The organism is Halobellus rarus, assembly GCF_024494595.1.
Taxonomy (GTDB): Archaea; Halobacteriota; Halobacteria; order Halobacteriales; family Haloferacaceae; genus Haloquadratum; species Haloquadratum rarum.
Genome location: NZ_JANHDI010000001.1, coordinates 220,774 through 332,662 on the forward strand (window position 1 = coordinate 220,774; position 111,889 = coordinate 332,662).

Annotated in this window: 110 protein-coding genes and 1 pseudogene (2 of these 111 running past the window's edge); 58 read left to right on the forward strand and 53 right to left on the reverse strand. The window is 68.2% G+C overall.

The features are described 5' to 3' along the window. The 3 genes from NO876_RS01185 to NO876_RS01195 all read left to right on the forward strand — a co-directional run. Positions 1 to 1,936: the 3' portion of a heavy metal translocating P-type ATPase gene (locus tag NO876_RS01185; RefSeq protein WP_256419844.1), read on the forward strand. It extends 458 nt beyond the left edge of the window; 1,936 of the gene's 2,394 nt are visible here — the last part of the coding sequence; its start codon lies off the left edge, out of view; its stop codon occupies positions 1,934 to 1,936. 105 nt (positions 1,937 to 2,041) lie between these two features. Continuing rightward, positions 2,042 to 2,497: a hypothetical protein gene (locus NO876_RS01190; protein WP_256419845.1), complete on the forward strand. Its 456-nt coding sequence runs from the start codon at positions 2,042 to 2,044 to the stop codon at positions 2,495 to 2,497. Between the two features lie 117 nt (positions 2,498 to 2,614). Then, positions 2,615 to 3,391 (forward strand): 23S rRNA (uridine(2552)-2'-O)-methyltransferase, encoded by a 777-nt coding sequence (locus NO876_RS01195; protein ID WP_256419846.1) that lies wholly within the window; start codon positions 2,615 to 2,617, stop codon positions 3,389 to 3,391. A 23-nt stretch (positions 3,392 to 3,414) separates the two neighbouring features. On the opposite strand, the gene NO876_RS01200 is transcribed toward NO876_RS01195, so the two are convergent. After that, positions 3,415 to 4,128 (reverse strand): queuosine precursor transporter, encoded by a 714-nt coding sequence (locus tag NO876_RS01200; protein ID WP_256419847.1) that lies wholly within the window; start codon positions 4,126 to 4,128, stop codon positions 3,415 to 3,417. Beyond that, positions 4,121 to 4,294, reverse strand: a complete 174-nt coding sequence (locus NO876_RS01205; protein WP_256419848.1) for a ribbon-helix-helix domain-containing protein — start codon at positions 4,292 to 4,294, stop codon at positions 4,121 to 4,123. Before NO876_RS01205 ends, NO876_RS01200 begins: the two co-directional genes overlap by 8 nt. A gap of 121 nt (positions 4,295 to 4,415) precedes the next feature. On the opposite strand from NO876_RS01205, the gene NO876_RS01210 reads away from it, so the two are divergent. Beyond that, positions 4,416 to 4,865 (forward strand): molybdopterin-binding protein, encoded by a 450-nt coding sequence (locus tag NO876_RS01210; RefSeq protein ID WP_256419849.1) that lies wholly within the window; start codon positions 4,416 to 4,418, stop codon positions 4,863 to 4,865. Positions 4,866 to 4,947: 82 nt separating this feature from the next. Here the strand turns inward: NO876_RS01210 and tatC (NO876_RS01215) are convergent, their stop codons facing one another. Next, positions 4,948 to 7,188 carry a twin-arginine translocase subunit TatC gene (gene tatC, locus NO876_RS01215; RefSeq protein WP_256419850.1) on the reverse strand — a complete coding sequence of 747 codons (2,241 nt, stop codon included), beginning with the start codon at positions 7,186 to 7,188 and terminating at the stop codon, positions 4,948 to 4,950. Between the two features lie 449 nt (positions 7,189 to 7,637). Here tatC (NO876_RS01215) and tatC (NO876_RS01220) point away from each other — a divergent pair. Beyond that, positions 7,638 to 8,888: pseudogene (gene tatC, locus NO876_RS01220) on the forward strand (twin-arginine translocase subunit TatC); the annotation flags it as partial. Between the two features lie 631 nt (positions 8,889 to 9,519). On the opposite strand, the gene larE reads toward tatC (NO876_RS01220), so the two are convergent. Beyond that, entirely contained in the window at positions 9,520 to 10,458 is a 939-nt protein-coding gene (larE, locus tag NO876_RS01225) for an ATP-dependent sacrificial sulfur transferase LarE (protein ID WP_256419851.1), read from the reverse strand. A gap of 170 nt (positions 10,459 to 10,628) precedes the next feature. Between larE and NO876_RS01230 the strand changes: the two genes are divergently transcribed. From NO876_RS01230 to rpiA, 5 genes are all read left to right on the forward strand, one after another. Beyond that, complete coding sequence (locus NO876_RS01230) at positions 10,629 to 12,617, forward strand: MutS-related protein (RefSeq protein WP_256419852.1); 1,989 nt, start codon at positions 10,629 to 10,631, stop codon at positions 12,615 to 12,617. Positions 12,618 to 12,766: 149 nt separating this feature from the next. Then, complete coding sequence (locus tag NO876_RS01235; RefSeq protein WP_256419853.1) at positions 12,767 to 13,285, forward strand: cytochrome b N-terminal domain-containing protein; 519 nt, start codon at positions 12,767 to 12,769, stop codon at positions 13,283 to 13,285. A gap of 99 nt (positions 13,286 to 13,384) precedes the next feature. Continuing rightward, the gene (locus NO876_RS01240) at positions 13,385 to 13,696 is read left to right on the forward strand and encodes a hypothetical protein (RefSeq protein WP_256419854.1); all 312 of its coding nucleotides are present in this window, start codon (positions 13,385 to 13,387) and stop codon (positions 13,694 to 13,696) included. Between the two features lie 72 nt (positions 13,697 to 13,768). Beyond that, the gene (locus NO876_RS01245) at positions 13,769 to 14,893 is read left to right on the forward strand and encodes an ORC1-type DNA replication protein (protein WP_256419855.1); all 1,125 of its coding nucleotides are present in this window, start codon (positions 13,769 to 13,771) and stop codon (positions 14,891 to 14,893) included. A gap of 85 nt (positions 14,894 to 14,978) precedes the next feature. Further along, on the forward strand, positions 14,979 to 15,671 hold the full coding sequence (gene rpiA / locus NO876_RS01250; RefSeq protein ID WP_256419856.1) for a ribose-5-phosphate isomerase RpiA: 693 nt from the start codon (positions 14,979 to 14,981) through the stop codon (positions 15,669 to 15,671). A 118-nt stretch (positions 15,672 to 15,789) separates the two neighbouring features. On the opposite strand, the gene NO876_RS01255 is transcribed toward rpiA, so the two are convergent. Continuing rightward, entirely contained in the window at positions 15,790 to 15,957 is a 168-nt protein-coding gene (locus NO876_RS01255) for a DUF1931 family protein (RefSeq protein ID WP_103990931.1), read from the reverse strand. A 307-nt stretch (positions 15,958 to 16,264) separates the two neighbouring features. On the opposite strand from NO876_RS01255, the gene larB reads away from it, so the two are divergent. The 4 genes from larB (at position 16,265) to NO876_RS01270 (ending at position 18,598) form a co-directional block, all read left to right on the forward strand. Next, entirely contained in the window at positions 16,265 to 17,029 is a 765-nt protein-coding gene (larB, locus tag NO876_RS01260) for a nickel pincer cofactor biosynthesis protein LarB (RefSeq protein WP_256419857.1), read from the forward strand. Positions 17,030 to 17,150: 121 nt separating this feature from the next. Further along, complete coding sequence (locus NO876_RS18110; RefSeq protein WP_425601423.1) at positions 17,151 to 17,300, forward strand: DUF7563 family protein; 150 nt, start codon at positions 17,151 to 17,153, stop codon at positions 17,298 to 17,300. A 135-nt stretch (positions 17,301 to 17,435) separates the two neighbouring features. Further along, positions 17,436 to 18,302 (forward strand): 5'/3'-nucleotidase SurE, encoded by an 867-nt coding sequence (surE, locus tag NO876_RS01265; RefSeq protein WP_256419858.1) that lies wholly within the window; start codon positions 17,436 to 17,438, stop codon positions 18,300 to 18,302. 14 nt (positions 18,303 to 18,316) lie between these two features. Further along, the gene (locus tag NO876_RS01270; RefSeq protein WP_256420235.1) at positions 18,317 to 18,598 is read left to right on the forward strand and encodes a GIY-YIG nuclease family protein; all 282 of its coding nucleotides are present in this window, start codon (positions 18,317 to 18,319) and stop codon (positions 18,596 to 18,598) included. Between the two features lie 157 nt (positions 18,599 to 18,755). Here NO876_RS01270 and NO876_RS01275 read toward each other — a convergent pair whose 3' ends face one another. Further along, positions 18,756 to 18,962 (reverse strand): cold-shock protein, encoded by a 207-nt coding sequence (locus NO876_RS01275; RefSeq protein WP_058367636.1) that lies wholly within the window; start codon positions 18,960 to 18,962, stop codon positions 18,756 to 18,758. Positions 18,963 to 19,132: 170 nt separating this feature from the next. Between NO876_RS01275 and NO876_RS01280 the strand changes: the two genes are divergently transcribed. Then, positions 19,133 to 19,402 (forward strand): DUF7571 family protein, encoded by a 270-nt coding sequence (locus tag NO876_RS01280; protein WP_256419859.1) that lies wholly within the window; start codon positions 19,133 to 19,135, stop codon positions 19,400 to 19,402. Between the two features lie 6 nt (positions 19,403 to 19,408). On the opposite strand, the gene NO876_RS01285 is transcribed toward NO876_RS01280, so the two are convergent. From NO876_RS01285 to NO876_RS01295, 3 genes are all read right to left on the reverse strand, one after another. After that, positions 19,409 to 21,322: an ABC transporter ATP-binding protein gene (locus NO876_RS01285; protein ID WP_256419860.1), complete on the reverse strand. Its 1,914-nt coding sequence runs from the start codon at positions 21,320 to 21,322 to the stop codon at positions 19,409 to 19,411. Positions 21,323 to 21,462: 140 nt separating this feature from the next. Next, positions 21,463 to 21,807 (reverse strand): carboxymuconolactone decarboxylase family protein, encoded by a 345-nt coding sequence (locus tag NO876_RS01290; protein ID WP_256419861.1) that lies wholly within the window; start codon positions 21,805 to 21,807, stop codon positions 21,463 to 21,465. Between the two features lie 99 nt (positions 21,808 to 21,906). After that, a complete protein-coding gene (locus NO876_RS01295; RefSeq protein ID WP_256419862.1) occupies positions 21,907 to 22,443 on the reverse strand; it encodes an NADPH-dependent FMN reductase in 537 nt (178 codons plus the stop codon). A gap of 117 nt (positions 22,444 to 22,560) precedes the next feature. Here NO876_RS01295 and NO876_RS01300 point away from each other — a divergent pair, with 117 nt between their 5' ends. After that, entirely contained in the window at positions 22,561 to 23,934 is a 1,374-nt protein-coding gene (locus NO876_RS01300; RefSeq protein ID WP_256419863.1) for a phosphoglucomutase/phosphomannomutase family protein, read from the forward strand. A gap of 39 nt (positions 23,935 to 23,973) precedes the next feature. On the opposite strand, the gene NO876_RS01305 is transcribed toward NO876_RS01300, so the two are convergent. Together NO876_RS01305 and samp2 are read right to left on the reverse strand one after the other, a co-directional pair. Then, positions 23,974 to 24,690, reverse strand: a complete 717-nt coding sequence (locus tag NO876_RS01305) for a GNAT family N-acetyltransferase (protein ID WP_256419864.1) — start codon at positions 24,688 to 24,690, stop codon at positions 23,974 to 23,976. Between the two features lie 22 nt (positions 24,691 to 24,712). Further along, the gene (gene samp2 / locus NO876_RS01310) at positions 24,713 to 24,925 is read right to left on the reverse strand and encodes a ubiquitin-like small modifier protein SAMP2 (RefSeq protein ID WP_256419865.1); all 213 of its coding nucleotides are present in this window, start codon (positions 24,923 to 24,925) and stop codon (positions 24,713 to 24,715) included. Positions 24,926 to 25,053: 128 nt separating this feature from the next. Between samp2 and NO876_RS01315 the strand changes: the two genes are divergently transcribed. From NO876_RS01315 to NO876_RS01335, 5 genes are all read left to right on the forward strand, one after another. Then, the gene (locus NO876_RS01315; RefSeq protein ID WP_256419866.1) at positions 25,054 to 26,034 is read left to right on the forward strand and encodes a replication factor C small subunit; all 981 of its coding nucleotides are present in this window, start codon (positions 25,054 to 25,056) and stop codon (positions 26,032 to 26,034) included. 122 nt (positions 26,035 to 26,156) lie between these two features. Then, complete coding sequence (gene alaS / locus NO876_RS01320) at positions 26,157 to 28,925, forward strand: alanine--tRNA ligase (protein ID WP_256419867.1); 2,769 nt, start codon at positions 26,157 to 26,159, stop codon at positions 28,923 to 28,925. Between the two features lie 141 nt (positions 28,926 to 29,066). Next, entirely contained in the window at positions 29,067 to 29,675 is a 609-nt protein-coding gene (locus tag NO876_RS01325) for a DUF7504 family protein (protein WP_256419868.1), read from the forward strand. Between the two features lie 130 nt (positions 29,676 to 29,805). After that, positions 29,806 to 30,582, forward strand: a complete 777-nt coding sequence (locus tag NO876_RS01330; RefSeq protein ID WP_256419869.1) for an alpha/beta fold hydrolase — start codon at positions 29,806 to 29,808, stop codon at positions 30,580 to 30,582. A gap of 119 nt (positions 30,583 to 30,701) precedes the next feature. Then, the gene (locus tag NO876_RS01335; protein WP_256419870.1) at positions 30,702 to 31,415 is read left to right on the forward strand and encodes a type 1 glutamine amidotransferase; all 714 of its coding nucleotides are present in this window, start codon (positions 30,702 to 30,704) and stop codon (positions 31,413 to 31,415) included. 60 nt (positions 31,416 to 31,475) lie between these two features. Here NO876_RS01335 and NO876_RS01340 read toward each other — a convergent pair whose 3' ends face one another. Further along, a complete protein-coding gene (locus NO876_RS01340) occupies positions 31,476 to 31,961 on the reverse strand; it encodes a cupin domain-containing protein (protein ID WP_256419871.1) in 486 nt (161 codons plus the stop codon). 173 nt (positions 31,962 to 32,134) lie between these two features. Between NO876_RS01340 and NO876_RS01345 the strand changes: the two genes are divergently transcribed. Continuing rightward, a complete protein-coding gene (locus NO876_RS01345) occupies positions 32,135 to 32,500 on the forward strand; it encodes a 4Fe-4S dicluster domain-containing protein (protein WP_256419872.1) in 366 nt (121 codons plus the stop codon). Between the two features lie 58 nt (positions 32,501 to 32,558). Here the strand turns inward: NO876_RS01345 and NO876_RS01350 are convergent, their stop codons facing one another. Further along, the gene (locus NO876_RS01350) at positions 32,559 to 33,893 is read right to left on the reverse strand and encodes a glycosyltransferase family 87 protein (protein WP_256419873.1); all 1,335 of its coding nucleotides are present in this window, start codon (positions 33,891 to 33,893) and stop codon (positions 32,559 to 32,561) included. 207 nt (positions 33,894 to 34,100) lie between these two features. Here NO876_RS01350 and NO876_RS01355 point away from each other — a divergent pair, with 207 nt between their 5' ends. Continuing rightward, positions 34,101 to 34,553, forward strand: coding sequence for a ferritin-like domain-containing protein (locus NO876_RS01355; RefSeq protein WP_256419874.1), 453 nt, complete (start codon positions 34,101 to 34,103; stop codon positions 34,551 to 34,553). 40 nt (positions 34,554 to 34,593) lie between these two features. Here the strand turns inward: NO876_RS01355 and NO876_RS01360 are convergent, their stop codons facing one another. The 3 genes from NO876_RS01360 to NO876_RS01370 are packed head-to-tail and all read right to left on the reverse strand — an operon-like array spanning position 34,594 to position 36,692. After that, the gene (locus tag NO876_RS01360; protein ID WP_256419875.1) at positions 34,594 to 35,322 is read right to left on the reverse strand and encodes an energy-coupling factor transporter transmembrane component T family protein; all 729 of its coding nucleotides are present in this window, start codon (positions 35,320 to 35,322) and stop codon (positions 34,594 to 34,596) included. Beyond that, positions 35,316 to 36,068 (reverse strand): energy-coupling factor ABC transporter ATP-binding protein, encoded by a 753-nt coding sequence (locus NO876_RS01365; protein ID WP_256419876.1) that lies wholly within the window; start codon positions 36,066 to 36,068, stop codon positions 35,316 to 35,318. Before NO876_RS01365 ends, NO876_RS01360 begins: the two co-directional genes overlap by 7 nt. 42 nt (positions 36,069 to 36,110) lie before the next feature. Continuing rightward, positions 36,111 to 36,692: a biotin transporter BioY gene (locus tag NO876_RS01370; protein WP_256419877.1), complete on the reverse strand. Its 582-nt coding sequence runs from the start codon at positions 36,690 to 36,692 to the stop codon at positions 36,111 to 36,113. Between the two features lie 84 nt (positions 36,693 to 36,776). On the opposite strand from NO876_RS01370, the gene NO876_RS01375 reads away from it, so the two are divergent. From NO876_RS01375 to NO876_RS01405, 7 genes are all read left to right on the forward strand, one after another. Then, positions 36,777 to 37,487 (forward strand): conditioned medium-induced protein 4, encoded by a 711-nt coding sequence (locus tag NO876_RS01375; protein ID WP_256419878.1) that lies wholly within the window; start codon positions 36,777 to 36,779, stop codon positions 37,485 to 37,487. A 121-nt stretch (positions 37,488 to 37,608) separates the two neighbouring features. Then, positions 37,609 to 41,292: an LAGLIDADG family homing endonuclease gene (locus NO876_RS01380; RefSeq protein WP_256419879.1), complete on the forward strand. Its 3,684-nt coding sequence runs from the start codon at positions 37,609 to 37,611 to the stop codon at positions 41,290 to 41,292. Continuing rightward, positions 41,292 to 41,576 (forward strand): DUF7854 family protein, encoded by a 285-nt coding sequence (locus tag NO876_RS01385; protein ID WP_256419880.1) that lies wholly within the window; start codon positions 41,292 to 41,294, stop codon positions 41,574 to 41,576. The genes NO876_RS01380 and NO876_RS01385 overlap by 1 nt, the downstream gene beginning before the upstream one ends. Before the next feature lie 82 nt (positions 41,577 to 41,658). Further along, on the forward strand, positions 41,659 to 41,997 hold the full coding sequence (locus NO876_RS01390; protein WP_256419881.1) for a DUF7855 family protein: 339 nt from the start codon (positions 41,659 to 41,661) through the stop codon (positions 41,995 to 41,997). Then, complete coding sequence (locus NO876_RS01395) at positions 41,994 to 42,911, forward strand: DUF7856 family protein (RefSeq protein ID WP_256419882.1); 918 nt, start codon at positions 41,994 to 41,996, stop codon at positions 42,909 to 42,911. The genes NO876_RS01390 and NO876_RS01395 overlap by 4 nt, the downstream gene beginning before the upstream one ends. 63 nt (positions 42,912 to 42,974) lie before the next feature. Next, positions 42,975 to 43,910 carry a DUF7857 domain-containing protein gene (locus NO876_RS01400; RefSeq protein ID WP_256419883.1) on the forward strand — a complete coding sequence of 312 codons (936 nt, stop codon included), beginning with the start codon at positions 42,975 to 42,977 and terminating at the stop codon, positions 43,908 to 43,910. Next, positions 43,907 to 44,575 (forward strand): MinD/ParA family ATP-binding protein, encoded by a 669-nt coding sequence (locus NO876_RS01405; protein ID WP_256420236.1) that lies wholly within the window; start codon positions 43,907 to 43,909, stop codon positions 44,573 to 44,575. The genes NO876_RS01400 and NO876_RS01405 overlap by 4 nt, the downstream gene beginning before the upstream one ends. Positions 44,576 to 44,723: 148 nt before the next feature. Here NO876_RS01405 and NO876_RS01410 read toward each other — a convergent pair whose 3' ends face one another. Beyond that, a complete protein-coding gene (locus NO876_RS01410; protein WP_256419884.1) occupies positions 44,724 to 45,611 on the reverse strand; it encodes a transcription initiation factor IIB in 888 nt (295 codons plus the stop codon). A gap of 164 nt (positions 45,612 to 45,775) precedes the next feature. Between NO876_RS01410 and NO876_RS01415 the strand changes: the two genes are divergently transcribed. Beyond that, positions 45,776 to 46,297: a DUF7858 family protein gene (locus NO876_RS01415; protein WP_256419885.1), complete on the forward strand. Its 522-nt coding sequence runs from the start codon at positions 45,776 to 45,778 to the stop codon at positions 46,295 to 46,297. A gap of 102 nt (positions 46,298 to 46,399) precedes the next feature. Here NO876_RS01415 and NO876_RS01420 read toward each other — a convergent pair whose 3' ends face one another. The 7 genes from NO876_RS01420 to NO876_RS18115 form a co-directional block, all read right to left on the reverse strand. Next, positions 46,400 to 47,161: an AAA family ATPase gene (locus NO876_RS01420; RefSeq protein ID WP_256419886.1), complete on the reverse strand. Its 762-nt coding sequence runs from the start codon at positions 47,159 to 47,161 to the stop codon at positions 46,400 to 46,402. Positions 47,162 to 47,186: 25 nt separating this feature from the next. Further along, positions 47,187 to 47,318, reverse strand: a complete 132-nt coding sequence (locus tag NO876_RS01425) for a hypothetical protein (protein ID WP_256419887.1) — start codon at positions 47,316 to 47,318, stop codon at positions 47,187 to 47,189. An 18-nt stretch (positions 47,319 to 47,336) separates the two neighbouring features. After that, a complete protein-coding gene (locus NO876_RS01430) occupies positions 47,337 to 47,765 on the reverse strand; it encodes an HIT family protein (RefSeq protein ID WP_256419888.1) in 429 nt (142 codons plus the stop codon). A 259-nt stretch (positions 47,766 to 48,024) separates the two neighbouring features. Beyond that, positions 48,025 to 48,654 carry a uracil-DNA glycosylase gene (locus NO876_RS01435; RefSeq protein ID WP_256419889.1) on the reverse strand — a complete coding sequence of 210 codons (630 nt, stop codon included), beginning with the start codon at positions 48,652 to 48,654 and terminating at the stop codon, positions 48,025 to 48,027. Between the two features lie 27 nt (positions 48,655 to 48,681). After that, complete coding sequence (locus NO876_RS01440) at positions 48,682 to 49,548, reverse strand: ribose-phosphate diphosphokinase (protein ID WP_256419890.1); 867 nt, start codon at positions 49,546 to 49,548, stop codon at positions 48,682 to 48,684. 156 nt (positions 49,549 to 49,704) lie between these two features. Continuing rightward, positions 49,705 to 50,595 carry an HVO_0234 family beta-propeller protein gene (locus NO876_RS01445; protein ID WP_256419891.1) on the reverse strand — a complete coding sequence of 297 codons (891 nt, stop codon included), beginning with the start codon at positions 50,593 to 50,595 and terminating at the stop codon, positions 49,705 to 49,707. Between the two features lie 114 nt (positions 50,596 to 50,709). Then, on the reverse strand, positions 50,710 to 51,279 hold the full coding sequence (locus NO876_RS18115; protein WP_390277047.1) for a hypothetical protein: 570 nt from the start codon (positions 51,277 to 51,279) through the stop codon (positions 50,710 to 50,712). A gap of 98 nt (positions 51,280 to 51,377) precedes the next feature. On the opposite strand from NO876_RS18115, the gene NO876_RS01455 reads away from it, so the two are divergent. The 3 genes from NO876_RS01455 (at position 51,378) to NO876_RS01465 (ending at position 55,045) form a co-directional block, all read left to right on the forward strand. Next, the gene (locus NO876_RS01455; protein WP_256419892.1) at positions 51,378 to 52,493 is read left to right on the forward strand and encodes a tRNA (guanine(26)-N(2))-dimethyltransferase; all 1,116 of its coding nucleotides are present in this window, start codon (positions 51,378 to 51,380) and stop codon (positions 52,491 to 52,493) included. Positions 52,494 to 52,606: 113 nt separating this feature from the next. Next, complete coding sequence (locus NO876_RS01460; protein ID WP_256419893.1) at positions 52,607 to 54,043, forward strand: YihY/virulence factor BrkB family protein; 1,437 nt, start codon at positions 52,607 to 52,609, stop codon at positions 54,041 to 54,043. An 87-nt stretch (positions 54,044 to 54,130) separates the two neighbouring features. After that, positions 54,131 to 55,045, forward strand: coding sequence for a phosphatase PAP2 family protein (locus NO876_RS01465; protein ID WP_256419894.1), 915 nt, complete (start codon positions 54,131 to 54,133; stop codon positions 55,043 to 55,045). 64 nt (positions 55,046 to 55,109) lie between these two features. On the opposite strand, the gene glnA is transcribed toward NO876_RS01465, so the two are convergent. Beyond that, positions 55,110 to 56,483 (reverse strand): type I glutamate--ammonia ligase, encoded by a 1,374-nt coding sequence (gene glnA / locus NO876_RS01470; RefSeq protein WP_256419895.1) that lies wholly within the window; start codon positions 56,481 to 56,483, stop codon positions 55,110 to 55,112. Positions 56,484 to 56,609: 126 nt separating this feature from the next. Here glnA and lrp point away from each other — a divergent pair, with 126 nt between their 5' ends. Then, positions 56,610 to 57,068, forward strand: a complete 459-nt coding sequence (gene lrp, locus NO876_RS01475; protein ID WP_256419896.1) for an HTH-type transcriptional regulator Lrp — start codon at positions 56,610 to 56,612, stop codon at positions 57,066 to 57,068. A gap of 57 nt (positions 57,069 to 57,125) precedes the next feature. Here the strand turns inward: lrp and NO876_RS01480 are convergent, their stop codons facing one another. Further along, the gene (locus NO876_RS01480; RefSeq protein WP_256419897.1) at positions 57,126 to 58,052 is read right to left on the reverse strand and encodes an HFX_2341 family transcriptional regulator; all 927 of its coding nucleotides are present in this window, start codon (positions 58,050 to 58,052) and stop codon (positions 57,126 to 57,128) included. Between the two features lie 145 nt (positions 58,053 to 58,197). Here NO876_RS01480 and NO876_RS01485 point away from each other — a divergent pair, with 145 nt between their 5' ends. Beyond that, positions 58,198 to 58,461, forward strand: a complete 264-nt coding sequence (locus NO876_RS01485; protein ID WP_256419898.1) for a hypothetical protein — start codon at positions 58,198 to 58,200, stop codon at positions 58,459 to 58,461. A gap of 64 nt (positions 58,462 to 58,525) precedes the next feature. Here NO876_RS01485 and NO876_RS01490 read toward each other — a convergent pair whose 3' ends face one another. The 4 genes from NO876_RS01490 to NO876_RS01505 form a co-directional block, all read right to left on the reverse strand. Next, positions 58,526 to 59,131 (reverse strand): cysteine hydrolase family protein, encoded by a 606-nt coding sequence (locus NO876_RS01490; RefSeq protein ID WP_256419899.1) that lies wholly within the window; start codon positions 59,129 to 59,131, stop codon positions 58,526 to 58,528. Between the two features lie 4 nt (positions 59,132 to 59,135). Next, positions 59,136 to 59,954, reverse strand: a complete 819-nt coding sequence (locus NO876_RS01495) for a YqcI/YcgG family protein (RefSeq protein WP_256419900.1) — start codon at positions 59,952 to 59,954, stop codon at positions 59,136 to 59,138. Positions 59,955 to 60,031: 77 nt separating this feature from the next. Then, positions 60,032 to 61,534 (reverse strand): sodium:solute symporter family protein, encoded by a 1,503-nt coding sequence (locus NO876_RS01500; protein WP_256419901.1) that lies wholly within the window; start codon positions 61,532 to 61,534, stop codon positions 60,032 to 60,034. Continuing rightward, entirely contained in the window at positions 61,527 to 61,760 is a 234-nt protein-coding gene (locus NO876_RS01505) for a DUF3311 domain-containing protein (RefSeq protein ID WP_256419902.1), read from the reverse strand. The genes NO876_RS01500 and NO876_RS01505 overlap by 8 nt, the downstream gene beginning before the upstream one ends. Positions 61,761 to 62,068: 308 nt before the next feature. Here NO876_RS01505 and dnaG point away from each other — a divergent pair, with 308 nt between their 5' ends. Further along, entirely contained in the window at positions 62,069 to 63,700 is a 1,632-nt protein-coding gene (gene dnaG / locus NO876_RS01510) for a DNA primase DnaG (protein ID WP_256419903.1), read from the forward strand. On the opposite strand, the gene NO876_RS01515 is transcribed toward dnaG, so the two are convergent. The 3 genes from NO876_RS01515 to NO876_RS01525 form a co-directional block, all read right to left on the reverse strand. Then, positions 63,697 to 64,257: a GNAT family N-acetyltransferase gene (locus NO876_RS01515; protein WP_256419904.1), complete on the reverse strand. Its 561-nt coding sequence runs from the start codon at positions 64,255 to 64,257 to the stop codon at positions 63,697 to 63,699. The genes dnaG and NO876_RS01515 overlap by 4 nt on opposite strands. Before the next feature lie 16 nt (positions 64,258 to 64,273). After that, a complete protein-coding gene (locus NO876_RS01520) occupies positions 64,274 to 65,578 on the reverse strand; it encodes a DUF92 domain-containing protein (protein WP_256419905.1) in 1,305 nt (434 codons plus the stop codon). Between the two features lie 180 nt (positions 65,579 to 65,758). After that, on the reverse strand, positions 65,759 to 66,517 hold the full coding sequence (locus tag NO876_RS01525) for a potassium channel family protein (RefSeq protein ID WP_256419906.1): 759 nt from the start codon (positions 66,515 to 66,517) through the stop codon (positions 65,759 to 65,761). Between the two features lie 225 nt (positions 66,518 to 66,742). Between NO876_RS01525 and NO876_RS01530 the strand changes: the two genes are divergently transcribed. Further along, entirely contained in the window at positions 66,743 to 67,351 is a 609-nt protein-coding gene (locus tag NO876_RS01530) for an undecaprenyl diphosphate synthase family protein (RefSeq protein ID WP_256419907.1), read from the forward strand. A 78-nt stretch (positions 67,352 to 67,429) separates the two neighbouring features. Here NO876_RS01530 and uppS read toward each other — a convergent pair whose 3' ends face one another. Beyond that, positions 67,430 to 68,371 carry a polyprenyl diphosphate synthase gene (gene uppS, locus NO876_RS01535; protein WP_256419908.1) on the reverse strand — a complete coding sequence of 314 codons (942 nt, stop codon included), beginning with the start codon at positions 68,369 to 68,371 and terminating at the stop codon, positions 67,430 to 67,432. Between the two features lie 127 nt (positions 68,372 to 68,498). Between uppS and serS the strand changes: the two genes are divergently transcribed. From serS to NO876_RS01550, 3 genes are all read left to right on the forward strand, one after another. Further along, positions 68,499 to 69,881, forward strand: coding sequence for a serine--tRNA ligase (gene serS, locus NO876_RS01540; RefSeq protein ID WP_256419909.1), 1,383 nt, complete (start codon positions 68,499 to 68,501; stop codon positions 69,879 to 69,881). A 146-nt stretch (positions 69,882 to 70,027) separates the two neighbouring features. Beyond that, on the forward strand, positions 70,028 to 70,327 hold the full coding sequence (locus NO876_RS01545; RefSeq protein ID WP_256419910.1) for a HalOD1 output domain-containing protein: 300 nt from the start codon (positions 70,028 to 70,030) through the stop codon (positions 70,325 to 70,327). 143 nt (positions 70,328 to 70,470) lie between these two features. Next, entirely contained in the window at positions 70,471 to 70,980 is a 510-nt protein-coding gene (locus NO876_RS01550) for a DUF367 family protein (protein WP_256420237.1), read from the forward strand. A gap of 24 nt (positions 70,981 to 71,004) precedes the next feature. Here NO876_RS01550 and NO876_RS01555 read toward each other — a convergent pair whose 3' ends face one another. Then, a complete protein-coding gene (locus NO876_RS01555; RefSeq protein ID WP_256419911.1) occupies positions 71,005 to 71,367 on the reverse strand; it encodes a DUF5518 domain-containing protein in 363 nt (120 codons plus the stop codon). A gap of 113 nt (positions 71,368 to 71,480) precedes the next feature. Here NO876_RS01555 and NO876_RS01560 point away from each other — a divergent pair, with 113 nt between their 5' ends. Together NO876_RS01560 and NO876_RS01565 are read left to right on the forward strand one after the other, a co-directional pair. Further along, complete coding sequence (locus tag NO876_RS01560) at positions 71,481 to 72,455, forward strand: NOG1 family protein (RefSeq protein ID WP_256419912.1); 975 nt, start codon at positions 71,481 to 71,483, stop codon at positions 72,453 to 72,455. Positions 72,456 to 72,496: 41 nt separating this feature from the next. Then, positions 72,497 to 73,756: an MgtC/SapB family protein gene (locus NO876_RS01565; protein WP_256419913.1), complete on the forward strand. Its 1,260-nt coding sequence runs from the start codon at positions 72,497 to 72,499 to the stop codon at positions 73,754 to 73,756. Positions 73,757 to 73,790: 34 nt separating this feature from the next. On the opposite strand, the gene NO876_RS01570 is transcribed toward NO876_RS01565, so the two are convergent. Together NO876_RS01570 and NO876_RS01575 are read right to left on the reverse strand one after the other, a co-directional pair. Beyond that, positions 73,791 to 74,531: an SIMPL domain-containing protein gene (locus NO876_RS01570; RefSeq protein WP_256419914.1), complete on the reverse strand. Its 741-nt coding sequence runs from the start codon at positions 74,529 to 74,531 to the stop codon at positions 73,791 to 73,793. 144 nt (positions 74,532 to 74,675) lie between these two features. After that, positions 74,676 to 75,989: a TIGR00341 family protein gene (locus NO876_RS01575; RefSeq protein WP_256419915.1), complete on the reverse strand. Its 1,314-nt coding sequence runs from the start codon at positions 75,987 to 75,989 to the stop codon at positions 74,676 to 74,678. A gap of 318 nt (positions 75,990 to 76,307) precedes the next feature. On the opposite strand from NO876_RS01575, the gene NO876_RS01580 reads away from it, so the two are divergent. The 3 genes from NO876_RS01580 to NO876_RS01590 all read left to right on the forward strand — a co-directional run bounded on the left by NO876_RS01580 (position 76,308) and on the right by NO876_RS01590 (position 79,523). Beyond that, the gene (locus tag NO876_RS01580) at positions 76,308 to 77,057 is read left to right on the forward strand and encodes a rhomboid family intramembrane serine protease (protein WP_256419916.1); all 750 of its coding nucleotides are present in this window, start codon (positions 76,308 to 76,310) and stop codon (positions 77,055 to 77,057) included. Positions 77,058 to 77,100: 43 nt separating this feature from the next. Then, positions 77,101 to 79,200, forward strand: a complete 2,100-nt coding sequence (locus tag NO876_RS17985) for an ATP-binding protein (protein ID WP_256419917.1) — start codon at positions 77,101 to 77,103, stop codon at positions 79,198 to 79,200. Positions 79,201 to 79,289: 89 nt separating this feature from the next. Beyond that, positions 79,290 to 79,523, forward strand: coding sequence for a DUF7385 family protein (locus NO876_RS01590; protein WP_103990870.1), 234 nt, complete (start codon positions 79,290 to 79,292; stop codon positions 79,521 to 79,523). Positions 79,524 to 79,589: 66 nt separating this feature from the next. On the opposite strand, the gene NO876_RS01595 is transcribed toward NO876_RS01590, so the two are convergent. Beyond that, entirely contained in the window at positions 79,590 to 80,936 is a 1,347-nt protein-coding gene (locus NO876_RS01595; protein ID WP_256419918.1) for a ribonuclease catalytic domain-containing protein, read from the reverse strand. Between the two features lie 427 nt (positions 80,937 to 81,363). On the opposite strand from NO876_RS01595, the gene NO876_RS01600 reads away from it, so the two are divergent. From NO876_RS01600 to NO876_RS01620, 5 genes are all read left to right on the forward strand, one after another. Continuing rightward, positions 81,364 to 82,413, forward strand: a complete 1,050-nt coding sequence (locus NO876_RS01600; RefSeq protein WP_256419919.1) for a PAS domain-containing sensor histidine kinase — start codon at positions 81,364 to 81,366, stop codon at positions 82,411 to 82,413. A 67-nt stretch (positions 82,414 to 82,480) separates the two neighbouring features. Continuing rightward, on the forward strand, positions 82,481 to 83,224 hold the full coding sequence (locus NO876_RS01605; RefSeq protein ID WP_256419920.1) for an AzlC family ABC transporter permease: 744 nt from the start codon (positions 82,481 to 82,483) through the stop codon (positions 83,222 to 83,224). After that, positions 83,224 to 83,559, forward strand: a complete 336-nt coding sequence (locus NO876_RS01610; protein ID WP_256419921.1) for an AzlD domain-containing protein — start codon at positions 83,224 to 83,226, stop codon at positions 83,557 to 83,559. The genes NO876_RS01605 and NO876_RS01610 overlap by 1 nt, the downstream gene beginning before the upstream one ends. A 140-nt stretch (positions 83,560 to 83,699) precedes the next feature. Beyond that, on the forward strand, positions 83,700 to 85,670 hold the full coding sequence (locus tag NO876_RS01615) for an AMP-dependent synthetase/ligase (RefSeq protein WP_256419922.1): 1,971 nt from the start codon (positions 83,700 to 83,702) through the stop codon (positions 85,668 to 85,670). Between the two features lie 89 nt (positions 85,671 to 85,759). Beyond that, positions 85,760 to 87,631, forward strand: a complete 1,872-nt coding sequence (locus tag NO876_RS01620) for a cation:proton antiporter domain-containing protein (RefSeq protein WP_256419923.1) — start codon at positions 85,760 to 85,762, stop codon at positions 87,629 to 87,631. Positions 87,632 to 87,634: 3 nt separating this feature from the next. Here NO876_RS01620 and NO876_RS01625 read toward each other — a convergent pair whose 3' ends face one another. Further along, a complete protein-coding gene (locus tag NO876_RS01625; protein WP_256419924.1) occupies positions 87,635 to 88,768 on the reverse strand; it encodes a thiolase family protein in 1,134 nt (377 codons plus the stop codon). A 205-nt stretch (positions 88,769 to 88,973) separates the two neighbouring features. On the opposite strand from NO876_RS01625, the gene NO876_RS01630 reads away from it, so the two are divergent. Beyond that, on the forward strand, positions 88,974 to 90,344 hold the full coding sequence (locus tag NO876_RS01630) for an ATP-binding protein (protein ID WP_256419925.1): 1,371 nt from the start codon (positions 88,974 to 88,976) through the stop codon (positions 90,342 to 90,344). Between the two features lie 127 nt (positions 90,345 to 90,471). Next, on the forward strand, positions 90,472 to 91,296 hold the full coding sequence (locus NO876_RS01635) for an MBL fold metallo-hydrolase (RefSeq protein ID WP_256419926.1): 825 nt from the start codon (positions 90,472 to 90,474) through the stop codon (positions 91,294 to 91,296). An 83-nt stretch (positions 91,297 to 91,379) separates the two neighbouring features. On the opposite strand, the gene NO876_RS01640 is transcribed toward NO876_RS01635, so the two are convergent. The 8 genes from NO876_RS01640 to NO876_RS01675 form a co-directional block, all read right to left on the reverse strand. Then, positions 91,380 to 91,910, reverse strand: coding sequence for a DoxX family membrane protein (locus tag NO876_RS01640; RefSeq protein WP_256419927.1), 531 nt, complete (start codon positions 91,908 to 91,910; stop codon positions 91,380 to 91,382). Positions 91,911 to 92,008: 98 nt separating this feature from the next. Then, positions 92,009 to 92,989: a DUF5787 family protein gene (locus NO876_RS01645; protein WP_256419928.1), complete on the reverse strand. Its 981-nt coding sequence runs from the start codon at positions 92,987 to 92,989 to the stop codon at positions 92,009 to 92,011. A gap of 122 nt (positions 92,990 to 93,111) precedes the next feature. Further along, positions 93,112 to 93,444, reverse strand: coding sequence for a NifU family protein (locus NO876_RS01650; protein WP_256419929.1), 333 nt, complete (start codon positions 93,442 to 93,444; stop codon positions 93,112 to 93,114). A gap of 151 nt (positions 93,445 to 93,595) precedes the next feature. Further along, a complete protein-coding gene (locus NO876_RS01655) occupies positions 93,596 to 95,245 on the reverse strand; it encodes an LVIVD repeat-containing protein (RefSeq protein WP_256419930.1) in 1,650 nt (549 codons plus the stop codon). Continuing rightward, entirely contained in the window at positions 95,245 to 96,213 is a 969-nt protein-coding gene (locus NO876_RS01660) for an ROK family protein (protein ID WP_256419931.1), read from the reverse strand. Before NO876_RS01660 ends, NO876_RS01655 begins: the two co-directional genes overlap by 1 nt. 163 nt (positions 96,214 to 96,376) lie before the next feature. Further along, the gene (locus NO876_RS01665) at positions 96,377 to 96,835 is read right to left on the reverse strand and encodes a universal stress protein (protein WP_256419932.1); all 459 of its coding nucleotides are present in this window, start codon (positions 96,833 to 96,835) and stop codon (positions 96,377 to 96,379) included. Between the two features lie 75 nt (positions 96,836 to 96,910). Then, on the reverse strand, positions 96,911 to 97,291 hold the full coding sequence (locus NO876_RS01670) for a DUF5611 family protein (protein ID WP_256419933.1): 381 nt from the start codon (positions 97,289 to 97,291) through the stop codon (positions 96,911 to 96,913). A 75-nt stretch (positions 97,292 to 97,366) separates the two neighbouring features. Beyond that, positions 97,367 to 98,659: a DUF7093 family protein gene (locus NO876_RS01675; RefSeq protein WP_256419934.1), complete on the reverse strand. Its 1,293-nt coding sequence runs from the start codon at positions 98,657 to 98,659 to the stop codon at positions 97,367 to 97,369. Between the two features lie 152 nt (positions 98,660 to 98,811). Here NO876_RS01675 and NO876_RS01680 point away from each other — a divergent pair, with 152 nt between their 5' ends. The 4 genes from NO876_RS01680 to NO876_RS01695 all read left to right on the forward strand — a co-directional run bounded on the left by NO876_RS01680 (position 98,812) and on the right by NO876_RS01695 (position 103,979). Further along, a complete protein-coding gene (locus NO876_RS01680) occupies positions 98,812 to 99,114 on the forward strand; it encodes a DUF6432 family protein (protein WP_256419935.1) in 303 nt (100 codons plus the stop codon). Positions 99,115 to 99,378: 264 nt separating this feature from the next. After that, complete coding sequence (gene ygfZ, locus NO876_RS01685) at positions 99,379 to 100,530, forward strand: CAF17-like 4Fe-4S cluster assembly/insertion protein YgfZ (protein ID WP_256419936.1); 1,152 nt, start codon at positions 99,379 to 99,381, stop codon at positions 100,528 to 100,530. A gap of 93 nt (positions 100,531 to 100,623) precedes the next feature. Beyond that, a complete protein-coding gene (locus NO876_RS01690; protein WP_256419937.1) occupies positions 100,624 to 102,201 on the forward strand; it encodes an ATPase domain-containing protein in 1,578 nt (525 codons plus the stop codon). Continuing rightward, the gene (locus NO876_RS01695) at positions 102,198 to 103,979 is read left to right on the forward strand and encodes a PAS domain-containing protein (protein WP_256419938.1); all 1,782 of its coding nucleotides are present in this window, start codon (positions 102,198 to 102,200) and stop codon (positions 103,977 to 103,979) included. Before NO876_RS01690 ends, NO876_RS01695 begins: the two co-directional genes overlap by 4 nt. Before the next feature lie 68 nt (positions 103,980 to 104,047). Here NO876_RS01695 and NO876_RS01700 read toward each other — a convergent pair whose 3' ends face one another. From NO876_RS01700 to NO876_RS01725, 6 genes are all read right to left on the reverse strand, one after another. Then, positions 104,048 to 105,130 carry a geranylgeranyl reductase family protein gene (locus NO876_RS01700; protein WP_256419939.1) on the reverse strand — a complete coding sequence of 361 codons (1,083 nt, stop codon included), beginning with the start codon at positions 105,128 to 105,130 and terminating at the stop codon, positions 104,048 to 104,050. 64 nt (positions 105,131 to 105,194) lie between these two features. Continuing rightward, positions 105,195 to 106,325, reverse strand: coding sequence for a WD40/YVTN/BNR-like repeat-containing protein (locus NO876_RS01705; RefSeq protein ID WP_256419940.1), 1,131 nt, complete (start codon positions 106,323 to 106,325; stop codon positions 105,195 to 105,197). Positions 106,326 to 106,685: 360 nt separating this feature from the next. Then, entirely contained in the window at positions 106,686 to 109,634 is a 2,949-nt protein-coding gene (gene uvrA, locus NO876_RS01710) for an excinuclease ABC subunit UvrA (RefSeq protein ID WP_256419941.1), read from the reverse strand. A 117-nt stretch (positions 109,635 to 109,751) separates the two neighbouring features. Next, positions 109,752 to 110,393: a zinc-ribbon domain-containing protein gene (locus NO876_RS01715; protein ID WP_256419942.1), complete on the reverse strand. Its 642-nt coding sequence runs from the start codon at positions 110,391 to 110,393 to the stop codon at positions 109,752 to 109,754. A gap of 157 nt (positions 110,394 to 110,550) precedes the next feature. Then, the gene (locus NO876_RS01720; protein ID WP_256419943.1) at positions 110,551 to 110,904 is read right to left on the reverse strand and encodes a cell division protein SepF; all 354 of its coding nucleotides are present in this window, start codon (positions 110,902 to 110,904) and stop codon (positions 110,551 to 110,553) included. 84 nt (positions 110,905 to 110,988) lie between these two features. Beyond that, on the reverse strand, positions 110,989 to 111,468 hold the full coding sequence (locus NO876_RS01725; protein WP_256419944.1) for an RNA-binding protein: 480 nt from the start codon (positions 111,466 to 111,468) through the stop codon (positions 110,989 to 110,991). 145 nt (positions 111,469 to 111,613) lie between these two features. Here NO876_RS01725 and NO876_RS17990 point away from each other — a divergent pair, with 145 nt between their 5' ends. After that, a protein-coding gene (locus NO876_RS17990; RefSeq protein ID WP_345780723.1) for a DUF7562 family protein crosses the window boundary here: on the forward strand, positions 111,614 to 111,889 show its 5' portion. The gene runs 129 nt beyond the window's last position; the window shows 276 of its 405 coding nt (coding positions 1–276); the start codon lies at positions 111,614 to 111,616; its stop codon lies off the right edge, out of view.

A 111,889-nucleotide genomic window follows, 5' to 3' on the forward strand; every position in this document is an offset into this window, starting at 1 on the left:
ATATCCGCTGCATCTGGCCGACGTGCTCTTCGTCGGCGCGGTCGCCGTCAGCGGCTACCCGGTCGTCCGGGGCGGCTACTACTCGGCGCGGAACCGCAGCCTCGACATCGACCTCCTGATGGGGACGGCCATCTTGGCGGCGACCGGCATCGGTTACTTCGTCGAGGCGGCGACGCTCGCGGTCCTCTTCAGCGTCGCCGAACTGCTGGAGGACTACTCGATGGACAGAGCGCGCGACTCCCTGCGGGAACTGATGGAACTGTCGCCGGACGAGGCGACCGTCCGTCGCGACTCGGGCTCACCGGGGGTCGCCGGTGAGGCGGTCGAGGAGGTGACGGTCCCGGCCGAGGAGGTCGACGTCGGCGAGACGGTGATCGTCCGCCCGGGCGAGAAGATCCCGCTGGACGGGGTCGTCCGGGAGGGCGAGAGCGCGGTCGACGAGTCCCCGATCACCGGCGAGAGCGTGCCGATCGACAAGACCGCGGGCGCGGAGGTGTACGCCGGCAGCATCAACACGGAGGGCTACCTCGAAGTCGAGGTCACCTCGACCGCCGGCGACTCGACGCTCTCGCGGATCATCGAGATGGTGCAGGGGGCCCAGGAGAAACAGACCGACAAGGAGCAGTTCGTCGACCGCTTCGCGGGCTACTACACGCCCGCCGTCGTCGTGCTCGCGATCCTGACGGCCGCGGTTCCGCCGCTGCTGATCTCCGACCCCGTCTCGGTCGGCGTCGCCGGCTACGCGATCACGTTCGTCGGCGACTGGGGGACGTGGTTCGTCCGCGGTCTCACCCTGCTCGTGATCGCCTGCCCCTGCGCGTTCGTCATCTCGACGCCTGTCTCCGTGGTCTCGGGAATCACGAGCGCCGCGAAGAACGGCGTTCTGATCAAGGGCGGCAACCACCTCGAAGCGATGGGCGAGATCGACGCGGTGGCGTTCGACAAGACCGGGACGCTCACGAAGGGCGAACTGGCCGTGACCGACGTCGTCGCCTTCGGCGGCCGCGACGAGGACGACGTCCTCCGGTACGCCACCGGCCTCGAACGGCGGAGCGAGCACCCGATCGCGTCGGCGATCCTGGCCCGCGGCGAGGAGGCGGGGATCCACGATCTACCGGAGCTCTCGGCCTTCGAGAGCATCACGGGCAAGGGCGTGCGGGGGGACGTCGACGGCGAGACGTTCTACGCGGGCAACCCCGCGCTGTTCGAGGACATCGGTTTCGATCTCTCGGCCTCCCCGCACCGCACCGACGGCGGCGCGCTGACCGGCCGGTCCGCGGCCGACGACGTCTCGGACGCCCTCGCCGACCTGGAACGCGAGGGCAAGACGGTCGTCCTCGTCGGCACCGAGGCGGAACTGCTCGGGATGGTCGCCGTCGCCGACGAAGTGCGTCCGGGCGCTCGGCGAACCGTCGAGCGGCTCCACGAACTCGGCGTCGAACATATCGTGATGCTGACCGGCGACAACGAGGGCACCGCCCGGGCCATCGCCGGGGAAGTCGGCGTCGACGAGTACCGCGCGGAACTGCTGCCCGACGAGAAGGTCGCGGCGGTCGAAGAGCTCCGAGAGACCTACGGCGACGTCGCGATGGTCGGCGACGGCGTCAACGACGCGCCGGCGCTGGCGACCGCCGACGTCGGCGTCGCGATGGGCGCGGCGGGGACGGACACCGCCCTGGAGACCGCCGACATCGCGCTGATGGGCGACGATATCGGGAAACTCCCGTACCTGTACGCGCTGTCGCACACGGCCAACGGCGTGATCCGACAGAACATCTGGACCAGCCTCGGCGTGAAGGCCCTGCTGGCGCTGGGGGTTCCGCTCGGATTCGTCAGCGTCGCCGTCGCGGTCGTCGTCGGTGATATGGGGATGAGCCTCGGCGTGACCGGCAACGCGATGCGACTGGCGCGGATCGACCCCGAGCGGTTCGCGTAGGCGCTCTCGGCCGTGCTTCTCCGGCTCGGAACCGAGAGGTCGGAGAACGCAAATTCTAACCGACACGATGATGTCCGCTCGGTCGGACAGACCGCACGGTCCACGATGCTCCGTCAGTTCCCCGCCCGCAAGCCCCTCCAGGCTTCGAAACTCGCGGCCGTGCTCGCCGTCCTCCTCTTCGGGACGCTCGGTTTCTTTCGTATCGTCCCCGACCGGCAACTCACCGCGCTCCTCGCCGTCCCGTTCGTCGGGTTCGCCCTCGCTCTCGTCGTACTCGGCGAGGCGCTGGTCGCGGGATCGCGGCTCGTGTCGGCCGACGCGCCGGCGACCGCCCGAATCGACGACCGCCCGGTGTATACGACCGTCCGGGTGATCGAGGCGACTGCCGCCCTCGTCACGGTAGTCGGCATCGCCGGCACGATCGCCTCGGTTCCTTCGGACCCGCTTCCCGGCCCAGGAGCCATCGGTCTCCTCTTCGTCACGGCCGGCTTCGGCCTGCTCGCTCTTGGGGCGACGCTGGCCCGCACGTCGGTCGAGTGCTATCTCGCTGTTCGCGGGTGATTTCCCGAGGGACCATCCGATGTGCCTTTCCGGGTCGACCACGTTTCAACCGGTAATGAAGGGACATCCGTCGGCCGTTTGCGGCCGGAACAGCACAAGAGATCCGACGAGAAACGTATGACGGGGAAAGACGAGTACTACAACAAGGCCAAGCAGGAGGGCTACCGGGCCCGCTCGGCGTACAAACTGAAGCAACTCGACGAGGAGGCGGGGCTGTTCGGCCCCGGGAACACCGTCGTCGACCTCGGGGCCGCCCCCGGCGGGTGGCTCCAGGTGGCCTCCGAGGCCGTCGGCGAGCGCGGAACCGTCGTCGGCGTCGACTTCCAGCGGATCCGCGATTTAGGGTTGGAGAACGTCGAGACGATCCGCGGCGATATGACCGACGAGGACACCAAAGCCGAACTGAAGGAGAAGATCGGCGAGGACGGCGCGGACGTCGTCGTCTCCGACATGGCCCCGAATATGACCGGCGAGTACTCGCTGGATCACGCCCGCTCGGTCCACCTCGCCCGACAGGCCTTCGAGGTCGCGCTCGACCTGCTTCCCGCCGGCGGCGACTTCGCCGCGAAGGTGTTCGACGGGCAGGACCTCGACGACCTCCGAGCGGACGTCGACGCGGAGTTCGAGTACGTCCGGTCGATCCACCCGGACGCCTCGCGCGACTCCTCCTCGGAACTGTACCTTGTCGGAAAACACCGGATCACGGCGCCGGTCCGGGAGGGCGACGAACGCGACGTCGTCGTCGACGACGTCGGCAGCGAAGGCGACGGCGTCGTCAAGATCGACGGCTATACGCTGTTCGTTCCCGGGACGGAGACGGGCGACGCGGTCCGGGTCCGCGTCACCGACGTCAAGGCGAAGTTCGGCTTCGCCGAGGTCGTCGCCGAAGAATAGCTTCGACTCCGCCGACGAACCGCTCAGTCTGCCGCCCAGGCGTTATCCTCTCTCTCGATGGTCGACCCGCCGAACAAGGCGACGACCGCGTAGACGAACGGCGTGTCGATCAGGGCGATGAGCAGTTTCAAGAGGTACTGCCCGACGATCAGCGAGAGGATCACCGAGACCGGGAGCGGGTCGCCGAGTCCGAGCACCCGCGGGGCGACGTAGAACGCGACGGCGACGAAGAGCACCGTGTCGATCGCCTGGCTCGTCGCCGTCGAGACGATGTTGCGGAGCCAGAGCATCGATGCGCCGGTGACGTCGCGGATGCGGTGGAAGACGAGGACGTCCCAGTTCTGGCTGACGATGTAGGCCAGCAGACTCCCGATGACGATGTTCGTCCCCGGCGCGAGCACCGCGCGGTACTGCCCGGCGGCCTCGGGGTTCGCCGCGGGTGCGAGGATCGTACTCCAGACCAGCGCGAGCAGCACGAAGTTCATCGCGAAGCCGACGTTGACCATCACCTGCGCCGCGCGGCGGCCGTACAGTTCGGAGTAGCAGTCCGACGCGAAGAACGTCAGCGCGTACGCCAGCGCCGCGCCCGGCAGCACGATGCTCGCGCCCGTGACCGGCAGCTCGAACGGGAGGCCGAACGCCAGCAGTTTCGAGGCGGTCAACTGAGCGGTGGTCAGCGCGGTCACGAACAGCGCCACGAGGGCGATCTGGCCGGCCTGCGTCCGGGGCTCACTCATCGTCGATCCGTCCGTGTCGGGAGTCGATCTCGTCGAGCATATCCAGCGTCTTCCGGATCGACGCGCGGACCGCGTCGCTGCGGTTGACGAACTTGCCGTCGTCGCCGACGTGCTCGTCGAGGTCCGAGAGCAGTTCGTCAGGGATCTCCACACTTATCTTGGCCATACCCCAGGATTCTCTCGCGAATATTTAGGCGTTCGTTCTCGACGTTACCGAGTCCAAAACCCGAAGACGGAGAATCGGGGACAGGTACTATACCCGCGGACTGTCGAGACGTCACTGACCGATGACCGCGACCCGTGACGCGTACGTCACTGTGGCCGGCGAGAGCCCCGTCCGGATTCCCGTCCCGCTCCCGGACGACCACGGGTACGAAACGGCGACCGTCGAGGAATCGTTCCGGTGTTCGACCGGCGACGTCATCGCCGATGGATGGACCGGCCTCGCCGTCGACGAGCTGTTGCTCGCCGCCGATACGCCGGACAGAACCACGCACGTGCAGGTGGAGGGCGCAGACGGGTTCACCGTCTGTGTCCCGGTCGGTGTCGCGCTCGACGGCGTACTGAGCTTCGAGGGCTCTGATGGGGACGTCGAGTCCACGCCGCGCTTCGCTGGTCCCGGCATCTCTGGCACGCACACCGTGAAGGGTGTTCGCCGCATCCGACCGGTCTCCCTCGATCCGGACGAGAACCCTGAAGAATGGGAAGACCTCAAACTCGCCGAAACCGACGAGTAGCGTCGTACGGGCTGTCGCCGTCTCTGACCTGTTCGGCGCTCGCAGGGATCGCGAGCACCGTGTTCCGTTGCAACAGACCGTATCAGATGTCGACGCTGCGGGGCGGTGCCAGGTCGCGCCGCCCGCCGAGCGTGACGACGAACAGGACGCCGAGGCCGATCCCGTAGGCGACCATCAGCGGGATCGTCACCATGAACATCGTGAGCACGTCTGCGGGCGTAAACAGCGCCGCGAAGGCGAGGACACCGACGGTCACCTCGCGCCAGCGACCCCGCATCGACCCGTAGCTCACGCCCGCGCTGTTGAGCAGGATCATCAGGATCGGCACGTCGGCGAGGATCCCGATTCCGGCCGTGGTGAAGAAGATGAGCCAGAAGAAGTTGGTAATGCGGTAGGCGATCACCATGTTCGCCTGGACGGCGTCGTTGACCAGCCAGGAGATGACGCCCGGCGCGATGGTGGAGTAGCCGAGCGCGAACCCGCCGAGCAGGCCGGCCGCCAGGGCCCCGGTCCACAGGAAGACCGCTCGGCGACGCTGGCGGATGATGTTCCGTTCCCGGAGGGCTGGCCACGCGTAGTAAGCGAGCACCGGCGCGGTCACGATGCCGGCGATGATCGTCGAGAACTTCACCTCGAACACCAGCGCCTCCATCGGGTGGAGGGCGACGACGTTGAGCACCTCGCTCGGGGTCACCTGCGCCGGGAGCCGACTCAGGAAGTCCTCGTAGACGCGTTTGATCCCGCCGGTGTAGAGCCACCCGAACGTCCCGGCGAGCACGAGCATGAATAGCCCCACGATGCGGAACGCCCGCGACGTGATCGAATCGAGGATGAACGCGAGGTCGGTGTAGTACCCCTCGAAATCCCCTTCGTCATCGCTCCCCTCACCGTCGGCGGCGTCGGAATCGCCGCCGGACTCCTCGGCGTCGCCGTCGCTGAACTCGTCGAAGAACGTGCTGCTGGCGCGGGAGAACCGATCCCCGATCGACTCCGAACCACCCGTTTCGGCGGCTTCCGTCGCCCCCGCCTCCGCTGTGACCTCTCCGTCTCCGTCGCCCACTTCGGTCGCGCCGTCCTCGTCGAACCGGTCGATGATCGCCTGGGCTTTCGCCTTATCGCCCGCGTCGATAGCGTCGCCGGCGGCGGCCATCGCCTCGTCCTCGCTGAGCGCGCCGAAGACCTCCGGCGGCGCGGCGCGAACGCCGGCGGCGTCGAGGTCGTCGAGATCGATCGCGCTCGGGTCGCCGACGCCCGCCTCGACGACCGCGAGGTCGTCGAGGTCGTGGTAGACGAAGTAGCCGACGGCGACGAGTATGGCGGCGATCCCCGCGAGGAGCACGTAGGTGACGAGCAGGGCGGCCGAGGCCGGTGCGAGAATCACGTAGTCGCTGCCGATGGCGGCGAGGCCGTCGTTGACGTAGCCGACGCCGCCGCGCTCGAAGAACGCGTAGACGAGGACGCCGCCGAGGACGCCGACGCCGGCGATGACGTTCCAGTGCGCCCGGGCGGTGGCCTTCACGTCCATCTTCTCGCTCCCGCGCCGCGCGGTCGTGACGACCTTCGCGAGGTAGAGGCTGACGCCGTACAGCGTTAGGACGGGGATCGCCCACATAATCTGGGTGAACGGATCCGGCGGCGTGAACAGCGCGCCGGCGGCGAAGACGCCGACGACGGCGTAGCGCCACTTGTCGCGGAACGTCTCGTAGGGGACGATCTCGGCGTAGGAGAGCCCGGTCATCGCGAGGGGTAACTGGCTCGCGAGACCGAAGGAGGCGGTGAGCAGGAAGATGAACTGCGCCCACTTCACGATGGAGTACGTCGGCGAGAAGCCGGCGGCGATGGCGTTCTGCGCGAGGAACGCGAACGTGAACGGGAAGAAGACGAAGTAGCCGTAGGCGACGCCGAGGACGAAGAGCGTCACCATCCCGACGAAGATGATCGCGAGCTGCCAGACCGGGACCGGCGAGGAGGGCCACAGCCCGCGCTCGACGAGGGCGTCCCGGGAGAAGTAGAGGAACGCCGGAAGCGCGAGGACGACGCCGACGACGAGGCCGATCTTCGCCTGCAGGAGGATCACGTCGAACGGCGTCTGCGCGATGATCGAGACGTCGCCGCTGATCTGCGCAGACATCTGGGCTCTCGTGACCCGTTTCAGGAAATCCCAGACGTAGAGTCGGAGCGCGTAGAACGTCCCGAGAAAGCCGATCAGGAAGAAGATGAAGACCTTCTGGAGATCCTTCTGCGCGGCTCGAAGCATCGCGCCGGCGGTCTCCCGCCCGGCGTCGAGTGTCGCTCTCGTGTCCTCGTCGAGCGCGCTGGACATACCCGAAGAGAACCGACTCGCAGTTATCAATCTTTTCGACCGCCGCGCCGGGATCGCCGCCGAGACGATGCGGAAAGGCCTATAAGATCCGGGCGGCGAAACTCTGGTGAATGGCCGACGATTCGGAGGACGGGGACCGGACGCCCGAAGACGACGCAACCCCGTCCGGGAGCGGCGAATCCGCGGGCGAGGACGCCCACCCCGAGCAGTCCGCCAGTTCGGAGTCCGACACCGCCGCCGGCGACACCTCGTCCGACGATATCGGCGACGACGCTGACGACGCCGACCAGTCCGAAGAGGCCGCTGATAGCGAAAATGCGTCGACTTCCAACGGCTCTGGTGCCGACGACCACGAAACGGCCGACGACCACGAAACGGCCGACGCCCCGGACGCGGACGATGGAACCCCGGACGCGGGCGAGGGGTCGTCGGACGGCGATTCAGGACCGCTGGACGAGGCCGACGAACCGACTGACACCGACGACGAGCCGGCCGATCCGGACGACGAACCGACTGACACCGACGACGGGCCGGCCGATCCGGACGACGATCTGCCGTCTACCGGTGATCCGACAGCCGGGTGGGACCTGTCGGCCGGGGAAAACGTCGCAGACGACCTCGACTCGACCGACGATTCCGCAGAGGGGACCGACGACGGTGCCGACGATTCCGCAGAGACGGTCGAAAACGAAACTGACGCCGGCGACGGCTCCGACGATGAACCGGATTCGAGCGTTGCCGGCGACGACACGGACGAGCTCTGGCCCGACTCGCGGACGGAGGTGACCGACGAGACCGACCTCGAAGACACGGCCACTGGGACGGACGGCGGTGCGCCGGCGGCCGCCGGCGACGCCGCTTCCGGTGATTCGGCGGGCGAGGCTGTCGCGCCCGACCCGCTCGTCGACGCCGACGACGGGATGCTCTCGGACGGACCCGAGAGCGACGAGGAGATGCCCCTGGCGGATCACATCGAAGAGATGGTCCGCCGACTGGCGGTCGTGCTCGGCATCGGCGGCATCGTCACGCTCCTGCTGTATCCCGGGGCCGACCTCGTCAACTCGGCGCTCGGCCTGGACCTCGTCAGCTCCACCGAGGTCATCGACTTCCTCTGGAACAAGCACATCCCCGGCGCGCCCGAGATGGTCGACCGCCGACCCCGAGTCTACGGTCCGCTCGAACTGCTGTTGACGGAATTGAAGGTCGCCGCACTCGGGGGCCTGGTGATCGGGTTGCCGGCCTTCGTCTACGAGACCTACCTGTTCATGCGGCCGGGGTTGTACTCGAAGGAGCGCCGCTACTACCTCGCGGCGGTGCCGACGAGTCTCGTCCTCGCGTTCGTCGGCATCTCCTTCGCACACTTCATCGTTCTCCCGGCCATCTTCGCGTACTTCACCTCCTATACGACCGGGACGGCGGTCGTGGCGTTCGGGCTCAAGGAGACGTTCAACCTCATCCTGATCCTGATGGGCTACAACGCCATCATCTTCCAGATCCCGCTGTTCGTGATGCTGGCGATCATGATGAATCTCGTCACCCGGGTGTGGCTGGAAGACCGCCGGCTGATCTTCTGGGGGACCTTCCTGGGGCTCGCGTTCCTCATCAGCCCCGACCCGACGGGGATGGCTCCGATCATCATCGGCGCGACGATGATCGCGCTGTTCGAGGGCACGCTGTTCGTGCTGCGGTGGACTGGGAGGGGGTCGCTGGCTCCCACCGCCGAGGGACTGGCGGCCCGCCGTCCCCAGGCCGCCGTGCTCGCGGCGCTCGTCGGCTACCTCCTCAGTCCCCTGCCGGCCCCGACGGGCTATTACGACCTTCTTCCCTCGGTGGTCGTCGAGACGCTCGCGGCCAACGGCCTCGCGGCGTACACGCCCCTGATCATCGCGGGCGCTCTCGTCGGTGCGTTCGAACTCGCGTCGCTCCTCCTGCGCCGCTACGGCCGTTCGCGGCGGATGCTGCGGGTCCGTCTCGCCGTCGACACCGCCCGCCGCCCGGTGTGGCTGGCCGCCGTCGTCGTGGGTTATCTCGGCAGCCCCGATCCGGCCGTCCTCCGGTGGGCCGCCGAGCTGAATCTCCACCCGGCGCTGGCCGGCGGGATCGCGGTCGGGCTGGTGCTCGGCTACGAGGCGCTTCGACTCCTGCTGGCGTCCCGCGAAGACCGTGCGTCCTGAACTGTCGGCTGTCTCTCCGTGCGCTCCCGGACGGTCAGAACCGGGGTTACGACGCAGAACCGGGGTTACGACGCAGAACCGGGGTTACGACGCAGAACCGGGGTCACAACGCAGAACCACGGTCACGACGCTCCGACCACCGGCTGCCGACGCGGCTTCACTCGCTGGCGGTCGGGTACTCCGCCGAGAACACGTCTTCGACGAGCGGTTCGTCGTCCGACTCGTCGCCGTCGGCGCCTGCGTCGTCCTGCTCGTCCTCGCCCGCTGGACTGACACTGCCGGTCTGATACCCGTGGAGGTCCAGCGTCACGTGCTCGAACCCGAGGTCCGAGAGGTGCTCGCGGACGGCGACGGCGAAGTCGTGGTTCAGCGCGGCCTCCAGTTCCTCGGCCGCGATTTCGATCCGCGCGAGGCCGTCGTGGTCGCGGACGCGGAACTGCGAGAAGCCCCACTCCCTGAGCACGCGCTCGGCCTTCTCGACGCGCGTGAGCCGCTCCGTCGTCACTTCCAGCCCCGTCGGGATCCGCGAGGAGAGACACGCCATCGAGGGCTTGTCGGCGACCGACAGGTCGTAGGCGTCGGCGATCTCGCGGACCTCGTCCTTTCCGATTCCCGCGTCCAAGAGGGGCGAGCGGACGTCTAACTCCTCGACTGCGCGGAGTCCCGGGCGGTGCCCCTCGCCCGGATCGGAGGCGTTGGTCCCGTCGCAGACCGTCCCGATCCCCAACTCCTGGGCGGCCTCGTACATCCGGCCGAGGCGCATCGTCCGGCAGTGGTAGCACCGGTCGCCGTCGTTCTCCACGAAGTCGGGGTTGTCGAGTTCGGAGAACTCGACGATCTCGTGGCGGATGCCGATCTCCTCGGCGACCCGACGGGCGTCGTCGAGTTCGGCGGCCGGAAGGGTCTCGGATTTGGCCGTGCACGCGACGGCGTCGTCGCCGAGAGCGTCGTGGGCGAGCGCGGCGACGACCGAGGAGTCGACGCCGCCGGAGAAGGCGACGAGGACGCCGTCGCAGTCCGCAAGGGAGTCGCGGACGGCGGCGGCCTTCCCCGCGGCGTCGTCGGCGGTCGGTTCCGGATCCGTCTGGGTTGCCATACCCGACGTATCCGGTGCAGCGGCAAAAACACGTTGTCGTCGGCCGCGGACCGGAGATCGCCGGGAGATCCGCTTCCGACCGGGCCCGTGAACGACTTCGGATCGGATTTTTCTATCGTCGCCGGGCGGACCCGTAACGTTTTGTCGGATCGGGAGCGAAGCCAGTCCGAATGGAGTTCGAGGCCATCCCGGGCGTCGGCGAGAAGACGGCGGCGGCGCTGTCGGAACTCGACGACGCCGAACGGGCGCTCAGGGAGGGCGACGTCGCCACGCTGACTCGCGCGCCCGGCGTCTCGGAGGGGCGAGCGGCGGCCGTCGCGCGCGGGGCGATCCGCCGCCGACACGACGACGACGGCGATTTCCTCGCGACCGATCGGGCGCGGGAGGTGTACGAGGACGTCCTCGGCCTCCTGCGCGCGCGGACTGTCACCGACTACGCCGCGAAGCGGATCGCGACGTTCTACCCCACCGCTTCGGCCTCGCGGATCGAGGAAGTCCGCGAGTTCGTCGAACGCGCGAGCGAGCGCGACCCCGATCCCGACGTCCTCGACGCGCTCGCCGGCGTCGAGCCGCTCTCCCCGCCCGCCACGCGTCGGGTGCGCGACCGCTGCCTCGCGACGGCCGACGCCGAGCGCTTCGCCGCGGCGGAGGAGGCGTTCCCCGAGCTCTCCGTCGAGGTCGTCGAGGACGCCCGCGGCCTCGCCGAACTCGCCCGCTCGTACTCGACGGTCGTCGCGCTCGACGAGGCGTTCGCCGGGATCGACGTCGAGGGCGACGTCCGCGTGCGGCCCGACGCGATGGAGAACCCCGGCGAGATCGTCCCCGAGCGCGTCCTCGCCTTCTTCGCGGAGAACCGCTCGCGGATCCTCGCGGCGGCGGCGGTCCACGAGGCAGCGGAACTGGACCCTCCCTGCGATCTCGATGCGCTTCGAGACGCGCTCGACCGCCTGGCCGACGACGGGACGATCGTCGGCGACGCGGAACTCGACCGACTGGTGACGGCCGTCGACGACCTCGACGCGACGGTCTCGACCGCCGAGTCCGTCGCCAACGACCGCCTCCGCGAGGCGATCCGCGAGCGCGACGTGACGATCGAGGGGACGGACTTCCTCTCCCTCGTCGAGCAGGGCGCGCGGGTGGACTCGCTGCTCGATCGCGAGCTGGAAGACGAGTACGACGCCGCCGTCGCCGCCGCGCGCGAGCACCTCGTCGACGCGCTCGACCTCCGCCCCGAGGAGGCCGACTTCGCCGAGCGGGCGTTTCCGGACGATCCGGCATTTCCGGTCGAACACGAGCCGTCGGTGATCTCGCGGCTCCGAACGGAACTGAAGGTCGGCCGCGACCGCCGCGCCGCGCGGCTCAAGCGCGACCTCGCCGACGACCTCTCGGCGCTCCGCGACCCGGTCGAGGACCTCGTCCGCGAGGCGCTCGAACTCGACGTCGAACTCGCGGTCGCGCGCTTCGCCGACGACTTCGACTGTACGCTGCCGACGTTCGCCGACGCGAATACGGACGAGAGCCACGGGTTCGCGATCGAGGACGGCCGCTCGCCGCTCTTGGACGTCGACTTCGCCGACGTCGACCCGGTCGACTACCGGGTGTCGGGGGCGACGCTCCTCTCGGGCGTCAACTCCGGCGGGAAGACCTCGACGCTCGATCTGGTCGCGCTCGTGGTCGTCCTCGCGCAGATGGGGCTGCCGGTCCCGGCCGAGCGCGTCGAACTCGAACGCTTCTCGGAACTGCACTACTACGCGAAGACCCAGGGCACGCTCGACGCCGGCGCGTTCGAGAGCACCCTGCGGGACTTCCGCGAACTCGCCGACGGCGAGACGAATCGCCTCGTCCTCGTGGACGAGTTAGAGAGCATCACCGAACCCGGCGCGTCGGCGAAGATCGTCGCCGGAATCCTGGAGGCGCTCGACGAGCAGGCCGCGACGGCCGTCTTCGTCTCGCACCTCGCGGGGGAGATCCGCGAGGCCGCCGGCTTCGACGTCGCCGTCGACGGCATCGAGGCGCTGGGGCTCGAAGACGGCGAACTGGTCGTGAACCGCTCGCCGGTGAAGGACCACCTCGCGCGCTCGACGCCCGAGTTGATCGTCGAGAAACTGGCCGACGACGACGGCTCCGGCTTCTACGACCGGCTCCTAGAGAAGTTCTGAGCGGTCGTCCGGTTCGGTCGGTTCGGTCTGTCATCCGTTTTCGTGCGGACTGCTTCCGATCGGTCGCTCGTTCCCGATTTCGCGACTCGAAAGGGCGAGAACCCGAAAACAAAGGAGCCACGGTGCGCTTGTGTCACCGTAGCTCCGGTATGAGTCGTTCGAACCCTCCACATCAGACGCTGAAGCTGGCCCTCGTCGGTCTCGTCGCCGCTCTCGTGATCGTCGATACCGGGTTGTTCTTTGTGACACCGACGACGTCGCGGGCGGAGTTGCTTCGACTCCTGCTGGCGATCGGCGCGTTCGGCGTCCCGTTCCTCGGTTTCGTCCTCGGCCTCGCACGCCGGCCGGTCTACGCAGTCGGTGCGGTCCTCTCGGTCCCGCTCGCGGCGCTGTACGCCTACACCGGACTGTTGCTGCCGTGGACGCAGCTCTCCTTCTCGATCGGTCAGTTCGGGCTCGAACTGCTGCTCGCGGTCCCGGTCCTCGGCGAACCGCTGGCGACCGCCCTGTTCGGTGGCTTCACACTCGGTCAAGCGACGCTCCAAGCGTCGTTCCGGTATCATTACGCGGTCGTCGCTCTCGCTACCGCCGGAGTCGTCGTCGCGATCGCGAGGATCGGCTGGCGGCGCTCGGATTTCGATCCGTCCCGGGACGGGTCCAGCGGCTGAGGTTCGACCGCGACGGTCCCGACCGCCGGAACCGTCCTCGGGGTCCGTGACCTGGCGCTCGCCTCCCGGATTTTTCACGCCGCGGACGGAGTGTCGAGTATGGTCCCCGATCCCTCCAGCGACGCCCGCGATCGACCCGAACTCGACGAACCGTCCGACGGCGCCGTCGACGACGCCACGTACGACCTCGTCTACCGAGCGACTCGCGAGGCGATCTGGGACGTGGTCGGAGCGGCGACGCTGATCCTCTTTTACCTCGCGTTGGCGGCGATCAGCCTCTCGATCGCCGTCGGCGGAATCGGGCCGTTCCTCCGCGGCTCGACCTCCTCCGTCGCGCTGGTGGTCGGCGTCGCCGCGCTCGTGGTCGGTGTGTTCGCCCTCTTCCGCGTCTACCGGCTCGTGACCGAGTGACGGCTCGGTTGGGATTCCGTCGACGCGCGGTCTGGGGAATGATTAAGTAGACTCCTCAACGTGGTTCAATCGATGAGGGACGACCCCGACGAGGGGATGCTGTCGTGGGACGAGACCGTCTTCCGCGACGAACACGTCTTCGAGATCGACTACGTCCCCGAGACGTTCGAACACCGCGAGAGCCAATTAGAGAGCCTGAAGTACGCGCTCCGGCCGGCCGTCCGGGGATCACGGCCGCTGAACACGGTGGTTCGCGGGCCGCCGGGGACGGGCAAGACGACCGCGGTCCAGAAACTGTTCGGCGACCTCGGCGTCCAGAGCGGCGTCCAGACCGTCCGCGTCAACTGCCAGGTCGATTCGACGCGCTACGCCGTCTTCTCGCGCATCTTCGAGGCGATCTTCGAGTACGAACCCCCGTCGTCGGGCATCTCGTTCAAGAAACTGTTCGGACAGATCACCGACCGACTCGTCGAGGAGGAGCAGGTCCTCGCGGTCGCCCTCGACGACGTGAACTACCTCTTCTACGAGAACGAGGTCTCTGACACGCTGTACTCGCTGCTTCGCGCCCACGAGGCGCACTCGGGGGCCCGAATCGGGGTCGTCGTCGTCTCCTCGGACCTCTCGCTGGACGTGATCGACGAACTCGACACTCGCGTCCAGAGCGTCTTCCGCCCCGAGGAGGTGTACTTCCCGGTCTACGACGTCGACGAGATCGTCGACATCTTGCGCGAGCGGGTCGAACGCGGGTTTCACGAGGACGTCGTGAGTTCCCGCGAACTCGACCGCGTCGCCGAACTGACGTCCGAAAGCGGCGATCTCCGGGTGGGGATCGACCTCCTCCGACGCGCCGGCCTCCACGCGGAGATGCGCGCGAGCAGAACCGTGAGCGTCGAGGACGTCGAGGCCGCCTACGAGAAGTCCAAGTACGTCCACCTCTCGCGGAGCCTCCGCGGCCTCTCCGACCGCGAGCGCGACCTCGTCCGCGTCGTCGCCGAACACGACGGCGACCAGGCCGGCGAGGTCTACGAGGCGTTCCACGACGAGACCGACCTCGGCTACACCCGCTACTCGGAGATCGTCAACAAACTCGACAACCTCGGGCTCCTCGATGCCGACTACGCCGAAATCGAAGGTCGCGGCCGATCGCGCTCGCTGTCGCTGTCGTACGACGCCGAAGCGGTCTTAGAACGGCTGTAGCCGTCCGTGGGGCGGCGAACGTCTTTCTTCGACCGCACGCGCCCGGAGCGGAAGTTTTGTGCCGCGCGTCGTCGAGACGACGCGTATGAAGACGACCGGCGGAACGGACGATCAGAAGCGACGCGCGGGCGAACGGGCCGCCGAACTCGTCGAAGACGGCGACGTCGTCGGCCTCGGAACCGGGAGCACCGCGGCCCACGCGATCCGGGCGATCGGCCGCGCGGTCGACGACGGCCTCGACGTTCGGGGCGTTCCGACGTCCTTCGACTCCCGTGCGCTCGCGCGCCGATCCGGAATTCCGCGCTGCTCTCTCGACGAGGTCGACGGCGTCGATCTCGCGATCGACGGCGCAGATCAGATCGACGCCGACCTCAGCGCGATCAAGGGCGGCGGGGCGGCTCACGCCCGCGAGAAGGTCGTCGACGCCGCGGCCGATCGGTTCGTCGTCGTCGCCGACCCCTCGAAGGTCGCCGAGTCGCTGTCGCGTCCGGTCCCCGTCGAGGTCCTCCCAGACGCCCTCGCGGCTGTCGAGCGGGACCTCGAAGCCCTCGATGGGGATCCGACACTCCGGCGGGCCGAGCGGAAGGACGGCCCCGTCGTCACCGACAACGGGAACCTCCTCCTCGATTGCGACTTCGGCGTCGTCGACGACCCCGCGTCGCTTTCGACGGCGCTGTCGGGGCTGCCGGGTATCGTCGAGCACGGCCTCTTCGTCGACCTCGTCGACGCGGTCTACGTCGGCACCGACGACGGCGTCGACGTGCGAGAGCGGATCTGATACGCTGTCGTCTCCGGTCGCCCTCTCGTGGACTGTCTTGTCCGATTTGGGGCTCCGCTATCGGCGGAGCGACGGCTACACGTGTGGTATCGCAAAAAATCGGGATCGAGTCGCCGACTTACAGGTCGCGGGGCTGGACCGTCTTGCGGTCGTTCTGTTCCGCACGACGGGCAGCGTCTTCGAGCAGTTCGTCGACTTCTTCATCGAGCGCGTCGTAGAAGTCGGAAGCAACGTTTTTGTCCTGGAGCGCTTCCTTCACGGCCGCTTTGACAATAAGGTCTGCCATACACCTCCCTCTATATCGGCACTATATAAAAAGATTTTCCAAAACGACCGCCTCTCCGTCCGTGCGCGTCGTCTGTAGCGTTTGCCAGGGGAATAATTTATATACCCGGGTGTCACATTAGAACGGTCAGAGAACTTCGGCCGAATCGGCGGTTATCACGCGCTGAGCCGACTGGTTGGGTCAACTGAACGCGGCACACGGTATCTATTCAATCTGCCACGCGTCAGTTATCATCTCGCTATTAGGCGCGGTCAGATTCCGACCGCCAAACGATAGGTACGTCCCGCTCGGTCCCGGAACGAGACGTATGCGCGAACTGCTCGAAGCCGTCGCGGCGGGCGAACTCTCGCCGGCCGAGGCCGAGGCCCAACTGGCCGGATACGTGACGACCGACGCGGGACGGTTCGACGCCGCACGCGAACATCGGCGCGGTGCGCCGGAGGGCATCCTCGCCGAGGGCAAGACCCCCGCAGAGGTCGCGACGCTCGCGGCCGCCGCGCTCGACTCGACCGGCCGCGCGATCGTCACGCGGGTCGCCGCCGCGGACGTCGCCGCCGTCGAGGAGGTCGTCGACGAGTCGGTCGACGTCGTCCACGACGAGCGTGCCAGGACCGTCGTGGCCCGACGCGCGGACTACGACCCGCCGATGCTCGATGCGACCGCCGCCATCGTCACCGGCGGGACAGCCGACGCCGCCGTCGCCGGAGAAGCCGCAACCGTGCTTGACGCGATGGGTGCGGCGGTCGAACGGATCGACGACGTCGGGGTGGCCCACCTCGGTCGGATTCTGGATCACCTCGACACCCTCCGCGCGGCGGACGTCCTCGTCGTCGCCGCCGGGAGAGAGGGCGCGCTCCCGACCGTCGTGGCCGGCCTCGTCGACACGCCCGTGATCGGCGTCCCGGTCTCGACGGGCTACGGACACGGCGGGGACGGGGCGGCGGCGCTGTCGGGGATGCTCCAGTCCTGCACCGTGCTCTCGGTCGTCAACGTCGACGCCGGATTCGTGGCCGGCACGCAGGCGGGCCTCATTGCCCGCGCCGTCAGCGACGCCCGTGCCGACGAGGAGTGACTGCCGCTTCGTGCCGTTTCCCTCCTGTCTCCCCGACTGCCGTCGCGCGCGTGCGCGGAAGCCCTATAAGTCGCGGGTCCGTACGTGGTCCACCGGCAAATGGTGGCTGCCGGACACACGCATGCCAAGTTGTGACCACTGCGGGTCACACGTCTCCGACCGCTTCGCGCGCGTGTTCGCCGACAAGCAAGGGCGACTCCTCGCCTGTCCAAACTGCTCGGCGAACGCGGGTATCGCGGAGGTCGCACGGCGGCGCACCCGCACAGCGTGACCACTGAAACGGACACAGACCACCACGCGAAGCCGACTCCCGTTTTCGATCGGGCGGACGAACCACCCCCGATCGCCGTCTCGACGACCGCTCCGGACCGGAAGGGCTACCTTGCTCTCCCCGAACTCATCCCCAATGAGCGACGGTCCCGAGATCCTCCTGACCAACGACGACGGCATCGACGCGCCGGGCATCGCGACGCTCCGGACGGAACTCACCGCACTCGGTGACGTCACCGTCGTCGCCCCCGACGCGAACCAGAGCGGCGTCGGCCGCACCCGGAGCCACACGGCCCGCATCCGTGAGCACCCCTGGGGATATCGACTCTCCGGCACCCCCGCGGACTGCGTCGCCTACGGTCTCCGCGGGCTGGAGACCGACTTCGACGTCGTCGTCTCCGGCGTCAACAACGGCCCGAACGCCGGCAACTACGTCGTCGGGCGCTCCGGCACGGTCGGCGCGGGCATCGAGGCGGCGTTCCTCGGCACGCCCGCGCTCGCCATCTCGGCGTACCACTCGACGGACTTCTTCCTCTCGCCGCCCGAGGAGTACGACTTCGCTCGCCCCGCCCGGATCGCCGCCCGACTCGTCTCGCGGGCGCTCGAATCCGGCGTCTACGACGACGTCGACCTGCTGAACGTCAACGCCCCGGTCGACGCGTCGTCGCCGCCGGTCATCCTCACGGAGCCGTACCACGACTACGGGCAGCACGTCGAACCCGCCGACCTCGAGACGCTCGACGATGGAGTGATCGATGCCAACGGCGGGGAGTTGGCCGCGGACGAGCAGCTCGTCCACCTCCACGACCGGACGTGGCCCGGCGTGGTCGGCTGGGAGAACCCGTTTCCGCCGACCGACGAGCACCGCGAGCGCTACCCCGTCGGGACGGACCGTCGCGCGATGGTCGACGCCTCGGTGAGCGTCTCGCCGCTCGCGGTGACGCACGCCTCGCCAGACAGCGCCGCGCTGGCGGAGGTCGTCGAGACGATCGACGTGGAGTGACTGTTAGCGAAGCGATGTCCGATCCCGACTCCCGAGTCCCGGTGTCCGACGCCGACCACTACGTCTATCTCCTAGAATGCGACGACGGCTCGCTGTACACCGGCTACACGACCGACGTCGAGCGGCGCGTCGCCGAACACGACGCCGGCGAGGGCGCGAAGTACACGCGCGGCCGGACGCCCGTCGCGTTGGTCCACGTCGAGCCCTTCGACTCGAAGTCGGCCGCGATGTCCCGCGAGTACGAGATCAAGCAGTTCTCGCGCGCCGAGAAGGAGCGGTTGGTCGGCCTCGACTAGCCGAACTCGGGTCTCACGCGCGGAGAACCGTCTACAACGTTGTATAGCGACTCACGGAGCGAAGCAGACACCGCGCGTAGGCCGCTGTAGCTCCGAAGTGTGAGTGTCTGAAAGAACAAATCACCCTATCGCTACGAACGACGGGCGAGATGGGTCGTTAGTTGCGGACGAGGTTCGTCGCGCGGGGTCCCTTGGGGGACGATTCGATGTCGAACTCGACTTCCTGCCCCTCTTCGAGGTCCGGACCGCCGACGTCCTCCATGTGGAAGAACACGTCCTCGTCGTCGTCGACAGCGTCGTCGTCAGTCGAAATGAAACCGTAGCCGCCAGTGTCGTTGAAGAAATCAACCTTACCGTTTGCCATTACAAGACAACAGAGTCCCCATCCGGGGATAACGCTTCCGAGGGTCGAGGTACCACGACTGTCGTGAGATCGGATGTAACGCCGAGCGCCCAGCCGTTCGGATCGCGACAGCCACCTCGTTTCGGAGGCAGGTATTTACCGTGTGATCGCGTGCCGTACCGTGCACCGCTATGAAACCGTGTCACAGCTGCCAGTCGGTTATCGACGAGTATCTCTTAGATAAACAACTCGAACCGCTGCGCGAACTCACGGCCGACGACTTCAACCTCTGTGCGGACTGTGCGACCATCGTCGCGGACGCGTGCGTGGAGTGCGGCGGCGCGGTGTACGTTCCCCGAAGCGAGTCCGTCATCCCCGACTACTGCCCGGCGTGTCGGTCCGACCTCATCGACCGCACCGGCCGCGATCCCGGCTGGACGTGCAGCCAGCTGCCCGGCTGAGCGACGCTACCCCGCTCGGTCCGCGCTGACCGTTGCGGACTCGTCGAGTTGCGCGTCCCACAGCGCGGCGTACTCCCCGGATCCGGCGAGCAACTCGTCGTGCGTGCCCGATTCGACGACTTCGCCGTCGTCGAGGACGACGACCCGATCGGCGTCTCGAATCGTCGAGAGACGGTGCGCGATGACGAAGGCGGTCCGGTCCTCGATCAGCCGGTCGATGCTCGCTTTGATCCGTTCCTCGGTCTCGGTGTCGACGTCGCTGGTCGCCTCGTCGAAGACGATGATCGCCGGGTCGTTGAGCAGCGCCCGCGCGATCGCGATCCGCTGTCGCTGGCCGCCGGAGAGCTTGATCCCCCGTTCGCCGATCTGGGTCTCGTAGCCGTCCGGGAGGTCGGCGACGAACTCGTGAGCGGCCGCGGCTTTCGCAGCCGAGACGACGCGATCGCGGTGTTCCCGCCCGCCGTGTCTCTCGGCGGCGAGCACCTCGCTGTCGCCGTAGGCGACGTTCTCGGCGACGGTTCCCGAGAAGAGGTAGGGGTTCTGCTCGACCACCGCGATCTCCTCGCGGAGGGCCTGGAGGTCGTACTCCCTGACGTCCCGCCCGTCCACGGAGACGGATCCCTCGTCGACGTCGTGCAGGCGCGGGACGAGTTTCACGAGCGTCGACTTCCCGGCGCCGGTCGCTCCCGCGAGGCCGATCGTCGCGCCGCTCGGGACGTCCAACGAGACTGATTCGAGCACGGACTCGCGGTCGTCGTAGCTGAACGAGACGTCCTCGAACGTCACCTCGCCGTCGATCTCGTCGGACACGTACGGATCCTCGGGTTCGGTGACGGTCGGCTCGCGACCGAGCAGGCCGAACACCCGTTCCGCGCTGGATTTAGCGAGCTGGTACTTGTTGGCCGACCGGCCGATCCGACGCATCGGGGAGTACAGCCGCCGGAGGTACAGGAAGAACGCCGCGAAGGCGCCCGTCGAGATCAGGGCCGCTTCGCCGGGCGGCGTCGTGATGATGGCCCGACCGCCGACGTATAAGATGAGGACGAACACCACGCCGGTGAGGAGTCGGAGCGCCGCGAAGAACCCCCGACGGATGCGGAGTGCGGCGACTTTCTCGTCGTGATACGCCTCGCTCTGCTCGGCGACGCGGTCGCGTTCGAAGGCGTACCGGTTGAACGACTTCACGACGGCGACGCCGCCGAGGTTGTTCTCCAGGCGGGTGTTGAGTCGGGCGACCGTCTCCCGAAGCGATTTGTACCGCGGTTCGATCCACCGGAGAAAGAATACGCTCCCGAGACCGATCACGGGAACGGGAGCCAACGCGATGATCGCGAGCGTCGGCGCGTAGTACCAGAGGATGATCGCGATCCCGCCGACGGTCGCGACGACGCGGATGAGTTGGCGGAACTCCGTGTTGAGGAACTGCTCTAACCGATTGATGTCGCTGTTGAGAATCGACATCAACCCGCCGGTCTGGTGGTCGGCGAAGAAGTCCATCGAGAGGTGCTGGAGGTGATCGTACGTGTCGTCGCGGAGGTCGCGCTGGATCTTCTGTGCGGAGGACTGGAGCAAGTACCGCGAGCCGAACCGCGTGACCGAGCGAAAGAGATACGCCAGCGCGGCGATCGCGACGAGTCGCTGGAGGAACGCCAATCGGGCGGCTTCGCCGGTGATCGCCCCGCCCGGTAACAGGCCCGCTTCGGTCAGCAGCCCCGGTTCCTCCGCTCCGAGCACGATTCGATCGATGGTCGTCGCGACGATGATCGGCGGGACCAGCCGAGCGAACCGGGTCCCGATCGCCGCGATCACCCCGAGCGTGATCCGGGGCCAGTACGGACGAGCGTACCCGAGCAGGCTCCGCATCGGGTGCCCGTCGACCGTCTCACTGACGTCGGTGAAGCCGCCGTCCTCGTCGGTCACGCGTGCGGCACCCGACGGTGTGCGCTACTTCCCGCACGATCGACACCGAATCTCTCACTCATGGCTGAGACACGTCGACCGAAGGCATCGAACCCAGACAAAGGTGTTGTTCGATCCGGCGATGCGCCGGCGCTCCGACGCTACTCGGCGCGCTCCGCTTCGAGTGCGTCGAGCGCCCGGTAGGCTTCGACGGCGTAGGTCATCGCGGGGCCGCCGCCCATCACGACGGCGATCTTCAACGCGTCGACGATCTCCTCGTGCGTCGCCCCGGCGTCCAGTGCGGCGTCGGTGTGCCAGAGGATGCAGTGATCGCACCTGACGACCACCGAGATCGCCAGCGACATCAGTTCCTTCGTCTTGTTGTCGATCGTCTCGGTCGCCTCCGCGGACTCGACGAACCCGACGAACGACTCCAGTTCCGGTGCCTCTTCGATCAGATCGCCCAACGACTCCTTGAGGTCTGTGAGCTCTTGCGCGCGGGACATCGTTCGAGACATCGCCGAGATAACATATATATTCCGCGTGAGATTCTCATAGCGTAACAACGGCTTCGAGCGCCGGTCGTTGCGTGTCGCCGCTTCGACTCACGAACTCGGGTGCAGCCGTCGCGCCTCCTCGACGACCGCCACCCCCAGTTCTTCGAGTCGCCGTCGCGTGTCGTCGTCGGTGAGGCGGTCGCCGTCGTACTTCTTCGAGGCGCTCCGCACGCCGACCTGTTCGGGGACCGTGTGCCCGTGCACGCCGCGGACCGTGCTCCGCATATGTTCCAACGTCGGGCCGTAGGAGCCGCCGCCGGCGGTCGCGACGAGGCCGACGGCCGTCTCCCGAAACTCCTCCTTCGAGCAGTAGTCGTGGAAGTTGCGGAACGTCGAGGAGTACGAGCCGTGGTAGACGGGCGAGCCCAGGACGACCGCCTCGGATTCGCGGACGCGACGCGTCAGTTCGGCGGAGTCGCCCTGCTCGTCGCGGTCGGGGTGATACAGCGGGAGGTCGACCGCGCCGAGGTCGATCATTTTGGTTTCGAGCCCCATCTCGCCCGCGGTGTCGAGGACGACCCGCAGGGACCTCTTCGTGTAACTCCGTTCGCGCCGGCTCCCGGAGACTGCGAGGACCGTGGTCATTACCTTCTCTCGGTCTCCGAGAGCGAAAAGAACCACGGGTCCGGCGAGCGGCGGAACCGCCGAGACGGCGCGCAGCCTCGCCGCATCTTTTTATCCGATGCTGGACACAGATGCGGTATGGACGCGATCTCCTTCGGCACGGACGGCTGGCGGGCGACGCTCGACACTTTCACCGACGAGCGCGTGCGGATCGTCGGGCAGGCGGTCGCCGACTACCTCGCCGAGGAAGGGTACGACGACCCCGTCGTGATCGGCTACGACGCCCGTCAGAGCTCCGAGGGGTTCGCCGACACGTTGGCCGACGTGTTCACGGGCAACGGCTTCGACGTCCTCCTTCCCAAGCGCGACTGCCCGACGCCGCTCGTCGCGTACGCCATCGTCGACCGCGGTCTCTCCGGCGGGCTGATGATCACGGCCTCGCACAACCCCCCCGAATACAACGGCGTGAAGTTCATCCCCGCCGACGGCGCGCCGGCGCTTCCGGAGGTGACCGACGCCGTCGCAGAGCGGCTCGCGGAGCCGAGACTCCGTCCCGAAGACGAACGCGGGACCGTCAGACGGGTGGATCTCGTGACGCCGCACGCCGAACGCGCCCGCGAGCTGGTCGACGCGGACCTCTCGGGGCTCACGGTCGTCCACGACGCGATGCACGGTTCCGGCCGCGGCGTCACCGACGAACTCCTCCGGTCGGCTGGCGCGGAGGTGCTGAACGTCCGCGACGACCGCGACCCCGAGTTCGGGGGGACGCCGCCGGAACCCAGCGCCGAGAACCTCGAACCGCTCGTGGAGGCGGTCGAAAAGTACGACGCAGACTTGGGCGTCGCCAACGACGGCGACGCCGACCGCGTCGCGTTCGTGACGCCGGAGCGCGGCCATTTAGACGAGAACCTCTTCTTCGCCGCCGCCTACGACCACCTGCTCGAATCGGACTCCGGCCCCGCGATCCGGACGGTCTCGACGACGTTCCTGATCGATCGGATCGCCGAGGCAAATGATGAGCAAGTGTTCGAGACCGCGGTCGGGTTCAAGTGGGTCGCGGCGGCGATGGCCGAACACGACGCGCTGATGGGCGGCGAGGAGTCCGGCGGCTTCTCGATCCGCGGGCACGTCCGCGAGAAGGACGGCGTCCTGATGGGGTTACTCGGCGCGGCCGCGACGGCCGCAGAACCGATGGACGACCGTGTCGACCGCCTGCTCGACACGCACGGCGACATCGTCGCCGACAAGATCGGCCTCGACTGCCCGGATTCGGAGAAGGAACGCGTCATCTCGGAACTCGACGACGTGCTTCCGGACCAGATCGCCGACCGCGACATCGCCGAGGTGGTGACGCTCGACGGGTTCAAACTCCTCCTGGAGGACGGCTCGTGGCTCCTCGTCCGTCCCTCGGGGACGGAGCCGAAGATGCGGATCTACGCCGAGGCGTCGAGTCGGGAGCGCGCCGACGCGTTGCTTGCGGCGGGTCGGGAGTTGGTCGAGCCCATCATCTGAGGGAGACGCGTACCGCGCCGCTGAAGACGCGCGGACGACTCAGGTGAGGACCCCGTACAGTCGGTCGTCACCGCTGATGGGATCACGGTCGCCGATCTCGTCACTGTCGCCACTATCGCTACCGTCGCCGCCTTCGGCCCCGTCGTCGCCGCTCGCCTCGCTCACCGGCGCTCGGATCTCGAACCCGAGCGCCTCGTAGAACGGTCGCACCTGCTCGTGGAACCGGGCGACGAGCGGCCCCGCCGAACGCGCCGCCGCGGCGCCGACGAGCGCGCGTCCGATGCCGCGGCCGCGCCGCGAGCGGTGGACCGCGATCGATACGATCTCGGTCGCGGGGCGCTCGGATCCGACGACGTCCGCGACAGCGGCGAAGTCGCCGTCGTCCGTCGGTGTCCGTTCGGTCGCATCGACATCGCCGTCGTCCGCCGCTGTCCGTCCGACCGCATCGAGCACGCAGACGCCGACGACGCGGTCCGCCGGCGTCTCCGAGCCGTCGACTCCGCAGTCTCCACCCTCGGTTTCGGCCTCACCGTGTGTCCCACCGCTCCCGGGTTCGGCCTCACCGTGTGTCTCACCGGTCCCCAACTCGCGGCCGCCCGCGGGCGTTCCGTGCGCCTCGGTAACGGCCACGAGCACGTCTCCGTCGTCGATTCGACGGCGCACCCGCTCGCGGTCGAACTCCAGCATCGCGGCGTCGAGCAGTCGGGCGGCGTCGTCGGCGTCGGCGGCCGTCGCCTCGCGGATGTCGTGGCTCACGGTCGGCTCCTCGCGCGAAAATTCACCGTCGCGACGACCCGCCCTTGATCAGCCTGAGCACTCGCACGCGGTCGACCTCGACGGGCTGATCCTCGGGGACGGGGCTGCCGTCGATCATCACGGACACCTCGTGCGGCGAGTAGCCGACGGCGCGGACGACGTCGGCGTACGTGTCGCCGTCGTCGGTCTCGACCGTCTCCTCCCCCTCGCCGACGACGTCGACGGTCACGCGCATACGGCCGCTTGGGCCGCCCCGGGCTTGCCGGTTTCGCTTCCGACGGAACGGGCCGACGGCGGAGACGCCGCGCGTCACCGCCGACCGAACGCGGGTGGTTTATGAGCCACGGGCTCCCTCTCACGCGTATGAGTGAGGCCGACGCCTCGGAGGGGACCCCGGCGGGACGCGAGATCTGGATCGAGAAGTACCGACCGGAGACGTTCGAGGACATCTACGGACAGGAGGAGATCGTCGAACGCCTCCGATCCTACGTCGAGCGCGACGACCTGCCGCACCTGTTGTTTTCGGGTCCAGCCGGAGTGGGGAAGACCACCGCAGCTACCGCCATCGCCCGGGAGATCTACGGCGATGACTGGCGCAACAACTTCCTCGAACTGAACGCCTCCGACGAGCGCGGGATCGACGTCGTCAGAGACCGGATCAAGAACTTCGCGCGCTCGTCGTTCGGCGGCTACGACCACCGGGTCATATTCCTCGACGAGGCCGACAGTCTCACCGACGACGCCCAGTCAGCGCTGCGCCGGACGATGGAGCAGTTCTCCGACAACACGCGCTTCATCCTCTCGTGTAACTACTCCTCGAAGATCATCGACCCGATCCAGTCGCGGTGTGCGGTCTTCCGCTTCTCGCCGCTCTCCGACGACGCCGTCCGTCAGCAGGTCGAGGACATCGCCGCGGCCGAGGACATCGAGATCACCGAGGACGGCCTCGACGCGCTCGTCTACGCCGCGAGCGGAGACATGCGCCGCGCGATCAACTCCCTGCAGGCGGCGGCGACGACCGGCGACGTCGTGGACGAGGAGGCGGTGTATCTGATCACCTCGACCGCCCGTCCCGAGCAGATCGAGGAGATGGTCGAGGCGGCGATCGACGGCGACTTCGCGTCGGCGCGGTCCCAGCTCGAAACGCTGCTCGTCGACACCGGGATGGCCGGCGGCGACGTCATCGATCAACTCCACCGCTCGGCGTGGGACTTCGACCTCGACGAGCGCGCGACGATCCGGCTGATGGAGCGGATCGGCGAGGCCGACTACCGCATCACCGCCGGGGCGAACGAGCGGGTCCAGTTAGAGGCGCTGCTCGCGTCGCTCGCGGCCGAGAAGTAGGTATCGACGGGAACTGACGTCCCTCCGTCGGTGGCTAATCACTCGTTAAACGCTCTCGAACGCCCGTCCGGCGCTCCCGCACCCGGAACTGTTTTACCCGGTCGTGGGTCAACTGACGGGTAATGAGTGAACTCGAAGCGGAGTATCGTCTCGACTACTTCGAGGAGGAGGGATTCCACCGGAAGCAGTGTCCGGTGACGGACGTCCACTTCTGGACGCGCGACCCCGACCGCGAGACGTGCGGCGAGCCGCCCGCGGACGACTACTCCTTCATCGATAACCCCGGCTTCGACGAGGAGTACACCCTAGAGGAGATGCGAGAGGAGTTCCTCTCGTTCTTCGAGGAGCACGGCCACGAGCGGATCGAGCCGTACCCGGTCGCGGCGAACCGCTGGCGCGACGACGTCCTCCTGACGCAGGCGTCGATCTACGACTTCCAGCCGCTCGTAACCAGCGGGCAGACGCCGCCGCCGGCGAACCCCCTCACTATCTCCCAGCCCTGCATCCGGATGCAGGACATCGACAACGTCGGAAAGACCGGCCGACACACGATGGCCTTCGAGATGATGGCCCACCACGCCTTCAACGCCCGCGAGGAGGTCGGCGACGAGTACGCCTATTCGGGGGAAGTCTACTGGAAGGACGAGACGGTCGAACTCTGCGACCAGTTCTTCGAGCACATGGGCGCGGATCTGGAGGAGATCACCTACATCGAGGACCCGTGGGTCGGCGGCGGCAACGCCGGCCCGGCGTTCGAGGTCCTGTATCGCGGGGCCGAACTCGCGACGCTCGTCTTCATGTCGATGGAGCAGGACGAGGAGGGCGACTACGAGATGAAGGACGGCAACCGGTACTCGCCGATGGACACCTACATCGTCGACACCGGCTACGGCCTCGAGCGCTGGACGTGGGTGTCGCAGGGGACGCCGACGGTCTACGAGGCGGTTTACCCCGACATGATCGAGTTCCTCAAGGAGAACGCGGGGATCTCGCTGAGCGAGGAGGAGGAAAAGCTCGTCCACCGCGCGGCGAAGCTCTCGGGGTATCTCGACATCGACGAGGTCGACGACCTGACCGAGGCCCGGGCGGACGTCGCCGAGGAACTCGGCGTCGACTCCGCGGAGCTGACCGAACTCCTCCACCCGCTGGAGACGATCTACGCCATCGCGGACCACTGCCGGACGCTGGCCTACATGTTCGGCGACGAGATCGTCCCCTCGAACGTCGGCACGGGCTACCTCGCGCGGATGGTCCTGCGGCGGACGAAGCGGCTGGTCGACGACGTCGGCGTCGACGCGCCGCTGGACGAACTCGTGGACATGCAGGCCGAACGCCTCGACTACGACAACCGCGACACGATCCGCGACATCGTCCGCACCGAGGAGCGGAAGTATCGAGAGACGCTCGAACGCGGCCGCCGGAAGGTCGAGAACCTGGCCGTCGAATACGCCGAGAAGGCGGAGTCGATCCCCGTCGAGGAACTCATCGAACTGTACGACTCCCACGGTATCCAGCCCGAGATGGTCGAAGAGATCGCGGCCGACCGCGGCGCGAGCGTCGAGGTCCCCGACGACTTCTACTCGCTCGTCGCGGAGCGCCACGAGGGCGAAGGGGCGTCCCGAGAGGCCGTCGAACGCAGCGAGCGCCTCGCGAACCTGCCCGAGACGGAACGCCTCTACTACGACGACCAGGAGCGCACGGAGTTCGAGGCGGTCGTCCTCGACGTCATCGAACGCGAGGAGGGCTACGACGTCGTCCTCGACCAGACGATGTTCTACCCCGAGGGCGGCGGTCAGCCCGCCGACCACGGGACGCTCGCGAACGACGACACGACCGTTCAGGTGACGGACGTCCAGATCCGCGACGGGATCGTGCTTCATCGCGCAGACGGGAACCCCGGCAAGGGCGAGTTCGTCCGCGGCCAACTCGACGTCGAGCGTCGCCGGCGGCTGATGCGACACCACACCGCCACGCACGTCATCGGGTACGCCGCCCGCCAGGTCCTCGGCGAGCACGTTCGGCAGGCCGGCGCACAGAAGGGCACACGCCGCTCACGCCTCGACGTCAGGCATTACGATCGGATCTCCCGCGAGGAGGTAAAACGGATCGAGGCGGTCGCCAACGACCTCGTGATGCGGAACGTCTCGGTCAAGCAGCACTGGCCGGACCGACACGAGGCCGAGGAGGAGCACGGCTTCGACCTCTATCAGGGCGGCATCCCGCCGGGACAGAACATCCGGACGATCACCATCGACGACGACGTCCAGGCCTGCGGCGGGACGCACGTGAGCCGCACCGGTGATATCGGGACGATCAAGATCCTCACGACCGAGCCGGTACAGGACGGCGTCGAGCGCATCGCCTTCGCCGCCGGCGACGCCGCGATCGAGGCCACCCAGCGCACCGAGGACGCCCTCTACGAGGCGGCCGACGTGCTCGACGTGACGCCCGAGGACGTCCCCGAGACGGCCGAGCGGTTCTTCACCGAGTGGAAGGAGCGGGGCAAGACGATCGACCGCCTGAAGACCGAACTCGCGGAGGCCCGCGCCGCCGCCGGCGAGGACGAGATCGACGTCGACGGGACGCCCGCCGTGGTGCGGCGACTCGACGGCGACGCCGACGAACTCAGAGCGACCGCCAACGCGCTCGTCGAGGAGGGAACGGTGGCCGTGCTCGGCTCCGCGAGCGGCGGCAGCGCCCAGTTCGTCGTCGGCGTCCCCGACGACGTCGGCATCAACGCCGGCGAGGTCGTCGGCCGACTCGCCGGCCGCGTCGGCGGCGGCGGCGGCGGCCCGCCGGACTTCGCCCAGGGCGGCGGTCCCGACGTCGACGCGCTCGACGACGCGCTCGACGAGGCACCCGAGATCCTCCGGGCCGTCCGGAGCGCCTGATCGGGGGACGTCGGTGCCGATCCCTCGACCGCGGCGCGCTGCTGTCGGTCCCGGCCTCTTTATGTCGACGCGCTGCTGTCGGTCCCGGCAACGGAGTCGTTCGACACAAGACTTATCGATACTTGTTGATCTTCTAACATTGTGTCCTCCATCGAGCAGGTGGCGTCACGAGCCGAGGGGGCGTCCACCGCGTTAGTCCTCCGACCACAGACGGCGGTCCTCGGTGACGTCGAGTGCAAAGGAGCGATCGTCGGGGAGTCAGCGGACGTCGAACTGCTCGGCGTGTCCTTCTCTCAGCCACCGGCAGTCTGGTACGACGAGTGGACCGAGGCACTCGGAAACGCCCCCGAAGCGGCGGCCGTGATCACGACACCGGAACTGGCGGGCGGGAACCTCGACGACCGCGATATCGACGTCGAGACCGTCGCTTCCCCGTCGAACCTCACGGGAATCGGCGTCAAATCGACGCCGTACCTGAGCCAGTGGGACGACGCGCTCACGGTCGTCGAGTCGCTCACGGTGCCGCTGCGGTACACCGACACGCAGAGCGTCTACAAGTTCGTCCACGTGCTGACGAGTCGACTCCAGGCCACCGACGCCGCGGGGCAGTTCTATCTCGATCCGGCGGTCGAAGACGAGCGGACCGTCGAACTGTTCAAGACGCTGTTCGACGCGGTCGTCGAGTGCGAAGTCGACACCGACGGCGGCGATCCGACGGTCGAGTGGTCGGTGACGCTCCGCGACGGCTGAGCGGTCGTCGCACGTCGACGCGGGCGACCGGTCGTCGCGATCCGACGGCGGGATGGCCGTCTCACCCCGACACGTTCGCGCCACGACCGCGCTTCGAGACGCCTAAACCGGCCCCGAGCCACGCGTCCCTATGGTCCGAACCTCGAACGGCGACGTCTCCCTCTACTACGAGACGGCCGGCAGCGGCCCGACCGTCGCGTTCGTCGGCGACGTCGGCTACGGCGCGTGGCAGTGGGGCTGGCAGCACGCCGCGGTCGCGGGCCCCTACGAAAGTCTCGTGGCCGACCTCCGCGGTACCGGACGGTCGGACGCGCCGTCCGGTCCGTACGCCGTCGAAGACCTCGTCGGAGACCTCACGACGGTTCTTTCGGACGCCGGCGTCCGCTCGGCGCACGTCGTCGGCGCGGGACTCGGCGGGATGGTCGCCCTGGAGGCGGCGCGAACGACGTCCCGAGTCGACAGCCTGTTCCTCCTCGGGACGGCCGCCCGCGGGAGCGGAATCGACCTCGAACCGCTGTGGGGCGACCCCGACGACCCCGATGCGCTCGAACGCTCGCTCGCTGCGGGGCTGTCGGACTCGTTCGTCGACGCCCGCGACGACGCCGTCGAGCAGATGGTCGAGTGGCGGTCCGGGGAGGACGCCCACCGGGCGGCGTGGGAGGCGCAGGCCGCCGCCGTCGACGACTTCGACGTCTCCGATCGGCTCTACGAGATCACGGTCCCCGCGCTGGTCGTCCACGGCCGCGACGACGCCGTCTGGTCGCCCGAGAGCGCGGAAGCGCTGGCCGAGGGCCTTCCCCGCGGCGAGTTCCGTCCGATCGCGGACGCGGGGCACCTCGTTCACGTCGAGGCGTCGCGGCGGGTCAACGACGAACTGCTCGGGTTCCTCGACGAGCGGGAGGCGTAGGAATCCGACTGGGACGGGTCGTCGGACTCCCCGTTTCCGTCGCCGAATCGCGTCCGAGAGACCTGCACGACCGCCCGCGGGCGCAAGGCCTTTTCTGTCCCACCCCGTTGCGAACACTGATGACTCGGCCCAGCGACCGACTCCGCCTCGCACTCTTGGACGCCTCCCACGGCGACGAGCACACGCCACGGAACTTCCGTCGGGAGCTCGACGCCGACCTCGTCGAGTTCGACGTGACGGACAACGAGCGGCCGGCGGGCTTCGACTTCGACGGCGTCGTCGTCACCGGATCCCGCTCGTCGGTCTACTGGGACCGCGACTGGATCCGGCCGCTGCTCGACTACGTTGCCGAGGCCGACGAGCGCGGGCTCCCGATCCTCGGCGTCTGTTACGGCCACCAGGTCGTCGCCGCGGCGCTCGGCGGCCGCGTCGAGGACATGGGCGAGTACGAGATCGGGTATCGCGAGATCTGGAAAACGAGCGACGACGAGCTCCTCGCTGGCGTCCCCCAGCGGTTCACGGCCTTCACGACCCACTCGGACGCGGTCACCGAACTCCCGCCCGGGGCCGAACTGCTCGCGGAGAACGACTACGGCGTTCACGCGTTCCGCCGCGGCGACGCGTGGGGCGTGCAGTTCCACCCGGAGTACGACCGGGAGACGGCCGTCGCGATCACGAACGAGAAGGACCTCTCCGAGCGGCGTCGCCGATCGGTCCTCGAGGGGATCGACGACGAGAACTACGCCGCCGCCTGCCGCACGAAGCGGCTGTTCGACAACTTCACCGACGCGGTTCGGCGGATCCGGGGCGAACGGATCTCCGCAGCCGATTGAACCGCTCGAAGGCCGATTTTTCCCGTTACCGCCGTCGGTCCGTATCACGCGTCCACCAGGTCAGGACTCGTCCTCCCAGTAGTCGACGTCGCCGTCGCGGCGGTAGTACCCGGAGACCACCCTCTCGTCGGCGTCACCGCCGGGGGGTGTGCCGGCGTACACGCCGATCTTCTCGGAGTCGGGATAGACGGTTATGTCGGGGTCCCGCATCGTCGAGACGGCGAGGAACCGGAGCGGTTCGTCGCCGTCGTTGCGGAGTCGGTGCGCGCCGTCGGGATCCGCCGGGAACGAACAGAAGTCGCCCGACTCCACCCGGATTTCCCCCTCCGGCGTCCGGAGCAGTCCGTCCCCCGAGAGGACGTACACCGCCTCCTCGTTGCCGGCGTGGAAGTGGTACGGCCACGACGACGCCCCCGGCGGGAGTTCGTAGAGGCTCGCGCCGAGACCGTCGGCGTCGGCCTCGCTCGCGAGTTTCTTCCGGCGGAAGTGCGTCTCCTCGCGTTCGACCTCGGTCCACTCGACGTCGCGTTCGTTGACACGACCCATACGCTCCGTCCAGTGGCCGGCGGCTTAAGCGTCGGGGGCGGCGGCCTGAGTACCGGGAAACGGTCGATCGAGCGTCCGCAAGCGGTGGCTTATCCGTCGAGATGCGCGGCCTGAGCGGGGAGCGGGCAGCGGCACCGACGACGTTTTCCTCCTCTCCCCTGTACTGGCGGACAATGGGAATCGATCCGAACTTCGACAGCAACCGCGAGAAGGTCGGCGAGGAGGAGCTGGACGAGCTCCGCTCATCCGCGAGCCAAACGGAATTTGGCGACGGCGTCGACGTCTGGGGACCCGTCGAACCGCCGGAGAAACTGGGGATCCACGGGACGCACGTCGCGGTCGACTACGACCTCTGCGTCGCCGACGGCGCGTGTCTAGAGAACTGCCCGGTCGACGTGTTCACGTGGGTGGAGACGCCCGACCACCCCGAGTCCGAGCGGAAGGTCGAACCGACCCGCGAGGACCAGTGCATCGACTGTATGCTCTGCGTCGACATCTGCCCGGTCGACGCCATCGACGTCGACGGCTCGCGCGTCTGAGACGGTTCTCGCCTTTTCTCTGTTCGGCACCGCCCGGGAGATCGACTTCCTCGCCCCGTCACCCGCCGATATTCCGCAGTGTGGCCCCAACCCGCCCGCCGACGCGACCGAGCGCTCGACGGGGCTGCACGCCGTACGTCGCCGCCGCGCACGCGAGCAGCATAATCGCGATCCCGTACAGCGGCACCGTGGCGAACGTGAAGACGTCGACGAGGAGGACCTCCAGCAGGTGCGGAAGCCCGAACTCCCGAACCGCCTCGACCAGCGAGCCCGGGTACTCGTTCGCGAACATCACCGCACTGCCGGCGAGAAAGAGCCGGCGTCCCGGCCCCTCCCAGACGTACCACAGGGGAATCATCGGGAAGAAGAAAAGCACGAGGTACCACTGCAGCGCCGGGACCAGCGTGACCGTCACGACCAGCGTCGCGAAGACGGCGATCAGCCGCCCTTGCAGCGTCTCCACGTCGGCGTACAGCGCAAGAAGGATCCCCGCACCGACGAGCGCGGCGAGCGGGGTCAACACCTCCGGCGGAGCGTTCGGGAAGAGCCCCCAGACGACGTGCGACAGCGGCCGCTGGAGCGTCACGTAGAACGTCGCGTCCGCGGGGTAGCCGCCGACGAAAGCCGCGGTCTCCGCGCGGTCGAACACGACCTCCGAGAAGAACGTGACCGTCGGCCCCGTTCCGTAGGCGACGACGCCCGCGAGGATCCCGCCGATCCCGACCGCCGTCGCGCTCGCGACCGCGCGCCACGACCGCCGTTTCAGGAGCCACGCGCCGACGAGCGCGGGGAACAGTTTGAACAGCGCGGCGAGGCCGAACGCCGCGCCGGCGACGCCCGGGCGATCGCGTTCGAGTGCGAGGAAGCCGACGACGAACGCCAGGGCGACGAGCAGGTTGATGTTGCCGTAGTAGATCGTCCCAAAAGTGAAGGGCGAGACGAGCACGAGACCGGTGATCAACCCGACGTCGAGCCACCCGAGTCTGTAGGCCGTCCGGTCGACGAAGCGCACGATGGCGGCGGCCACGGCGAGGCCGGCCAGGACGTTCAGCGCGACGACGATCCAGTAGCCGATCTGCCAGTCGATCCCCGTGAACGGGTAGTAGGCCGTGACGGTGATCGGGGGGTAGAGATAGACCGCCCACTCGCCCAGTTCCGGCGGTGCGACGCCGTAGAACGACTGTCCCTCGCGGGCCAGTTTCGCGGCGTACCGGTACGTTCGGACGTTCGCGCCGAGGTTGCCGCCGGGATTCCAGGCCCACTCGGCCCACTCGGGGTTGAAGTTACGGTCGTAGGCGGCCGCACCCCACAGGATCGCGAAGGCCATCACGGCCCAGACGGTTCTCTTCGAGCGGGCGACGAGCGGTCTGTGGAGGGGATCTGGGAGGGCCATCGATCGCCACGGTGCGATTGGGTCGTGACGGCCGAACCATCTTCGGTCATCCCCTTATATATGACTCTTGTTTGGACCGTTCGACGGCCGTTGAGGGCCGAGAGCGGGCCGCGAAGCGTTCCACACGAGGTTCGGTATGGCGTTCGCTCCATCGTCGGCGCTCCCGTCGACAGTATCTTGTCGCCGGCGGCCGAACGTGTAAACACGATGTCTGAAGAAGTCGTTCGGCTGCTGCAGAAGGCCTACCAGGACGAGATCGAGACCGTGATGAACTACATGACCAACTCCATCGTTCTCGACGGCGTCCGCGCCGAGGAGATCAAAGAGTCCCTCCAGCAAGACATTCAGGAGGAACTCGGGCACGCCGAGCAACTCGGCAACCGGCTCAAGCAACTCGACGAGCATCCGCCCGGCTCCGCGGCGTTCGAGGCGACCCAGATGAGCCTCCAGCCCCCAGAGGACACCACGGACGTGCTCTCGGTCATCGACGGCGTCCTCGACGCCGAAGAGGGCGCTATCGAGACGTATCGGGCGTTGATCGACGCAGCCGAGGCGGCCGACGATCCGGTGACCGAGGACCTCGCGGTGACGCTCCTGGGCGATGAGGAAGCCCACCGGACGGAGTTCCGCGGGTTCAAGAAGGAATACAGCCAGGAGTAGCCGCTCTTTTCGCTGCCGGCCGAGCGGGACTGTACCGTCTTCAGAGCGCGATCGAACCCGCGAGCGCGGCGACGACGAGGAGTCCCAGGACGTCGAGCCGTCCGAATCGAAGCACCGGCAGCGTCGGGTTCCACGCGAAACAGCGGGCGCGGAGCGCGAGCGCCAGCCGGTCCGCGCGGCCGAACGCTCGACGGAGTCCCGCTGCGGCGACGATTCGTATCCGCTCGCGGAGCGGCCGTTCCTCGCCCAACCGGGCGGCCGACGCCTCCCGGACGGCCCGGAGATCCGCGCGCAGCAGCGGGAAGAAGCGGAAGACGAGCGCGACGCCGACGCCGAGCAGGCGGCCGGCGCGCCCCGGCACGAGCCGCTGGATCGCCGCCCGGGAGTCGCGGACGGGCGTCGTGTGTAGATAGACCGCCGATACGAGCAGGATGAGCAGGACGCGATAGCTCGCCAGCAGCGGGCCGGTCGCCGCGCTCGGATCGACCCCGATGGACCACGCCAGAGCGGTCGACCCGACCGCCACATCGACCACCGAAATCAGCGGCCCGGCGGCCAGAAACGGCAACGCGGGTAGGTAGCCGCGGATCGCCCGGAGGGGCGAGAGCCATCCTGCGACGAGGAACGCGGCCGCGACGACGGTCGCTCCCAGAAGCCCTCGCGGCGTCGTGTGCGCGAACGCGGCGGCGGCGAACGCGGCCTGTGCGAGCAGTTTCGTCCGCGGGTCGAGACGGTGGGCGAGCGAGTCGCCGGGCGTGAACGTCAGCATCGACCGGACGGGCGGGTGGATCGGTCGCGCGCCTCCGCTCCGGTCGTCTCCGGGACACGGATATCGCACTCCGCGAGCGAGTCGACGACGCCCCCGGGCGCGCCGTCGACGGCGACGCGGCCGTCGGCCATCGCGACGACTCGATCCGCCAGCCCGAGGACGTCGCGGAGGTCGTGCGTGACGATCACGACGCTCGTTCCCGACGCCGAAAGCGCGCGGAGCCGGTCCAGCACGGAGTTCCGGGCCGGATTATCGAGCCCGGTGAACGGCTCGTCGAGGACGAGGTGATCCGGCTCCATCGCCATCGCGCCCGCGATAGCGACGCGTTCGCGTTCACCGCCGGAGAGCTGATCGACCCGCTCCTCCTCGCGGCCCGTGAGGTTCACCGCCGCGAGCGCCTCCTCGACGCGCCGATCGATCTCCTCTCTCGGAAGCCCGAGGTTCTCCGGCCCGAAGGCGACGTCAGCGCCGACCGTGGCGGCGACCAACTGGTCGCGCGGCTCCTGAAACACCATCCCGACGGCCGTCCGCGCGGCGACGAGATCGCTCGCCACGTCCCGGCCGTTCACCGCCACTGTTCCCTCATCCGGTTCCAACAGCCCGTTGAAGTGGCGGACGAGCGTCGTCTTCCCGGAGCCGTTCGCGCCCGCGACGACGACGCACTCGCCGTCGTCGATCGCGAGCGACACGTCGTCGACGGCGACGCACTCGCCGTAGCGGTGAATCAGCCCTTCGGTCCGGATCATCGCGTCACCGTGACTCCTCGACGCGCTGTTTCATCGCTTCGGTCACGCGGCTGTCGCAGCGTCGCTGCGGACGACGCCGACGGCCGCGGCGATCTTGACCGCCTCGAAGGGGACGAACGCGAGCGCGCTCACCGCGAAGGCCTCGACCAGGCCGACGCTCTGGACGAGCGCGAACCCGACCGTTCCGAGCGCGTAGATCACGACCGTCCCGGCGAGCATCCCGCCGACGAGGCGGGCGGTGCCGATCGTCTCGGGATCCTCCAGGCCGTCGAACCCGTGGACGACGGCGCCGATGAGCGCCGCGGCGATCGGGTACGACCAGAGGTATCCCGCCGTGTAGCCGACGAGGGGTCCGAACCCGGCGGACCCACCGGCGAAGATGGGTGCCCCCGCCGCACCGGCGACCAAGTAGAACGCCATCGACGCGCCGCCCCACACCGGGCCGAGGAAGACCCCTGCGAGGAACACCCCGAGCACCTGGAGGCTCACGGGGACCGGCGAGATCGGGTTGGGAAACGACACGTACGCGAACGCGCCGGTGAGCGCCGCGAAAAGCGCCGCGCGCGCGACGTTCCCGACGACGTCCTCGCCGACGAGTTCGACCGACTGCGTCTCTGCGGACATACTCTCTCCCCTCTCGTAAACCCAAATGAATACTTCGGTTTACGATGGTAACGTTTGTACGTCCACGCGCCGTATTACTCCCCGATGGACGAGAAGACGGCCGAACTCCGGGACCTCTTCGTGGAGACGACCGGCGAGGAGACCGTGACCGAGTCGCAGTCGACGCCGCGCGGCACTATGGGGAGCGACCGCGACGACGAGGCCGTCGACGACCGGGTGACGGAACTCATCGAGACGATGCGCGAGCGCTACGAGTTCGCCTCTCCGCTCGCGACCCCCGACCTCCGCCGCGTCGTCCGCGCGTTCTTCGACCCGGACGCGGGGGCCGCGGACGCCGAGTCGTGGTCGGCGGAGGCCGACAGCGCGCTCGCGGACTCGCTCGCCGCCGACGTCGATGGCGGCGATGTCTTCCGCGCGCGGATGGATCTGCACCTCGTCGGCGACGCGGACCGGGACGGACCGGTCCCGTACGACCGCCTCCGCCGTCGCGTGCTGGAATCGGCCGAGGACGGCTTCGGCCCCGTCCGGACGGATCTCGACGACGACGCGCTGGCGGCCGAACTGGCCGCGGCCGTCGACGAGGAGACCGCTGCAGCACTCGATCCCGAGGCGGTCCGCCGCGCCCGACTCGTCGTCGAGGCCGAACTCGCCTCTCGACAGGTGAACCACCGCTTCCGCGACGCCTTCACCGACCTGCTGACCGACGCGGACCTGTCGACTCGTCTCGCGACCGACGCCCGCCGCGACGGGCTGAAAGAGGCGACCGAGGACATCGAAACCGACGTGTCGTTGTAAAGCCGCGAGCGGAGCCGAAACGGCGGTCTTCTCTTTCCGATCGACACCGATCGGCGCCCCCCGACTACTTTCACTTCTCTTGGCGAAGACTCTTACCCGATGAGGACCCTACTCCGGTGCGATGGCCCAGGCCCCCCAGGACTCCCGCGACCTCACCGATCGGTTCATCCAGTTCTATCGGAAGTACTACCGCGACGAGATCGGGACGCTCGCGCAGAAGTACCCGAACGAACAGCGATCGCTGTACATCGACTACGACGACCTCTACGCGTTCGACGCGGAACTGGCCGAGGACTACAAGCAGAAACCCGACCAGATCCGCGAGTACGCCGAGGAGGCCCTCCGCCTCTACGACCTGCCCGCCGACGTCAAACTCGGGCGCGCGCACGTCCGCCTGGCGAATCTCCCCGAAACGGTCGACATCCGGGGTATCCGGGTCCACGACGACCACATCGGCCGGCTGATCGCGGTCCAGGGAATCGTCCGGAAGGCGACCGACGTCCGACCGAAGATCACCGAGGCGGCCTTCGAGTGCCAGCGCTGCGGGACGATGACGTACATTCCCCAGTCGGACAGCGGCTTCCAGGAACCGCACGAGTGTCAGGGGTGTGAGCGTCAGGGGCCGTTCCACGTCGACTTCGACCAATCCGAGTTCGTCGACGCCCAGAAGGTGCGCGTCCAGGAGAGCCCCGAGGGCCTGCGGGGCGGCGAGACGCCGCAGAGCATCGACGTCGACCTCGAAGACGACGTCACCGGCCGGGTGACCGCCGGCGACCACGTCACCGTGACGGGCGTCCTCCACATCGAACAGCAGACCTCCGGCAACGAGAAGACGCCCATCTTCGACCTCTACATGGACGGCGTCAGCGTCGAGATCGAGGACGAGGAGTTCGAGGACATGGACATCACCGAGGCGGACGTCGCCGAGATCGTCGATCTCTCGAACGAACCCGACATCTACGAGAAGATGGTCGCCTCCGTCGCGCCGTCGATCTACGGCTACGACCAGGAGAAACTCGCGATGATCCTCCAGCTGTTCTCGGGCGTGACCAAACACCTCCCGGACGGGTCGCGGATCCGCGGCGACCTGCATATGCTTCTCATCGGAGACCCCGGTACGGGTAAGTCCGCTATGTTGCAATATATCCGCAATATCGCACCTCGATCCGTCTATACATCCGGGAAAGGCAGTAGTTCGGCCGGGCTTACTGCAGCGGCCGTCCGCGACGACTTCGGCGACGGACAGCAGTGGACGCTCGAAGCCGGTGCGCTCGTCTTGGCTGATAAAGGGATTGCGGCCGTCGACGAGCTAGACAAGATGCGATCGGAGGACCGCAGTGCAATGCACGAAGCGCTCGAGCAGCAGTCCTATCACCCTGAATCGGAGGTTCTCCTCTCCGATGGCCGTCGCGTCGAGATCGGGCCGTTCGTGGATTCGATGATGGAGAAGAGAGACGGAGAAGTCGTCGACGGCGTCGACTGCGAGATCCTCCCCGTCGACGACGTGGGTGTCCACACCGTCGACCTTGACACCAACGACGTGGAAAAAGTGCCGGTCGACCGCGTGAGCAGACACGAGGCACCCGACGAGTTCGTTCGCGTGTCCTTCTCGAACGGCCGGTCGGTGCTCGTCACGCCCGAACACCCGATGTTCGTCGAGTCCGGCGGCGAGGGCGGAACGACTGACGCTCGCGACATCTCCGAGGGCGACTTCGTCCCCGCGCCGCGGAAGCTTCCGAACTCCGCCGCGCCGATGTCGCTCGAAGATGAAGCCCATCAGGGCCGCGAGCGCGACGTCGACCTCCCGACGGAGATGTCGCCCGACCTCGCGGAGATTCTCGGCCTACTGACCGCCGAGGGGCACTCCTACTCCGGCGGTCGCACCCACGAGATCGGCTTCTCGAACCAAGACGAGCGGCTGCTCGATCGGGCCGGACGGCTGATGGCCGACGTCTTCGGTCTCGACAGCACAGACGCCGTCAACGGGGTCGGCACGACGACGAAGCGCTGGGTGTCGACGAAGCTCTACCGCTGGTTCGAGTCGAACTTCCCGGAGGTGATGCGGGAGTCGCGGGAGAAACGGATGCCGAAGGCCGTCCTCGGCGCGTCGGAGGAGGAGATCCGACGGTTCCTGGTCGGTGCGTTCGCCGGTGACGGCGGCGTCGAGAGCGAGGCGATGTCGTTCTCGACGGCCTGTCACGGACTCGCGGAGGACTACGCCGACGCGCTCCTGAAGATCGGTGTCGCGTCGCGGATTCACCACGATAGCTCCGAGGACGCGTGGAAGACGTACGTGATGGGTGATTCGACGGAGCGCTTCGTCGAGGCCGTTGTCGACCCCGCGGACGATCGATACGAGAAAGCGCGAGCGTTCGTCGATCGGAGCAACGCGACGGAACGGCATCACGACGTTCTCCCGACGAGCGCGGCGAGGGAGATTCGCTCGCTCAAACGGCTGCTCGGCGTTCCGCTCGACGGCCGGTTCCGAACGGCGCTCGACGCGGGATACGGCGTGCGAATCGGCACGGTCCGATCCGAAGTCGCGTCGCTGCGGGACAGAACCGAGACGATTCGGTCCGATGTCGACTCGGCTTCGACGCTCGCGGGGGCCAGAGACCTCGTCGGCTGGTCCGGACGGCAACTCGCCGAACGCCTTCCGGGCGTGACGACGAGCGCCGTTCACTATGCCGAAGACGGCGGATACACGGATCAAAAGCGAACCGAAATGCGAGACGCTGCCGTCGACGCGATCGAACGGTCGCTCGCCGAGGCCGACGAACGACTCGACGATCTCGAATCGCGTTGTGACCTCCGGTACTACCGCGTGACCGACGTCGAGACGGTTCCGAACGAGGGCGAGCACGCCTGCGAGTGGGTCTACGACGTGACCGTCGAGCCGACGAACACGTTCGTGAGCGGGGGCGTCGTGCTGCACAATTCCATTTCCGTATCGAAGGCCGGCATCAACGCCACCCTCAAATCCCGGTGTTCGCTGCTCGGCGCGGCCAACCCGAAGTACGGTCGTTTCGACCAGTACGAGCCGATCGGCGAGCAGATCGACCTCGAACCCGCGCTCATCTCCCGCTTCGATCTGATATTCACGGTCACGGACAACCCCGACCCCGAGACCGACGCCGAACTCGCAGAGCACATCATCAACACGAACTACGCGGGCGAGCTCAACACCCAGAAGACGAAGGTGCCGACCTCGGAGTTCACCGACGGCGAGATCGAGAGCGCGACCGAGGAGGTCACCCCCGAGATAGACGCCGAACTCCTGCGGAAGTACATCGCCTACGCGAAGCGCAACTGCTATCCGACGATGACCGACGAGGCGAAGGAGGTCATCCGCGACTTCTACGTCGACTTCCGGGCGAAGGGGGCCGACGACGACGCTCCCGTCCCGGTGACGGCGCGGAAGCTCGAAGCGCTCGTCCGGCTCTCGGAGGCCTCCGCGCGACTCCGGCTCTCGGATACGGTCGAACGCGAGGACGCCGTCCGCGTCACCGAGATCGTCGAGTCGTGTCTCCGCGACATCGGGATGGATCCCGAGACGGGAGAGTTCGACGCCGACATCGTCGAGACCGGAACCTCGAAGAACCAGCGCGACCGGATCAAGGACATCAAGCACCTGATCGAGGAACTCGAAGACGAGTACGAGGAGGGCGCGCCGGTCGAGCAGGTCATCGAACGCGCGGGCACGGACCTCGGCTTGGAGGAGACGAAAGCCGAAGACGAGATCGAGAACCTCAAACGGAAGGGGGAGCTCTACGAACCGCGGCAGAGTTACCTCCGGACGACGTGATGGACCGAATATCCGCGCTCCGGAACGTCGAAGAGGCGCTGCGTGACTTCGAGGCCGGGGAGTCGGACCTCGCGGCGACCGAACAGCGCGTCGTGACGGTCCTCCGGACGTACGCGACCGACTTCGAGGGCGAGGAGGGCCTTCGGGCGTATCAGGCGACCGGCGACGGCCGGGCACACGGCCTCGTCGTCGTCGCCGAGAGCGAGGGTGAGGCCCGCGAGCGCATCGCGGACCTGCTGGACGAGGACCCGGCGGCGCTCGACGCGGACATCTCGCCGGTGTGAACCGGTCCCGGACCCGCCGGTGTGTGTCGGTTTCGCCGGTGTAGGTGGGTTTTTATTCCGCCCCGGGAATCTGGGCGTAGCCGTGTTGCTAGTGGTGACGTACTCGCGTCGAGCGCGCGAGACGCTGCGAAACGCCTGCCGGGCGCACGAGGAGACTGTCGTCAGGCGGTTCGGGCGCGCCGCGCTCCTGCGAGAGACGGAGTACGGCGCGTTTCTGGCGTATCGGCTCCGGGAGCGACACGCCGCGGACGTGCAGGTCGAGCGGACCGAACCGTTCAACGAGTTCGCCGACGCGCCCGACGCCGTTCGCGAAGCCGCAGCGGCCTACGAGGCGCGGGAATCGCCGAGCACGCCGTACGACCGGTTCGCGACCGGGACCGACCATCCGAACTCCGACGCGATGCGAGAGCGGGAGCTGTGACCGGCGGCGGCTTCGATCGGCGCTTCGCGATCCGTCTCCCGGACGGGACCACGGAGAGCGGTCCGATCGCCGACCTCCGCGACGCGGACGCCTCGGTGGTTCCCGCCGCCTCACAGCTTCAGCGAGCGATCCGCTGCGGGGGACCGAACCCACCTGACGGCCCCGCCGTCCACGCGCCGCCTCCCGGCCGGGTTCACGCGCACGTCGCTCGGCTCGCGTCCGATACCACCGTTCGAACGCGCCCCGCACTCGCGGCGGTCGCCGCCGACCGCGGAGTCGAAACGCCGCACGACGACGACCTGGCCGACGCGATCAGGTCGTTCCGGGCGCTCTCGCCCGCACCCGTCTGTGACGCCGATCTGCGAACTGCGCGGCGTCGCGCCGCCGAGGCGGGGGCCGAGACGGAGCGACTCAGAGAGCGGGTCGCCACCGTCCGCGGGCGGGTGACCGCGCTCCGCGATGGGGGCTCCGCGGACGACGAGGCGTTGACCGCCGCGGAGGCGTCGCTGTCGGAGGCGACCCGGCGGCTCTCGGAGGTGGCGACGGAACGCGTCGCCGCCGCCCAGCGGTTAGCGCTCCTCGAAGAGCGCGCTCGAAGCGCCCGAGATCGGCGGGAAACCCGACTGCGACTCGAAGATCGGATCGGGAACCTCGAACGGGCGGTCCGGGCAGCCCGTATCGACGCCGTCGCGGACGACTTCCGCGACGCTCGCCACGCGCTCGCCGCCCTGAGCCGAGACGCCGACAGCGATGTCGACTTTTCAGGGATAGCGTCGGGTCTTCTCGATGCACTGACCGTCGTCCGGATCGCACCGATCCGCGCGCCCGTCGTCGCCGCCCCCGAGGTCACCGCCGCCTTCGGCGGCCCTCGCCCGGCGTTCGAGGCGCTCGACTCGCCGCTCGTGATCCGATAAGACGCGGTATCGCCCGATAGGCGGCCCCGACGGTTTACGTACTAGCGCGGGACTAGAACCGGCGTGCAAACCGCTTTCGACGTCACTGATTCGACTGCCGAATCGGCCCCGCCCGTCGACGGACCGCTGGAGACGGGCGTCTCGACGACGGCCATCGCGGGCGTGACGCTCGTACGGGTCGAGCTACGCAGCACCGTGGACGCCGACCTGCGCGTCCGGGTCGCGAACGAACTCGCCGGCCCCGTCCTGCCGCCGCGTCGAGAGGGCGTCCCAGCGGCCGGCTGGGACGCCGACGGCTTCCGTGGGGTCGTCCCCGCGTCTGGACGCCTCGGCGTCGGTTACGCGTGTCCGGTGTCGGCTTCCGAGGAGCGCCCGACCGCTGACTCCGACCCCGCCCGCGAGCCATCCGCGGCGGAGGACGATCCCGACGCGGTCTCGATCGATCTGCTCGGCCCCGCACACGGAACGGAAGCACCTCCGGATGCCGTCGCGACGACGATCCGATCGCTCGGTCGGGCCGCGCCGCCGGTCGACGCCGTGCCAGTCGGCGCTGACGCAGGCTCGTTCGGGATCACCGCGAGAGAGGCGACCGATCCATCGATCGACGCGCCGGACGCACCGGACGCGCTCCCCGCGGCGATCGAAGAGTGGCTCGACGCGGTCGAATCCCGCGTGGGGCGCGCCGAGCGGCTGACGGGGGCCTCGGCCGCGGAGGCGACGGCGGTGCTCGTCGACTCCGGCGGCATCGACGCGCTCGCACACCTCCCCGAGTCGGTTGCCGCCGACGAGTCGACGCTGCGGGCCGTGAGAGCGCGGGTATCGGAACTCGCCGAACGCGCAGCGGCGACGGACGCTCGGCCGGTCGTCTCCTCGCTGTCGGCGGCCGCACAGCGGGAGCGGTTCGACGACGCGACGCTGTCGGGTGGAGACCGATGCGCCGGCTTCCAATCGAACGGGGACCGATCCGTCGACTTCCGTTCGAACGGAGCCGACCGGTGATCGTCGCCGTCACCGGCGGCAAGGGCGGCGTCGGCAAGTCGACGATCTCGATCGAACTCGGCGCGGCTCTCGACGCGACGGTCGTCGACGCCGACCTCGGGATGGCGGACCTCCCGACCGGTCCCGGGCCGGACCTCCACGACGTGCTCGCCGGTCGCGCCGCTCCCGCCGAGGCGGTACGGGAGGGCTGCGGTCCGGTTCGGCTGCTCCCGTGTGGGCGCTCGCTCGCGGGCGCTCGCGCGGCGGACGTGGGCGCGCTCGGTGAGACGCTCCGCGCCGTCGAGGACGCCTACGGCGACGTCGTCGTCGACTGTCCGGCGGGGATGAAGGCCGACGCGGGCGTCCCGCTGGCGATCGCCGACGCCTGCGTCGTGGTGGCGTCGCCGCAGCCGTACGCGCTCGCCGACGCCGTTCGCTCGCGAGAACTCGCACGCGAACTCGACGCGGGACTCGTCGGCGTCGTCGTCAACCGCGTCGTCGACGATCCGCCGACGTCGGCCTTCGAGGAGGTGCTGGGAGCGCCGGCGGTCGCCGTTCCGGCGGACCCCCGCGTCGGGGAGACGGTCCCTTCGTTCCGACCGGTCGTCCGGTCCGCGCCGTCGACGCGGGCCGCCCGCGCGGTGACGGCCGTCGCGGACGCGGTGCGTCGAGCGAAACGCGTGTGAGCACCCGGCAGCGAGTGCGGCCGCTACGGGACATCTATCGGCAATCCCCGCTTCCGGAGCACCGAGACCGCTCTCGGTCCGCACCGTAATCGTCGTATTCTATCCGCGATAGTCGCGTCAGAGCGACGTCCGAGGGGCCCCGTTCCGCTTACTCGTCGTCGCTGAGCGCCTGGTACGTCGACCGCAGCGTCACGGGCGTGACGCCGGCGGCGTCTGCGGCGTCCCGCTGGGTCAGGTCCGCGCCGACGTCGCGACCCGCGGTGTACAGACACGCGGCGGCGACGCCGCTCGGGTGTCGGCCGGCGACGATGCCGCGCTCGGCCGCTTCGGCGACGTACTCCCGGGCGCGCCGTTCGACGTCGCCGGAGAGGTCGAGTCGAGAGGCGAAGCGGGGCACGTACTCCGCGGGATCGATCGGTCCGACGGGCAGGCCGAGTTCGCGGTTGATCGCGTCGTAGGCGGCGGTCTGCTCGTTCTCCGTCGCCTTCGCCACGTCGGCGACCTCCTGAACCGTACGCGACACGCGAGCGACGCGGCAGGCCGCGTAGACGCAGGCCGCGGCGAACCCCTCCAGCGAGCGGCCGGGGAGCAGGTCCTCCGACTGGGCGGAGCGGAACAGCGAGCACGCGTGGTCTCGAATCCGGTCCGGAAGCGACAGCACGCCCGTGAGCCGTCTGATCTCGGTGAACGCGTACACCTGATTGCGCTCGCGCTTCGAGGAGATGCGCGCGCGGTTGTGCTGCCGGCGCATCCGCGCGAACTGTCGGCGCTTCCGGCCTTTGGCCCGCGTCGAGCGACCGATCTTCGTCGACAGCCCCCTGTCGTGACGCGAGCGCGTCAGGGGCGCGCCGGTCCGCTTCGGATCCCGATCGTCGTCGGCGAAGGAGCGCCAGTCGGGGCCGTGGTCGATCCGGTACTCCGAGAGCACGAGTCCGCAGTCCCCGCACAGGGTCTCCCCGCCGGCGGTCTCCGGGCGACCGCCGCATTCGGGGCAAGTGTTCGTCGTCGTGGCGGCGTCGGCGGGTGCTTCACTCATCACAATTGAAACTCGGTCGCGAAGCCATATTTAAAAGCGTGAGAAAACCGGTGGATAGACCCTCTTCAGCGGCTGATAACCAACCGATAACCGGTAGGTAGTGAGAATCAGATAAGATAATCGAAACGAACCTTCTTATCGGAACGGGCGGAGACACAATCACGATGGGTTTGTCGGAGATCGCAGCGGGGCTGGAGTTGAGAACGGAGCAGGTACGGCGCGGCGTCGCGACCGTGGACGACACCGACGTCGACCTCGACGCGCGGCTTCGGGAGCACGAGGCCGACCTCCCGTGCACGGCTGCCGCGGCGACGACCGTGCTCGAACGGTACGACGAGGGCGCGAGCGTCGGCGACGCGGGCGAGGCGGCGGCGATCGCGCCGGTCACGGCCGCGAAGCTCCTCCACCGGTGCGGGTTCGAGGGTGTGACGCCGCTGTCGCCGACGGCGCGGCGGGTGCTCCGCGACTGGATCGACGGCCGACTTTCGCGGGCGGACGCGCTCGAACTCACGGGTTCGGACGAGGCGGAGTTCGCACTCGCCGTCTACGTCGAGACGCACGACCCGATCACGGAACTCGCCGAGGCCGTCCGCCGCGACGCCTCGACGCCGATCGCGGGCGACGCGCTCGTCTCGAAACGCGACGCGCTCGCCGAGACGATGACCGGCAGTTCCGACCTCCGGTAGTCTGCCGCCACTCGGTCTCTGCGAACCGCTCGCTCGGCCTCACGCGGCCGGGCTGTCCACTGCGGTTGAGGTGCGACGAACGAAACGGTCGCGATCGACGCCTTACCGACCGACGAGTCCGCCGACCGATCCGAGCAGTCCGTCGCCATCCTCGTCCGAGCCCCGGAGCTCCTCTCCTGTGAGTGCGGCGGCGATGCGGCCGATCGCCGCAGCAAACGCGTCCTCGTCGCCGAGGCAGGCGGGAGCGGCGTCGGCCGCCGTCGCTTCGGTCGCCGGTACAGACACGTCGGCGGTCTCCAGGTCGCCGCGAACCGAAACCACGAGCGAGGCCTCGGTGCCGACGTCGGCCAGTCGCTCGTGGCACCGCTGGACGGCCTCGGCCCCCCGGTCGCTCGCCGGCGTGACGACGGCGATTCGATCTGCGACGTTCACCGCGGCGACGGCCTGGTTCGCCGCGATCGGCGGCACGTCAAGGAGGACGTGATCGAACCGCGACGACGCGGTCGCGATCAGCGACTCGAACCGCCGGGCGGCCTCGACGCGCTTCGCCCAGGCCAGCCGCTCGAAGGGAGCGTGCGCGGGGCAGACGGCGGCCCGGCCGGGAACGGCTCCGCCGAGATCCAGTGCCAGTAACCCGGTCGAGAGGTCCCGACCGTCGTCGACGAGGAGTCGCGTCAAGTCCGGGTCGATCCGACCCTGGACGTAATCGGCGAGTCCCTGCGTCGCGAACGCGGCGTCGAGGATCGCGACCTCGCGGCCGTCAGCCGCCAGCGCCGCACCGACCTCGACTGCGGTTCGCGTCGTCCCCGCCCCGCCCGCCGCGCCGACGAACGCCGTGACGTCCGCCGTCTCCGTCTCTCTCATACCCACTCTGGCCGCGCACTGGGATTTAAACAATCCGGTCGGACGTCCGGCCGACCCCGACGCTGTCACCGAGGTCGTCGCTCGTTTCGCTCGTCGGGATGGCGGCGACGACGTCGTCGGTCACTCGCTCGCGCCGATCACTCGCCGGTGTCGACATCCGCCACGATACCGTCGGTCATTTGCCCGCCTCGATGGCGGTGGCGATGTCGTCGAGTTCGTCGTCCGAGAGGTCCGGTCGGTCGCCCGCGACCGCGTGGATCGGCCTGCCGCCGTCGCCCTCGAAGCGCGGGACGATGTGCACGTGCACGTGCGGGACCTCCTGACCGGCGGCGCTCCCGTTGTTCACGCCGACGTTCGACGCGTCGGCGTCGACGGCCGATTCGATCCGCGGCGTCAGTTCCTGTACGGCCGCCCAGACGTCGGCGGCGATCTCGTCGGGCAGCTCGCCGAGTCGCTCGTAGGCGTCTTTCGGCACGACGAGCGTGTGACCCGGTGCAAGCGGGTTCGCGTCGAGGAACGCCGCGACCGTGTCGGTCTCGTAGACGATTCGCGCCGGGATCTCGCCGGCGACGATCTGCTCGAAGATGGTCGGGTCGTCGCTCATACGCGGTTCATCGGGGGAATCGCCGAAGTAAGTTCGGGTCTGTACTAGAACGAGGTCGTGAACACGGTGGTCGGTGATTCAGCAACGGGATTGAACTCGGAAGCCCCCGCGCGCTCGGCTCGGGGGACTCGTTGCGCGCGCTCGCTGTGCTCGCGTGCTTACGTCGTCCGCCGTCGCCGAGCGCGCGGCCCCTTCCAGTCCCGCCCGTGTAGTTGTCCCTGCCACCATCGCGCGCCAAAACCGTCTTTCGATCCCGAAATCAGGACGGGCCGTCGTCGAGCGCCGTTCGGATCGCGTCGTGGACCGCCTCGCGGTATTCCTCGGCGCTGTAGCCGAGTCGCGCGCGCCAGACGTCCTGATACGACGGGTGGAGGATGGGAAGCAACGTCGCGAACGGCAGCTCGACCGGCTCTAAGATCCGATCGACGAAACCGTCGATCGTCCGGTCGTCGAGCGCGAGCGTCGTCGCGGTTGCGTGTTTGCCGGTCGCGACGATCACCGTCGGGTCGACGGTCCCGATCTCTCGCCGGAGGTGCGTCCGACAGTTCGCGCGTTCGATCTCTGCCGGTTCGCGGTTCGACCCGTCGCCGTCGCAGGGGAAGCACTTCACGGCGTTCGTGACGTAGGCCGCCGGACGGCCGATCTCGACGAGGAGCCGTCTGACGCGACGCCCCGAGTGCCGCGCCGTGTAGGCCTTTCCGGTCCAGTTGCCGCCGCGCCACGTCTCCGCGTCGGGGTTCCCGGCACCGGGCGCTTCGCCGACGACCATCACGTCGGCGTCGAGGTCGCCGGTCCCCCACGAGATCCGCTCGCGGCACTCGACGAGCGCCGGGCACCGCTCACAGTCGGCTTCGAGGACGTGCCGTTCGGCGGGGAATTCGGGGTCCATCGTCAGTTCCGCTCCGTCGGCGCGCCGCTACGCCGCTTCGACCGCGTCGACGGCGGCGGCGACGATCGGCGCGACGGAGACGGCGCTCACGTCCCGCTCGACCGTGTCGGTCGCGACGACCCGCTCGATCCCGGCGCGCTCGAGCTTCGTCCGGGCGTTTCGTGCCAGGAGCGGGTGGACGCACGCCGCGAAGACGCGCTCGGCCCCGTCGGCGTCGAGGTGGGCGACGGCCTCGCTCATCGTCGACCCGGTCGCGACGATGTCGTCGACGATCACGACGTCGCGGCCCGCGGCGTCGGCGTCGCTCGGCGAGATTTCGACCTCCGTTCCGGAGTGGCGGGTCTTCTCGAAGTAGTCGGTCTCGCCGCGCCCGTAGGCGTCACAGGTCGCAACCGCGAGATCGACCGCGCCGGAGTCGGGCGAGAGAAACAGCGGCGCTGTGAGATCGTCGGGGAGCGGATCGGCGAGCAGCCCCGCGGCGTCGCAGACGGTGACGTGGGCGTCGAAGAAGTCCGTGATCGACTCCTCGTGAGGATTTACGAGGACGACCCGGTCGGCCCCGGTCGAGACCGCCCGGGCCATCGCCCGCGCGGAGACGGGCTCGCCGGGGTTGAACGCCTCGTCCTGGCGCGCGTAGCCCATATACGGAATCACGGTGACGACCTCGCTCGCGCCGGCCTCCCGGACGGCGTCCTGCAACTGGAGCAGTTCGACCCACGCGTCGTTCGAGTCCGTCGTCGCGACGACCACCGCGCGGTCGGCGTCGAAGTCGGGGACGGCGGCGAACGTCTCACCGTCGGGGAAGCGGTCGTACTCGACGGCCGAGAGCGGTTCGCCCAACTCCGAGGCGAGCGCGGCCGCGAGCGCCTGCGAGGATGCGCCGGGAACGATCATACCGGTATCTCTCGACCCGCGGTAAAACCCCTTTTCGTCTTCGTTCGGAGTCGCATCGCCGCTTCGATGGTTCTCATACTGATTACTCTCGTCTCTTACCACCGAGCGCTACCCCGGTTGACGGCGCTCGGCGGTAAAACGTGAGAGTAATCAGTATCAGACCGTGGCGGCCGCGACGTCTCTCACGCCGAGCACCCGATAGCGCCACTCGTCGCCCGGCAGTCGAACGGCGAGCGTACCGTCGGCGGTGACCGCGTACGACGCCTCGACGCCGTGTGTCACGGCCACGACGTCGCCGCCGACCGGGAGTTTCTCCTCGACCCAGCGGTCCCGCCCGCCCGACGCGTCGCCGCTCTCTCCCGAATCGAGCCCTCGCGCGTACAGCGCGCCGTCGACTGCCGCCAGTCCTCGCTCCCGGACGGCGTCGACGGCCTCGACTGACCCCTCAAGAACGTCCATCCAGCCGTTGCCGAGCTTGTACAGTCCCGCTCCGGTCGCCACGAGGGGTTCCGCGTCGACGTCGCGGGCGTCGTCGAGGCCGGCGTGGGCCACGCCGCCGGAACCCATCCGGTAGACGCCGTCGGCGGCGGCGACGAGGCCGCCGTCGAGTGCGCGCACCGGCCCGGTCGTTCCGACGTCGGTCCACGCGGCCGATTCGGTGCCGTGGCCGTCGTCGTTCCCGACTCTGCGTGCCACTCGGCCCTCGCCGTCGCCTGCGAGCAGCGACCCGTCGTCGAATCCGACGGCCGTGGCCGGGCCGAATCCGGTCTCCGCGAAGTCGATCTGCGGGGCCGCACTCGAGGTTTCAGCGTCGCGCTCGCCGTCACCGTCGGACCGATCCGCGAGCAACACGTCCTCGTCGGTCGCGACCGCCACCAGCGATCCGGCGGTCGCAACGTCGCGCGCCTCACACCGGCAACGCAGGCCGAACTCGCCGATCAGGTCGTCGGAGACCGAGACGGAGACGACGCCCAGTCCGGTCGCGAGCAGCACCGTTTCGGTGCCGGAGTTGTCGGTGTACACTCGCTTCTCGTCGATCGTGGGCATTGCCCGACGTTCGTCGAGACGGGGTAAAAACGGTGCGAAGCGAGCGGGTGGGGTGTTCGGCGTCGCGACGGGACGGCCGGGTGACAGTCCCGGACGCCGGGGCGCGTCGGCACCTCAAAGGAAGTCCCGCACTTCGGAGTACCACATCTCGTGGTGGTCGACCTCGCCGATGCGCTCGGCGATGGCGACCGCGAGGACGTGCCAGCAGCGCTCCGTCGGATCTTCGGGGTCGAGATTGTAGGCGCTGTCCTTGCAGGTGCACCCGCCGTCCTCGACGACGTACTCGTCCTCGTGCCCGACGACGACGGTGAAGTCCCGGTAGCGTTTGACTCGTCCCTCGGAGACGGCCTCGACGGCGCGCGCCCCGCGGTCGTCGTGACGCGATATCAGGGCGTCGACGGCGTCGGGCGTGAGCTCGCCGCGCTCGGCCAACTCGCGCCGCCAGGCGGTCTCGGCGTCCGTCCCCGTCTCGGTCGGGACGACGAAACCGTCGCCCGGGTCGTCGCCGTCGGTGGAACCGCCACCAGCTCCGGAGCCGGGGACGCTCTCACTGTCGCCCGCAACTTCGGGAAAGCGCTCGCCGTCGTCCGCAACTCCGGATTCGTGGGCGCGTCCGCTGTCTCTCCCGCCCGAGCCGCGGGAGCCCCCGCTTTCGTTTCCCGCCGAGTCGTCGCCGTCGCTCACGGCCCGTTCTTCCCCCGGCCCCGACAAAACCTCACCGGTGGCCCGGTCCGCTCGCGCCGACCGCATCGCTTTTCGCCGCGCGGCGTCCGAGCCGAGGTATGGACGTTCGTGAGGGCGGCGTCGTGGTGTCGGTCCCCGACGCCCGCGACGGCGCATCCGAGGGCGCGGGCGACGGCGTGTTCTACAACCCGACGCAGGAACTCAACCGCGACGTGACGGTGGCGACGCTCCGGGCGTACCGCGAGCGCGAACCCCGCGCGAGCTCGTATCTCGACGCGATGGCCGCGAGCGGGATCCGCGGCGTCCGAGCCGCCGCCGAGGGATACGACGTCACCTGCGCCGACGTCGACGCCGACGCGGTCGAACTGGCCCGCGAGAACCTCGCGCGCAACGACCTCGGCGGGGAGGCCGTCGAGCGCGACGTCAACCCCCTCCTGTACGAGTCCCTGTTCGACGTCGTCGACCTCGACCCCTTCGGCACGCCGATCCCCTTCGCCGACGCGGCCCTCTCGAACGCGCGGAGCATGGTCTGCGTCACCGCCACCGACACCGCGCCGCTGTGTGGGGCCCACCAGCGCTCCGGGATCCGAAAGTACTCGACGCTCCCGCAGAACACCGACTACCATCCCGAGATGGGCCTGCGCGTCCTGCTCTCGGCGCTGATCCGCACGGCCGCCCGCTACGACAAGGCGGCCGTCCCGATCCTCTCGCACGTCACGCGTCACTACGCTCGCACCTACCTCCAGATCGACGCGCGGGCCACGCGGGCGGACGAACTGATCGATCGACTGGGCTACGTCCACCACTGCGAGGACTGCCTCCGCCGGACGCACGAGTTCGGCCTGATCGCGCACCCTCCAGACCAGTGCGACGCCTGCGGCGGCGACCGAATCCTCTCCGCGGGGCCGCTCTACCTCGGTCCGATCCGCGACGCCGACTTCGTCCACACGGTCCGCGAGCACGTCACCGACGAGATGGGCGAGGCCGCGCGGGCCGAACGGCTGCTGGAGACGGTCGAGACGGAGCTCGACACGCCGACGCACTACGACCAGCACCGCCTGTGTAAACAGTGGAGCCGCTCCGCGCCCGCGATGGACGATTTCCTGGAGTCGCTTCGGGACGCCGGCTTCGAGGCCACGCGGGCGCACTACTCGGGGACGGCGTTCAAAACCGACGCGGGCGTCCCGGAGATCCGCGAGGCGACGACCGAGTAGGTGGCGGCGTCGGTGCCGTCGGGGAGGAGTCGCGGAGCCGCCGTGGTTCGAGCGGCGGCGACGCGTCGACCGTCGCCGGGTGATTCTTGTGCGAATCCGCCGAATCGGTCCGTGTGAGCGTCTGGACTCGAAACCGGTTCGCCGTACCGCGTTCGATCGTCGAAACCGTCCGCGACCGGGAGGTGACGTTCCTCGCGGCGGGGATCTCGTATTACGTCCTCGTCTCGCTCGTGCCGCTTCTCACGCTCGCGGTCGTCGTCGCGACCGTCGTCGGCGGGGCGGAACTCGCGACGCAGGTCCAATCGATCGCACAGCGATATCTGCTCCCGACCGGCTCCGAACTCGTCGTGGGCGCGGTCACGGATCCAACGGGGCGCGGGACGCTCTCGATACTCAGCCTGCTGGTCACGACGTGGGGCGCGCTGAAGCTCTTCCGCGGCATCGACGTCGCCTTCGCTCGGATCTACGAGTATCCCACGAGCCCCGTCATCGAACAGCTGTCGGACGGGGTCATCACGCTCGCGACGCTCGGCGGGGCGACGATCGGCGTCGTGGTCACGACCGCCGTGATGGCGCTCGTCGACGTGCCGTTCGTCGGCATCGTGAGCCCGCTCGTCCTCCTCGCGTTTCTCGTCGTCGCGTTCCTCCCCCTCTATACCGTCATTCCGGACGTTCCGATCGGGGTCCGCGAGGCCCTTCCGGGGGCGGTCTTCGCCGCCGTCGGCTGGGCCGTCCTGAGCGCTGGCTTCGGGCTGTACGCCCAGTTCTCGACCGGCGTCGCCGGGGCGCTCGGGGCGGTTCTGCTGCTCGTAACCTGGTTTTATTTTTCGGGAATCCTGGTGCTCACCGGCGCGGTGCTTAACGCGGTGCTCGTGCGCGACGGCGAGGACCGAGACCGGCAGGTACAACACCCGCGGGACCGACGTCCCGAGCGGACGATGAGCGCGGACGACGAGACGACCGACGACGACGCCGTGTCCGGAGACGCCGGTCCCGCGAGCGACGCACGCGAGGAGCCGAACGCCGCCGACGCCGACGCCGACGCCGGACCTTCCGCCGACGCGGGCGGCTTCGCTGGCGACACCGACGCCGGACCTTCCGCCACCGACGCGGGCGGCTTCGCTGGCGACACCGACGATTCCTCATCCGCCGCCACCGACGTCGATCCCCGCGGTGCGCCCGATATCGATCAGCTCGACCGCCGCGTCGAGGAACTGCGCGCCGACCTCGACGCCTTCGAGGAGGACGTCCAGTCCCGAACGGTCGAGCGGCCGGACGTCGAATCGGAGATGCGCCGCTACGTCCGCGGGCGACTCCGACGGGGGAAAGCCCGCGGCTGGGGCCCGTATCTGGTGTTGCTGTACGGCACCGCGGCGACCATCGCCGCGTTCTACCTGCTGGAGGACGACCTGCTGGCGGTGGTCGCGATGCTCGTGATCTACCTCTCGACGCTCGGGCTCTACGCGCTGTTCGTGATCTTCGGCGTCGGACTGAACGCCCTCGGCGTGCCCGGCCGCCTCGTCGACTGGGTGCGCGACCGACGGACCTGATCCGTCGGCCGTACGTCTGCGCAAGGTTTTGCTTGCTGAGACCACTTCCCGTGGCTATTTGTTTCCCGCGCGGCGAGTGAGCGACCGATGACCGCTCCAGTAACGCCGCTCGCCGCCCGCGGCGTCGGCGAGATCGCGTTCGCCGAGTCGCTTCCCGAGGCGGTGGCGTCCGTCTTCTGGGCGCTCACCCATCTCGGAAACCCGTACCTCCTCCTGGCGCTCGTCGCGATCGCGTACCTGCTCGGCGACCGCGTCGGCGTCTCCCGTCGAAACGCCGCGTTCGCGCTCGGACTCGGGCTCTGCGCGATCGGGCTCACCGTCGGACTGAAACACCTCTTCGGACTCCCGCGCCCGCCGATCTCCTACCGCGACGGCCTCGGCTTCCCCAGCGGGCACGCGCTCGGGTCGACGACGTTCTGGGGCGGCGTCGCCGTCCTCGCCCACCGCGGACGGTGGCGACGCCGACTCGCCGTCGCCGGAGGCGTTGTCGCCGTCGTCGCGCTCTCCCGCGTTCTCATCGGCGTTCACTACCTCGCGGACGTCGCCGCGGGCGTCGCGATCGGCGTCGCCTTCCTCGCGGCGGCGTTCGCGCTCGGGCCGGGATTCTCGCTCGACGATCCCGCGGGGGCGCTCGCGACGCCGACACACCGCCACGTCGTCGCGCTCTTCGGTGTCGCGCTCGCTTTCGGCCTCGCGGCGCTCCTCGTCGCCCCGGGCGAGAGCGAACTGTTCCTCGGGGTCGGCACCGCAGCGGGGGGGACCGTCGCCTGGTACCGATTCGGCGACCGCGCGGCGGCGGCGACGGTCGACCTCTCGGGGCGCACCCTCGCCGTCGGCGGAACCGGGCTGGCGGTCGTCCTCGGCGCGATGAGCGGGACGGCGGAACTGACCGAGAGCGGTGCTCTGATCGTCGTCGTCGGCGCCGTCGGTGCGGTCTGCCTGCTCGCGCTCCCGGTCGTCGTCGCACGGGGGGCGACCGATTCCGGGGCCGACGGCTCCTGAACTGACGAAACAGAAAAGTCGGAGAAAGAACTGTCGCCTTCGGTACGTTTCGAGGCCTGGACGTTCAGTACGTCTCGAGGTAGCGGTCGAGTTCCCACTGGGAGACGTCGATGCGGAACTCGTCGTACTCCTGGGTCTTCGCCTCGATGAACTTCTCGTAGACGTGCTCTCCGAGCGCCTCCTCGATGACCTCGTCCGCTTCGAGCGCGGAGACGGCCTCGCCGAGGTTCGCCGGCAGCGTGTCGATACCGTACTCCTCGCGCTTCTCCTCGTCGAACTCGTAGATGTTCTCTCTGACCGGGTCGGGCGCTTCGAGGCCCTCCTCGATACCGTCGAGACCGGCCGTGATGATCGCCGCGAAGGCGAGGTAGGGGTTACACGACGGGTCCGGCGAGCGGAGTTCGATGCGGGAGGCCGCGGGAACGCGGGCGGCCGGCTTGCGGATGAGCGCCGAGCGGTTCCGGTCGGACCACGCGACGTACACGGGTGCCTCGTACCCGGGGACGAGGCGCTTGTAGGAGTTGACGGTCGGGTCGGCGACGGCCGTGATCGCCGGGGCGTGTTCGAGGACGCCCGCGAGGAACGAGTGCGCGGTGTCCGAGAGGTTGAACTCGTCGTCCTCGTCGTGGAACGCGTTGTTGCCGTCCTCGTCGAACAGCGACACGTGGGTGTGCATCCCCGAGCCGTTGATCTTCGGGATCGGCTTGGGCATGAACGTCGCGTGCAGGTCGTGCTGGGCCGCGATGGCGCGGACGACCGTCCGGAACGTCCCGACGTTGTCGGCGGTGGTGAGGGCGTCGTCGTACTCGAAGTTGATCTCGTGTTGGCCCTCGGCGACCTCGTGGTGACTGGCCTCGATCTCGAAGTCCATCTGTTCGAGGCCGTAGATGATGTCTCGGCGGACGTCGCTCGCGAGGTCCTTCGGCGCGAGGTCGAAGTACCCGCCGGCGTCGTTGGTCTTCGTCGTCGCGCGACCGTCCTCGTCCTCCTCGAAGAGGAAGAACTCCGGCTCGGGGGCGACGTTGACGGTGTAACCCATCTCCTCGGCGCGGTCGAGCACGCGCTTGAGGACCGTTCGCGGGTCGCCCTCGAACGGCTCGCCCGTCGACGTGTCGATGACGTCGCAGATGAGGCGGGCCGACCGGCCGTCGCGCCACGGGAGGATCGCGAACGTCTCGGGGTCGGGCTTGAGGCGCATGTCCGACTCCTGGATGCGGACGAAGCCCTCGATGCTGGACCCGTCGAAGTAGATCCCGTCCGTGAAGGCCTTCTCGGCCTGCGTCGCCGGGACGGCGACGTTCTTTACAGTCCCGAGGATGTCGGTGAACTGCAGGCGGAGAAAGTCGACGTCTTTCTCCTCGATCTCGTCGATGACGCGCTGTGCTTCGGCGGAGAGACCGCCGTCGGGTGCGGCGGCAGATTCGTTTTCGTCCGTCATATCCTGGACAATCGAATCCGAACACTCCCAGTATAAAGACGTTATCGCTTAGTGCAAATGCCTCTAGTCTCATTTTGAATTGGATATTCGTAAAATTCTAATGCCCCCAGGCGCATCGTGAGTGTAATGACGTACGAAAACCTCGACGCAAAACTGATCAACGCACTACTCGGCGACGGCCGCGCCAGCCTCCGGAGCCTCGCAGAGGACCTCGACGTCTCGGTCACGACCGTCTCGAATCACCTCCGCGACCTCGAAGACGAGGGGGTCATCGAGGGGTACTCCCCGCGCGTGAACTACGACGCGCTCGGCTACGACGTCACGGCGATCATCCAACTGAAAGTCGAAGGAAGCGCCCTCCCGGACATCACCGAACGGCTCAAGGGCCACAAACAGATGGTCACCGTCTACGAGGTGACCGGCGACTACGACGTCATCGCGGTCGGGAAATTCGAGGACACCGACGGGATGAACGACCAGATCAAGGAGCTGCTCACCGACGCAGACATCCGCGAGTCGAACACCAGCGTCGTCCTCAACGCCGTCGTCGAGAACGCACAGTTCGACCTCGACGTCGACGAGTAATTCGGCCTCGACGAGTAACTCCGTCGAACGCGCCTCGCCGCGGCATCCGCGCCGCCGTCACGCCGATTCATCGAGCGGTTCGTCCTCGGCGTGGGCGCGCACCCAGAGCTGTCCGATCCGCGAGAGCCGAGTCCGGTATGACTTCCCGTGCTCCTCCTGTTCGATGTAGCCCTTCCCGCCCGGGCCGAGTCGGTCGACGTTGTAGATGACCTTTGACCGAAATGAGTCGGTGTACTCCTCGTTCATGTCGCGGGCGAGCGTCTCCGCGAGTTCGGAGACCGAGTCGAACTCGCCGTACTCGCCGAGTTCGAAGAGGATCACCTCCTCGAAGGGCTTGACGTTCTGGAAAGACGCGATCGGGAGTTCGACGATGTGGCTGTCGCCGATGCGCTTCGCGCCGATCGTCGTCCCGCGCTCGTCGAACTCGTCTAAGATGTCCGCCGCCGATTCGTAGCGCTCGCGAATCCGCTCGTCGTCGACGTCCTCGATATCGGTCCCCCTCAGTAACTCCCCGAGTAGTTCCTTCGCCGCGCGGACCTCCTCGGCGAGGTCGGTCTCTAAGTACTTCTCGGGGGCGGTGTAGTAGGTGTGGATCCGGTCGCGGTCCTCCTGGCGCTCGACCATAATCGAGTGGGCGGCGGTGGCGAAGGCGAAGGAGACCGGCCGCGGCATCGCCGAGACGTTCACCCACACCTCCGAGTCCTCGGCGGCGTCGAGTTCGGCGTTGATGAGGTCGTACGCCTGCTCGAAGGCGGCGTCGTAGTCGTAGACGTCGTCGACGACGACGCGCTCGGTGTCGGCACCGAGCAGGTTCTGGAAGTCCTTTTCCAGTTTCCCCGAGAGGTTCCGCGAGTACTCGACGTTCGACTCGCTGCCGACGGCTCCCTCCAGGAGGATCACCCGGTCGACGTCCTGTTGGTCCCGGATGAGCGGGGCAATCAGCCGGTCGTAGTCGAAGCCGACCGGCACGATGTGCGTCTGCATACGCCCTCGTTTGCCGGGGGCGACCATAAAAAGCGCGAGGCGGTCGGCCGCGGGCGACGAGCGTCTCGGGCCGCCGCCTCCGGCCGATCCGGACGCACGACATATTTATAATTATCTACCGTGTGGTTCTAGCCGGGTGGTATGTATGACCACATCCGGGCGGGCGGGGACGGATCGGCATCGAGGGATCTCTCCCTCCGGTAACACGCTCTGGGCGTCTCTGGAGTGTCTGCTGGGCGGCGTCGCCGCGGGGGTCCTCGTGCTGTTCGCGCTGCCGACGCTCTCGGATCTGGCGCGATCGCTGGGGCTGCTCTCGACGACGGTTCTGGCGTTCGTCTTCCTCTTCCTGTGGCTCTCGCTGTGGGCGGTCATCGGCACGGTCCACGAACGAGTCTGGACGGTCGGCTGACGCGGCCGCTCCTGTCTTCCGCTCGCCTTCGCCGAACCGCGTCGATATCGAGGGAACTCCGCCGCTACGCTCCGGCCTGCGGTTCGACCGCCGCGAGTACCTCCTTCGTGGCCATCACGTCGGCGAACTCGCCGTACAGGTGCGTCAGCGCGGTTCGGTGGACTTCAGACGCCGAGTAGTGCGTCCCGTCGGGCGCGTCGCGCTCGAACGTGGCCGTCGCGTCGGCGACGACGACGGCGTCGAAGCCGAGGTTCTCGGCCAAGCGAGTCGTCGTCGACACGCAGTGGTCCGTCGTGAGACCGACGACGACGACGGTCTCACAGCCGCGGTCGCGGAGCCGTTCGGCCAGATCGGTGCCCACGAACGCCGCGTTCACGCGCTTCGTTATCACCGGTTCGTCGCCTTCGGGCGCGGTCTCGGGCTTCCACGCGAAGCCGGGGGCGTCACTGCGAAGGGGCGAGTCCGGCTCCGCGGAGTCGTGACGGACGTGGAATCGCGGTAGGTCGGCCGCGCGCCACGCCTCTAGGAGCCGCGCGGCGTTCGCCTCGGCGTCGGGGGTGCTCCGCTCGCCCCACGCCGGGTCGTCGAAGCCCGTCTGGAGGTCGACGAGCACGAGCGCGGGCGCGTCGCCGAGACGACCCCGGAGCCGAGCGGTTTCAGTCCCGGTCATCGGCTCAGTCGTCACCGGTCGCGGCCGGCGGTTCTCCCCGCGGCGTCGCCGCCTTCGGATGCTCGCGCGTCACTCGGATGGGACACTCGTCGGGCGACTGCTCGGGGTCTGTTTCGAACAGGTACTGCGGCCACTCTCGGTCGCCCTCGACGCCCCAGTCGCCGAGGTCGGCGTGGGGACAGACGCCGTCGTACTCCGCGAGTCGGCCCTGGATCTGTTCGCGTGCGCGCTCGCCAGCCTCGGTGTCGTGGGTGATCCCCTCGAAGAGGGCGCGGGGTTGGAACGTGATCTCCAGGCCGACCGGGCAGTAGCGGCTCTTTCGGTCGTCGTAGAAGGGGGCGCGGCAGGTCGGGAACATCGGTTCGCCGCCGAAGCAGAACTCCCAGTGGGGGTCGTCGGGGTCGGTCGGGATCTCCGCGGGCCACGGTTCGGGGTCGTGGACGTGGAGGAATTGGAGGAGATGCCACAGCGTCTCGTGGTAGTCGGCCTCCGTGAACTCCCGCTCGGGCGGCCTGAAGAACGTCACCAGCGAGGCCCGTCCCGGCGCGTCGGGATAGGTGTCGAGGTACTCTAGGAGCGTGTCTCGGAACGACAGCAGCGCGTCGGGATCGGTCGTCGACGGTACGGCCGTGTAGAGCGGTTCGCCGTCGCGGACCGACTGGGCTCCGAAGTGACACGGGAACGGCGTTCCGCCGCGCTCGCCGAGCAGCGCGTCGGTGAAGGTCTCGAAGTGTCGGCGGACCCACCGGGGAACGTCGCCGTCGTCGACGCGGGCCGAAAGCGTCTCTTGGTCCACGAGCGACTGGACGCCCGATTCGTTCATACCGACAGCACGGATTCCGTAATCAAGAGCGCTTCGCCAGTCCCGAGAAGCCGAGAAGGGAGTGAGAGATCCTCGCGTCAGTCAGCCCGCGTCCCGACGGCGAACCGTTCGGCGCGCTCGTCGGCGTCGGCCGCGGTCAGGAGCGACCCCCCGACGGTGAGGAAAAGCGAGAGCGCCATCCCGTAGAGCGCGAAGTCCCAGGTGAAGTACGCCGAACCGAGAACCGTGACGCCGCCGATCGTCGCCGCGGGGACGAAGACGTGGGCGACGTAGAACACCTGTGACCCCACGATGCCGGCGAACATCCCCTGTCGGGTCGTCCGCGGCCAGTAGAGCGCGACGATCACCGGCAGGGCGAGCTGGGCGTAGCCGCCGAAGGCGGTGTCGCCGACGGTGATGAGCGTCCCCGGGCGGAACAGGCTGACGACGAACGTCCCGATCGCGAAGGCCGCGACGCCCAGCCGGGCGATCCAGGTCTCGCGGGCCGCGTCGGCGTCGGGGTTCACGAACGGGCGATAGAGGTCCCGCGTCAGGTACGACGACCCCGAGAGCAGCATCGAGTCCGAGGAGGACATCATCGCCGCCATCGCGCCGGCGACGACGAGTGCGGCGAACCACCCGGGCGTGTACGCGTTCAAGACGACCGGGACGACGTTCGCGCCCTCGGGGACGGCCACGCCGAGGCCCGCCGCCCACGTGCCGAGGAGGAACGCCGGCACGAAGAGCAGGAGGACGAGCACCGGCCACAGCGCGAAGGAGCGCTTCAGGACGCGGACGTCCCTCGCGACGAAGAAGCGCTGGTTGATCTGCGGGAACATCGCGACGCCGAAGGCGATGGTGACGGCCTGGGCGATCATCCACTGCGGCGAGTAGACGCCGCCGCCGAGCGAGAGGAACTCGGGGTTCGACGCCGCCAGCGACGCCGACACCGCGTCGAGGCCGCCCGCGGCCGAGAGCACCCAACCGACGGCGATCCAGACGATCCCGAGCATGAACACGCCCTGAATCGTGTCGGTCCACGCGACCCCGCGGAGCCCCGCGAGGACGACGTAGACGATCATGAACAGCGTGATCGCGGCCGCGCCGACCCAGTAGGGGACCGCGCCGTCGGAGAGGCCGACGATGGCCTCGCCCGCGCCCATCTGCTGGAGCATCACGTACGGGAACAGCCAGAAGAGCGAGACGCCGGCGACGAGCGCGCGGAGGCGCTTCGAGCCGAACCGGTCGCCGAGCATCTCGCCGAGCGTGACGTAGCGCTCGTAGCGACCGATCAGCCACTGCCGGTAGCCGATCACGTACCAGAGGATCGCGAAGAGGATCCCGTCCATCAGCCCCATCACGAGGATCCACTCGGGGCCGGCGGCGTACGCGAGGTTGGGGCCGCCGAAGAACGTGAAGGCCGACAGCAGCGTCGCGAACGTCGTGAACAGGAGGACGCCGGTGCCGATCGACCGGCTCGCGAGGTAGTAGTCCTCGGCGTCCCGCCCGGTCACTCGATAGGCGAGCACGCCGACCGCGAGCGCGACCACGAGATACGCGCCCACGACGCCGAGTTGAACGAGCAGTTCCGACTCAGCCATCGAATCCCACCTCCTCGGGGTCGACGTTCATCCCGCGGTCCCACGCCCCGCGGGCGAACAGCGCGAACGCGACCGAGGCGAGCACCATCCAGCCGATATGCCACCAGAGCCACACTGGGAGCCCCGACCAGGTCGCCGCGTTCCCCCAGAGGAACCACGGGATCGCGAACGCGACGAGCACTACGAAGACGCCGATCCACAGGTAATCCGTCTTCCGTCGTCTCATCGAAGCAGACTAATCACTCGGCACACGTAAATATTGCTCTTACAAATTCACCAATGCATTATGAAGAAATTTCTTCTTCAGTAATCGGAAACGGAGGATATCTGCATCTCCCCCAATCCTACGGAGAATCCACGGCCAGAAAACGGAAACACCCGCTCCCGCGTCCATCATCCGAGTGGTGGCTCGGGGTCACCGCCGCTGCTCTCGGGTACGATAGATATTTGCCGGGAGCAGCCCATATTTAAGCACGTCATCGGGTTTCCCATGACGCTCACATCACCATCACGCCCCTTCGGGGGTATTCACCAATGGAAGACACCGAAAAATACCTCATCCACGCAGCGATCACCGCCGACGGCATCGTCGAACGGTCCGACGTCGTCGGGGCCATCTTCGGGCAGACCGAAGGGCTCCTCGGCGACGACCTGGACCTCCGCGACCTCCAGCAGTCGTCGAAAGTCGGACGCATCGACGTCGAAATCGACTCCCAGAACGGCCAGTCGTTCGGGACCGTCACCATCGCGAGCAGCCTCGACCGCGTCAAGACCGCGATCCTCGCCGCCTCCCTCGAGACGATCACCCGCGTCGGGCCCTGCCGGGCCACCGTCGAGGTAACCGACATCGAGGACGTCCGCGAGGCCAAGCGCCGCGAGGTCGTCGAGCGCGCGAAGGAACTCCTCTCGGAGTCGTTCGACGAGAGCGTTATCTCCTCGACCGAAATCTTAGACGAGGTCAAAGAGAGCGTCCGCATCGAGGACATCAGCGAGTACGAGGGCCTCCCCGCCGGTCCCAACGTCGAAGGCTCCGACGCGGTCGTCGTCGTCGAGGGCCGGGCGGACGTCCTGACGCTCCTGAGCTACGGCATCAAGAACGCCATCGCGGTCGAGGGGACGAACGTCCCCGACGCCGTGGCCGACCTCACCGCCGAGCGGACCACGACCGCCTTCTTCGACGGCGACCGCGGCGGCGAGCTCATCCTCCGCGAGCTCACCCAGGTGGGCGACGTCAACTACGTCGCGTTCGCGCCGAAGGGTCGATCCGTCGAGGACCTCAAGCGCCACGAGGTCTTCGCCGCGCTCCGCGACAAGGAACCGATCGAGTCCTTCGAGGTCGAGGGAGCGGTCCCGAACGGGGACGACGCGGAGCCGGCCGCGGAGGGTGACCAGCCGGACCCTCTGCGGGGGTCGCCGACGACTGAGTCGGCGGCCCCGCGGTCCGACGGATCCGAGTCGCAAAGTCAGATCGAACGCGATCCCGTCACAGATTCGGGCCTGACACCGCCGAACGACGCGGACACGACCGGGGAATCGGAGCCCGGCTCGCCCGAGTGTTCGACCGGAAACGCCGTGGTCGACGTGGCCGATGCGATCGACGACCGGGCCGAGGGCGACGCCACGTCCGGCGCGGCGTCCGACGACGCCGTGGCCGATCCCGCGGAGTCCGTCGGGTCGGACGTCGAACGCGGCTCCGACTCTGGGACCCCTACCGACGGGGAGGAAGGTGACGTCGCTGCTGACGCGGCCGGCCCTGACCGCGACGACGAGGACAGCCCGGACGCGGAGTCGGCCGCCCCGGCTGAATCTGCCCGCAAAGCGTCCGACTCGGCCGAGTCGGACGCCGACTCCGAGCGCCCGCGGTCGCTCAGAGATCACGTCCGCGAGGTCATCGACGGCGACACCGGGGCGATTCGCCTCCTCGACGAGGAGTTCGGCACCCTCGACGAGCGGCCGACCGAGGACGCCTTCGATGCGATCGCCGAGGCCGACCCCGCACCGTACGCCGCGGTCGTCGACGGCGAGTTCACGCAGCGGCTCCTCGACGTGGCGGCCCAGCGCGGCGTCGACCACGCGATCGCCACGTCGACCGGCGAGTTCGTCAAGAAGCCGATCGGGACGCGACTCCTCACGGCCGATCAACTGGCGAAGTCGGTCGCGAACTAGCTGCCGGAAGCGACGTCGTAGGCGTAGACGACGGCGTCTCTCGACCCCTCGACTCCCTCCTCGTAGAACGACGCCCGATAGTCGATCCGCCGGAACCCGACTGACTCGTACAGCGAGCGCGCGGGGCCGTTGTCGGCGGCGACGGCGAGCGTCACCCTCGTCCCCGGTTCCTGTCGGTCGATCGCCGCCCGGAGGAGCGCCCGTCCGCGACCCTCTCGACGGTGTGCGGGGTGGACGACGAGCTCTGCGAGGTGGACGTCGTCGCCGCCGATCAGCAGGACGTAGCCGACGGGCGTGTCGTCGGCCGTTGGGGGGTTGTCCCCGGTCGTCGAGTGGTCGTCGGCGGTCGTTGGGGGATCGCTGTCGTCGGCCGTTGGGCGGTCGCTGCCGGTCGAGTCGATGTCAGCGACCGCCCCCGGCTCCCCATCGTCGACGACGCTGACGAGACAGGTGCCGAGCGATGCAAACGACGCGAGCAGTCGCGGTGCGGGCGCATCGAGATGCGATTGAAGCGAGGCCAGGACCGGCGCGTCGGAGGGCCGCGCAGTTCGGATCACGCCCGGATCACGACCGTCACAGCAGCGCGAACACGGCGAGGGCGCTCACGACCGCGCCGACCAGGGTCGCGGCGAAGTTGACCGCCTCGTTACCGAACGTCGCCCCCTCCACGGTCGCTCCCAGGACGCTGTCGGCGTTCATCCCGAGGAACCCGCCGAGCGCGACGGCGGCCCCGCCGAGCGGCGTGACCCCGGGCAGGAGCGCGAGCGCGACGACCCCGACGACGGCCGCACCGATGAGCCCGAACACCTCGCCCTGCCAGGTCACCCCGCCGTCGGTGCCCGGCGGCACGGTCTCGAACGACGTGATGAGCCGCGGGTTGTCGTACAGTCCGCCGAGTTCCGAGGAGAGCGTGTCGCTCAGCGCGGCCGCCATCGACCCGGCGAAGGCGTACTGAAAGAGGGTCCCGTCGACCGGGAGGGACTGGCTGGCGGCGAAACAGATGACGCAGACGAGCGCGACGGCGGCGTTTCCGAGCACGTTTCCGGTCCCGCGGGCTCCCTCGTTCTCCTCGGCGATTCCGCGCTCCGTCTTCTCGTCGTACCTGTACTTCGTCGAGAGCGATCCGACGCCGAAGAAGCTGATGAGCACGGCGAACCAGCCGACGCCGCCGAAGACGATCACGAGCAGGCCGAGGAGGACCCCCGAGAGCATCCCCGCGACCGAGGCCGCCCCGAGCGCGTAGGAGGCGATTCCCAGCGCGACCGTGACCGCCAGTCCCGCCACCACGTCGAGCGTCCCGACCGCGACGGCGAGCGCGTCGAACAGCCACAGCAGCATCCCGGTCGAGAGCATCACCAGCGGGTCGTCGCGCTCGAAGAGCATCTCCCTGAACAGCGCCGCGACGAGCGTGCCCGCGACCGCGAGGAAGGTGAACCGCGGCAGGAGGATCGACGTCGACGACAGCGACGCCACCGCGGCCTGTCCTGCGACGCCCGCGAGGCTCCCGCCGAGCCCGAACCCCGCCGCCCCGAGGAACGGGTTGTCGGTCGTCTCGGCGACGAGTCGCTTGCCCAGGTTGCCGTAGGCGAGTACTAACACGGCGGCGACGAAGAGCGGGATGGGAAGACCGATCTCGGTCGCGAGAATCGCGAGCCCGGCGGCGGCTAGCGCGAACCCGGTGAGACCGTTCAGTCGGCCTTCCCGGCGGTCTGCCGGCCGGGCGAACAGCTCGAACAGCGGCCCGTCGGTGATCCCGAACGCGGCGGCGACCGCGACCGCGGCGAAGGGAGCGAACGCCGCCCGCCCGAGCACCGGCGCGGCCACCGCCAGGGTCCCCACCAGGGCGAATCCGCCCGCCCGCCGGAGCGTCGGTTGCACGTCACCGGATACCTCCGACGCGCACTTAACCCTCCCGACATCCGGCATCGCCGTCCCCCGCTCGTGGTTCCGTCGCCCTCGGCTCCGGACGTCGTCTCGCCCCACCGCTTCGGCGGCGTCGTCGCTGCCGCGAGCGTGGCCGTCTGCGCGACCGGGGGCCGCGACGACCCGGCGTCGAGATCACAGCGTCGACGTCACCTGTTCTGCGCTCGCGACCTCGGGGATGATCACCTCGTCCGCGCCGGCGCGGCGCGCGAGCGCCTCGTACATCTCGTCGCCGACGCGGACGACGAGTCGGACGGTCGGCGCGATCTGGCTCGCCCCCATCGCGATCTGGATGTTCGCGTTCGAGTCGTCGATCGCGCCGACGACCGTCGTCGCCCGCTTGACGCCCGCGTCTCGCAACACCTGCTCGCGCCGCGCGTCGCCCTGCACCGCGAGGAGATCGTCGTCGAGCGCGCGCTGGAACTCCGAGTCCTGCGTCTCGATCACGACGACGTCGCGCTCCCCGTCTCGAAGCCGCCGGGCGACCGTCTTCCCGAACGTCCCGTAGCCGCAGATGATGACGTGGCCCTGCAACTCGTCGATCGTCCGTTCGATCTGCATCGCTTTGAACTCCGTTTGAATCTGTCCGCCGAACGCCGCCGAGAACACCGTCTCGCCGATCCAGAGGCCGGTGACGACGAGCCCCGACAGCACGACGACCGCGTAGCCTTTCGTGAGCGTTTCTGCCCCATCGTGCGCCTGAAAGTGCAACTCGATGCTCGTCGGGTCCAGGAGCCAGAAGAGCGCGTCGACGACGCCGACCCCGCCCAGCGAACTGAACCCCGCGACGCCGACGGCGACGACGACCCCGAAGGCCGCAACCGGACGGAGCAGGCGGCGAAGCAGCGGCCGCTGCACGACTGCCCGAACCGGCCCGGGAGACGACGCGCTCACTCGGCCCTCCGTGGCGGCGTTCTACCCCGACTCATTTCCAAACATATCTGCACCACTAGTGCGCTATCACACAACATCGTGTTCTTATCTTTCGAATACCTTTCTTTATCGGCACGTAATAGTGCTTTCTATGACACAATCGAACACCACGTTACCGCGTTGGCGTGTCCGAACGCGACGTCTCGAACCCGGAGGCATATATCGCCGTGGCTCACAGGACTGCCCGTGGGACTGTACGACCGCTATCTCGCCCTCCGCCATCGCATCCACGACGCCGACCCGCCCGCGCACGTCGCGGTCGTGATCACCGAACGGGACCTGCTCGAACAGGGGGCGTACGAGACGCTCGCGGAGTTCCTCGGGTGGGCCTTCGAGTACGGCGCAGCGCGCGTCACCGTCTCCGTGAGCGTGCTCGACGAAGCCGTGGTGCCGACCCTGTCGCGGGAGCTTCGGAACGTCGACTCGCCCCGCCCCGTCGCGGTCCGAGAACCGGGCGACACCGAACGGGCCGACGCCCCCGTGCGGGTGAACATCGGACTCGGCGGGAAGCGCGAGTTCGCCGCGGCCGTCCGTCGGATCGCCGAGTCCGTCGACTCCGGCGAACTCTCGCCCGACGACGTCGACGCCGAGGAGATCGAGGAGCGACTCGTCTTCGACGACGAGCCCGACCTGCTGATCAAGACCGGAGCGGAGCGGCTGTCGGACTTCCTCATCTGGCAGTCGGTCTACTCGGAGTTGTACTTCACCGACGTGAACTGGCGGGACTTCCGCCGACGGGACTACCTCCGGGCCGTGTTAGACTACCAGAACCGACAGCGGCGGTTCGGTCGGTGACCGGAGTCGGTCACGTCGCGACTCGGCACGCTTCGGTGTCGCGGACGGCCGCCGGTCGGTCTGCGAGATGGCCGGCGATCAGTCCGCGCGTTCGCCGGCGTCCGCGCCGCGCTGGCGTTCCAGTTCCGCCGACACCTCGCGAGCGCCCGCGGAGGGGAGTTGCGTCCGCAACCGTCCGGCGACGGTCTTCGCGTCGGCGAGTTCCGTCTCGGCGACGGCGCGGAGGAGCGCGACGGCGCGGTCGGCCCGGGACTGCCGCCAGGACTGCTCGCGGGACTCGTAGGTCCGCAGGCCGCGCAGGAAGTCCACTTTCGAGAACTCCGGCCAGTAGGGCGCACAGAAGTAGACGGCGGCCTCGTTGCCGTTGGCGTGCCACGGCAGGAAGTTCGAGGTCCGCTCGTCGCCGCCGGTCCGGATGATCAGGTCGACGTCCCGTGTCGTGTGCTCGGCGAGGCGGTCCTCGACGGCGTCGGCGTCGACGTCCGCGGGCGCCAGTTCGCCGGCGGCGACTTCCCGGGCGACCGTCCTGGCCGCACCCAGCAGTTCGGATCGGCCGCCGTACGCCAGGGCGATGTTAAGTCGGAGCGAGTCGTACTCGACCGTCTGCGACTCCGCGTAGGCGACGGCGTCGCGGACCCGCTCGGGCAGTCGCTCGACGTCGCCGATCGCCCCGATCCGGACGCCGTTCTCGTGGACGCGGTCGGCGTCGGCGAACTCGTAGAGCTTCGATTCCAGCAGGTCGAAGAGGGGTTCGAGCTCCTCGTCGCGGCGGTCGAAGTTCTCCGTCGAGAAGGCGTACAGCGTGAGCTCTTCTATCCCGAGTTCCTCGCACCACTCGAGGACGCGTTCGGTCGTCTTCGCGCCCTCGCGGTGTCCGTCGGGTGCATCGTCCCCGCGTCTGCGGGCGTAACGCCGGTTGCCGTCCTGGATGATCGCGACGTGCGTGGGTGCGGCCTCCAGCTGTCGGCGGAGCATCCGCTCGTACGCGTCGGTGAAGCGTCGGCGGAGCCACTGCGACATACCTACTCCGACTCCGGCCTCGGATATGTGTCTTTTCGTTGTGACAAATTGACATTCGACCCCCGTGGACGGGCCGAACGAACACTGAGACGACACGGTTTTGCCACGTCCCGGAGAACCGACGGGTATGATCGGGAGACAGTTCCTCCGCGAGAACCCGGAGACGGTTCGGGCGGCCCTGGAACAGAAAGGCGTCGAGGACGTCGATCTCGACCGCGTCCTCGCCGTCGACGAGGAGTGGCGGGAGCTCAAACAGCGCGGCGACGACCTGCGACACGAGCGCAACCAGATCTCCTCGAAGATCGGCGATCTGAAGGCCGACGGCGACGACGAGGCCGCCGAGGAGGCAATCGAGCGCTCCCAAGAACTCAAAACAGAGCTCGAAGAGGTCGAGGAACGGGCCGACGAACTGGAGGCCGAACTCGAGGCGGCGCTGCTCGAAATCCCGCAGATCCCGGACGACGACGTCCCGGTCGGCGAAGACGAATCCGAAAACGTCGAACGTCGACGCGAGGGCTTCGACGACCTCCGGACGCTCCCTCGGGAGGTCATCCCGCACTACGACCTCGGCGAGGACCTCGAAATCCTCGACTTCCAGCGCGGCGCGAAGGTGACCGGCGGCGGCTTCTACTTCACGAAGGGCGACGGCGCGCGCCTCGAACACGCCCTGGTGCAATTCATGCTCGACGTGCACCGCGAGCAGGGCTATACGGACGTGTTCCCGCCGATCCCGGTCAACTCCCGATCGATGATCGGCACCGGCCAGTTCCCGAAGTTCACCGAGGACGCCTACCGCATCGGCGGCGCGAACGAGGAGCCCTGGGACGACGACGACCTGTGGCTCTGTCCGACCGCGGAGGTGCCGGTCACGAATATGTACCGCGACGAAATCCTGCTCGATGACGACCTCCCGCTCAAAATCCAGGCGTACACGCCGAACTTCCGGCGGGAGGCCGGCGAACACGGCACGGAAACCCGCGGTATCGTCCGCGTCCACCAGTTCAACAAGGTCGAGATGGTGAACTTCGTGCGCCCGTCGGAGAGCGAGGAGCGATTCGAGGGCCTCGTCGACGAGGCTGAGGAGGTCCTCCGTCGACTCGACCTGCCCTACCGCATCTTGGAGATGTGCACTGGCGACCTCGGGTTCACCCAGCGCAAGAAGTACGACCTCGAGGTGTGGGCTCCGGGCGACGAGATGGAGGACGGCCCCGAGGAGGGCGGTCGATGGCTCGAAGTCTCCTCGGTCTCGAACTTCGGTGCGTTCCAGGCGCGGCGCGCCGGACTGCGCTACCGGCCCGAACGCCACGAATCCGCCGAGTACCTCCACACGCTGAACGGCTCGGGGCTCGCTATCCCGCGCGTGATGGTCGCCATCTTGGAGTACTACCAGAACGACGACGGCACGGTGACGGTTCCGGAAGCGCTCCGATCGTATATGGGCGGGACCGAAGTCATCGAGGGCCACGATCCGATCGGCGAATCCGCCGTCGGGGCCGGCAAGCGCGACTGAACGACGGTCCCCTGCCCACCGTGGGCCCGCTAAGGTGTCGATAGGAAACCGAAAGGATTCATTAACTCGATAATCCGGCTAAATCGGGCTTAATCAGACCCTCACCGTCGATCCGTTTCTTGTCCCGAGAGACGGTAGCGAGCGGTATGAATCACCGATCGACGGACGCCAACCGAAACGGGACGTCGGACTGGGACGTCGTCGCGCACCACGACTTCGGAGGCGCCACCGAACTCGACGCGACGATCGTGGCCGCTCTCGAAGCCGAGGGCTGCTGCGACGACTCACCCCTGTACGCCGCGGTCGACACCGAACCCGCCGAGCGGTTCCTGCGTTCCGTCGACGGCGACGACGCGAGCATCGTCTTCTCCGTCTCCGAGTGGACCGTCCGCGTGTCGGCCGACGGAACCGTCGAAGTCCGAGACGCCGCGGCCCTCCCCGGGTGACCGATCGCTCGGAACGGTCCCCGGCCGCCGCGCGACGAACGGCTTTTGTTTTCGGCCCCCCTCTCGCGACTGTGACTGCCGACGCCGACGACTCCGCCGGGGCCGCCGCCGCCGACAACTCCGCGGAGCCCGCTCCCGACGCCGTGGACTCGTACGCGCTACACGTGCGCTACGAGGGCGACGACGACCCCGAGAAGTGCACGGCCCGAAAGCTCGCGCGGTTCGACCTCGTCGAACTCCACCGCTCCGACCGCGCGACGCCGTACGGCGTCGTCCTCAACCCGCACGCCGACCGCGCGCTCTCACCCGCCGACGCGGACACGGACCGGCTCGTCGCGCTCGACTGCTCGTGGGAGTCCGCCGGCGAGGCGCGCTTCTCGCTCCCCGGCGAGCACCGGGCGCTCCCGTATCTCGTCGCCGCGAACCCCGTCAACTTCGGTCGCCCGATGCGGCTGACCACCGTCGAGGCGCTCGCGGCCGCGCTCGCGATCTTCGACCGGCGCGAGCGGGCGGCGGCGTTGCTCTCGAAGTTCACCTGGGGACACACCTTCCTGGAGCTGAACGACGAACCGCTCCGGCGCTACGCCGAGTGCGACGATTCGTCCGAGATCGTCGCCGTCCAGCAGGAGTACCTCGATCGCGGCGAGGATTGACGTCGCTCGCCTGCTCCCCGAACCTCAGCGGTTGAACAGGCCGCCGATCGCTCCTCCAATTGCGCTGTCGACCGCGAACAAGAGCGTGATGACGACGCCCACGAGGAACACCCCAGCACCGCCGAGTAGTCCGCCCAACGGCCCCCCTGTAAGTCCGATCAACCCGCCGAGCAGCGCGGCGAGCACCGAGACCGCGATCCCGGATATCGAGCCGGCGACCAGCCCGTTCCACGCGCCGTTGCCGACCCCGCCGGCGAGGTAGCCGGCGACGAACCCGCCGACGAGGCCCGCGCCGATCTGGCCGACGACCGGGAGCCACAGGCCGAACGCGCCGACGACGAGCATCACGACGAAACCGATGCCGACGGCCCGCCAGTTCGTGTTCATATGTCTCTAGAGGTGCCCGACGGACAAAACCTCCGCGAACGGCCCGAAGAGAGGGGCCCACACGACCGCCGAACGGACGCGCTTTTACGGTTCGGCGATGTAACGTGACCAATATGATTTTCGAGTCCCTCCCGACGACGCCCCGGTCGGAGGAACTTATCGACAAGGCGTTCTCCCGGGCGGCCCGCACGGGGCGCGCGAAGTCCGGCCTGGAGGCTCAGCAGTCGATGCTCCAGACGGCCTCGTCGATCCTCTCTGACAATCTGGAGAACGTCGTCACGCAGTGGCCCGACTTCGGTACGGTCGACCCCTTCTACTACGAGATCGCGGACGCCATCGTCGACGTCGACGAGCTCAGACAGAGCCTCTCGCGGGTCACGTGGACGAGCCGGCAGATCGGCGAACTCCGCCGGGAGTACCAGCCGAAGCTCCGGAAGACCGACCCCGAGACGGCGCGGAAACACCGCAAGCAGGCGTTCGCGCGGATGGCCGACCTCGTCGAGGACGTCGCCGACGACCTCGAACGCATCGGCGAGGCCCGCGACGCGCTGAAGACGCTCCCGGACATCCGCCCGGACGAACCCGCCATCGTCGTCGCCGGCTACCCGAACGTCGGCAAGTCCTCGTTCGTCAACGAAGTCACCCGCGCGACGAACGAGATCGCGCGCTATCCCTTCACGACGAAGGGCGTCCACGTGGGACACTTCGAGCGCGATCGGATCCGCTATCAGATCATCGACACGCCGGGGTTGCTCGACCGCCCCGAAGCGGAGCGAAACGACATCGAACGGCAGGCGGTGAGCGCGATCGAACACCTCGCGGACGCGGTCGTCTTCGTCCTCGACGCGAGCGGGGCCTGCGGGTATCCGCTGGACGCGCAGCTCGAACTGCGCGACGCCGTCGCCGAGCGGTTCCGCGAACGCGACGTCCCCGTCCTCACGGTGAACAACAAGAGCGACCGGTCGCGCGACGTCGAAGCCGACTTGCAGATGAGCGTCGAGACCGGCGACGGCGTCGACGCGGTCCTCGACGCGGCGGTCGAGGCGGTCGACTGGACGCCGGACATCCCGCCGTCGCGCCAGGAGTAACCCCGACTCGCCCGTAGCGCTGACGGCCCACTGGTGAACTGATGTTCGATCCACTCACTGCTCCACTGTCGGAAGTCGTCCTGCGACTTCTCGTCGCGACCAGCCTCGGCGCGCTCATCGGCCTGGAACGCGAACAGAGCGAATCGGCCGGGCGATTCGCCGGCAGTCGCACGTTTCCGCTGCTCGCGCTCTACGGTGCGCTGACCTTCGCATTTTTCGACGGGACGCTGCTCGCGGCGCTCGGCGTCCTCGTCGTTCCGCTGACCGTCGCGTACGCCGCGAAAGTCTGGAGTGACGGCGATCTGGGACTCACCACGCTCACCGCAGCGGTTCTCACGACGGTTCTGGGCGCGATGACGATGCACTCCGATCGCGCCGCGACGCTCGCCGTCGTCGTCGGCGGGGCGATCACTGTCCTCCTCACGGTGAAGGATCCGCTCCACGAGTTCGCGGGCCGAATCAGCGCGAGCGAGCAACGGGCCTCGGCGAAGTTCATCCTCATCGTGCTCGTCGTGTTGCCCTCGCTTCCGGACCGCTCGATGGACGTCCTCTACGGGCTCAACCCGCGATTCGTCTGGCTGATGGTCGTCTTCGTCACCGGCCTCGGGTTCGTCGCGTACGTGCTGGGCAGCGTCCTCGGCGCGGAGCGCGGCATCGCGCTCACGGGCGTCGTCGGCGGGTTCGTCTCCTCGACGGCGACGACGGTGTCGATGGCAGGCAAGACCGCCCAGAACGAGACGCTGTATCGGATCTGCGCGTTCGCGGTGGTCACCGCGTCGATCGTGATGTTCCCCCGAGCGCTCGTGGAAGTCTCGGTAGTCAATCCGGCTCTCCTGCCTGCGGTCGCGCTGCCGCTCGGCGTGATGACCGGCGTCGGTGCCGTCTCGGCGGCGTTGCTCTACTGGCGGACGGCCACCGATGAGCCGATCGAGGCCGACGAATTGAAGAACCCGTTCCGGCTCCGCCCGGCGCTCGTGTTCGGTGCGGTCTTCGCCGTCGTCCTCCTCGTCTCGGAGTACGCCAACCAGTGGTTCGGCGCGTCGGGCATCTACGCGACCGCGTTCTTCTCCGGACTGGCGGACGTCGACGCGATGACGATCACGCTGAGCAGACTCGCGGCACAGGGAACCGTCTCGACGGAGGTCGCGACGACCGGGATCGTGATCGCAGCGATCGCGAACACGCTCGTCAAAGCCGGGCTAGCGCTGTTTCTCGGCACCTACCGGCTCGGACGACTCGTCTCGATCGTTCTGGGCATCGTCGTGCTCAGCGGGGTGGCGATGCTCGCGCTGCCGGTGTGATCGACTGATAGACGTCCTCGCGGTGAGTCCGGCGTTACTCCGCGGCGGTGAACGTCACGTCGACGTTCGCGGTGACCGTCACCGACCCGCCCTCGAACTGCGTCGGGGCGCTGCCGCCGCTGTCGGCGGCGGTCTCTCGGACCTCGTACGCCGGCGCGTAGCCGCCGCTCGTCGAGGCGGACTGGACGCCGGTCACGGTCAGTCCGGCGGCCGATGCGATGGCCTCTGCGTCGGCGCGCGCCGAACTCATCGCCCGATCGAGCGCCTCTTCACGGAGCTCCGCGCGTGTCTCGTCGCTGAGGGTGAAACTCACGCCGTGAACCTCGGTGGCTCCGTTGCCGACTGCGGTGTCGACGACGGTGCCCGCGGCGTCGGGCGTCGTTTCGATGCGGTAGGCGTGAACGGCCTCGTAGCCGGTGATCTCCCGCTCGCCGCTCTCGGGGACGGGCTCCGAGATCGGGCGGACGCGGTAGGCCGCCGTCGTCACCGCGTCGTCGTCGACGCCGGCCTCACGGAGCGCGTCGCGCATCTCGGTCGCGTTCGCGGCCACCGCCGACCGCGCTGCCTCGGCGCTGTCGGCGCGGGCGGTGACGGCGACCGTCACGACGGCCCGGTCGGCTTCCGTGGACACTTCACCGTTGCCGCTCGTCGAGATCGTCCGCTGTGCGTCCCCGAACGCGGAATCGTCGTTCGTCGTCTGCAGCGGGGCGGTGCATCCCGCCAGCAGGACGAGCGTTACGATGGCGATCGTCCCGATACCGAGTCGTCGGTTCATACCCTCCCCTTCGTCGTCTCAGATATTCAACGTATGCTAGGCGCAAGGAACTCTTTGAGTCTCCGTACGAACGCTTTGCGTCTCCGTACGAACGCTCGTGTCGCCGCACTCATACGCTGTAAGCGGGACATTCCGACGGTTCGATCAGCTCTCCGCCCGATCGACGGCGACGTATCTGATCTCGACGCGGACTCCCTCCTGTCCGAACGGGCCAATCGGATCGGGAGTCAGCGCCTTGACGCGCTCGCGTATCGGCTCGGCAACGGGCGGCGGCGACGACGACGGCGGATACCCGACCGTCACGAGGACCGTCTGTGGCGTCTGCAGAGGGAACCCCTCGTAGGTCACGTCGAGACTCAGGAGCGTGGTATCCGGCGGAAGTTCCGATTCGATAGCAGCGCTCGCGTCCGCCTCGTAGTCGGCGGTCTGATACGAACTGTACGTGAACGCGCCGAGCAACCCCGTGAGGAGGAGCAGAACCGCTGCGAGAACCGCGATCCGTTTGATCGTCGCCGAACGGGCTTCGTCCTCGCGGAACCAGAGCTTCGGCCGGTATCCCATCCGCCAGAGGACGACGAGCGCGACGAGGTTGATCGCGAGGATGTTCACGAGCACGAGCACGGCCGACCCGAGCACCGCCTGTGGCTCGCCCCACGCGATGCCGATCCCGACGACCGCCGTCGGCGGAACGAGCGCGGCGGCGATCATCACACCGACGAGCGCGGAGGAGACGCCCGACGCGAGCGAGACCGCGCCCGCGGCCCCCGCGCCGAGCGCGATCACCAGCGAGAGGACGTCGGGTGCGAGCCGCTCTCTCACCTCGCCGATCGCGAACACCTCCTCGGCGGTGAGCGGCACGACGTTGGTCAGTCGGATCAGCACCGCGAAGACCGCGGCCGCGCCGATCGCCAGCACTCCGCCGAGCGCCTGCAATTTGACGCCCCGCAGGGCGAGTTCGCTGTCGTCGACGACGGTCCCGACGCTGGCGGCCATCGCCGGGCCGATGAGCGGCGCGATGACCATTGATCCGACGACGACCGCGGGGGAATCGAGAAGCAAGCCCGCGGTGGCGACGATCGCGCTCACCGCCGTCATCAGCACGTACGGACGAATCGTCGGTGCCATCTCGTCCGCCCGCGCGACCAGTTCCTCGCGGGCGATCCGATCGCCGTTCTCTTCCTCCTCGGACGCGTAGCGTTCTTCGAGCGCTTCGAACCGTTCGGAGACGACCGTTTCGGCCTGCACGACGACGGTGTAGGCGTCTCGTTCGATTCCGACGCCTCGGAGGTCCTCTAAGATCGGTTCGACGGCCGCCGTCGGGAGCGGGAAGGTGACGACGGCGGCGTAATCGCGGCCGCTGGTCTCGTCGGAGACGGCGTAATCGACGTCCTCCTCGTCGAGGACGCCGAGAACCGCCTCCTGCTTCCCGGTCGGAACCATCACCTGAACGAGTCGCACGTGCGTCGGTCTCGGCGGCGAAATATGAATCCGGCGGGTGCCGGCGACTCATCGGTCGGCGGTGCGACTCTCCGTTCGGCCGAGGGACTCTCCTTCGGTGGCCCCTCGTCCGTCGGACCGTTCGAGAGCGCGTCGGCTCACACCTGATGGCGAACAGCCGGCACGACGCCCCCGCGTCGACGTGCCGGACAACCGCTGCCCGACGCGGGGTGACGCTCACGTCACACCGACGCTGGTTCCGTCCCCCTATATGAACCCTCGTGGGTGTCGCGGGGTCCGCCCAAGCACTCATATCGACCCAGACCGGATACGTGTACAATGCGGCCCGTTTCGGTGGCGAACCTGATGACGCCGTTCGAGAACGGCGTGCGAGTACTCTTCGCACAGCACCGGGCGCTGTCCGCGCCGATCACCGACCTGCTCACGGTGGCGGTGTGTGGCATTTACGCGGTGCAGGCCGCTCAGACCGCGATCTGGGGCGCGCCGTCGGTCTTCGAGGCGACCAACTACGTGTACCTCCGTGCGCCCTGGCTCGCGTGGCCGCTGTCGCCGCTGCTTCACGGCGGACTCGCACACGTCGTCCCCAACGTGGTCACGTTGTTCGTGTTCGGTCGGGTCGCGGAGGCGCACCTCCCGTTCCGCCAGTTCGGGACGATGGCGTTCGTCGCGGCGGCCGGGTCGATCGCCGCTCTCGCCGGCTGGGGCGTCGTTTTCGGATCGGGATCGAACGTCGCCGTCTACGGCATCAGCGGCGTCGTCTTCGCTGCCGGTGGGTTCGCCGTGCTTCACTTCCCCCGCCACGACCGGGTGACTGATCTCGAACTCTTGACCGTCCTGTTCGGCCTCTGTGCCGTCGCGCTCGTCGCCGCCGAGTCGCTCGTCGCGCTCGTCCTGTTGTCGCCCGCGACGATCAACGTCGGCCACGCGGTGGGCCTCCTCGTCGGTCTCGGGACCGCCGCGGTCTCGCGTGTCTGTCCGGACACGTGCGACTCGTGGCGGTCGAAACCGGACGAGCACGACGAGCGAGGCCCGCGAGGTCGTGACCCGACGGGTTCAGAAGAGAGCTAGCGAATCAGTACATTCAATTTTCTCCCCTCGATGAGACGAGGTAGTGCAGATCAAGCGAGCGTTCCTCGTCTCGATTCTCGTCGTCGGGATCGTCCTCTCGGCGGCGGTGTTCGTCGGGTTCCAGGAGTACAAGGACACGCTCTACGACCACGAACAGGCGGGCGTCGATCGTACGGCCGAACACGTCGGGTCGGAACTCGAAAAGCAGCTCTCCTCGCTGAAACGAACGGTGGTCGTCGCCTCGGCCAATCCCGAGATCGCCGATCACGGAACTCAAAGACAGCGACGCGCGTTGGCGGCGTTCGTCGAACGCTCGGAGTTCGCCGGCGTTTCCGTGATCGCCGCCAACGGAACGATGACGAACATCGTCTCGAACGTCTCCGAGGAGCGTCGGGACGCGCTCGTCGGCGCCGATTTCAGCGACCGGACCTACTACCGGCGAGCGATGAACGGCACGACGTACGTCAGCGATCCCGTGGAGGCCGACTCCGGGAACCACATCATCACGGTGAGCACGCCGCTCTACCGCGACGGGCGAATCGTCGGCACGATGAACGCCGCGTTTCACCTCTCCGAGCGCGAGTTCTTCGAGACGTTCGCCAGCACGCTCGAAGACGACCAACGGCTGGCGCTCCACGCTGCGGACGGGACGCCGATTTACACGACTGGACCGGCCGTCTCCCCCGCGTTCTCACGCGAAGTGTCCGTCTCGGAACTCGGGTGGACGGTCAGGGTCGAAAAGGGCCCCGACTCGGTGCAGTCGACGATTCGAGCGGTGACGCTCGTCCAGGCCGGTTCGATCACGGCGGTGCTGGGGCTCCTCGGCGTGTTCGGTTGGCGGCTCTACCGACTGAGCATCGCTCAACTCTCTCGTCTCTTACGGGGGTTTCGTGACCTCGAGGACGGCCGGTACGGGACGCGCATCGACCTCGTCGCTTCCGACGAGTGGCAACAGGTCGAAACCGGATTCAACCACCTCAGCGAGACCATCGCCGCGTCCCGGGCCGAGCGGATGGCGCGCCAGCGCGAACTCGAGCGCGAGCGCGATCGGTTCGAGGCGCTGTTCCAGGGCGTTCCGGAACCGGTCGTCGACGTCGAGATCACGGACGAATCGACGGTCCTGCGCGACGCCAACGAGGCGTTCGAGACGACGTTCGGTCACGCTGTCGAGGACGTCGTCGGCGAGGATATCAACGATCTCATCGTTCCCGACGACGCGGGGATGGCCGACGAGGCCGATGCGATCGACGGGGAGGCGGCCGCGGGCGAGCAGATCACCCGGCAGATCCGGCGAGACGCGCGCGACGGCGTCCGCGAGTTCCTCTTTCGATCCGCGCCGATCGACGCCGAGGGAGACGTCTCGCGGCAGTTCGGCGTCTACATCGACATCACCGACAGAAACGAGTACGAGGCCCGCCTGCGGGAGCAGCGTGACAACCTCGATACGCTGAACCAGGTCCTCCGGCACGACATTCGGAACGACCTCCAGTTGGTCACCGCCTACGCAGATCTGCTCACGGAGGTCTGCGAGCAACGAGACGGCGAGGAAGACAGCGAGGAACGGGCGTATCTCGAAAAGATCAGTGAGAGCGCGGCCCACGCGGTCGAACTCACCGAGACGGCACGGAATATGGCGGACGTGATGCTCACCGACGAGACCGAGCGCAAGCCGATGCGCCTCCGGACGGCGCTGGAGAGCGAACTGGAGACTCTCAGATCGGAGACCGACGCCGTGGTCGTCACCGACGGGACGGTCCCGGACGTGACCGTCTCCGCCAACGAGATTCTCGGCTCGGTTTTCCGGAATCTCCTGACGAACGCCGTCCAGCACAACGACAAAGACCTCCCGGAGGTGCGGGTCTCGGCGACGGTCGACGGGGGCGACGGCGTCGTTCGGGTCCGGGTCGCCGACAACGGCCCCGGGATTCCGGACGACAGAACGGAGCAGATCTTCGGGAGGGGAGAGAAGGGACTGCAAAGCGGCGGCACGGGACTCGGACTCTACCTCGTTCAGACGCTCGTCGACACCTACGGCGGCGACGTCTGGGTCGAAGACGGGGAAGACGCATCCGTCCCGAACGGAGCGAGCGACGACAGTCCGACGGGTGCGGTGTTCGTCGTCGAACTGCCGCTGGCGGAGTGAGCCTTGGGGCGCGACCTCGCTCCAGTCGTCCGATGCCGACGTCCCGACGAGGAGTAGAATTATGACGGACCGCTTCGTTCGTGCGTACGATGGAGGACAGCGAGTACGACGAACTCACCACGTCGCTGACGCCGCACGAGTCGGCCGGCGGGGTGACGACGTACCGGAACACCGTGAGCATCGCCTGTCCCGCGTGCGGTGACCCGTTCGACGACCTGGTCATCTGCGAGGACGAGTACAACAGCCTAGAACTCAGTATGCTGCTCGACATCTGCGTGACGACGCACGAGGACGAGGTCCTCCTCTTCACGCACAAGCAGTGACGCGGCCGCTCGCCGCGCTCGCGGTGGTGGCGAGCGACCGATCGCGGAAGCGAGTGCCGAGAACGGTTAGCTGTCCGATCGGTCTCGCAGGTCGATCTCCTCGGGCGGCAGTCCCTTCTCGTTGACCACGTCGCCGTCCTCGTCGACAGTGACGATCCCGCGGTTGTTCACCGCGTGGGGATCGAGGTGGACCTCCTCTAAGAACTGCTTGTAGAGGCGTTCGGCCGTCTCGCCGTCCTTCTGTTTCTCCGAGGCGCGGTCGCAGAGTTCGACGAGGTCCTCGGGGACGTCGTTCTCGTGGACGATCCAGTGGTTGATCAGGTCCGAGAGCCGTCGAATCGGCGAGGTGAAGTGCCCGTAGATGTCGAAGTTCAGCGCGTAGTGCCCGCCGAAGGGGTCGTTCATGTACTTCGCCCGCGGCATCACCTTCAACACCGCCCGCTGGATCTTGTTGAGCGCCCGTTTGTCCGAGTTCTCTAAGGCGTCGTTGACGGCCTTCCGCGGGTCCTCCCAGTTTGCTCCCGAGATGTTGACGCCGTCGAGTTCGGTGATCTCCCGCAGGGCGTCGTCCCACTGGTCGGGGGTCGGCTGCGGGTGGACGCGGTACATCGCCTCGACGCCGCGGTTCCACATCAGTTCGTGCGTGACGGCCTTGTTGGCCTTCAGCATACACTCCTCGATGATCGTGTGCGCGCGGTCCCGACTCGGGTTCAGCACGAGCGAGCCGTCCTCCTTGCGCTGCTCGTGGAGCTGATCGGCGAGTTCATAGACGAGCGCGTTCTCGTCGTGCAGCGGCGCGTCGGGGTCGTCGAGGCGGTTCTCACACTGCGTGTAGGTCAGCCGCTCGTTCGAGTGGACGACGGACTTGTAGATGTCGACCTCCTCGAACGACAGCGTGTCCTTCTTGATCTCCATCTCAACCGTGTGCGCCAGGCGGTCCTCCTCGGGGACGAGCGAGCAGACCGTCTCCGCGAGGATCGGCGGGAGCATATGGATCGTGTAACCCGGGAGATAGACCGTGTTGCCGCGCTCGACCGCCTCGGCCCACATCTCCGAGTCCGGGTGGACGTAGTGGCTCACGTCGGCGATGTGGACCCACAGCGTGTACGTCTCCTCGTTCTCGCGGATGCTCAGGGCGTCGTCGAAGTCCTGGGCGTCGATCGGGTCGGTCGTCCACGTCGTCAGGTCCCGGAGGTCCTGTCGGTGATCGAGTTCGTCCTCGATCTCCTCCTGTATCCCCTCGGTCCGCGATTTCGCCTCCGAGCGCACCGCGGGGGGGAACTCGTCGCGGATCTCGAACTCCGAAAAGAGCTCCTCGCGCTTCTCCTGTAACTGCCGGGCGACGTCGATAGAGATCTCGACGGGGCCCTGCCCCTCGGCCGTCCCGGCCTGTGACTGCGCGTCGTTCGACATACCCTGGTCTTCTTGTGTGAGGTAGTTAGTCGTGTCGCACCGATACCGTGTGAGATGTCTACTCTGAACCCGGATTCGCGTCGAGCGGGCTTCGGAACCCCGCGTTCTCGACACGGGGGTAGTGGGGCGGCGTTGCTGCCGCGGAATTGCGAACGGCGTCCCGAGCCGTGAGTAACCCTCGCTGCGCGCCTTCTTGGTCACTATGGTAGCGCTTGCACCCGATTGCGCGGCCGGCTGCACGCCGTTGGCCGATCGGATACGTACAGACGGGTGAACATATCACGACTCGCTGGCGGTACGTACCGGTTTTGCGGCCAAAGCCCGCAGATCTCTGTTCAAAGTGAATACCCGAGACGTGCCTCCCTGCGATTCTCGTCAGTCAGTATTGTAGACCGGGCTTTATTCCATTCGGGAATATACGAGTAATATGAGCAACGCATCGCTCGGCAAACGACGCGATTTTCGGAACTTATTCGATCAGCTGGACGGGGTCGCGCTCTGGACGGCCACCGAACCCGGAACGTTCGACTACGTCAGCGACGGCTTCGAGGGAATCTGGGGGATTCCGCCCGAAGAAGTCCGAGATGACGTTGACAGGCTGCTGGAGACCATCCATCCCGACGACCGCGATCGCGTGCGAGCCAATATGGAGGCCTCGGGTCAGGAACTCCGCGACGAATCGTATGAAGGCCGCGTCGTTCGGCCGGACGGGTCGATACGATGGGTACTGACCCGACAAGTGCTCATCCGAGACAGTGAGGGGAGGGTGACTGAAGCCGTGGGCATCTCCACGGACATCACGGAGCAAAAGCGCCGGGAGCAAGAACTCGAAATGCTGAATCGGATCGTTCGCCACGACATGCGCAACGATCTGTCCGTGCTGCTCGGCTGGGCGGAGATGCTCGGAGAACACGTCGACGACGAGGGCCAGGAGTATCTCGAAAAAGTGCTCAACAGCGGCGAGCACGTGGTCGAACTAACGAAAATCGCTCGTGACTACGCCGAGACGGTCGTCGCTAACGAGGGTCTCACCGTAGAGCCCACTTCACTCTCCGATGCCCTAGAGACCGAACTCTCGCTTCGAGCGGAGTCCTTCCCGGACGCGGAGTTTGTGGTCCGTGACTCGCTTCCCGAAGCCGAGGTGACTGCCAACAGTATGCTCGCGTCGGTGTTCCGGAACCTCCTGAACAACGCCGTCCAGCACAACGACAAGGACACCCCCGTTGTCGAAGTCTCCTGTGAGCCGCGAGACGAAGACGTCGACGTACGGATCGCCGACAACGGTCCCGGGATTCCCGACGAACGGAAAGAGACGATCTTCGGGAAGGGCGAGAAAGGCCTCGACAGCCCGGGGGCGGGGATCGGACTCTATCTCGTCCACACGCTCGTCACTCAGTACGGCGGCGACGTCTGGGTCGAAGATAACGATCCGACGGGCTCGGTCTTCGTCGTCCAGTTGCCGAGAGCCAGCGACTAGCGGGTGTGACCGAAGCGGCCGGCCGCAAACCGTATCGGTTTACTCGTCCCGGACTGAATCCGCTCTCGTGTTCCGCTCTCGTCTCCCTGCGGAGGTCCGCCGCGGCGTCCGCGACGTCGCGCCGCTGCTCGTCGGCGTCGCGCCGTTCGGCCTCGTCGCGGGCGCGGCCGCCGTCGACGCCGGGCTGACGCCGCTGCAGGCCGTCGGGCTCTCGGTCGTCGTCTTCGCGGGCGCGTCGCAGCTGGCCGCGATCGACCTCTTCGGCAGCAACGCCGAACTGCTCGTGATCCTCCTCACGGGCGTCGTGATCAACCTCCGGATGCTGATGTACTCCGCGTCGATCGCGCCGCACTTCCGCTCGCTCCGCAGCGCCTGGAAGTCCCTCTGCGCGTACGTCCTCACCGATCAGGCGTACGCGCTCTCGATCGCACGGTACACCGACGCGACGGCCGAACTCGACGCGACCGAACGCCGCCGGTACTACCTCGCGGCCGGCGGGTCGCTGTGGATCGTCTGGCAGTGCTGTACGATCCTGGGGATCGTCGTCGGCGCGCGGGTCCCCGACGCCTGGGGGCTGTCCTTCGCCGTCCCGCTCGTCTTCTTGAGCCTGCTGATACCCGCGGTCACCTCCAAGCCGAAAGCGGTCGCCGCGCTCGTCGGCGGGGGCGTCGCCGTCGCCGGCGACGTGTTCGCCGTGCCGCTGGATCTGGGACTCATCCTCGGCGGTCTCGCGGGCGTCGTCGCCGGCGTCCTCGCCGACGAGTGGCTCGCGACGCCGGACGGTGACGCAGACGCGGGAGGTGCGCACTGATGCCGACCGAGTACGGGCCGCTCGCGGTGTGGAGCGTCGTCGTCGCGCTGGGGCTCGCGACCTTCGGCATCCGCGCGTCGTTCATCCACCTGTTCGGCCGGATCGACGACGTCCCCGACCGGGCGACGAACGCGCTCCGGTTCGTCCCGCCGGCGGTGTTCGCCGCGCTCGTCGCCCCCGCGTTCGTCGCTCCCGAGGGCGCGATCGCCGTCGTCGGCAACGAGCGACTCCTCGCGGGCGTCGTCGCCGCCGGGGTCACCTGGTACCTCGACGACGTCTTCGCGACGATCGTGGCCGGGATGGCGACCCTGTGGCTGCTGCGGTTCGGGATCTGACGGTCCTCGTGGACGATAGCTGACCGTTCCGAGGCGGCTGTTGGATAAACGCCGCCTGCGTGTGTCACGGTTGAACGGCGAACAACCGAGCGATTTCAGAACTACTACACATTTAATTCACGTCGGCTTCTGATGCACCTATGGAGTGGCGGGACGCGGAAGCGAGGTTCGACGACGACGTCCTCGGAGAGACGACGCTTCCCCGGATGTTCGACGAGAGCGCGGCGCGAAACGCCGATAGCGTCGCCCAGCGGTACAAAGGCGGGATCTACGACCGGTCGCTCGTCGCCAGCGACGTCGTCCCGTCCGCGCCCGACGGCGAATACGCCGATCTGACGTACGCCGAGATGCGCGGCATCGTCCGACGACTGGCGGCGGGCTTCCGCGACCTCGGCGTCGCCCCCGGCGACCGCGTCGGTATCCTCTCGGACACCCGGATGGAGTGGGCCCAGACCGACTTCGCGCTGCTCTCGATCGGCGGCGTCGTCACCACCGTCTATACCTCCTCCTCTGCGTCGCAGGTCGAGTACCTCCTCTCCGATCCCGGTGCGAGCGGCGTGGTCGTCGAGAACGCCGATCTGCTCTCGAAGGTGCTCGCTGTCGAAGACGACCTCGAACTGGAGTTCGTCGTGGTCGTCGACGAGATCCCCGACGGAAGCGGGATGGCCGGTGCGGTGCGCGACCGCGACGACGTCCACACGCTCGGCGACGTCTACGCCCGCGGCGACGGGGAGTTCGACCCCGCGGCCTTCGAATCGTGGCTGGGTGACCGCGACCCCGACGACCTGGCCTCGCTCATCTACACCTCGGGGACGACCGGCCGTCCGAAGGGCGTCGAACTGACGCACCGGAACTTCCGCTCGAACGTCGACGGCTGTTACCGGCGGTTCGGTCCCCGTCCGGACAGAGACCGAGGAACGATCTCCCCCGAGGCGACGACCCTGTCGTTCCTCCCGCTGGCGCACGTCTTCGAGCGCCTCGCCGGCCACTTCCTGATGTTCGCCGCGGGCGCGACCGTCGCCTACGCGGAGAGCCCCGATTCGCTCCGGGAGGACTTCCGGGCCGTCCGGCCGACGGTCGGGACGTCGGTCCCGCGGGTCTACGAGAAGCTCTACGACGCGATCCGATCGCAGGCGGCCGAATCCGGACTGAAGCGACGGATCTTCGAGTGGGCGGTCGAGGTCGGACGCGCCCACCAGGCCGCGGACGACCCCGGTACCCTACTGTCCGCGAAGCACCGGATCGCCGACCGACTGGTGTTCGAGCAGGTCCGCGAGGCCCTCGGCGGCCGCGTCGAGTTCCTCATCAGCGGCGGCGGCAGCCTGTCGCCGGAGCTGTGCCGCCTGTATCACGCGATGGGGCTGCCGATCCTGGAGGGATACGGCCTCACGGAGACGTCTCCGGTCGTCGCGGCCAACCCGCCGGAGGAACCGCGGATCGGGACGATCGGCCCGCCGCTGTCGAACGTCGAGATCCGACTCGACCGATCGATCGTCGCGGACGGCGACAGTGGTTCCGAAGTGGGCTCGGACGCCCCCGACGTCGGCGAACTGCTCGTCCGCGGGCCGAGCGTCTCGGCCGGCTACTGGAACCGCCCCGACGAGACGGCCGCGGCGTTCACCGACGACGGCTGGTTCCGGACCGGCGACGTCGTCGAGCGCGCCCCCGACGACTACCTCACGTTCCGCGAGCGGGCCAAACAGCTCCTGGTTCTCTCGACGGGCAAGAACGTCGCGCCCGGGCCGATCGAGGACGCCTTCGCCGCCAGTTCCGTGATCGAGCAGTGTCTCGTCGTCGGCGACGGCCGCAAGTTCGTCTCCGCGCTCTTCGTCCCCAACGTCGAGGGCATCCGCGAGTGGGCACTGCGAGAGGGGATCGACCTCCCCGACGACCGGGCGGCGATCAGCCGCGACGACCGGGTCCGACGGCGGATCCAGCGAGAGGTCGACGAGATCAACGAGCGGTTCGAGCCCTACGAGCGGATCAAGCGGTTCAGAGTCCTTCCGGAGCCGTTTTCGGAGGACGACGACACGCTGACGCCGACGATGAAGAAGAAACGGCGGAACATCTTGGATCGATACGCCGACCGGATCGAGATGATTTACGAGTAGGTGGCGGCCCCGCGACGTCCCGGTCTTTCGTCGGACACGTGGTTTTATACGGGATCGGACCCCCGAGAGAGAAGTATGGAGGACGAATAGTGGCTGCGGCAGGTGGCTCGTTCCTGCTTCCGATCGTCGCGTCGATCATCGCCATCGGCGTGATCGCCCAGATCCTCGCAGACCGGTTTCAGGTCCCGAGTGTCGTGTTTCTCATCGCGGCCGGCGTCCTCCTCGGTCCGGAAGTTCTCGGCGTCGTCGGCCCCGATTCCTTCGGGAACGCGCTGGGTGCGATCGTCGGTCTCTCGGTGGCGATCATCGTCTTCGAGGGCGCGTTCCACCTCCGAATCGAGAAACTCCGTGAGGCCCCGGCAGCGACGCTGAAACTCGTTACGCTCGGTGCCGCGGTCGCGCTCGTGGGAACCGCCGCCGCCGTCCATTTCCTGCTCAGTGCGCCGTGGGACATCTCGTTTCTCGTCGGCGCGCTCCTCGTGGCGACGGGACCGACGGTCGTCACGCCGATCCTCAACGTGGTACCCACCCGCGACCGGGTGGCGGCCGTACTGGAGACGGAGGGGATCGTCAACGACGTGACGGCGGCGATCACCGCGGTCGTCATCTTCAACGCGATCAACGTCGGCATCGACGATCCGCTGCCGCTTCTGACGCTGTTCGCGGAACGCCTGGGCGTCGGCGTCGTCGTCGGCGGACTGGTCGCCGGACTGTTGATTTACGCGCTTCGGCACGTCGACCTCTCGCCGGGGAACGCGCCTCGAAACGCCCGACTGCTCGTCCTCGCCGGGGCGCTCGTCGCCTACGGCGCGGCCGACACGATCGACACGGAAGCGGGCGTCGCGGCCGTCGCGACAGCGGGGATCCTCCTCGGGAACGCCGACATCCCCTACGAAGACGAGATCTCGGCGTTCAAAGGCGACGTGACGCTCGTCGTCCTCTCGTTCGTCTTCATCGCGCTCGCGGCGCTTCTCCGGTTCGAGGTGCTGTTGGACCTCGGCGTTCGCGGCCTCCTCGTCGCCGTCATCGTGGCGCTCGTCCTCCGACCGGCCCTGGTGTTCGCCTCCGCGACGGGGAGCCGCTTTACGACCGGCGAGAAGTGGTTTATGAGTCTGGTCGGTCCCCGGGGGATCATCCCGGCGTCGGTCGCGACGCTCTTCGCCATCGGTCTCCGGGACGCGGGACGGACCGCGTCGGCGGATCTGCTCGTCGGGACCGTCTTTCTCGTCATCTTCGTCACTGTCGTTTTCGAAGGCGGATTCGCCCGACAGATCGCAGAATACCTCGATATCATTCCAATGCGCGTACTCATCATCGGAGGCGGACGGGTGGGCCGAACGCTCGCCGAACGCCTCGAAGACCGCGGAGAGAACGTAGTGCTAATCGAACAGGACGAATCGGTCGTCGAGACCGCGCGGAACGCCGGGTTCACCGTTCACCAAGGCGACGGAACCGACACGGAGGTTCTCCGGTCCGCCGGCGCGGCCAACGCGCGGATCGTCGTCGGCGCGACCGGCGACGACGACGTGAACCTGCTCGTCTCACAGCTGAGCAGCTCGAAGTTCGACCCCGAGACCGTCCTCGCGCGGGTGAACAACCCCGAGAACGCCGACGCGTTCGAGGAACTCGGCGTGCGGACCATCTCGGCGACGGTCGCGACGGCGCAGGCGATGGACAACTACATCGAGCGGCCGTCGATGATGGGCTGGATGGACGAGGTCGGCCACACCGGCGAAATTCAGGAAGCGGCGGTCACGTCCGAGGACCTGATCGGGCGACCGATACGCGAGGTCGGTCCGGATCTGCCGGGCGACTGCCTGATCGCGCTCGTCCAGCGGGACGGTGAGACGCGGGTCCCGAGCGCGGACTTCCCCATCGAACGGGGCGACCGGCTGACGATCATCGGCGACCGCGAAGACGTCCACGAGGCAATTCGGCAGGTCGACCCCGAGGGCAGGTAGCCGCTACCGCGAGAACTCGATCGCCGCGCCTTGGCCGAAGCCGACGCAGAGTGTCGCGAGTCCGCGCTCGACGTCGCGCTTCTCCATTTCGTGAATGAGCGTCACCGGGAGACGCGCACCCGAGGCGCCCAGCGGATGACCGATCGCGATCGCGCCGCCGTTGACGTTGTACCGCTCGGGATCGACGCCGAGTTCACGGCGCGCGTAGACGCACTGGCTGGCGAACGCCTCGTTGAGTTCCACCAGGTCGTAGTCGTCGACGTCGGTCCCGGCGCGCGAAAGCAGGTTCCGCGTCGCCGGCACGGGGCCGATTCCCATCACCGTCGGATCGACGCCGGCGACGGCGTTGGTTCCGACCTCCGCGAGGACGTCGAGGTCGTGATCCTCGGCGAACGCCCGCGACGTGACGAGCGTCGCGGCCGCGCCGTCCGTCACCTGTGAGGAGTTGCCGGCGGTGACGCTCCCGTCGCCGGTGAACGCTGGCGAGAGCTCCGAGAGTACTTCCAGCGACGTGTCCGGCCGGATCCCCTCGTCCTCGGAGACGGTCCCCTCTCCCGCCTCGATCGGGACGATCTCGTCGTCGAAGCGCCCCGACTCGGTCGCCTCAGCGGCGCGCTGGTGCGACCGAAGCGCGTACTCGTCCTGAGCCTCCCGGGAGACGCCGTACTCCTCGGCGACCTTCTCGGCGGTCATCCCCATCTGGAGTTCGAAGACGTTGTACCGCTCCGAGAGCTCCGGGTGGAGGTGCTGATACGAGTCGCCGTCCATCGGGACGCGACTCATACTCTCGACGCCGCCGGCGATGACGCACTCGCGGTTCCCCGCGGCGATCGCATCGGAGGCGGAGATGACCGCCTGCATCGACGAGGCGCACCAGCGGTTGATTGTCGTCGCCGGGACGCCCTCGCCCAGGTCCGAGAGGAGCGCGATCACGCGGGCGACGTTGTTGTCCTGTTCGCCGCGCTGCTGGGCGACGCCCCACATCAGGTCGTCGACGGCGTCGCTTCCCAGTCCGGTCTCGGCCAGGATGTGGTCGATCAGCGCGGTCGAGAGGTCCTCGCTCCGGACGTCCTCGAAGGCGCCGCCGGCCTTCCCGAACGGCGTGCGGTTCGCGGCGGCGATGACTGGCGTTGGCATAGGGGCACATGGAATCCGCGCCGGCATAAAAGGGGGAGAACGCGGGAGACCGCACACGGAGTTGTACGCAGGAGGCGTTTGTTTCCCTCGAGATCGACACCGCTGCGCTCTGTGGCCGGATGGTCCGGCGGATATGTTTCGGCCGGGAGTGGCGGCTACGGACGTTTCGACGCGCTTATGCGGATGAGTCGGCAACGTCTTTGGGATGACTAATCGGGCTCTCGAAGTCGTCGAGTTCCTCCTCACGGCGCACCTCTACAGCGAAAACCGTGACCTCGACGAGAACGATCTGCCACCGCGATACCGCCGGGTCTTCTGGACGGAGCCGTCTGAAGACGACGAGGACGACGACGGTCCCAACGTCGTCGGCATCGAGCGACCGCTCGTCGTCACCGACAGCGTCGCGCGGAAAGCGACCGGCGTCGAGCACCCCTGGGACGCCATCTCCGATCTGCTCTTCACTCAGCGCGAGGAGTTCTCGGGACGCATCTCGCTGACGCAGCCCGAGATGGCGATCGAGTGGTACCTCGACCGCGCCGACCGCGAGCGGCTGGAGACGAACCCGACGATCGCGGCCACCGTTGAAGACCGCGACGGGGTCGACGTGACCCACGACGAGGCGCGCGAGCAGACCCGTCCGATCCAGGCCGACCGCGTCTGGATCGACAGCCTGCTCGAGGAGTACTTCGACGAGGAGGAGGACGCCGAGATGCTGGATCTCGTCCAGGTCCGCGCGCCCGAGGAGATCGAGATGACCCTCGACGACCTCGTGCTCACCGGCGATCAGGAGGGCGAGATCCACAAGCTGATGCAGGCGATCGAACACCGCGAGTACCTCGCGGACATTGGCCTGCGCGAGATCGGCAAGATCCTCTTCGTCGGCCCGCCGGGGACGGGGAAGACGACCGTCTCACGGGCGCTCGCACACGAGCTCGGCCTCCCCTTCGTCGAGGTGAAGCTCTCGATGATCACGAGCCAATACCTCGGCGAGACCGCGAAGAACGTCGAGAAGACCTTCGAGGTCGCAAAGCGGCTCTCGCCGTGTATCCTCTTCATCGACGAGTTCGACTCCGTCGCGAAGACGCGCCGCTCCGACGAGCACGCGGCGCTGAAGCGCGCGGTCAACACGCTCCTGAAGAGCATCGACGACATCTCGCTGATCCGCGACGAGGTGATCCTCATCGGCGCGACCAACCACCCCGATCAGCTCGACGCGGCGGCCTGGCGGCGCTTCGACGAGATCGTGAACTTCCCGAAGCCGGACAGCGGGATGCGCGCGGACATCCTCCGCATCATCACCCGACGGATGGACATCGACGAGTTCGACCCGGAGGCCATCGCCGAACTGACCGAGGGACTCACCGGCTCGGACCTCCGGATGGTGTTCCGCGAGGCCGTCCTGGAGGCGCTCACCGAAGAACGGATGACGCTCACACAGGACGACATCGTCGACGCCGTCGAGGACTTCGAGGAGCGGGACAACCTGAAGAATATGGATATGATGTCCGACGGCGAGCAGTTGGTCGCGGGCGACGGCGGAGACGGGAACTCGCACGACCACTCCCACGACCACTGAATCGGTTGGGAAACAGCCCGACGGGACAAAACGACGCCGTCCTCGCCACTCCGCTGGACGGTACGGATTCTGTCGCCGCCGATCGTTTCGGCCACGCTTATGAGTCGTCCGCCCTCACTCCTCTACGATGCGGGTCACGCTCCTCGGCACGGGCGATACGACCGGGACGCCGACCGTGGATTGCGACTGCGAGACGTGCGCCGAAGCGCGCCGTCGCGGCGTCGAACGCACCCGCTTTTCGGTCCACGTCGAGAACGAGCGCACCGGCGAGTCGCTGCTCGTCGACTTCAGCCCGGACTTCCGGCACCAGTTCCTGACGCAGGCGGTCCCGCTTCCGGACGCCGGTATCGTCACGCACATCCACTTCGATCACCTCGACGGCCTCGGGAACGCCTACCGCCTCTTCGACGACCTCCCGGTGTACGCCGCCGACGAGACCGACCCGCTGACCGACGAGAGCGTCGCCGAGACCGTCTCGCGGAAGTACGATTACCTGGACCGCGTGAGCGTCCACGCTTGCTCTCCCTTCGAACCGTTCGAGGTCTGCGGGCTGGAGGTGACGCTCGTCCCCGTCGACCACCCGCCGCTGCTCTGTTACGGGCTGGCGATCGAGGATCCCGAAACGGGAGCGAAGCTGTCGCTGTCGGGCGATACGAGCTACGGCGTCCCCGAGGAATCGCGGGACGTCCTCGACGACCCGGATCTGCTCCTCGCAGACGGGATCGTTCCGGCGTCGCTGAGCGAACATCACCCGCGCGGCGGGAAACACTTCGACGATGACGGCGTCCCGCGGACGTTCGGTCAGAAGCACATGACCAGAGAGGGCGCGCTCGACCTCGCGGCCGATCTCTCGGCGACGGCGACGCGCGTCGTCCACACGGCGCACTTTTACCCCGCCGAGGAGGCCTTCGAGGAACCGCTGGCCGTCGACGGCGAGGTCTACGAGTTGTGATCGACGGAGTCAACGCCGGTACTGTAGCGGTCGTCGCGAAACCGAAAAGGCGTCGGTGGTGGCTGCCCTCGCCGCGGGCACTGCTACCCGAGGAGGTACTTCGCGATGCGCTTCTTCCCGAGTTCGGTCTGCTCGATGATCGCGTCCAGGCCGAGCACGCGGCCCGCGCCGAGGACGCCGAGCGTGACGAACAGCATCAGGCCCATCAGGTCGCCGTTGACCAGGCCGTGCGCCCAGCTAGCGTTCCCGAGGTAGAAGAACGTCATCAGGACGGCCCCGAAGAAGCTCGCCAGCCGGACGAGCGCGCCGGCGACGAGTCCGAGGCCGATGAGCGTCTCGCCCACCGGGACCATGAAGTTCGCGAACTCCACCATCCACGGCGTCTGGCCCGCCCAGACGAGGAAGCCCTGGATGGGGCTGGCCGCGCCCACGTTGACGAGGTACCCCTGCGCGCTGAACGGTTCGCCCGCGACGAAGGCGAACTTGGTGATCCCCGCGTGGAGGAACCAGTAGCCCGTCACGACTCGGAGCACGGCGACCCAGTAACCCGCGAGGGTGCCCCGTAGGTCGAACTCCACCGGATTTGCCAGTTTGGCCTGCGTGGATGTTGCCATCGTCGGTCACCTCACATCTGGACGATCGACCGGAGAGACGGTATAAACCCGGGCCGGTTTTCAGTATTCTGGAACGGACTTACTCGAATTCGAAATAGCTACCTGAACCGGTCGAGCCCCGACTGCCGTCGCACGACGCCTGCCGGGTCCCGTCGCCAGGGCGTCCGCTCGTCCCGGAGTTCGTCGCCGTCGACGTCGGGCCTCGCTCCGGGGTCGTGAGCGCGACACCCCGCTCCGCAGGTCCGCCCGGGATCGACGACGCGGTCGAACTGGGCGCAGTAGGGCCGCCCGTCGGGAGTCGCCGCCGCGTGCGCACACGCCGGGAGGTCGTACGTCCGCCAGCCCTTGCCGTAGGCCCGCTCGGCGACCCGCGTCCGAGCCCGCTCTTTCGCGTCGCTGTCGACGAGCGCGACCTCGGTCCGAAGCGGGCGCTCGGCGACCAGTTCGACGCCCGGACCGCCGGTCGACAGCGGTATCGCCTCGCGGATCACCTCGCGCGCTCCGTTCTCGAGGTCGAACCGCCAGACGCCCACCTCGTCGGGGATCCGATTCAGATGCGCGCGCGTCACGTGACTCGCGGTCGCCAGGATCACTTCCTCGAACAGCCCGAGCGAGACGTCCGTTCGGAGCTGTCTGCCCAGGGCTCCCGGCTCGCCGAGGTCGGGCTTGTTCTCGATGCCGACGAGGCCGCGGAACCACCCCTCGGGGTACCGCGTCGTCTGCCGGAGGTACTCCCGTCCCCCGCGCCGTTCCGTCGCGAAGAACCCGGCCTCGACGGCGGCGTCGACGACGGACTCGTGGAGTTCCTCGGAGTCGCGGACGACGCGGTTTCGCGGGACGCGCTCGCCGACGCCGACGGCGCTCTCGACGGCACGCACCGGAATCGTTCGATCGGTGATCCGCGCGCGCCGCTCGAAGTCGGGTCCGGGAACGATGCCGACGACGTCGGCGATGCGCCGGCCCGAACGCTCGACCGCCGCGCCCAGCTGGCGGCCGACGATCCACTCGGTCGACTCTTCGAGGTGCGCACAGAGTGCGAGTTCGAAGGCGAACTCCCGCGGCGTGTCGGCGTCGACCACGTCCGATCGAACGGTTCCACGAAATAAAAGCGCGCCGTCGGCTCCGGAGATCGCTGCCGCCCGTTGCTCCCTGCCGGAGCGTCGACGCCGCGATGTCCAGCTTCCGGGTGACCGCCCCGTTTTCAGAAGTGACCGGGGTCTTCGGTGCCGTACTGGAGCTCGCCGCCGCGGCCGCCCTCGACGGTGCTGTTCCCGTGGTCGCCGGCGCTCGGCACCTTCACGCGGACGTCCTCGATTTCCGCGAACTCCATCATCAGATCCGCCTTGATGTTGTCGGCCGTGATGTTCGAGATGCCGCAGCCGGCGCAGGCCCCTCCCAGCTCGACGACGACCTCGCCGGTGTCGGGGTCGGCCTTCCGGACGACGCTCTCGCCCCCGTGCATCTGGATGATCGGCATCTGCCCGGCCATCCACGTCTCGACGCGCCGCCGGAGAGAGTCCTCGGATTCGCTCATCACTCCCCATTCGACCCCGAAGCTTTGGAACCTTGCGGTTGTGCTCGCAGGGCTCTCCCGGGGACAAAAGTGTATCACGGTCTTCGAGGAGGGTCTCTACGTCCCCACGCTGCCCGGCGTAACACCCCGCTCTGTCCGCCCCGGGCGCCGATCACTCCTCCTGGGACTTTCCCACGAGCCGCCAGGCGGCCAGTCCGAGGCCGGCGACGCCGGCCGCGACACCGAACCCCGGCGCACTGATTCCGCGGCCGTCGCTCGACGCGGACTCTGTCTCTGTCGCCCTCCTCTCGGTCGTCTCCGTCCGTGTCGCCTGTGAGGCGTCGCCGGATTCCGTCTCGATCCCCGAGACCGGCGTCGGCTCCCGGTCCGGCAGCACTTCTGGTGACCTGGCCTGTTCGCCGGCGTGATCGGGGAACGTGTACAGCCGACCCGGGACGTCGTCGACGCCCATACTGCTCGCGACGAAGAACCCCTCCCGCTCGCCGGCCTGCGCCAGCCGCGCGGTCCAGAACTTCGCGGCGAGTGGATCCCGCCACCACGAGACCTCCTCGGGCGCGCCGGGGTCGGAGACGTCGTGGCGCTTGACGCCGCCCTGGTACCACGAGGAGTAGAGGACGCCGCCCGCGATCTCGAAGTTGTGTGCGGTCGTCCAGACGCCGCCGTAGGTCGGATCCGGCGACGGCGGTGCCGGGATCGTCGCGCGGTATTCCGGCGATTCGGGATCGGAGACGTCCCAGAGATCGATGCCCGAGGGGCCGCCGTCGTAGGCGTCGGGCGCGGCGGTTCCACCGGCGGCGGTCGTCCCGCTGTCGGCCGCCGTAGGGGTCCGTGTCCCGCCAGCATCCGTTCCCGTCTCTCCTCCTTTCTCCCCCGCCGTCTGCACCGCATCCCCGTCATCCGCTCGGATCCCCCACGACTCGCGGCCGACGCCCAGCAGCGTCCCCGACTCGTCGGTCGCGACGTAGTGGTGGTTCCCCGGCGGCAGCGTCGCCTCCCGGCGGGCCTCCGATCGGGAGAACGCCGCGAACGCCTCGGGGTCGCCGCCGCCGACGCTGCCCACGGCGACGGGGGCGTCGGGTTCGGAGACGTCGAGGAGCCAGGTGCCGGCGTCCCACATCGCGACGAAGGCCGTCGAGTCGCGAACGAAGACGTCGTGAACGCTCCGCAGCGTGCTCGGCACCTCGCCCCACGACGGATCGGCGTCTTCGAGCGCCCAGCGGCCGAGTTCCTCGCCCGTCTCCACGTCGAGGAGGACGAGCGGGTTCCGGCCACCGTCGTTGCCGGTGAGGTAGGCGACGCCGTCGCGGACGAAGCAGTTGTGGATCGGAAAGGACGTCTCGTGGAACGCCCGTTCCTCGGGGGTCTCTGGGTCGCTCACATCGACGACGAGGACGCCCGCGAGCGCGCCGGGAAGCGGGTTCGCGGGGCCGACGACGACGAGCGTGTCCGGATCGGTCGCGTCGAGCTTCACGTCGAAGACGCCGCGGAGGGGCCCGCCGTCGCGGTCCGCGAGCGGTTCGCGCACGTCGGCGAGAAGTCGGGGCCGGTCCGGCACGGAGACGTCGACGGCGGCGTATCCGGTCGTGGCCGCGAGGTAAGCGACCTCGCCGTCGGGATCGACGACCGCCTCCTTCGCGCCCTCGACGTCGATGAACCCGTACGGCTCGTACGGCCCGGGATGAGCGGCTGCAGTCGACGCTCCCGCCGGTCCACTGCGCTCGACCAGGGCGCTCGTTCCGAACAGCGCGGCACCCGCTCCGAACAGCGCGCCGCCGGCACGCAGGACGTCGCGTCGACGCATCAGAGCCGCGCTCTGTCTCCGGTCCCGTCGGTCATCGCGCTGGCCAGCGCACCCTTCACGACCACGTCGTCGCCGAGCGTCGTCAGTTGGATCTCGGGGACGTTCGACATCACCATCTCGTCCATCCGCTCGCGGACCGGATCGAGGATCCGATCGGGATTGTTGAGCGCGACCGCGCCGCCGACGTACACGATGAGCGGCGCGTAGGCGTGGACGATGTTCGCGACGCCCATCGCGTTCCAGTGGGCGAGTTGTTCGACGACGTGCGTGGCGAACTCGTCGGTCCCGTCGTGTTCGAAGACGTCGACGGCGGAGAAGTCCGGATCGTCGATCGGGAGGGCCGTCTCGATGTCGTCTTCCTCAAAGAGGAACTCCGCGTACCGCGGGATGTTGTTGCCCGAGCAGTACGCCTCCCAGTGGCCGTCGTGTCCGCAGCCGCAGGTGAGGATCCCCTGCGGGTCGACGGTCATGTGTCCGACTTCGCCCGCGTTGCCGTCCCACCCCGAGAGGACGTTGCCGTCGACGCAGACGCCCGCGCCGATGCCCGAGGAGATGGTGAGATAGACCATGTCGTCGGGGTTCCGGTCGGAGTAGAACCGCTCGCCGATGACGCCGGCGTTCGTATCGTTGTGGAGGTACACCTGATCGGTGTCGAAGAGCACCGACAGCGGGCCGGTGAGCGGGATGCGGTCGATCGTGTCCGGGAGGTTCGCCGGGTTCTCGACCGTGCCCTCCGCGAGGTCTAGCGGACCGATCGCGCCGATTCCCGCAGCGTTCACCTGTTCGGGGTCCACACCGCCCTCTGCGCACGCTTCTCTGGCGACCCGGAGAACGGCTTCGGTGACCGTGATTCCGGTCGGCCCCCGCGGAGTTCCGCGGTCGCTGCGTCCGATGACCGTGCCGCCGTCGTCGGCGACGACCGCACGGACGTTCGTCGCCCCGAGGTCGACGCCCACGTAGTAGGCCATTGTGTCGATACGGGTGATCCCCGCACTTAACTCAGCGGGTTCGCGTCGATCCCGCGGCTGTGCATCCCGGCTGCGAACGCTCGATATTCGGCGTCGAAGACAGTCAGACCCGCAGCATCGCTACGTGGATGACCGCCTTGGATCGACCGCCCTCAACCGGAGTTCACTTGGTTCCGGCCCGAACGAACGTGACCGGACAGGGTGAATCGAGCATCACCGTCTGACCGGTGCTTCCGAAGACCGCCTTGCCCGCCGGCGAGCGCCGTTCTCCACCGATGACGATACGGTCGGCGGCGACGGCCTCGGCCAGTTCCACGATCGAGTCGGCGTGGTCGCCCACCGAACCACGAACCTCGTAGTCCACGTCGGCCTCGTCGAGTCGATCGACGATGTCACGGACGCTCGCGTGGCGCCCGGCGACGTCGTCGGGCGATACCTCGCCGGTATCGCGATCGAATTCCAGCTTTTCGAGCGCGTCTTCGTACTCGTCACGCGTGAACACGTGTCCGACGACGACCGTCGCGCCCGTCGGTCCGGCGACGTCTAGCGTCTCCTCGGTCAACCGACCGATCTGATCTCGGTCGTTCGGTCCGACCGCCAGTAGAATCGTCTCTATCGTCATTTGTCACGATTGACTACTCGCTTCTGGGATTTAAAATCACGCCCCGGTCGCAGCGCCGTTGGATCCGCCCCCGGATCAGTAATCCGGGGCGTCGTCCTCGACGTCCCGCTTCATCGAGTCGCGCCGCGACTTCGCGTCCCGGCCCGTCGCCTCGAGGAGGAAGTCGTTCTTCGCGTCGACCGCGTCGCCCGCGGCTTCGAGGTCGTCGGGCGAGAGTTCGGTCGGGTCGCGCTCCTCGAACTCGACGCCGAGTCGATCCTTCTTGCCGCTGTAGCTCACGGCTCCGGCGACGATCCGCTCGAACACCGGGTTCTGCGGCTCTTCGACGACGTAGAGGTCGCTTCCCTTGTACTCCATCGTCCCCGAGATCGGGCCGAAGTACTCCTCGACCGTCGACTTCATATCCGGGATGCGATCCTCCAGCGTTTCCCCGCGACGCATCTTGTACTCCTTCATGGGCCGTGGTTCGATAGGTGGTGGTTTACCTGTTTCGTCACCGACCGAGCGGAATCGGCCTCGCACATAAGAGCGTCACTGCTCGCGTTCGGCGATGTACCCCTGTTTGCACTCGGGGCAGATATCGCCCGCGCGCATCGAGGACGCGCCCGCGGTCCGAGCGTGCCCGCAGTTCGGACAGTAGAACTCGATGTGGTCGTCGGGCACGTCGGATTCGAGCGTCGTCGACTCTCCCGCGCGAATGAACCCCTCGTCGGACGCGTCCGGATCCGAGTCCGACCGGCCATCGGCCGGACGCTCTCGCTCGACGGCGACGCCCTGAACCGAGCGCTCGCCGCTCTCGTCGAGGTCCGCGCGGCCGTTCACCTCCGGAGTGAGACCGTTCCCACTCAGTTCGACGTCCTCGTTCGCCTCGACCGTCGCGTCGTACCCTTCGTCCTCGCCGTCGTGATCGGGCCACCGGTCCGCGGAGGGGGCGTCGTCCCGCTCGGGCCACTCGCCGTGGCCGCGTTCCGGCGGCGCGTCGTCGTCCTCGTCGCCGTCGATGATCTCGGCGTCGTTCGTCACCGCTTCGTCGTCCTCGGTCGCCGGCCCGGCGTCGGCCGTTGTGGCGTCCTCGGCCGTTGGGTCGCCGACCGCCGGCACGTCGTCTTCGGCCGCGGTGGCGTGCTGGGTCGGATCCGCGTCGGTCTCTTCGGGCCATTGGGCCTCGTCTCGCTCGGTCACCTCGTCGTCGAGGATGACGGCGTCGTCGGCATCGGGGTCGGCATCGACGTCGTCCCAGTCGTCGCTACCGGTCTCCCAGCCGTCTGATTCGGCCTCTTCGATCGGCTCGGCCGACGCCCCAGCGGGGTCGTCTCCCGAACTCCCACCCTGCGCACCGGGATCCCTACCGTCGTCGTGCTCGCCGCCGGTGGCGTCGCCACCCGCCGTCGCTTGGGGGGCGCCGGCAGTCTCCGAAGCGGGGCCGACGTCCGCCGAATCGGGGCCCGCCCCTGCCGGAGCGGATGCCCCCGCGGGAGCGTCCTCGTCAGTCTGGCCGCCGCTCTCCTCGCCCTGTGGGCCGGGTTCGGCGGGCGTCGCCGTCGGGCCATCTGTCGCCTCCGTCTGCGATGGGGACGCCTGCGCGCCGCCGACCGTCGACGGATCGCCCTCGTCGGTCGCCGAGGGTCCATCGAGGCCGACCTCCGCGGGTGAGCGGATCGCCGTCACCTCCTTGTTCTGACTGACGACCTGTTCGGCGCCACACCGCTCACACACCTGCATCTCGCGGATGGTGACGACGACCTCGTCCCCCTGTTCCTCTCGGCTTCGCTCGACCTCGGAGTCCCCGTAGGCGTGCCCGAGAAGACGGCACTTGAGTCCCATTACCCGCTGTTCCGGCATTCAGCGTCAAAAGTGTACCTCCTGCGTCAGACGGACGGCAGACGCGGCCGGTCTCGGCGTGGCCGCCGCTGCTCGCCGGCCTTCCCGCACCGGGCGGCGGTAAGCGTATACCCGATGGGAGTCAAGAACATTCTATGAGAGCGCGGCGCGAGTTCCGAGACCGACGCGACGTCGAAGTGGCGGTGCTCGACGCACTCGTCGATCGTGCGGGCGATGGAATGACTGTCTTCGAGGTGCGCGCCGCCGTCGACGCCGACATCGACGAGATCGAGGACGCGCTGGCGGCGCTGAAGCGTGACGGTCTCATCTCGGTCGAGAACGGCGACGACGACCGGGTGGTCATCCTCGTCGCCGACAGAGTCGTCCCCGACCCGGCGGAGGCACAGGACGAGGAACGGGGACTGGTCGACGCGCTTCGGGACCGTCTGGGGCTGTGAGAGGCGCGGCCCAGTATCGAACCAGATGTGGCGAACAGCCGGCACCCGCGGGAACGGGCGTCGCCCACGCCGAACGACGTCCGCGCGCTCCCGCGCCGACGTGCCGGGCACCCGCGCCCCGACGGGGGGTCACGTTCACATCACGGGGGCATCTGGTCCCGGCATCGTATATAAACGTCCGCCGAGGGTGCGGACTTCACCGCTCGGACGGGGGCGACCGGCGGGACGCTGCGGTTTTCCCCGTAGAGCGCACACGATCTGTCAATGACGGTCGTCACGGAGATGCACGAGGACCACGGTGCGACGTTCGAGGAGCGCGGCGGTCGCCGGATCGTCACCGACTACGGCCGTCCGGAGCGGACGACGCTGGCCGTCCGCAACGGCGCCGGCGTGATCGAGATGGGCTACGGCGTCGTCGTCGTCGAGGGGGAGGATCGGATCGAGTTCGTCGACGACACGGTGTCGAACCGGGTTCCCAGAACCGACGGCGAGGGCGTCTACGCGCTGCTTCTCGACCCGCAGGGGCGCATCGAGACGGATCTGTACGTTTACAACGCTGGGGAACGGCTGCTGTGTTTCACCCCGCCGGCGCGCGCGAAGCCGCTGGCCGAGGAGTGGTCCGAGAAGGTCTTCATCCAGGACGTGGCGATCCGCGAGGCCTCGACCGACTTCGCGATCTTCGGCGTGCACGGATCGACCTCGACGGAAAAAGTCGCGAGCGTGCTCAACGGGGCGGGCGCGCCCGAGCCCGAACTCACCTTCGTGCGCGGATCGATGGGTGGCGAGGGCGTCACCGTGATCGCCGGCGACGGACTCGCGGGCGAGGAGGGCTACGAGATCGTCTGCGCCGCCGACGCCGCCGGGCGCGTCTTCGAGACGCTCCTGACGTTCGGGATGAACGCCGTCCCCTTCGGGTACCGGACCTGGGACATCCTCACGACTGAGGCCGGAACGCCGCTCTTCGACACCGAACTCGACGGCCGAATCCCGAACGTGGTCGGCCTCCGCAACGCGCTCGACTTCGAGAAGGGCTGTTACGTCGGCCAGGAGGTCGTCTCGAAGGTCGAGAACCGCGGTCGTCCGAGTCAGCGACTGATCGGCCTCCGACTCGACGAGGGGACCGACGGCGACACGCTGCCGGACGCCGGCGCGTCGATCGTCGTACGAGGCAACGGGGGCGGTACCGCCGATACCGTCGGCGAGATCACCCGGGCCGTCGAGAGCCCCGCGCTGGGCGCGTCGATCGGACTCGGTTTCGTCGACTACGAGACGGTGGTGCAGGCCCGCTCGGAGACGGACGCCGCGTCGCTCGCGGTCCAGACCGAGGGCGGTGAGACCGGCGCGACTCTCACACCGTTACCGTTCGTCGATGGGAGTGCGACGTCCAACCGTCTCCCCGTCTATCCCGACGCCTGAAGTCCCGGAATCCCGACGCCTGAAGTCCCGGAAGTATCAAAGAGAGTACTACTCATCCCAACAATCAATAGTCCCGGGTTCTCCGACCGTACTATGCACGAGCGCGATCGTCTCTCGACCGGGATTACCGGACTCGACGAGATCCTCGACGGCGGGTTCCTCCGGGAACGGGCGTACATGATCACCGGCGGCGCCGGGACGGGGAAGACGATCGCGGGACTCCACTTTCTGACCGCGGGAATCGACGCGGGGGAGAACGCCCTCTTCGTCGCCTTCGAGGAGGACCCAGTGGACCTCGCCGTCGACGCGGAGCACCTGGGATTCGACACGTCCGACGTCACGTTCCTCGACCTGTCACCCGACGCGGACCGCTTCGTCGCCGACCAGTCGTACGACGTGTTCGAACCGGACGTCGTCGAGGGCTCGGGGATCACTTCGCGGATCGTCGAGGCGGTCGAGGAGACGGACCCCGACCGAGTGTTCGTCGATCCGCTGACGCACCTGCAGTATCTCGCGCCCGACGAGTACCAGTACCGCCAGGAGGTCGCCGGGTTCGTCCAGTACCTCACCGACGCAGGCGCGACCGTCCTGTTCAGCGCTCAGGCGGCCGTCGAGGGCGAGCGCGCGACGCTGGAGTACCTCTGCGACGGGAGCATCAAACTCGCACACGCATCCAAGGGACGGACGATCGAAGTGACGAAGCTTCGCGGTTCTGACTTCATCTCGGGCGCGCACACGGTTCGGATCACGGACGGGGGGATGTCGGTGTTCACGAAGCTCTCTCCCGACGCCTACGGCCGGGACCGGGAGTCGCGAACTGTCTCCGCCGGCGTCGACGAACTCGACGAGCTACTTCACGGCGGTATCGAAGGCAGCACGGTGACGGTCGTGAGCGGGCCCAGCGGTGTCGGGAAGTCGACGACGGCGACGCAGTTCGCGAGTGCAGCGGCCGCGCGCGGCGAACGCGCCGTCTTCTACCTCTTCGAGGAGACGCGGGACACCTTCGTCCGCCGCTCGGAGGGCGTCGGCATCCCGATCGGAGACTTAGAGGCCGACGGATCGCTCGCCATCGAGGAGATCGAATCGCTGTCGATCTCCCCGGACGAGTTCGCAAAGCGCGTTCGAACCGAGGTGGAGGAACGCGACGCCGAGTTCGTCGTGATCGACGGTATCTCCGGCTACCGGCTGTCGATCCGCGGCGACGAATCGGAACTGATCCGAGAACTCCACGCGCTCGGGCGGTACCTCAAGCGGATGGGCGTGAGCGCGATCTTCGTCGACGACCTCGACTCCGTCACGGGCGACTTCGAGCCGACGAGCTCGAACATCAGCTATCTGGCGGACAACCTCCTGTTCCTCCGATATCTCGAAGCCTACGGGGAACTACGCAAGGCGATCGGCGTGTTGAAGAAGCGGACCGGCGACTTCGAGCGGACGCTCAGAGAGTTCGAGATCCGGGCCGACGGCGTCCACGTCGGCGAACCGTTGACCGGGCTTCGCGGGATCCTCACGGGAACGCCGGAGTGGGGCGGCGACAGTCCGTTCGGGCCGCACGCTGCGGGCGATACCGACGGGTCTTCGGACCGCGCGGCCGACGCGGGCGAGGGGACCGACTGGGTCGACGGTCCCGACGCCGCGGACGGGGCCGGTCGATCTGGACCCCCCGAATGACGGGCGAGACACAGACGACCCCCAAGACGCGTGTCCTCGCCCTCGTCTCGAGCCCCGGGAACCGCCGCGTGCTCGTCGACTGGATCCGGAACGCGTCGGCGTACAGCCTCGTCTCACCTCCCGAGGAGGACGTCGAGCGGCTGCCGGCCTTCGACGTCTGTCTCGTCGACCGTTCCGGTCTGCAGCGGTCCGCCGAGGCAATCCGGCGATCGCAGCGGGGCGAGCGAACCTTCCTCCCCTGCCTGCTCGTCGAAGAGCGCGGCCGGAGCCTGGAGGGGCTCGGTCCCTCGCTCCGAAGCCTGATCGACGACGTGGTGACGGCGCCGATAAATCCCGATCGACTCCAGTTCAGGATCGACACCCTCGCACGTCGTCGGCACCTCTCGGAGGAACTCTGGGATGCCGAAGAACGGTATCGGCGGCTGTTCGAGTTGGCTCCGAACGCGAAACTGCTGGTCGAAGACGGTGAGATCGAATCGACGAATCGGGCGGCCGAACAGTTTTTTCAGCGGGAGTCCGCGTCGCTCTCGGGCGTCCCTCTGGAGCGCTTCGTCGCGGCTGCGGACCGCGCGCCGCTTCGCCGGCTCTTGGAAAACGCACCCGCGGAAGTCGCCGTCGACGGACCGCTGTTCCGAACGGTCAACTTCGAGGTCGGCGACCGGACCGCGATCTGTGAGGTGGCTGCCGTCCGTACCGGCGAGGGCGACGAACTGCTCGTTCTCGTCCAGGACGCGACCGAACGGATCGAGCGCGAGCGCCGCCTCGAACTGTACCGCCGGGCGATGGACGAGGCGGCGATCGGGGTCACGATCACCGATCCGGGGCTCCCGGATAACCCGATCATCTACGTCAACGAGAAGTTCGGTGAGATCACCGGCTACGACCGCCAGGAGGCGCTCGGGCGCAACTGCCGGTTCCTGCAGGGCGAGCGGACCGACGAGGCGAGCGTCGCTCGACTGCGCCGGGCGATCGATGCCGAGGAGCCGGTCAGCGAGATCCTCGTGAATCACCGCAGGGACGGGGAGCCCTTCTACAACGCGCTCGACGTGATGCCTGTCACCGACGCGTCGGGAACCGTGACCAACTTCCTGGGCTTCCAGCGCGACGTCACCGAGTGGGTCAGAAACCGGCGGCGACTCTCGGTGCTCGATCGGGTGCTTCGACACAACGTCCGCAACCGGATGAACGTCGTCACCGGGTACGCCGAGCAGTTGATCGAACACGACGATCCTGCAGTCCGAACCGCCGCCGAACGAATCCTGGACGCGGGCGAGGACCTGCTCGGGCAGAGCGAGACCGCACGCCACTTCCGGGACGTCGTGAGCGACGAGTCGGCGACGGAGACCCGTGATCTCGTCGTCGACGTGTTCGACGCCATCGAGGAGATCCGCTCGGGCTATCCGGACGTCCCCGTCCACACGTCGCTTCCGAACGAGGCGCCGATCCGGGGGGACCAGGGTGTCCCCCTGGCCGTCGTCGAAACCGTCGAGAACGCGGTCGAACACGGTGAACCGCCGGTGATCGTTCGGATCGACCCCGGTCCCGACGAGACGCGTCTCTCGGTCACCGACCGAGGGGAGGGAATACCCGAACAGGAGCACACCGTCTTCGGCGACGCCGAGGAACGCCCGACGTCTCACGCCGGCGGCGTCGGCCTCTGGCTCGTCCGCTGGACGGTCGAGCGGATCGGCGGGCGGATCGAGTATTCCGACGAGGACGGGACGACAGTCGAACTGTACTTTTCGACCGCCGCCGACGAGTCCAACGTCGACCGCTGACGACGACCCCGGCATCGACGACTGACGACGAGTCCGACGTCGGCCGCGACGACTTCGGACCGCAGCCGCTACCGACCCACCAGCTTCGCCAGATGCTCCCGCGAGAAGAACGACGTGGGTCGGTCCATATGGACGCCGATCTCGCCCGAGAGCGCTCGGAGGCCGAGCCGCTGCACGGGCCCCGGCAGCGAGTACGCTCGACGGAGCCAGTGACCGAGCGCGATCTCCCGAGACAGTTCCGAGCGCCACGCCGACTCGTACTCCCTGAGCGTCCCCGGATCGTCGGGGTCGACGGTTCTCGCGGCGCAGTCCGCGGCGGTCATCCCGTAGAGGATGCCGCCGCCGGTGAACGGCTTCGTCTGCGCGGCGGCGTCGCCGAGCAGGAAGACGCGTCGGCCGTGCACCCGCTCGGGCGGCCCGATCGGAATCGCCCCCGAACAGAAGTGTTCGGTCTCGACGCCGTAGGCGTCGGTGAGGCGGTCGAACAGGTCGTTGACCGAGCGACCCGGGGGCGCCGCGAGGCCGTACTCGACGCCGGCATCGCCGCGGGGGATGCGCCAGGCGAAAAAGCGCGGGGCGGTGAGGTGGACGTCGACGAAGTCGCCGTCGTCGGGGTCGGGGTCGAACGCGAGGACGCCGTGGAGGATCTCCGCGGGTTCGGGAAGCCCGCACTGCCGCCGCACCCGCGAGGTGGGACCGTCACACCCCGCGACCATCTTCGCGCGGACGGTCTCCGTCCCGCCCGCGTTCGAGACGGTGAGTTCGACGCCGTCGTGGCGCTCGTCGACGTCGACGACGGTGTGCTCCTCGCGGACGTCGGCACCCGCCTCGCGCGCACACGACGCGAGCGTGCGATCGAGTTCGACCCGGTCGATCACGTTCGAGATCTCCTCGCGCTTGTAGAAGGGGTAGGCCGCGGAGTCGGGGCCGCCGACGTGGAAGCGCGCCCCGTAGACGCGGTTCTGGAGGAGTTCCGTCTTCGCGTCGCCGGGGACGTACTCCCAGATGTCGGTGCTGACGTGCCCCGAGCACGCGAGCGGCGTCCCGACGGTTCCCTGCTCGAAGGCGACGACGTCGTACCCCGATTCGGCCGCGCGCCGGGCGAAGCGCGCGCCGGCGGGGCCGACGCCGACGACCGCGAAATCGTACATCACTCTCCCGTACCGGACCCGTTGGCATATACCTTCTCGGTCGGGAGTGGTCTGTCGCGGTCCCTCATTCGGTCTCGACGACTGCGAGGCCGCTCGCGGTCGTGTCTCGGAACGCTTCGGGCCACTCGACGTCGACGCGTGCGAAGCTATCGCCGCCGTCCCCGGTCCGGAACAGGCCGCGGTCCGTGAACGCGAACAGTTCGCCGCTGGCGACGCCCGGAGCGAGCACCGGCCGGAGGAGTCCCTCACCGGTCGGAACGCCCGACTCGTCGAGGCGTTCCCACGCGTCGTCAGTCGACGTTGGGCCGGCGTCCGGCGAGTCGGCCGCGGTGTCACCGGCGTCCGACGGATCGGACGTGTCGCCGGCACCGTCCTCCCGGCGGTACAGATACGACGCCGCCGAATCGGGGGTATGCGCCCGGCGCGCTCCCGCCGCCGCCGCGAGGAGGACGCGCCCGGGATCGCCGGGATCGACCGCGACGCTCCAGCAGTATCGGTGTTTTAGTCCCTCCTGCGGGAACGACCACGACTCGCCGCCGTCGCGGCTCTCGGCGTAGCCGTCGCCCGCGGCCGCTCTCACGATCCCGGGCGCGTCGGGGTGAATCGCCATCGTGTGCGTGTCGCGGCGGGTCGATGGCGCGCGCTCCTCCCACGTCTCGCCGCCGTCGTGCGTCTGGACCAGCGCGCCGGCCTCGACGGCGACGTAGAGATGCGCCGGATCGCCGGGATCGACCTCGATCCAGCGGACGTGGTGCGTGTCGGGGCGCGGCGGGAACGCCCACGTCGGCGCGGAGGGCAGGTCGGTGAGTTCGGCGAGTTCCTCCCACGTGTCCCCGCCGTCGGCGGAGCGATAGACGGCGCTCGGTTCGGTTCCGGCGTAGACGACGCGGGGGTCTCGCGGCGAGACGGTCACGCTCGTCACCGATGTCGCGAGCGCGCTCTCACCGACTCGCTCCCAGGTCCGCCCGCCGTCGGCCGAGCGGTGGAGGCCGGCGTCGAACGTCCCGCAGAAGACGCGCTCGGGGGCCTCGCTCGACGCGTCGAGACACTCGATGTCGTCGCGCTCGAAGGTGTGCTCGGCGGTCGGTCCGGCGGCCGCGGGACCGTCGCTCGACGTCTCGTGACGGTCGCTCTCGGCAGCGACGTCGCGGACGACGAGGACGCCCGCGCCCGAGGCGGCGTAGCAGATTGTCATACGCTGCCGTACGCGATCCAGTCACTTGGCCTCGCCGGCGGATTCCGCTCCCGAGCGCCAGACTGGGATGCACGCCACCGCGGCGGGTCGGTGCGCGAATTCATATACCAAGCCGGAACCAGACGCGCCGTGATCTGAAGCCAGCCCCGCGTCGGGCAGCGGTTGTTCGGCACGTCGGCGCGGGGGCGAGAGCGACGAGTCGGCTGTCGGCCGCCGTGCGGGGACGGCGAGGCCGCGGCCGCGGTCGTTGCGAGCGGGTGCCGACTGTTCGCCACCGCTGTGACTGTACGGCCGACAGCGACGCGTCGGCTCCGTGCACTTCGTCGACCGTTGGGTGTCCGGTCGACGTCCGACAGGATTTCAGTCGTCGTCCGCGGGCTTCGCGGGCTTGCGCCGGTCCGATCTCGGTCCCTCGACGTCGACTGCGGGCAGGAGGTCGCGGAGGTAGCGCCCGGTGTGGGACTCCTCCGTGCGCGCGACCGCCTCGGGCGTACCGCTGGCGACGATCTCGCCGCCGCCCTCGCCGCCCTCGGGGCCGAGGTCGACGATGTTGTCGGCGTTCTTCACGAGGTCGAGCTCGTGCTCGACGACGACGACGGTATTGCCGTTGTCGGTGAGCCGCTGGAGCACCTCGATCAGCTTCCGCTCGTCCTCCTTGTGGAGACCGGTCGTCGGCTCGTCCAGCAGGTAGAGCGTGTCGCCGGTCTGCTTCTTCCCGAGCTCCTCGGCGAGCTTGACGCGCTGGGCCTCTCCTCCCGAGAGCGTCGTCGACGGTTGGCCGAGCGTCATGTAGCCGAGGCCGACGTCCTCCAGCAGCTGGAGGCGACGGCGGAGCTGGGAGTTGGCCTCGAAGAACTCCAGGGCTTCGGAGACCTCCATATCGAGGACGTCCGCGATCGTCTTCCCTTTGTACTCCACGTCGAGCGTCTCGTCGTTGTAGCGCGCGCCGTCGCACTCCTCGCAGGGGACGTAGACATCGGATAGAAAGTTCATCTCGATCTTCACCGTGCCCTGGCCGCCGCAGGCCTCACATCGGCCGCCCTTCACGTTGAACGAGAACCGACCCTTCTCGTAGCCGCGCTGCTTCGAGAGCTTCGTCTCCGCGAACAGCTTCCGGATGTGGTCGAACACGCCCGTGTACGTCGCGGGGTTCGACCTGGGCGTCCGGCCGATCGGCGACTGGTCGATCAGCCGCACGGTCTCGACCGCCTCGATCCCCTCGATCGCGTCGTGGTCTCCGGGGTCGACCGAGGTGTTGTCGTTCATCTCGCGGGCCAGGCCCTTGTAGAGGATCTCGTGCATCAGCGTCGACTTTCCCGATCCGGAGACGCCGGTGATGGCGGTGAACTGCCCGATCGGGATCGACACGTCGACGTCCTTGAGGTTGTGCTGGCGCGCCCCGCGGATCGTCAGTTCGGCCTCCGAGCCGCGGCGGTCTTCGGGGACGGGGATCTCCTCTCTCCCCGAGAGGTACTCGCCCGTGACCGACCCGTCGGCGTCGCAGACGTCGTCGAAGTCGCCCTGGACGACGATCTCGCCGCCGCGCTTGCCCGGGCCGGGACCCATATCGATGACGTTGTCCGCCCGGCGCATCGTCTCCTCGTCGTGCTCGACGACCAGTAGCGTGTTGCCCAGGTCGCGCAGGCCTTCGAGCGTGTCGAGCAGGCGGTCGTTGTCGCGCTGGTGCAGCCCGATCGACGGCTCGTCGAGCACGTAGAGGACGCCCACGAGACCGGAGCCGACCTGGGTAGCGAGGCGGATCCGCTGGCTCTCTCCGCCTGACAGGGTCGACGCCTCCCGATCGAGCGTGAGGTACTCCAATCCGACCTCCTCCATAAAGCCGAGACGAGCGCGGATCTCCTTGAGGATCTCCTCGGCGATGGTTCGTTCGCGTTCGGTGAGTTCGTCCTCTAGGCCCTCGAAGTGCCCCAGCGCGTCGCCGATGCTCATCCGGTTGACCTCGGTGATGGCGGTGCCGGCGACCCGGACGTGTCGGGACTGCTCCTTCAGCCGCGTGCCCTCGCAGGCGGGGCAGGTGGTGACGGCCATGTAGTCCTCGATGTGTTCTCTGGTCGAGTCGGAGTCGGTCTCGACGTGGCGGCGTTCGAGGTTCGGGATGACGCCCTCGAAGTGCTTCGTCTTCCGGCGGGTCCCGTTTCGGGTCTGTCGCTCGAAGACGACCTCCCGGTCGGTGCCGTAGAGGAACTGTCGCCGCACGTCGTCGTCGAGGTCCTCGAACGGCGTGTCGACGCTCACGCCGAAGTGTTCGGCGACGGCGTCGAGCCGCGTTCGGTAATACGAGCGGTTGTACGACCACGCCTCGAAGACGTGTTTGATCGGCTTCGAGGGGTCGCGGACGACGAGATCCTCGTCGACCTCCTTGGTCTGCCCGAGACCCTCACACTCCGGGCAGGCCCCGTACGGGCTGTTGAACGAGAACGAGCGCGTCTCGATCTCCGAGAACTGGAAGTCGGAGTTCGGATTGCCCAGCTCCTCGGAGAACTCGACGACGAGGCGGTCGTCGCCCTCGCCGGCCAGCGCGCCCGTCGATCGGGTGTTCGAGGCGAACGGAACGTCCTCGGGCGGGTCGGGGACGATCACCTTCAGGACGCCGTCGGCCTTCTCCAACGCCGTCTCGACGGAGTCGGCGATCCGCGAGCGACTCCCGAGGTCGATCTTCACGCGGTCGACGATCACGTCGATCGTGTGGTCGTAGTTCTTGTCCAGGTCCGGTTTGTCGAGCGTCAGATCGTACTCCTCGCCGTCGACTTCCACCCGCGCGTACCCCTCGCTCACGAGGTCCTCGAACAGGTCCTCGAACGCGCCTTTCTGGTCGCGGGCGACCGGCGCGGCGATCTTCGCGCGGGTTCCCTCGGGGAGCTCCAGCAGTTGACTCACCATGTCTTGAGCGGACTGCTCGCCGACTTCTTCGCCCGTGACGGGATCGTACTGCGTGCCGACGCGAGCGTACAGCAGGCGGAGGTAGTCGTGGAGTTCAGTCACCGTGCCCACCGTCGATCGGGGGTTGTTGGCGGCGTTCTTCTGGTCGATGGAGATCGCCGGCGAGAGCCCCTCGACGGACTCGACCTGCGGTTTGTCCATCTGCCCGAGGAAGTTGCGGGCGTACGCCGACAGCGACTCGATGTACCGCCGCTGGCCCTCGGCGTAGATCGTCTCGAAGGCGAGCGACGACTTGCCCGACCCGGAGAGGCCGGTGACGACGGTGAACGTCTCGCGCGGAATCCGGACGTCGAGGTCCTTCAGATTGTGCTCTTCGGCACCGCGAACCTCGATGAAGTCCTTGCTCATCTACGCTCGGCTATGGTGAGCGGAGAGGAAAGTTCGTCGGTTCCGGCGGCGGATTGCCGACTGCTCCGTTGCGTGTCGCCTCCTGGGACCGCCGGCGTGGTCCCTCGGCTACCGGGATCAGTCGGCCGCGAGACCGGTCCCGCACTCCGGACAGAAGTTTTCGCCGCCTGCGAGTTCGTGGCCGCAGGCCGGGCAACTCGGACGGACTTCCTCGCCACAGTCCGGACAGAAATTCTCGTTGCCTGCGAGTTCGTGCCCGCAGCTGTCACATCGCTCCGCACCAGCGGCAGCCTCGTCACCTGCACTCCCTTCGCGATCGGCAGTCTCGTTCTTCGCATCCGTCTCCGCCCGGGTTGCCGTTTCTTCGTACTCCGGGGGAACCGGAACTTCGGTCGGCGTGAGCGAGAACTCCGAACTCGGGGTCGGTTCCGAGAGCAATCCCAACTCCACGAGTTGCTCAGTCACGTCGTCGATAATCTCGTGGACCCCGACCGACGCCCCGCTGTCCACGAACAGGGTTCCGTTGCCGAACACGACGACGACGGTCTCGTCGTACGCATCGGGCGAGTGCACGATCCCGGGGAACCGCTCAGGGTCGTATGTGACGTCTTCGAGTCCCAAACCGATCGCCACGGCATTGAGGTTGACTGTCGTCTGGAGGTCGGCGTACGCCGACGTCGACGCGCCACCGCTCACGTCCGCGTCCAACGCGTCCAGCCGCGCTACGAGCTCCGACGTCGAAACTGTCGACTCACCCATACGTCGACGTCTCGAAAGGAGAAAATAAATCTTCGGTCAACGGTCACTGGCACCTTCGACGCGGTTCGTACCCCTTCGGCGGCGACACCGTTTGGCCGACCTGTTCGGTCCGAGGCCGTTCGGTTCGGTCCGATGGAGCCCGCCCAGTTCGGTCCGCTCAGTTCAGTTTCTTCCGCGCGACGCCGACGCCCGTGGGCGCGATGATGATCTGGTCGTCGCCCTTCTGGGCGATGTCGCCGTCGACCTCCTCGGCCACCTGCCGCAGGTCGTCGATGATGTGCTCCATCGTGCTGTCGGACGTGGTGTGTCGCGTGATGTCCGCGATCACGAGGTCCCCGTCGTAGACGGCGTCTTTGATGGCGACGACGTCCTGCTGGCCGCTGATCTTCGCGATCCGGACGCTCATCCCGGCGTCACCGCGGGAGGTTTCGACGCCCTCGACGTCGAGATCGAGGTACTCGTCTGTCGAATGCTGTCCGCCCCCGCTGATGATCTTGCTCATAATCCCCATACCTTCCTCAAACGGCAGTACCACGTTAGTTCTTACGTCAGACGGGCGTCTGACGCGCGGCGCTCGGCAGAGGTCCTCGGCGGTTCAGACGACGAACTCGAAGAGGTCGTCACCGACGTGGTGCACCGATTCGACGACCTTCCCCGAGTCGCCGGTCATCTCTTCGCCGTCGACGAGGGCGCGGCCGATCGCGAGCACCTTCCCGTGGGTCTCCTCGGCGATCGTGACGAGGTCGCCCGCCGAAACCCCCGCGTCGGCCTCGACGATGCCCGGCCGCATCACGTCCGCGCCGTCGCTGACGAACGAGATGGCCCCGGCGTCGACGGTTACGACGCCCTTCGTCACCTCGTGCCTGTTCGCGCCCTGGACGGTGAGAAAGGCCTCGTCGTCGTACTGGACGACGTCCGGTTCGCCGTCGACGAGCACCACGTCGAACGGTTCGTCGGCGAGTTCGACCATCTCGTAGGCGTCGCCGTCGAGTTCGACGCCCGTCTTCGACTCGATCGCGGCCTCCAGTTCGCCGATCTCGTCGGCGCGGAGGTGGTGTCGGGATTTGACTTCCATATCGGGCCGCACGGCGCGCCGGCCGATAAATGGCGCGACACGGGGCTCCCTCCTTCGGCTGACCCTCCGGCTCCTGCCTCCAGTCACGCCCCGTCGATCGGATACGCGGACAAACGCTAAGTGACGGTAGTGCCTGAGTACTCGTATGTGGCGCTCCCGGAACACCCGGGACGGGACGACGGTGGTCTGCATCGCCTGCGGCACGTCGCTCCCGCGCTCGGAGGCGCGCGAGTACGACAAGCACGGCAACCGCTGGGAGAGACACGGGAAGTCCTTCGAGCACCTCTGTAAGGAGTGTTACCGCGGTCTCTGCCACCAACCGCGCGGCGAACTCGAAGCGCTCCTGATCGACGTCGAAGAGACCGCCGCGGTCGACGCCGAGCGGACGTCGGCGCTCGATCCGGAGGTCGAGACCGAACGG

What these genes read in the sequence shown, in the direction of transcription:
- NO876_RS01190 (WP_256419845.1), top strand. Translation starts at nt 2,042, where the DNA reads ATGCTCCGTCAGTTCCCCGCCCGCAAGCCCCTCCAGGCTTCGAAACTC.
- NO876_RS01195 (WP_256419846.1), top strand. Translation starts at nt 2,615, where the DNA reads ATGACGGGGAAAGACGAGTACTACAACAAGGCCAAGCAGGAGGGCTAC.
- NO876_RS01200 (WP_256419847.1), bottom strand. Translation starts at nt 4,128, where the DNA reads ATGAGTGAGCCCCGGACGCAGGCCGGCCAGATCGCCCTCGTGGCGCTG.
- NO876_RS01205 (WP_256419848.1), bottom strand. Translation starts at nt 4,294, where the DNA reads ATGGCCAAGATAAGTGTGGAGATCCCTGACGAACTGCTCTCGGACCTC.
- NO876_RS01210 (WP_256419849.1), top strand. Translation starts at nt 4,416, where the DNA reads ATGACCGCGACCCGTGACGCGTACGTCACTGTGGCCGGCGAGAGCCCC.
- tatC (WP_256419850.1), bottom strand. Translation starts at nt 7,188, where the DNA reads ATGTCCAGCGCGCTCGACGAGGACACGAGAGCGACACTCGACGCCGGG.
- larE (WP_256419851.1), bottom strand. Translation starts at nt 10,458, where the DNA reads ATGGCAACCCAGACGGATCCGGAACCGACCGCCGACGACGCCGCGGGG.
- NO876_RS01230 (WP_256419852.1), top strand. Translation starts at nt 10,629, where the DNA reads ATGGAGTTCGAGGCCATCCCGGGCGTCGGCGAGAAGACGGCGGCGGCG.
- NO876_RS01235 (WP_256419853.1), top strand. Translation starts at nt 12,767, where the DNA reads ATGAGTCGTTCGAACCCTCCACATCAGACGCTGAAGCTGGCCCTCGTC.
- NO876_RS01240 (WP_256419854.1), top strand. Translation starts at nt 13,385, where the DNA reads ATGGTCCCCGATCCCTCCAGCGACGCCCGCGATCGACCCGAACTCGAC.
- NO876_RS01245 (WP_256419855.1), top strand. Translation starts at nt 13,769, where the DNA reads ATGAGGGACGACCCCGACGAGGGGATGCTGTCGTGGGACGAGACCGTC.
- rpiA (WP_256419856.1), top strand. Translation starts at nt 14,979, where the DNA reads ATGAAGACGACCGGCGGAACGGACGATCAGAAGCGACGCGCGGGCGAA.
- NO876_RS01255 (WP_103990931.1), bottom strand. Translation starts at nt 15,957, where the DNA reads ATGGCAGACCTTATTGTCAAAGCGGCCGTGAAGGAAGCGCTCCAGGAC.
- larB (WP_256419857.1), top strand. Translation starts at nt 16,265, where the DNA reads ATGCGCGAACTGCTCGAAGCCGTCGCGGCGGGCGAACTCTCGCCGGCC.
- NO876_RS18110 (WP_425601423.1), top strand. Translation starts at nt 17,151, where the DNA reads ATGCCAAGTTGTGACCACTGCGGGTCACACGTCTCCGACCGCTTCGCG.
- surE (WP_256419858.1), top strand. Translation starts at nt 17,436, where the DNA reads ATGAGCGACGGTCCCGAGATCCTCCTGACCAACGACGACGGCATCGAC.
- NO876_RS01270 (WP_256420235.1), top strand. Translation starts at nt 18,317, where the DNA reads ATGTCCGATCCCGACTCCCGAGTCCCGGTGTCCGACGCCGACCACTAC.
- NO876_RS01275 (WP_058367636.1), bottom strand. Translation starts at nt 18,962, where the DNA reads ATGGCAAACGGTAAGGTTGATTTCTTCAACGACACTGGCGGCTACGGT.
- NO876_RS01280 (WP_256419859.1), top strand. Translation starts at nt 19,133, where the DNA reads ATGAAACCGTGTCACAGCTGCCAGTCGGTTATCGACGAGTATCTCTTA.
- NO876_RS01290 (WP_256419861.1), bottom strand. Translation starts at nt 21,807, where the DNA reads ATGTCCCGCGCGCAAGAGCTCACAGACCTCAAGGAGTCGTTGGGCGAT.
- NO876_RS01295 (WP_256419862.1), bottom strand. Translation starts at nt 22,443, where the DNA reads ATGACCACGGTCCTCGCAGTCTCCGGGAGCCGGCGCGAACGGAGTTAC.
- NO876_RS01300 (WP_256419863.1), top strand. Translation starts at nt 22,561, where the DNA reads ATGGACGCGATCTCCTTCGGCACGGACGGCTGGCGGGCGACGCTCGAC.
- samp2 (WP_256419865.1), bottom strand. Translation starts at nt 24,925, where the DNA reads ATGCGCGTGACCGTCGACGTCGTCGGCGAGGGGGAGGAGACGGTCGAG.
- NO876_RS01315 (WP_256419866.1), top strand. Translation starts at nt 25,054, where the DNA reads ATGAGTGAGGCCGACGCCTCGGAGGGGACCCCGGCGGGACGCGAGATC.
- alaS (WP_256419867.1), top strand. Translation starts at nt 26,157, where the DNA reads ATGAGTGAACTCGAAGCGGAGTATCGTCTCGACTACTTCGAGGAGGAG.
- NO876_RS01330 (WP_256419869.1), top strand. Translation starts at nt 29,806, where the DNA reads ATGGTCCGAACCTCGAACGGCGACGTCTCCCTCTACTACGAGACGGCC.
- NO876_RS01335 (WP_256419870.1), top strand. Translation starts at nt 30,702, where the DNA reads ATGACTCGGCCCAGCGACCGACTCCGCCTCGCACTCTTGGACGCCTCC.
- NO876_RS01340 (WP_256419871.1), bottom strand. Translation starts at nt 31,961, where the DNA reads ATGGGTCGTGTCAACGAACGCGACGTCGAGTGGACCGAGGTCGAACGC.
- NO876_RS01345 (WP_256419872.1), top strand. Translation starts at nt 32,135, where the DNA reads ATGGGAATCGATCCGAACTTCGACAGCAACCGCGAGAAGGTCGGCGAG.
- NO876_RS01350 (WP_256419873.1), bottom strand. Translation starts at nt 33,893, where the DNA reads ATGGCCCTCCCAGATCCCCTCCACAGACCGCTCGTCGCCCGCTCGAAG.
- NO876_RS01355 (WP_256419874.1), top strand. Translation starts at nt 34,101, where the DNA reads ATGTCTGAAGAAGTCGTTCGGCTGCTGCAGAAGGCCTACCAGGACGAG.
- NO876_RS01360 (WP_256419875.1), bottom strand. Translation starts at nt 35,322, where the DNA reads ATGCTGACGTTCACGCCCGGCGACTCGCTCGCCCACCGTCTCGACCCG.
- NO876_RS01365 (WP_256419876.1), bottom strand. Translation starts at nt 36,068, where the DNA reads ATGATCCGGACCGAAGGGCTGATTCACCGCTACGGCGAGTGCGTCGCC.
- NO876_RS01370 (WP_256419877.1), bottom strand. Translation starts at nt 36,692, where the DNA reads ATGTCCGCAGAGACGCAGTCGGTCGAACTCGTCGGCGAGGACGTCGTC.
- NO876_RS01375 (WP_256419878.1), top strand. Translation starts at nt 36,777, where the DNA reads ATGGACGAGAAGACGGCCGAACTCCGGGACCTCTTCGTGGAGACGACC.
- NO876_RS01380 (WP_256419879.1), top strand. Translation starts at nt 37,609, where the DNA reads ATGGCCCAGGCCCCCCAGGACTCCCGCGACCTCACCGATCGGTTCATC.
- NO876_RS01385 (WP_256419880.1), top strand. Translation starts at nt 41,292, where the DNA reads ATGGACCGAATATCCGCGCTCCGGAACGTCGAAGAGGCGCTGCGTGAC.
- NO876_RS01410 (WP_256419884.1), bottom strand. Translation starts at nt 45,611, where the DNA reads ATGAGTGAAGCACCCGCCGACGCCGCCACGACGACGAACACTTGCCCC.
- NO876_RS01415 (WP_256419885.1), top strand. Translation starts at nt 45,776, where the DNA reads ATGGGTTTGTCGGAGATCGCAGCGGGGCTGGAGTTGAGAACGGAGCAG.
- NO876_RS01420 (WP_256419886.1), bottom strand. Translation starts at nt 47,161, where the DNA reads ATGAGAGAGACGGAGACGGCGGACGTCACGGCGTTCGTCGGCGCGGCG.
- NO876_RS01425 (WP_256419887.1), bottom strand. Translation starts at nt 47,318, where the DNA reads ATGTCGACACCGGCGAGTGATCGGCGCGAGCGAGTGACCGACGACGTC.
- NO876_RS01430 (WP_256419888.1), bottom strand. Translation starts at nt 47,765, where the DNA reads ATGAGCGACGACCCGACCATCTTCGAGCAGATCGTCGCCGGCGAGATC.
- NO876_RS01435 (WP_256419889.1), bottom strand. Translation starts at nt 48,654, where the DNA reads ATGGACCCCGAATTCCCCGCCGAACGGCACGTCCTCGAAGCCGACTGT.
- NO876_RS01440 (WP_256419890.1), bottom strand. Translation starts at nt 49,548, where the DNA reads ATGATCGTTCCCGGCGCATCCTCGCAGGCGCTCGCGGCCGCGCTCGCC.
- NO876_RS01445 (WP_256419891.1), bottom strand. Translation starts at nt 50,595, where the DNA reads ATGCCCACGATCGACGAGAAGCGAGTGTACACCGACAACTCCGGCACC.
- NO876_RS01455 (WP_256419892.1), top strand. Translation starts at nt 51,378, where the DNA reads ATGGACGTTCGTGAGGGCGGCGTCGTGGTGTCGGTCCCCGACGCCCGC.
- NO876_RS01465 (WP_256419894.1), top strand. Translation starts at nt 54,131, where the DNA reads ATGACCGCTCCAGTAACGCCGCTCGCCGCCCGCGGCGTCGGCGAGATC.
- glnA (WP_256419895.1), bottom strand. Translation starts at nt 56,483, where the DNA reads ATGACGGACGAAAACGAATCTGCCGCCGCACCCGACGGCGGTCTCTCC.
- lrp (WP_256419896.1), top strand. Translation starts at nt 56,610, where the DNA reads ATGACGTACGAAAACCTCGACGCAAAACTGATCAACGCACTACTCGGC.
- NO876_RS01480 (WP_256419897.1), bottom strand. Translation starts at nt 58,052, where the DNA reads ATGCAGACGCACATCGTGCCGGTCGGCTTCGACTACGACCGGCTGATT.
- NO876_RS01485 (WP_256419898.1), top strand. Translation starts at nt 58,198, where the DNA reads ATGACCACATCCGGGCGGGCGGGGACGGATCGGCATCGAGGGATCTCT.
- NO876_RS01490 (WP_256419899.1), bottom strand. Translation starts at nt 59,131, where the DNA reads ATGACCGGGACTGAAACCGCTCGGCTCCGGGGTCGTCTCGGCGACGCG.
- NO876_RS01495 (WP_256419900.1), bottom strand. Translation starts at nt 59,954, where the DNA reads ATGAACGAATCGGGCGTCCAGTCGCTCGTGGACCAAGAGACGCTTTCG.
- NO876_RS01500 (WP_256419901.1), bottom strand. Translation starts at nt 61,534, where the DNA reads ATGGCTGAGTCGGAACTGCTCGTTCAACTCGGCGTCGTGGGCGCGTAT.
- NO876_RS01505 (WP_256419902.1), bottom strand. Translation starts at nt 61,760, where the DNA reads ATGAGACGACGGAAGACGGATTACCTGTGGATCGGCGTCTTCGTAGTG.
- dnaG (WP_256419903.1), top strand. Translation starts at nt 62,069, where the DNA reads ATGGAAGACACCGAAAAATACCTCATCCACGCAGCGATCACCGCCGAC.
- uppS (WP_256419908.1), bottom strand. Translation starts at nt 68,371, where the DNA reads ATGTCGCAGTGGCTCCGCCGACGCTTCACCGACGCGTACGAGCGGATG.
- serS (WP_256419909.1), top strand. Translation starts at nt 68,499, where the DNA reads ATGATCGGGAGACAGTTCCTCCGCGAGAACCCGGAGACGGTTCGGGCG.
- NO876_RS01545 (WP_256419910.1), top strand. Translation starts at nt 70,028, where the DNA reads ATGAATCACCGATCGACGGACGCCAACCGAAACGGGACGTCGGACTGG.
- NO876_RS01555 (WP_256419911.1), bottom strand. Translation starts at nt 71,367, where the DNA reads ATGAACACGAACTGGCGGGCCGTCGGCATCGGTTTCGTCGTGATGCTC.
- NO876_RS01560 (WP_256419912.1), top strand. Translation starts at nt 71,481, where the DNA reads ATGATTTTCGAGTCCCTCCCGACGACGCCCCGGTCGGAGGAACTTATC.
- NO876_RS01565 (WP_256419913.1), top strand. Translation starts at nt 72,497, where the DNA reads ATGTTCGATCCACTCACTGCTCCACTGTCGGAAGTCGTCCTGCGACTT.
- NO876_RS01570 (WP_256419914.1), bottom strand. Translation starts at nt 74,531, where the DNA reads ATGAACCGACGACTCGGTATCGGGACGATCGCCATCGTAACGCTCGTC.
- NO876_RS01580 (WP_256419916.1), top strand. Translation starts at nt 76,308, where the DNA reads ATGCGGCCCGTTTCGGTGGCGAACCTGATGACGCCGTTCGAGAACGGC.
- NO876_RS01590 (WP_103990870.1), top strand. Translation starts at nt 79,290, where the DNA reads ATGGAGGACAGCGAGTACGACGAACTCACCACGTCGCTGACGCCGCAC.
- NO876_RS01595 (WP_256419918.1), bottom strand. Translation starts at nt 80,936, where the DNA reads ATGTCGAACGACGCGCAGTCACAGGCCGGGACGGCCGAGGGGCAGGGC.
- NO876_RS01600 (WP_256419919.1), top strand. Translation starts at nt 81,364, where the DNA reads ATGAGCAACGCATCGCTCGGCAAACGACGCGATTTTCGGAACTTATTC.
- NO876_RS01610 (WP_256419921.1), top strand. Translation starts at nt 83,224, where the DNA reads ATGCCGACCGAGTACGGGCCGCTCGCGGTGTGGAGCGTCGTCGTCGCG.
- NO876_RS01615 (WP_256419922.1), top strand. Translation starts at nt 83,700, where the DNA reads ATGGAGTGGCGGGACGCGGAAGCGAGGTTCGACGACGACGTCCTCGGA.
- NO876_RS01625 (WP_256419924.1), bottom strand. Translation starts at nt 88,768, where the DNA reads ATGCCAACGCCAGTCATCGCCGCCGCGAACCGCACGCCGTTCGGGAAG.
- NO876_RS01630 (WP_256419925.1), top strand. Translation starts at nt 88,974, where the DNA reads ATGACTAATCGGGCTCTCGAAGTCGTCGAGTTCCTCCTCACGGCGCAC.
- NO876_RS01635 (WP_256419926.1), top strand. Translation starts at nt 90,472, where the DNA reads ATGCGGGTCACGCTCCTCGGCACGGGCGATACGACCGGGACGCCGACC.
- NO876_RS01640 (WP_256419927.1), bottom strand. Translation starts at nt 91,910, where the DNA reads ATGGCAACATCCACGCAGGCCAAACTGGCAAATCCGGTGGAGTTCGAC.
- NO876_RS01650 (WP_256419929.1), bottom strand. Translation starts at nt 93,444, where the DNA reads ATGAGCGAATCCGAGGACTCTCTCCGGCGGCGCGTCGAGACGTGGATG.
- NO876_RS01655 (WP_256419930.1), bottom strand. Translation starts at nt 95,245, where the DNA reads ATGCGTCGACGCGACGTCCTGCGTGCCGGCGGCGCGCTGTTCGGAGCG.
- NO876_RS01660 (WP_256419931.1), bottom strand. Translation starts at nt 96,213, where the DNA reads ATGGCCTACTACGTGGGCGTCGACCTCGGGGCGACGAACGTCCGTGCG.
- NO876_RS01665 (WP_256419932.1), bottom strand. Translation starts at nt 96,835, where the DNA reads ATGACGATAGAGACGATTCTACTGGCGGTCGGACCGAACGACCGAGAT.
- NO876_RS01670 (WP_256419933.1), bottom strand. Translation starts at nt 97,291, where the DNA reads ATGAAGGAGTACAAGATGCGTCGCGGGGAAACGCTGGAGGATCGCATC.
- NO876_RS01675 (WP_256419934.1), bottom strand. Translation starts at nt 98,659, where the DNA reads ATGGGACTCAAGTGCCGTCTTCTCGGGCACGCCTACGGGGACTCCGAG.
- NO876_RS01680 (WP_256419935.1), top strand. Translation starts at nt 98,812, where the DNA reads ATGAGAGCGCGGCGCGAGTTCCGAGACCGACGCGACGTCGAAGTGGCG.
- ygfZ (WP_256419936.1), top strand. Translation starts at nt 99,379, where the DNA reads ATGACGGTCGTCACGGAGATGCACGAGGACCACGGTGCGACGTTCGAG.
- NO876_RS01690 (WP_256419937.1), top strand. Translation starts at nt 100,624, where the DNA reads ATGCACGAGCGCGATCGTCTCTCGACCGGGATTACCGGACTCGACGAG.
- NO876_RS01695 (WP_256419938.1), top strand. Translation starts at nt 102,198, where the DNA reads ATGACGGGCGAGACACAGACGACCCCCAAGACGCGTGTCCTCGCCCTC.
- NO876_RS01700 (WP_256419939.1), bottom strand. Translation starts at nt 105,130, where the DNA reads ATGTACGATTTCGCGGTCGTCGGCGTCGGCCCCGCCGGCGCGCGCTTC.
- NO876_RS01705 (WP_256419940.1), bottom strand. Translation starts at nt 106,325, where the DNA reads ATGACAATCTGCTACGCCGCCTCGGGCGCGGGCGTCCTCGTCGTCCGC.
- uvrA (WP_256419941.1), bottom strand. Translation starts at nt 109,634, where the DNA reads ATGAGCAAGGACTTCATCGAGGTTCGCGGTGCCGAAGAGCACAATCTG.
- NO876_RS01715 (WP_256419942.1), bottom strand. Translation starts at nt 110,393, where the DNA reads ATGGGTGAGTCGACAGTTTCGACGTCGGAGCTCGTAGCGCGGCTGGAC.
- NO876_RS01720 (WP_256419943.1), bottom strand. Translation starts at nt 110,904, where the DNA reads ATGGGGATTATGAGCAAGATCATCAGCGGGGGCGGACAGCATTCGACA.
- NO876_RS01725 (WP_256419944.1), bottom strand. Translation starts at nt 111,468, where the DNA reads ATGGAAGTCAAATCCCGACACCACCTCCGCGCCGACGAGATCGGCGAA.